The organism is Tranquillimonas alkanivorans, from assembly GCF_900115595.1.
Taxonomy (GTDB): Bacteria; Pseudomonadota; Alphaproteobacteria; order Rhodobacterales; family Rhodobacteraceae; genus Tranquillimonas; species Tranquillimonas alkanivorans.
In genome coordinates, this window is record NZ_FOXA01000001.1 from 276,921 (window position 1) to 384,718 (window position 107,798).

The window sequence follows — 107,798 nt, forward strand, 5'->3', positions numbered from 1 at the left end:
AGCCCGAGAACATCTGAACCCACGGCTTTTCAGGAAAGCCTTGGGAAGATCGCTCTGAACGATCTTTATGAACGGCTGTCGCAGTCGTGAAGTCACGCCGGGTGACGCAGTCGCGCGCCCGGCTAGTCTTTCGGGCATGACGCAACTGACCCGCCGCACCGTCATCGCCGGGCTTCTCGCCACGGCCGCCACGCCCCTTCTCGCGCAGGAGGCGCCCTTCGCCGCGGCCCTGGAACGGGCGCGCGAGTTCGAGCAACTCCACTCGCTGACCATCGCGGTCGATGGACGAACGCACGTCGACCGCGCGATCCGCGGCCCGGCGCTGGGGCGGATCGTCAACGTCAAGTCGGTGTCGAAGTCGATCGTCTCGGCGCTCGTCGGAATCGCCATCGCCCGGGGCCACCTCGATGGCGTGAACCAGCCCATCGCGCCGCTGCTGGAACGCGAACTTCCCACCGATCTCGACCCTCTGCTGTCCGAGGTGACCATCGGCGACCTCCTGTCCATGCGGGCGGGACTGGAGCGAACCTCGGGCGGAAACTACGGCGCATGGGTGTCGTCCTCGAACTGGGTGCGCGACGCCCTCGCCCGCCCCTTCGTCGCCGATCCCGGCGGGCGGATGCTGTATTCGACCGGCAATTACCACATCTTGGGCGCGATACTCTCGCGCGTCACCGGCGACAGCCTGCTGACGCTGGCGCGCAACTGGCTGGGCGACCCGCTGGGGATCGCCGTGGCGCCGTGGGTGCGCGACCCGCAGGGCCGCTATTTGGGCGGAAACGACATGGGCCTGACCGCCACCGGCCTGCTGCGGTTCGGAGAGACCTACAGGCAGGGCGGCACATGGAACGGCACCCGCGTCCTGCCCGAAAGCTGGGTCGAGGCGTCGTGGACGCCGCGCGCCCGCTCGCCCTGGTCGGGCGACGCCTATGGCTACGGATGGTTCCTGTCGGAGATGCGGGGCCACCCGACCGCCTATGCCCGCGGCTACGGCGGGCAGGCGATCTGGGTGATTCGCGACCTGGGCCTGACGGTCGTCGTGACCTCGGACCCGAACCGTCCGGCACGCAGCGAAGGCTACATGGGCGACCTGCACGACATGGTCGCCTCGCTCATCGTGCCGGAGGCGCAGGCGGCGTGAGCCGCCTTACTTGATCTCGACGAGCTCGACCTGGAACGTCAGTTCCTGCCCGGCGAGCGGGTGGTTGGCGTCGAGCGTCACTTCCGAATCGTTCACGTCGGCGACGACGACCGGGATGGTCTGCCCCTCGGGCGTCTGCACCTGAAGCTGGGTTCCCGGCTCGGTCGGGATGTGCTCGGGGATCTGCTCGCGCGGGACGGACTGCGTGCGCGCCGGGTCGCGGTCGCCATACGCCTGCTCGGGCGCGACGGTGACGGTCTTGCTTTCGCCGACCTCCATGCCGCTTACGGCACTGTCGAGGCCGGGAATGATCTGACCCGATCCGACGGTGAATTCCAGCGGCTCACGGCCTTGGCTCGAATCGAAGGTGCTTCCGTCGGCGAGCGTGCCGGTGTAGTGCATACGGACGGTATCGCCCGGCTTTGCCTGGCTCATGTCGTGTCTCCTGTCTGCGGGGTTTGAGTTTTCCGAGGCCGCCAGTCTCGGCGGGTGCTCGGTATTGACAGGTATCCAAACAAGGCAGGGCCGGAATGTAAACCCGCCCCCACCCGTTAGTGGCCGGGCTCCGCCGGCGTCATCAGCCCGACCGCCGCACCGCCGGGGTCGGTGACGATGGCGATGCGGCCCACGCCCGGCACGTCCCACGGCGCCCGCAGGACCTGCCCGCCCGCCGCTTCCGTCGCCTTCGCGGCGGCGTCGACATCGGCCACGGCGAGATAAGTGAACCAGTGGGCCGGCGCATCCTTGAGTTGCTCCATCCCCGTCATGTCCATGATGCCGGCGACCGGTCGCCCCTCGCGGTTGGCGACGCGGTACCCGGTTTCGCTGTCCGGCATGGGCATGGCGTCGAACGTCCAGCCGCAGAGTTGCCCGTAATAGTCGACCGAGCGCGGTACGTCCCGCGTCATCAGCTCGCTCCACCAGACCTTTCCGTGATGTTCAGACATGGCATCCTCCATCGCCGCTCGGCGGCGGAAGGGTACCACGGCCGGCGTGAGTCGGTGCGGGCTTTGTGGCGGTCACTCGCGCGGTCACCGCTCTAGGGCGAATGGCGGGAGATACCGCTGGTATGACAGCGCGGCACGCTCGACGTCATGTCCGGCCGTGCCACGCAGTGGCTCGGGCAGCGCCCGTCGCGCCCTCCAGGACGCGCGCTTCACCCCCGCCCACCGGACGCCCGCCGCCATCTCGTCGCAGGCTCGGATGTCTGAGCCGCTCATCGACAAGCTGCTTCAGCTGCTCCGTCCCACCGCCCCGCCACATCAGCCGCCAGCCACTTCCCCCGCCCCGCCCCCTGTGGCAGGGTCCGCCGCGAACCCGAGGGGGACGGACATGGCCATCACCACCTGCGTCTTCGACGCCTACGGCACGCTGTTCGACGTGAACGCCGCCGCCCGCGAAGCCGCCGCCGAGCCGGGGCGCGAGGCGCTGGCGGAAAGCTGGGAGCGGATCGCCCACGACTGGCGGCTCAAGCAACTCCAGTACACCTGGATCCGTGCCATCACCGGAGAGCACGCCGACTTCTGGCAAGTGACGCAGGACGGGCTGGACTGGGCGCTCGAGGCGGCGGGGCTCGACGATCCCGAGCTGCGGGATCGTCTGCTCGCTCTCTACCGCAATCTCTCAGCCTTTCCCGAGGTGCCGGACGTGCTGGCCTCGCTCAAGCAGGCCGGCAAGACCTGCGCCATCCTGTCGAACGGCTCGCCCGATATGCTGGAGTCGGCCGTCGCGTCGGCCGGTATCGTGGATCATCTCAACGCCCTGCTGTCGGTCGAGGAGGTGGGCGTGTTCAAGCCCGATGCGCGGGTCTACGATCTTGTCGCGATGCATCTGGGCTGCCAGCCGGGTCAGGTGCTGTTCGTGTCGTCCAACGGCTGGGACGCGGCATCGGCCACGGGCTACGGCTTCACCACCGCCTGGGTGAACCGGGCCGGCGAGCCCGTCGACCGGCTCCCGGCGCGGCCGCACCACGTCCTCTCCGACCTCTCGACCATCCCGGACCTCGCCTGATGCCCCGCTTCACGACCTCGGACGGCCTGTCGCTGCACTACACCGACGACGGCGAAGGCACGCCGATCCTCTGCCTTTCGGGGCTGACCCGAAACGGCACCGACTTCGACTATGTCGCGCCGCACCTCGCCGACTGCCGCCTGATCCGGCTGGATTATCGCGGGCGCGGCCGGTCCGACTGGGCCGCCCCCGAAACCTACACCGTCCCGGTCGAGGCGCGCGACGCGGTGGAACTGCTCGACCACCTGGAGCTGCCCCGCGCCGCCGTGCTTGGCACCTCGCGCGGGGGGCTTGTCGCGATGACGCTGGCCGCCACTGCGAAGGATCGCCTGGCGGGCGTCTGCCTGAACGACATCGGCCCCGTGATCGCGGCGGAAGGGCTGCAGGTCATCATGGGCTATATCGGCCGCAACCCGAGACACCGCACCCATTCCGAGGCCATCGCCGACCGCGCCCTGCTGCTCGCCGGGTTCGAGAACGTGCCCTCTTCGCGGTGGGAGGAGGAGGTGCGCAAGCACTACGACGAGACGCCCGAGGGGCTGCGGATCAACTACGACCCGGCCCTGCGCGAGGCTGTGGAGGCGGCCGGCGCGCAGCCCGCGCCCGACCTCTGGCCGCTCTTCGACGCGATGGAGGGACTGCCCCTCGCGCTGATCCGGGGCGCGAACTCGGACCTGCTGTCGCCCGAAACGGCGGCCGAGATGCGACGCCGCCGGCCCGACATGATCTTCGCCGAGGTCCCCGACCGCGGCCATATCCCCTTCCTCGACGAGTCCGAGGCCGTCGCAGCCCTCAGAGAGTGGATCAAGCTCCTATGAACATCGACATGATCGAGGCCGCCGCGCGGCGCATTTCCGGCCACGCGCGCCGCACGCCCCTGCTGTCCTCCCCCTTCCTGGACGAGATCGCGGGCCGTCGCGTGCTGGTGAAGGCCGAGCCGCTCCAGCACACCGGCAGTTTCAAGTTCCGCGGCGCATGGTCCGCCGTCTCGGCGCTCGACCCGGAGGTGCGGGCCAAGGGCGTGATAGCATTCTCGTCGGGCAACCATGCGCAGGGCGTGGCCTATGCCGCCAAGCTGCACGGCGTGCCGGCGGTGATCGTGATGCCCGAGGACGCGCCGCGGCTGAAGATCGCCAATACCCGCGGCTTCGGGGCCGAGGTGGTGCTTTATGACCGCGCCAACGAGGACCGCGACGAGATCGGCGCGCGGCTGGCCGAGGAGCGCGGCCTGACGCTGATCAAGCCCTTCGACGAGCCGCAGGTGATCGCCGGACAGGGGACCTGCGGGCTCGAGATCGCCGAACAGGCCGCCGAGATGGGCATCGGCGAGGCCGACGTGCTGGTCTGCTGCGGCGGCGGCGGGCTGACGTCGGGCATTGCGCTCGCGTTCGAGGCACACGCGCCGGGCCTCCGGGCCCGCCCCGTGGAGCCCGAGGGATTCGACGATACCGCCCGTTCGCTCGCGGCCGGCCGGATCGAGCGCAACGCGCGGATGACCGGCAGCCTGTGCGACGCCATCGTGACGCCGCAGCCCGGCGAGCTGACATTCCCGATCATGCACCGCCTCTGCGGCCCCGGCCTGTCGGTTTCGGACGAGGAGGCGCTGCGCGCCATGGCCGCCGCTTTCCTCCGGCTGAAGCTGGTGGTCGAGCCGGGCGGCGCGGTGGCGTTGGCGGCGGCACTGTTCCGCCCGAAGGCCGTCGAGGGTGATACGGTTATCGCCGTCTGCTCGGGCGGAAACGTCGATCCGGCGCTGTTTCGCGAGGTGCTGGAAAGGTTCGGCTAACGCCGCTTATGCACCGCCGGAACGAAAAACGCCCGCTTCATCCAGAGCGGGCGCTTCTTTATTACTGAGGCGACCAGGCGGCTTACGGCTGCTCGTCCTCGTCGTCCGGCGCGTCCTTCGGCAGGTTGAAGAAGCTGTCGGCGTCGGGCACCTCGCCCTCGTCCTCGTCTTCCCTCAGCTCCTCGCCCGAATCCGAAAGCGAGAACGTCTCGAGCCCGGAAATCGCCGTCGGCATGCGCGGCTCGGCCTCCATCTCGAGGCTCTGCTCGGTCGAGACCAGCTTGCGCCGTTCGTCGTCGGACATCACCGCGCCCTCGCGCGCCTTCTTCGCGGCAGCCTTCTGCACCGCGGCGTCCAGCTCGGACTGCTTGCACAGGCCCAGCGCCACCGGGTCGATCGGCTGGATGTTCTGGATGTTCCAGTGCGTCCGCTCGCGGATCGACTGGATGGTCGGCTTGGTCGTGCCCACCAGCTTCGAGATCTGCGCGTCGGCCAGTTCGGGGTGGAACTTGACCAGCCAGAGGATCGCCGCCGGGCGGTCCTGCCGCTTCGACAGCGGGGTATAGCGCGGACCACGCCGCTTTTCCTCGCCCAGCGAGGCCGGGTTGAACTTGAGCTTCAGCTTGTGAAGCGGGTCGGTCTCGGCCTTGTTGATCTCGGCCTGGGTCAGCTGGTTGTTCGCGACCGGGTCGAAACCCTTCACACCGGCGGCCACGTCGCCGTCCGCGATGCCCTGCACCTCAAGCTCGTGCATCCCGCAGAAATCGGCAATCTGCTTGAAGGTGAGCGTGGTGTTGTCCACCAGCCAGACGGCAGTGGCCTTGGCCATCAATGGTTTGTTCATCGCGTCGGTCTCCTTCGAACGATCTTCCCGGGCAGCCTTCCACATACGAGTTCCGTGGCCGGGAAAACGGCCGGTCCGGCTGGACCCTTACCTCGTTTTCGGGGAAGTTGAGCCTGATATAGTGATCCTGCCCCGCGGAGAAAAGAGAAAATGCGCCTTTTGGCCCTTCTCATCCTGTGGCCTTGGGCCGTTTGGGCCGAAGGCGAGCGCGCGGGTGCGTTCGACTATTACGTGCTTGCCCTGTCGTGGTCACCGACCTGGTGCGCGCTTGAAGGCCACGCGCGCGGCTCTCCGCAATGCGCGGACGAGGCCGACAACGGATGGATCCTGCACGGGCTCTGGCCGCAATACGACCGCGGCTGGCCGTCCTACTGCCCGACCGATGCCGCCGACCCGCCGCGCGCCCGCACGGCAGAAATGGCCGACGTCATGGGCACCGCCGGGCTCGCATGGTACCAGTGGAAGAAGCACGGCCGCTGCACCGGCCTGTCCGCCGACGCCTATTTCGACACTGCCCGCTCCGCATACGACTCCGTCCGCAAGCCGCCGGTCTTCCGCGCGCTGGACGGCCCCGTGCGGCTCCCGGCGTCCGTCGTGGAAGAGGGGTTCCTGGAAGTGAACCCCGCGCTCACCCCCGACATGCTGACGATCACCTGCCGGGAGGGCCGGATCCAGGAGGCGCGCCTGTGCCTGACGCGGGACCTCGAGCCGCGGCGCTGCGGGGAGGACGTGATCCGCGACTGCGGGATGACCGACGCGCTGATGGCGCCGATCCCCTGACGACGATCACTCGAACGCGACGGGCCGCGCCAGAGCCCAGGTGCCACCGTACGCCTCGACCCCGTGGCCCTGCGGCGTCTCGTCGTACTGGTCCTCGACGAAGCGGTACAGCGGCCAGCCCTCGTAGGTGATCACCATGTCGGTCCGGTCCTGCACCGTGCCGAAGTCGGAGGCGTCCAGTTCCTCCACCGGGTTGGCCGACAGACCCACCACCGGCGGCCAATCCTCTTCGCACTCTCCGACGCAGGCGATGCCGTCATCGACCAGCTCGTCCGCCGAAAAGACGTAGAGCGGGTGGCCGACATTGTCCGTCAGGTACGGGCCGAACTCGTCGGAGGCGATAACGCCGATGGGGATGGAGCCCGCGTCCTGCTCAAGCTCCGGAAGCTCCTGGGCGGTGGCGGCGGTCACTGTGAAGGCGGCGGCGACCGTCGAGACGATGCGCAACATGCGGTTCTCCGGGTTCAGGATGGGCCGCGCCGTGGGCCGGCGCGGCGAGGTCGTCGGGGCTCAGGCATCGTGCTCCTCGACGATGGTTCCGTCGGGACCGACGAGGTACCATTCGCCGCCGAAGCTCTCGATATCCTGCCCCTGCGGCGTGTCCGAGCCCTGGTCCTGCGTGAAGGTGTAAAGCGGCCAGCCGTTATAGGTGACGACGCTCTGCCCCTCGTGATCCATCGTTCCGATCATCGAGGCATCGACGCCCTCGCCCGCCTCCGGCGCATCGCCGGTGACCAGCGGCCAGGCCTGCAGGCAGTCGGGGTTGCACGAAATCACCGGCGCGGCGTCGGCCGTGCCCTGCGTGTCGGCGGTGAAGGCATAGAGTGGCGCGCCCTCGCCGTTGGTCAGATAGCTGCCGAACGCCTCGCTCTCGGCGACCTGCAATGTCGTCCCGTCCTGCGCCAGCGCCGGCAGCGCCGGGGCGAGCGCGACTGCGGCTGTCAGAAAAAATCGCGTCATGGGAAGGTCCTCCTCTGGCATCCCTCCCGACGAACGTGACGCCGCGGGCGGGGGTTCCCGCCCGCCCCGACGCCCGGCGGCTCTCAGCCGCCCGCCACTTCAAGCACGATCTTCCCGATATGAGCGGAGCTTTCCATGCGCGCATGCGCCTTCGCCGCATCCTCGAGCGGGAAGTGCGAGTCCATCACCGGCGCCACGCGCCCGGCATCGACCAGTGGCCAGACGTGCTCGCGCAGCTCGCCCGCGATCCGGGCCTTGGCGGCGTCCGACTGCGGCCTCAGGGTCGAGCCGGTGATGGTGAGCCGCCGGGCCATGACCTCGCCGAAGTTCAGCTCGGCCGAGCGCCCCCCGAGGAAGGCGATTTGCACCAGCCGCCCGTCGTTCGCCAGCGCCTTGACGTTGCGCGGGATGTACGGCCCGCCGACCATGTCGAGGATCAGATCGGCTCCGCCCTCGGCCTTGAGCACCTCGACAAAGTCCTCTTCGCGGTAGTTGATCGCCCGCTCCGCGCCCAGTTCCCGGCAGGCGTCGCATTTGCCGCCCGACCCGGCGGTGGCGAAGACGCGCGCGCCGAAGGCCCGCGCCAGCTGAATTGCCGTCGTGCCGATGCCGGACGATCCGCCATGGACGAGGAACCGTTCGCCCGCCGTCAGGCCGCCGCGCATGAACACATTGGACCAGACGGTGAAGAAGGTTTCGGGCAGGCAGGCGGCTTCCTTCAGCCCCAGCGCCTTCGGCACCGGCAGGGCGTGCGCCGCGGGCGTCGTCACGTACTCGGCATAGCCGCCGCCGGGCAACAGCGCACACACCGCGTCCCCCTCGGCCCACTCGGTCACGCCCGGCCCGACCGCCGCGACCGTACCCGCCGCTTCCAGCCCCGGCAGATCGCTCGCCCCCGGCGGCGGGGCATAGGCCCCCGCCCGCTGCAACGCGTCCGGCCGGTTCACCCCCGCCCAAGCAACGCGGATCAGGATCTGTCCGTGCGCCGGGCGCGGCACCTCGCGGCGAACGGGCCGCAGCACGTCGGGCCCGCCGGAGTCGCTGATCTCGACGGCGGTCATTTGGTCGGGAAGGGTCATGAAAGCTCCTGTGGTTACTCGCTCGGCCCCGCCCAACGGCCCGGCAGGTCCATCCGGGGCATGCGCGACGGCGCCCGCACCTTGCTTAGCGCCCAGTTCGGGCCGGCGAAAAGAGTGCGCAGAAGGCGGTTTTCGTTGACCGTCTTCTTCGCCTTCTCGATCCGCATCACGTCCTCGATCCGGCGGTCGAGGAATTCCCACGTCTCGTGATGCTCCGGCGTCTCGTCCCCCAGCCAGTACAGCACCGTCGCGCCGTAGACGCCCGAGAGCGTCGCGCGCTTGGTGTACCAGTTGATGTCGTCCGACGGGTCGCCCAGCGCCGTCCAGATGGCGTCCGCCGTCTCCCACAGCGCCTTCGCGCCGTCGGCGGAGTGTTGCGGTAACGCGAACAGCGTCGCGCCCCGGCGCACCGCCTCCCGGTCCTCGATGACTTCCAGCCGCGTCCGCACGGCGCGCGCCACCTTGTCCCGGAAGCGCAGGTCGTCCAGAGGCTCGGACTTGAGGCGCTTGGTCATCGCCTCGTCGCCGCGACGGTGGAAGGCCAGCGCCAGGTCGACGGCCCCGCGCGGGAACAGCGCATGAGCCTCGGCCAGTTCTATGCCGGCGTCCTTCGCCGCCGCCCTCAGCGTCGCCTCGCTCCAGCCGTCGAAGGGCACGTGGACGAGCGCGGCGTCCAGGATAGCGTCTCGCGGGTCGTTCGGGTCGATCATGGCGGGCTCCCGTGTCAATTCAACGCGGTGGACAAGCTAGGCGCGCTTTGCTATACGGCCAGCTCCTGCGAATTTTCGAAACCCTAACTTAGAAAGGTGGTGACAACCACATGCAGGTCAGCGTTCGCGACAACAATGTCGATCAGGCGCTTCGAGCCCTGAAGAAGAAGCTGCAGCGTGAGGGCGTCTTCCGCGAGATGAAGCTTCGGCAACATTTCGAGAAGCCGTCCGAGAAGCGCGCGCGCGAAAAGGCCGAGGCCATTCGCCGTGCCCGCAAGCTCGCGCGCAAGAAGGCGCAGCGCGAAGGGCTTCTCTGAAGCACCCGAACACTGGGCGGCTCCGGCCGCCGAACTGGCGACCCCCGGGCCCACGGCTTCGGGGGTTTGTCTTTTTTGGCGGAGGGGTCGCGGAAGGATAAACCGGCATCGGCAACCTTTGCGCTACCGATGAACGGCGGCGCCGGTCGACGATAGGACGAGACGAGGCTGGCGGTTGTCTCCAATCCGACGGCTCTCCGCCGGCGCGACGTCGACTCGTCCTTCGGATTGTCCGGCGACCGACGCTTTATCGGACAGCGGCGCGGCAGAGCATAGGGCGCTGCCGCCGCCGGTCGCCGCTCCGTGTCCTACTCCTGTCACTCCGCCGCCAGGCTGAACCTCTCGGCCTCGCGCGTGCGGAAAGCGGCCATCGCGTCCTTCAGGTCGTCCGCCGTCTGCGACAACGACATTGTGGCGGCGGTCGTTTCCTCGAACATGGCGGCATTTCGCTGCGTAACCTCGTCCAACTCGTTCACGGCGACCGAGATCTCCGAGAACCCGCGGGACTGGCTGGAGGCAGATTCGGCGATTTCCGCGACCTTGTGCGAGATATCGTTCGCCGCGCCGACGATGCCGTCCAGCGTCGCACCCGCCCGGTTCACGAGGTCGACCCCGATCGAGACCTGCGACCCGCTTTCCCGAATCAGGTCGCCGATTTCCCGCGCGGCTTCGGCCGCGCGCTGCGCCAGCGCCCGCACTTCCGAAGCCACTACGGCGAAACCCTGTCCGGCCTCGCCGGCCCGTGCGGCCTCGACCCCCGCATTCAGGGCAAGGAGGTTGGTCTGGAAGGCGATGTCCTCGATCACGCCGTTGATCCGCGCGATCTGGCTTGAGCCTTCCTCGATCCGACCCATCGCCGCGACCGCCTCCTGCACGATCTCGCCCGATCGTCCGGCCTCTTCCTTGGCCGAGGCAGCCGACCGAGCCGCCTCACCCGCCGCCTCGGCGGACGACTTCGCCATCTGCGTGAGGTTTTCCACGGACGACGCTGTCTGCGCCAAGGTCGCCGCTTGTTTCTCCGTCCGCTCCGACATGTCCTGCGCCGCCGCGGCGATCTCGGACGAGCCCCGGTTGATGTCGCCCGCCCGGGCGGTAACGGTCGACAGCGCGTGGTTCAGCCTGGCGACGGCGTCGTTGAAGTCCCGGCGCAGCGCTTCGTACTCCTCGGGCAGGTCGTCGCCAAGGCTGACGCTCAGGTCCCCGTCCGCCAGCCGCCCCAGTGCCCGGCGGAGCGCGTCGACCACAGCCTCACGGCGCCGCTCCTCGGCCTCTCGTTGCGCAGTGCGGTCCGCCTCGGTCTCTCGAGCAGCGCGTTCGGCCTCCACGGCACGGGCTTTCTCTGCCTCGGCCTCGCGCCGTGCGGCTTCCGCCGTCTCGCGCGCCGACTCGGCCATTGTCTTCTGTTCAAGCGCCGCCGTCTGCGCCGCCTCAGCGCTCTCTCGCGCCTGCTCGGCCCGGCTGGAGGCGGCCGCGAGTTCCTGCTTCTGCGTTTCGCTCTGGGCGTCCGCCTGCAGCCTGACAGAGACGGCGAGCACCAAGGCAATGGTCTCAACCACCACGATTACTCCGTGCAGCACCGCCCGCTCGACATTATCCACCAGGCTTGCCGCCGGGTAGATCAACTGAGGCATCGCCACGCTGAGCACCAGGTGGTGGACTGCGATGGTGCCGGCGGCCATGAGGATTGCGCGGATGTCGATCAGCGCGACCAGCGTTGCGAGAAGCGCGAAGAACAGCATATGACTGTCCAACTGCCACGGATGCCCCGACAGAGCCGCCGTGACGGCAATCGCCTGTCCGACAAGGCCCTGGGACACGCCGAGGCGCGCGATGTCGCCGCCCTGCATCAGCGCGATCTGCCCAAGTCCTGCGAAGATGAACGCGATCAGCGGGGCCACGACGAGTGACGCGCCTGTCCAGGTCGCCACCGCCGACACCACAGGCACCAGGCCCCATGTCGCGAGCGCGAGGCGTCTTGCCGCCGCTGCCTGCATCTCTTCCCGGGTCATTTGCGTTTCCATCTTCATCCCCCGCAGATCCAGTCGAGCGCGCGCGCATCCAGCACAGTCAGCGCCCCTTCACCCTCGAGCCGAGCCGGAAAACCGGATGGCCCGGCAGCGAGCACCCCCAGCAGCGCCTCGCGCGGGCCGACAATGGCGCCGCCGGCCGCCGCGACGCGGGCGGCAGCATCCTGCCAGGGCAGGAAGACGGCAAGCACCGGCCCGTTGCCCGAGCGCGGCGCCTGCGCCACGGCACCCGCTACGGGCGCCAGGGCACCGCCGCACAGAAAAATCAGCCAGACCGCGATTCGCATGTCACCTCCGCTCGAGTCCCGAACGGTCTAGTGCGGAGCGCTTAAGAAGAATTGAACGTCAGACCGGCAAAGCCGTCGTCGCACGCACCGTCCGCAGCGCGAAAGAGGATTGCATCTGTGCCACCCCCGGCAATCGCGCGAGGTGTCGGCGGTGGATGCGTGCGAAGTCCTCGGTGTCGGCCGCCACGATCTTGAGCAGGTAATCGGCCGCGCCCGCCATCAAATGGCATTCGAGCACATCGGGAATCCGCGCGACCTCTCGCTCGAACGCATCGAGCACCTCGTCCGCCTGCGTCGACAACGTGATCTCTACGAAAACAATCGTCGGACGGCCCAGCGAGCGAGCGTCGAGCAAGGCGACGTATCCCGAGATGATCCCCTCTTTCTCGAGCCGCTGCACCCGCCGGTGACAGGCCGACGCGGACAGGTTCACCTCTTCCGATAGCTCGGCATTGGAGATCCGGCCGCGTCGCTGCAGCACCGACAGAATGCGGCGATCAATGGCGTCGAGGTCGGATTGCATGCAAGATCCTCTCACGAAAGTGGCCGGGTTGCGCACGATCCTTCGCAACAACCTCGCAATCGCACGGCAAGGTTTCAACCGTTTTCCCTCCTCCCGCGTTAAGCTGATGGAAAGGGAAGGAGGACATCATGAAGATCGGTTGCCCGAGAGAGATCAAGCCGCAGGAGTACAGGGTCGGCCTGACACCGAATGCAGCACGGGAGGCGGCGGCGCATGGCCACGAGGTGATCGTCGAGACGGAAGCCGGCGCCGGCGCCGGCTTTCCCGACGTGGATTACGAGGCCGCCGGCGCACGGGTCGCGGCGACGGCGGAAGAGGTCTTCGCCGACGCGGAGATGATCGTGAAGGTGAAGGAGCCGCAGCCGGTCGAGCGCCGCATGCTGCGCGAGGGCCAGGTACTGTTCACGTACCTGCACCTCGCCCCGGACCCGGAGCAGACACGCGACCTGATGGAGTCGGGCGCAACGTGCATCGCATACGAGACGGTGACCGACGACCGGGGCGGCCTGCCGCTGCTGGCCCCGATGTCGGAAGTGGCCGGGAAGCTCGCCCCCCAGATGGGTGCCTGGACGTTGCAGAAGGCGAACGGCGGACGTGGCGTCCTGATGGGGGGCGTTCCGGGCGTAGGGCCGGCACAGGTGGTGGTGATCGGCGGCGGCGTGGTCGGCACGCATGCGGCGCGGGTCGCAGCCGGCATGGGTGCGGAGGTCACCGTGCTCGACAAATCGCTGCCTCGGATGCGCTACCTGGACGACGTTTTCGGCGGCGTGTTCCGCACGCGCTATGCCAGCGCGGGGAACACGGCCGAGATGGTGGCACAGGCCGACATGGTCGTGGGTGCTGTGCTCATCCCTGGCGCGGCCGCGCCCAAGTTGGTGAGCCGGGCGCAACTGTCCGAGATGAAGCCGGGCGCCGCGATCGTGGACGTGGCGATCGATCAGGGCGGCTGTTTCGAGACCTCGCGCCCGACCACGCACGAGGACCCGATCTACGAGGTCGACGGGATCATGCATTACTGCGTCGCGAACATGCCAGGCGCGGTGGCCCGGACGTCGACGCTGGCCCTGGGCAACGCGACCATGCCGTTCATGCTGGAACTGGCCGACAAGGGCTGGCGCCAGGCGTGCGAGGACGACCCGAACCTGCTGAACGGCCTGAACGTCCATGCGGGGCAGCTGACGTATCACGCTGTGGGTCGGGCGCTGGGTATCGACGTGCTGTCGCCCCGACTGGCGTTGAAGCGGTGACGCGGCCTCTTCAGGCGGCGCCGGTACTGCAGAACATGTCGTAAAGAACGTCCATGATCTGCCGCGGGCGGTCGTCGGCAAGGCTGTAGTAGATCGTCTTGCCTTCCCGCCGCGGCACCACCAGCCCCTCGAGCCTGAGGCGCGACAGTTGCTGCGACACCGCCGCCTGTCGCGCCGACAGTAGACGTTCAAGCTCCGATACCGACTTCTCGCCAGTGGCAAGATGGCACAGGATCATCAGACGCCCCTCATGGCTGATCGCCTTGAGGAAGTTGGACGCCCGCGTCGCATTCTCGACCATCAGATCGACCTCGACGTCGGGCGTGTCTTCGGCTTTCGCCTCCTGAAGCGTCATTCCTCCTCCAGTTCCACTCGTTAACCGGGGCAATACACCTCCCCAAGGACACAGCATACGATCTGAATATCTGGAATTAGATATGGTTCCCCCGGGCGCGCGGCAACCTCCCGACTCAGCGAGCCTTCAGCGCGTCCCGGATCTCGATGAGGATGTCCTTCTCGCTCGGGCCGGCCGGCGCCGCGGGCGTGGCCTCTTCCTGCGACTTGCGCTCGGCGGCCTCCTTCACGCGGTTGACCAGCTTGACCAGCAGGAACACGACAAGCGCGATGATCAGGAAGTTGATGATCGCCATGAAGAAACTGCCATAGGCGAAGACCGCCGCCCCGGCCTCGCGCGCCTCGATCAACGAGGCATATTCGCCGTCTCCCGACATGACGATGAAGAAGTTCGAGAAGTCGATGCCGCCGATGATCACGCCAATCACCGGGTTGATCAGGTCCTTGACCACCGAGTTCACGATTGCCGTGAAGGCCGCGCCGACGATGATGCCGACCGCCATGTCCATGACGTTCCCGCGCGAGATGAACTCCCTGAATTCCTTCAGCATGTCCCTGGCTCCCCGTTCCGATTGTCCCGCCCTCTGCATACGCGCACAGCAGGCGGCTGGGAAGGCGCGCGGGCAGAGGTTTCCTCCGGCGCTTGACCCGTTACGTCAGGCATGACCGAAATCACCGGAGGCACCATGTCCGACCTGTCCGACTTCCCCATCACCCGCCGCTGGCCGCCGCAGAACCCGTCGGTGATCCAGCTTTACTCGTTCCCGACGCCGAACGGGGTGAAGGCGTCCATCGCGCTCGAGGAGCTCGGCCTGCCCTACGAGCCGCACAAGGTGTCGCTGTCGGACGAGGACGTGAAGAGCGATGCCTTCCTGTCGCTCAACCCCAACAACAAGATCCCGGCGCTGATCGATCCGGACGGCCCGGACGGAAAGCCCATCGGCCTGTTCGAATCCGGCGCCATCCTGATCTACCTGGCCGACAAGACGGGCCGCCTGATGCCGGAAGGCGCGGATCGCTACCACGTCATCAAGTGGCTGATGTTCCAGATGGGCGGCGTGGGGCCGCTGTTCGGGCAGCTTGGCTTCTTCTGGAAGTTCAAGGGGGCCGAGATCGACGATCCGCGCCCGCGCGAGCGCTACGTGAACGAGGCGAAGCGCCTGCTGAACGTGGTCGAGACGGCGCTGGACGACGGGCGCGACTGGATTGCCGGCGACTATTCCATCGCCGACATCGCGCTCGCCCCGTGGCTGCGCGCGCTCGACTTCTACGGCGCGCGCGACGTCACCGGCTGGGCCGACCACCCGCGCACGGTCGCCTATCTGGACCGGTTCCTCGAGCGGCCGGCGGTGCAGCGGGGCCTGGACATTCCGGCCCGCGACTGATCCCCGGAAACCGGCGCGGCGCTCACTCGGCGGCTGCGCCGGCACGGCCGGGCAGCGCTCCCGTCAGGACATAGCGCAGGATGTCGACGACCTGCTCGGGCGTTTCGGCGACGGCCTGCGCCGCCGCATCGACTTCCTTGAGCGCGTGCTGGTGTTCCTGCGGGTGCAGCACGACCAGCGACTTGCCCAGCGCGGCGGCGTAGCCCGCGTCGAAGGCCGCGTTCCACTGCTTGTACTTGTCGCCGAAGCGCACGACGACGATGTCTGCCTGCTCGATCCCCCGCCGGGTGCGGATGGCGTTGAGCTTTGCGCCCTTGCTGTCGTGCCAGAACTTGTCCGGCTCTTCGCCCAGGATAGACACGCCGCAATCGTCGCTCGCGGCGTGGTCGGTCACGGGGCTTTCGAAGGCGACATCGAGCCCCTTCGCTCCCTCGACGATCCGCTCGCGCCAGTCGGTGTGGATTTCGCCGGAAAGATAGACCTTGAGTGTCATGTCGGTTCTCCTTGCTCCCCTGGCACCTAGCGGCGCGGCGGGCCTTGGCCACGGCCGCATGCACCAGGAACCGGGCGGGCGCGCCGTTAGCCCCTGAGCGCGCCGCCCGTCGCCTTTCCGACCTTCTGAACGATCTTCTGCGACACGGCGTCGATATCCTTGTCGGTCAGGGTCTTCTCTTTCGGCTGCATCCGCACCGTGATGGCGAGCGACTTCTTGCCCTCGCCAACCGAGCCGCCGACGAACTGGTCGAAGACGCGCACCTCTTCGATCAGTGCCTTGTCGGCACCCGCCGCCGCGTTGACGACGTTCAGCGCCTCGACATCGGCATCCACGACAAAGGCGAAGTCGCGCTCGACCGCCTGAAGGTCGCTCAGCTCCAGCGCGGGCCGGGTCGCCGTCACCTTGCGCGGCAGCGGCACCTCGGTCGGCCAGACGGTGAAGGCGACCGCCGGGCCCTTCACGTCGAGCGCGCGCAGCACCTTCGGGTGCAACTCGCCGAACACGCCCAGTACTTTCTTCGGGCCGAGGCAGATCACGCCGTGCCGCCCCGGATGCCACCACGCCGAGCCGGTGCGCAGGATCTGCGCCTTGGCCGGTGCGCCGATGGCCGACAGCACAGCCTCAACATCGGCCTTGGCGTCGTAGACATCGACCGCGCGGGCCGCGCCGTGCGGATCCTTCGGGCCGGTGCGGCCGACCAGCAGGCCCGAGACCTGCATCTGCTGCTCTTCCGGCTCGCCGCCCTCGAAGACCGGCCCGACCTCGAACAGCGCGAGGTCCGCGAAGCCACGCGCCTGGTTGCGCGCCGCGGCCTGCAGAAGGCCCGGCAGCAGCGACGGGCGCATGTGGCTCATCTCGGACGAGATCGGGTTGTCGAGCATGGCGGCATCGCTGCCGCCACCGAAAAGCTCCGCCGCCGCCCGGTCGATGAACGAGTAGGTGACGCACTCGTTATAGCCCAGCGCCGCGCAGGTCCGGCGGGCGGTACGCTCGCGCACCTGGAGGGGCGTCAGCACCGGCTTGGGCACGCCCGCCTGCGGCCGGCGCATCGGCTTGCCCTCGAGCTTGGTCAAAGACGCCACCCGCGCGACCTCTTCCACCAGGTCGGCTTCGCCTTGCACGTCCGGACGCCAGGTCGGCACCTGCGCCATGTCGCCGTCCAGCGTGAAGCCAAGTGCCTCAAGCGTCGCGCGCTGTTCGCTCGCCGGGATATCCATGCCAACGAGCGACTGCACCCGGTCGGTGTCCAGCCGGTAGGCGCGGGCGACGTCCGGCACCTCGCCCGCCTGCACGGCCTCGGACGCCTCGCCGCCGCAAATGTCGAGGATCATCTGCGTCGCCAGGTCCAGCCCCTCGGGCGTGAAGGCCGGGTCGATGCCACGCTCGAACCTATACCGCGCGTCCGAGTGGACCTTCAGCGCCCGGCCGGTGCGCGCGATCGTGACGGGATTCCAATAGGCGCTTTCCAGGAAGACGTTCACCGTCTCCTCGGTGCAGCCCGTCGCCTCGCCGCCCATGATGCCGGCGATGCTTTCCGGGCCCTTGGCGTCCGAGATCACCATCATGCCAGGCTGGAACGTGTACGTCTTCTCGTCCAGCGCCTCGAGCGTTTCGCCGCCTTCGGCCAGGTGCACGCGCAGGCCGCCTTTGACCTTGTCGGCGTCGAAGACGTGCAGAGGACGGGCGCGGTCGAAAGTGAAGAAGTTGGTGATGTCCACCAGCGCCGAGATCGGGCGCAGGCCGATGGCCTTCAGCCGGTCCTGCAGCCACTGAGGCGACGGACCATTCTTCACGCCGCGAATGACGCGGCCGCAGAAGACGGGGCAGCCGTCGCGGGTGTCGTAGTCGATGCTGACGCCGATGGGCGACGGGAAAGCGCTGCTGATCCGGGCGCTCTTCGCCGGCTTCAGCGTCCCGACGCCGCGCGCGGCCAAGTCGCGGGCGATGCCGCGCACACCCAGCGCATCCGGGCGGTTCGGAGTGATCGCGATCTCGATGACGGGATCGACCTTCGCTGGATCGTTCTCAGCCAGCCAGTCGGTGAAGCGCTGGCCGACCTCGCCCGAGGGCAGTTCGATGATGCCGTCGTGCTCTTCCGACAACTCCATCTCGCGTTCGGAACACATCATGCCGTGGCTCTCGACGCCGCGGATCTTGCCGACCTGGATGGTGGTGTCGATGCCGGGCACGTAGGTGCCGGGCTTGGCGACGACAACGGTGATCCCTTCGCGCGCATTCGGCGCACCGCAGATGATCTGCTGGTCGCCCGCGTCGGTCTCGACCAAGCAGACCTTCAGCTTGTCCGCGTCGGGGTGCTTCTCGGCCTTCTTGACGTAGCCGAGCGTGAAGTCCGACAGACGCTCAGCCGGATTCTCGACCCCTTCGACCTCGAGCCCGAGGTCGGTCAGCGTCTCCGTGATCTCGGCCACGGTGGCGGTGGTGTCGAGGTGTTCCTTCAGCCAGGAAAGCGTGAATTTCATCAGTCCGCCTGTCTCTCGTCTCGGGTCAGGCGGTGCTTATCGCATGTGTCGGAAGGGGGGAAGGGGCCGACGGGTCCGGCCCGCCCCCGGCGCGGCATGCAGCCCGGACCGCGTTGCGGTCCGGGCAAGCAGGGTCAGGCGGTCAGTCGCAGTTCCACCGGCGCGACCGGGGCAACCTGGGCGGCTTCCACCGGCTCATCGCCGTCGAACCAGCCGAAGATCCAGGCCAGCGCAGCCAACACCACGATGACCGCGATGGTGATCCACAGCCACGTCATCGAGCCCTTCTTTTCGTGTGTTTCCGTAACCTTCGGGTCGCGATAGTTCTTCGGGTCTTGTGCCATGTCGTCCTCCTGTCGCCGTTGATAGGCCTTTCCTCCCGTCAACTTGCGGCGACACTCCGCTGTTCCCCGATCCGCGGTGATCACATTTTCAGCGGCCGCGAAACCGCCCGCTCGCCCCGCCGGTTGACCCGGTGATGCCGCCCCCGTGCGGCCCTTCACGACGAACAGGAGAAAACGCAATGCAACGCGCCGTGACCGCGATCTATCGCACACACCAGACCGCCGCGCTTGTCCGCAACGAGCTTGATACGCTGGGGGTGCCGCGCGGCTATATCCACATGATCCCCGAGACCGAGGACCGGCTGCCCGAGGGCTCGAGCCGCGACGTCGGTCCCTATAACCAGGAGATCCACGACCTTCACCTGCCCGAGGACGACACGCGCACCTATCAGCAGGCGGTGAAAAACGGCGATTACATCGTGTCGGTGGACGTCGAGGACAACGCCGACCTCGACCGCATCAAGGACATCATGCGCCGGCCCGAGGACTCCCGCGATATCGACGCGCTCGACACCGAGTACGCGGGGGCCGAGTACATCCCCTTCCGCCACTCCGACGCGCCGCCCTACACAGAAGGGCAGCGAGGCGTGCGCGATCCCGGCAGCCCCGGCGAGCGGGGACACCTGCGCGGCTACACCCGCTCCGAGCCGATGCGCGACCGCACCCGCGACTGATCAGCCGCCGTAGCGCTTGGCGAGGTCCTTCTCATCCCCCATCGAGGCGAGCTTGATCTCGCGCGCGAACCGGATGGTGGGCTTGGCCGCGAACAGCGCCGAGCCCACCACGAAGAACCAGATCGCCGTTGTCTCGAGGCTGTTCCAGAAGAAGAGGATCGAGCCCACCAGAAACGACGCCGCCGCGGCGAAGTCGACGCAGGTATAGGCGAGTTCGTACATCGCGTAGACCCGCCTGGTATCGTCGCTCTTTTCCCGGTTTTCCTGCCTGAACCACTGCATCGCCGTCTCCTTCACATTTCAGGAGACGGAAATGCGCGAGGCCCGGCTTCGGGTTCCCTCCCGAACCGATCGGACCGCGGCTTTACCCGCTCAGTCCGCCGTGCAGCGTCGGGACGTCGAGCGCGCGGAAACCGTAATGGCGCAGCCAGCGCAGGTCGCTGTCGAAGAAGGCGCGCAGGTCGGGAATGCCGTATTTCAGCATCGCGATCCGGTCGATGCCCATGCCGAAGGCGAAGCCCTGCCATTGGTCGGGATCGATCCCGCCAGCCTGCAGCACTTTCGGATGCACCATGCCCGAGCCCAGGATCTCGAGCCAGTCGTCGCCCTCGCCCACCTTGAGCTGACCGCCCTCCCACGAGCAGCGAATGTCGACCTCGGCCGACGGCTCGGTGAACGGGAAGTGCGAGGCGCGGAAGCGCAGCTCCACGTCGTCGACCTCGAAGTAGGCGCGCACGAACTCCTCGAGCACCCACTTCAGGTTCGCCATAGAGATGTCGCGGTCCACCGCGAGCCCTTCGACCTGATGGAACATCGGCGTGTGCGTCTGGTCGTAGTCGGCGCGGTAGACACGACCCGGCGCGATCACCCGCAGCGGCGCGCCCTGCCCCAGCATCGCGCGGATTTGCACCGGCGAGGTGTGAGTGCGCAGCACGTGCGGCGGGCGCTCGTCGCCCTCGGCACGATGCATGTAGAAGGTGTCCATCTCTTCGCGGCTGGAATGGTGCCACGGGATGTTGAGCGCGTCGAAGTTGTGCCAGTCGGTCTCGATCTGCGGGCCCTCGGCGACCGTGAAGCCCATGTCGGCGAAGATCGCAGTGACCTCCTCGGTCACCTGGCTGACGGGATGGATGGTGCCCTGCCGGCGCGGACGCGAGGGCAGCGTCACGTCCAGCCATTCCGCGCGCAGGCGCTCGTCCAGCGCGGCGTCGGCCAGCGCTTCTTTCTTGGCCGACAGCGCCGAGTTGATCTCGTCCTTCAGCGCGTTGAGCTTCGGGCCGGCCTCCTTGCGCTCGTCCGGGGTCATCTTCCCCAGTTCGCGCATCTTCAGGCTGACCTCGCCCTTCTTGCCGACGGCCTGGACGCGGATGTCCTCGAGCCCTGACTCGTCGGACGCTCCCGCGATCAGTCCCAGGTACTTGTCTCTCAGATCGTCCATCGCGCGCCTCCGGCTGTCTTCGGAGCAGGGTGCTATCCTCTCCGACGCAGCGCTGCAAGCGCGGTGGAAGCAGAGAGCCCGCCCGCTCCCATGGCGCAGGTTGCCCTACCGATCAGTGGGCGTACCGGGTCGAAGCCCGTGGTTCAGACGCGCGCGATGTTGCGAACATGAAAAAGCCGCGCGTCCGGCAGGACACGCGGCTTCAAAATCACGTCGAGCGGATCGCTCAGGCCAGCGCGGCCTTCGCCTTGTCCACGATCGCGCCGAAGGCGTCGGGCTCGTGCACGGCGAGGTCGGCCAGGACCTTGCGGTCGACCTCGATCCCGGCCAGGCCGAGACCGTTGATGAAGCGCGAATAGGTCAGCGATTCATCGTGGGCGCGGACCGCGGCGTTGATCCGCTGGATCCAGAGCGCCCGGAAATTGCGCTTGCGGTTCTTGCGGTCGCGCGTGGCGTACTGGTTCGCCTTGTCGACAGCCTGCGTCGCGGTGCGGAAGGCGTTCTTGCGACGGCCGTAATAGCCTTTCGCCGCCTTGATGACCTTCTTGTGACGGGCGTGGGTGGTGGTGCCGCCTTTGACTCGTGCCATGTCCGGATCTCCTTAGCGGGCGTAGGGCATGTAGGATTTCGCGAGCTTCTGGTCGGGCTCGCTCAGGACCTGGGTTCCCCGCGCGTCGCGAATGAACTTGTTGGTCCGCTTGATCATGCCGTGCCGCTTGCCGGCCTGGCCGCCGACGACTTTCCCAGTCGCCGTCACCTTGAAGCGCTTCTTGGCGCTCGACTTGGTCTTCATCTTGGGCATTTCCGTCTCCTCTGGAAGCGGTTGAATACGCGACTCGGCATGCCTCCCGGCCGGTCGCGCCGTAGGAGCGGGCCGTTTACAGGCCCGCGGACGATCTGGCAAGTCCCCGTCTAGCGGGTGTACTGCGCCACCACGCGCACCACGGCGTCCGGCACGTCCTCGAACGTGTAGCCGCCGGGCTTCGTGTTCACTGCATATGCAACGAAGCCGCCCCCGATCACGAACAGGATCGCTGCCGCCCGCGGAGGACGCGAGTCAGTGAAGGCCGCGATGACGGACGGGATCGCGAGGGCGAGGCACACGCCGCCGACGACCAGTGCAAGATCAGGCTGCATTCCTCGCCCCTAGATTGATCACCCCCTGTGGATAAACCTTAACCGGGATCGGTCTTGAAGATCAATCTTTCCTCGCAAGGCGCCACGCGCAGGATGTTCGTCGTGCCCGCGGTGTTGAACGGAACGCCGGCAGTGACGACGATCTGGTCCTTCTCGGTCGCGAAGCCTTCCGCCCTCGCGGCTCGGGCCGCGTTGACCACGGCCATCTTGAAGCGGTCGAGCTCGCCCGTCATCACGCAATGCATCCCCCAGCTCAGGCACAGCTGACGGGCCGTGCGCACCAGCGGGGTGAGCGCGATGATCGGAACGTGCGGCCGTTCTCGCGCCACCAGCAGGGCGGTGGTGCCCGACTGCGTGAAGCAGCAGATCGCCTTGATGTCGGTCGTTTCGGCGATTTCGCGTGCGGCCGAGACGATGGCGTCGGCGACCGTTTCCTTCAGGCCGCCACGGCTGGCGTCGAGCACGTCGCGATAGGTCGTGTCGCTTTCGACCTCGAGCGCGACGTTGTGCATCGTCTTGACCGCCTCGACCGGGTAGTTGCCCGCGGCGCTTTCGGCCGACAGCATCACGGCGTCGGTGCCCTCGTAGATGGCGGCGGCGACGTCCGAGACCTCGGCCCGCGTGGGCATCGGGCTCTCGATCATCGATTCGAGCATCTGCGTGGCCACGATCACCGGCTTGGCGCAGGCGCGGCACTTGCGGACCAGCCGCTTCTGGATCGGCGGCACGTTCTGCACCGGCAGTTCCACGCCCAGGTCGCCGCGCGCGACCATGATGCCGTCGCTCGCCTCGAGAATGGCGTCGAAGCTGCGCACGGCGGCCGGCTTCTCGATCTTCGACAGGATGTTCGCGCGGCCGCGCGCCAACTCACGCGCCTCCATCACGTCCTCGGCCCGCTGCACGAAGCTCAGCGCCAGCCAGTCGACGCCAAGTTCGCAGACGAACTCCAGGTCCTTGCGGTCCTTCTCGCTCAGCGCGGCGAGGGGCAGGACCACGTCGGGCACGTTGACACCCTTGCGGTTCGAGATGGTGCCGCCGACCATCACCTCGCACTCGGCGAAGTCTTCGCCGCAGTCGCGCACCTTCAGGCGAATTTTGCCGTCGTTGACCAACAGGGTCGAGCCGGGCTCGAGCGCCGCGAAGATCTCGGGGTGCGGAAGCAGCACGCGGTGGTTGTCGCCCTCGGCGTCGTTCAGGTCCAGCCGGAACGACTGGCCCTCCTCCAGTTCGGCCGCGCCGGCGGCGAATGTGCCCACGCGCAGCTTCGGCCCCTGAAGGTCGGCGAGAATGGCGATCGGGCGGCCGAGGTCGTTTTCAACCTTGCGGATGATGGCGTGCCGCGCCTCGATCTCGGAGTGGTCGCCGTGGCTCATGTTCAGGCGGAACACGTCGGCTCCGGCCTCGAACAAAGCGCGGATCGTCTCGTAATTGTTCGAGGCGGGCCCGAGGGTCGCCACGATCTTCACGTTGCGAAGGCGTCTCATGCTGCCTCGCTCCTCGTTCTGGTTTGCGCTAACGCAGGGTCGGCGCCTTTGTGGCGGAAATACCGGCCGGTGACAACTGGCACTCTCCCGGCCTCTCCCATAAGCAGGCCGGGTTAAGGATGTGATGATGTCATGGCGTATCAACCCTTCTTCGTGATCGGCGGCGACCGGCCGTCGCGCTGGCTGGTGACCTGCGACCACGCCGCGAACACCGTGCCGGACGAGGTCGCGGGCGGTACGCTCGGCCTGAGCGATGCGGACATGCACCGCCACATCGCCTACGACGTGGGCGCCGCCGGACTGGCGAGTGCGCTGGCCGAGGCGCTCGACGCGCCCGCGATCCTCTCGAACTTCTCGCGCCTGGTGATCGACCCCAACCGGGGCGAGGACGACCCGACGCTGGTGATGAAGCTCTACGACGGCTCGATCGTTCCCGCCAACCGCCATGCCGATGCCGCCGAGGTCGAACGGCGCAAGGCGCTGTGCTATCGCCCCTATCACGCCGCACTCGAACAACTGGCCGCGCGACGCGAGGACACGGTGATCCTGTCGATCCACTCGTTCACGCGGCAGCTTCAGGGCCGGCCGCCCCGGCCGTGGCAGGTCGCCGTGCTTTATGCCGGCGACGACCGGCTGGCGCGGCCGACGCTGGCGCGGCTGAACGCCGAGGCCGACCTGTGCGTGGGCGACAACCAGCCCTATACCGGCCACCTGCCCGGCGACGCCATCGACCGACACGCGCTGACCCACGGGCGGCCGAACGTGCTGATCGAACTCAGGAACGACCTGATCCGGCAAGAGGCCGAGCAACGCGCCTGGAGCCGGCGGCTCGCGCCGCTGCTTGACGCCGCGCTTGCCGACTCCCAGCTTTGACACGAACGGAGGAGTGACATGGACGACCAGACCCGCATCGAACTCGAAGCCGCCGCCTTTCGCCGCCTGCGCGACCACCTCGCCGAGCGGACGGACGTGCAGAACATCGACATGATGAACCTCGCCGGCTTCTGCCGGAACTGCCTGTCGCGCTGGTATCAGGAAGCCGCCAACGAGCGCGGCATCGAGATGTCCAAGGACGAGGGGCGCGAGGCGTTCTACGGCATGCCGTACGCCGAATGGCGCGAGAAATACCAGACCGAGGCGTCGGGCGCGAAGAAGGCCGAGTTCGACACGGCCTTCCGCGAGAACGTCACCGATAAGCAGGGCTGAGGCCCGGGCGAAAGGTCTTCAGAAGACCTTTCGCAAGTTCCTTCAGAAGGAACTTGCGCCGGCGTCAGGCCGCCAGCCCCTTCGACCCCATGTCGAGGAACTTCTTCCGGCGGTCGTCAAGCAGGGCGGCCTCGTCGAGCTGCGACAGCTCGTCCAGCATCGCCGCGATCTCCTGCCCCACGGACGCGATCGCGTCCTGCGGCGCGCGCTGCGCCCCGCCTAGCGGCTCGGTGATGATGCGGTCGATCACGCCGAGCTTCCTGAGGTCCTGCGCCGTCAGGCGCAGCGCCTCGGCCGCCTCGCGCATCTTGTCCGCGTCCTTCCACAGGATCGACGCGCACCCCTCGGGCGAGATCACCGAGTAGATCGAGTGCTCGAGCATCGCCACGCGGTTGGCCGTGGCGAACGCCACCGCCCCGCCCGAGCCGCCCTCGCCGATCACCACGCTGACCATGGGCACACGCAGGCGCAGGCACATCTGGGTCGAGCGTGCGATCGCCTCGGACTGGCCGCGCTCTTCCGCGCCCTTGCCGGGATAGGCGCCGGGCGTGTCGACCAGCGTGACCACCGGCATGCCGAAGCGGCTGGCCATCTCCATCAGGCGGATCGCCTTGCGGTACCCCTCGGGGCGGGCCATGCCGAAATTGCGCTCGATCCGCGTGCGGGTGTCGTTGCCCTTCTCGTGCCCGATGACCATGACCGGCCGGTCGTTCAGCCGGGCCAGCCCCCCCATCACCGCGTGGTCGTCGGCGAAATTCCGGTCGCCGGCCAGCGGCGTGTACTCGTCGAAGAGCGCCTCGACGTAGTCGCGGCAATGCGGCCGGTCGGGGTGCCGGGCGACCTGGGTCTTCTGCCAGGGCGTGAGGTTCTTGTAGAGGTCGCGAAGCATGCCGTCGGCCTTCTTGTCGAGCGCGGCGGCCTCTTTCTCGACGTCCATCCCCTCGGACTTGCGCGCCATGGCGCGCAGCTCCTCGGCCTTGCCCTCGATCTCGGCGAGGGATTTCTCGAATTCGAGATAGTTGGTCATGCGGATCCTCGGTGCGCTTCGGACCCGTATATGACGGCCCCGACGCACCGATGCAACTCGCCCGACGGTCGTGTCAGGTCGCGATCATCTCGGCCTGCCGCACGACCACCTCGGCCTGGCGGATGCTGGCGAGGTCCACCAGCCGCCCCTTGTAGACCGCCGCACCCTGCCCTTCGCGCTTTGCCGCCTCCATCGCCTCGAGGATCGCCCGCGCCTCGGCCACCTCGTCCTCGGACGGCGTGAACACTTCGTTGGCAAGCGCAACCTGCTTGGGGTGGATCGCCCACTTTCCGACCATGCCCAGCGTCGCGGAACGACGGGCCTGGGCGCGAAACCCTTCCTCGTCGCTGAAATCGCCGAAGGGGCCGTCGACCGGCAGTACGCCGTGGGTGCGGCAGGCAGCGACGATGGCGGCCTGCGCCCAGTGCCAGGGATCGGACCAGTACTTCTGCCCCTCGCGGTGCATATAGTAATTCTCCTGCGTACCGCCGATCCCGGTGGTCTGCATCCCCATCGAGGCCGCGAAGTCCGCCGCGCCAAGGCTCATCGCGGTCAGGCGCGGAGAGCTGGCGGCGATCTCCTCGACATGGGCAATGCCCGCCGCCGTCTCGATGATGACCTCGAGCCCGATGCGCCTGTTCCGGCCCGCCGCCGCCTCGACAGCCGTCACGAGGGCATCGACGGCATAGATGTCCGCTGCGCAGCCGGCCTTGGGGATCATGATCTGGTCCAGCCGCTCGTCCGCCCGCTCCAGCAGCTCCACGACGTCGCGGTACCAGTACGGGGTATCCAGCCCGTTGATCCGCACGCTGAGGGTCTTGTTGCCCCAGTCCACCGCGCCGATGCCCTCGATGATGTTGGCGCGCGCCAGCGCCTTGTCGTCAGGCGCGACCGAATCCTCTAGGTCGAGGTTGATGACGTCGGCGGCGCTGGCGGCCATCTTCGCGAACAGCTCGGGGCGCGAGCCGGGGCCGAAAAGCTGGCACCGGTTCGGGCGGGCCGGGGGCTGGGGCTGGATGCGGAATGACATGGCGCCTCGGCAATATTGTTACTTACAGGGTCACGCCTTTGGTATGTTCTTGCGGCACCGCATGCAAGTTTATTTTGCACGCGCAGCATCCGCCGCTCGCCAACCTCCTTCAGAAGGAGATTGCGAAGAGTTCTCTGAAAACCCTTCGCACCACCCGGGGCGATGGGTTCTGCGACAAACGCCGGCGCATGCACAAGAAGTCAGCGCTCGTGGCGGCTCAGACCGGACAAGATTGCGCTCCACCCCCGTCTCGCGCAGAAGTCGGGATGCATTTGCGGACGCCATCGTCGATGGTATCACGAACTCTTCAAGGAGGACCGGATGATCCAGACGCCTTATCTTCTTTTCCTCGGCGACGCGCCGGACCAGCTTGCCGCCAAGGTCGCGCAAGGCATCGCCGACTGGCGCCCCGACAACGCGGTGGGCCAGTTCCGCCTGCCCGGCTGCGGCGCCGACGTCGGGCTGAGCGACATGACGCTGGACGAGGCGAAGGCCGCGGGCGCGAAGACGCTGGTCATCGGCGTGGCCAACCGGGGCGGCGTGATCTCGGAAAGCTGGAAGGACGTCATCGTCGAGGCGCTGTCCAAAGGCTTCGACGTGGCCAGCGGCCTGCACACGCTTCTGCGCAACGACAAGGCGCTGGTCCGCGCGGCCGAGGAGCAGGGGCAGAAGCTGCACGACGTGCGCATTCCCTCGACGCCCTATCCGATCGCGGACGGGCGCAAGCGCAGCGGCAAGCGTGTCCTCGGCATCGGCACCGACTGCTCGGTCGGCAAGATGTACACCGGCCTCGCCATGGATGCGGTGATGAAGGAGCGGGGGATGAAATCCTCGTTCCGCGCCACCGGACAGACCGGCATCCTGATCACGGGCGAGGGCGTGCCGCTCGACGCCGTGGTGGCGGACTTCATGGCCGGCGCGGTCGAGTACCTGACGCCCGACAACGATGACGATCACTGGGATCACATCGAGGGGCAGGGCAGCCTGTTCCACGTCTCGTACTCCGGCGTGACCATGGCCCTGATCCACGGCGGCCAGCCCGACGCGCTGGTGCTGTGCCACGAGCCGACGCGGACGCACATGCGCGGCCTGCCGAACTACGACCTGCCGACGCTGGAGGCGCTTCGCGACACGGCGCTTCCGCTGGCGCGGGTGGCGAACCCCGACTGCCGGGTCGTCGGCATCTCGGTCAACACCAAGGCGCTCGGCGAGGATGAGGCGCGGCGGTACCTGGAGGAGACCGAGGCGCGGATGGGCCTGCCGACCGTGGACCCCTACCGCATCGGGGCCGAACGGCTGGTCGACGCGCTGGTGCAGGCATGAAGCTGACGGTCTCCCCCGACACGTTCAAGCTGGCCAACCCCTTCACCATCTCGCGCGGCTCGCGGACCGAGGCGCGCGTGCTGACGGTGCGGGCCACCGACGGTGGCGCACGCGGCTGGGGCGAATGCGTGCCCTACGCCCGCTACGACGAAACGCTCGACAGCGTGACGTCGCAGATCGAGGACCTGCCTGATCTCTTCGACCGTGGCGCCTTGCAGGACCTTCTGCCGGCCGGCGCCGCCCGCAACGCGGTGGACTGCGCGCTCTGGGACCTCGAGGCCAAGCGCGCGGGCAAGCGGGTGTGGGAGATCGCGGGCCTGGCCGTGCCGAAGCCGCAAGTGACGGCCTATACCCTGTCGCTCGACACGCCCGAGCGGATGAGGGAAGCGGCGGCGGGCAACGCGCACCGGCCGCTTTTGAAGATCAAGCTCGGCACGCCCGAGGACATGCCCCGGCTGGAGGCCGTGCGCGAGGGGGCGCCCAAGGCCCGCATCATCGTGGACGCGAACGAGGGCTGGACGGCCGAGGTCTATGCCGATCTCGCCCCGCACCTCGTCCGGCTGGGGGTGGAGCTTGTCGAGCAGCCGCTGCCGGCGGGCGACGACGACATGCTCGCCGAGATCGAGCGCCCCCTGCCCGTCTGCGCCGATGAAAGCTGCCATGACCGTGCCTCGCTGCCCGCTCTGAAGGGCAAGTACGACATGGTGAATATCAAGCTCGACAAGACCGGTGGCCTGACCGAGGCGCTGGCCCTGCGCGACGCGGCGCGGGCGCAGGGCTATGGAATCATGGTCGGCTGCATGGTCGGGTCGTCGCTGGCGATGGCCCCGGCGGTGCTGGTGGCGCAGGGTGCGGCGGTGACCGACCTTGACGGGCCGCTGCTTCTGGCCGAAGACCGCGACGCGCCGCTGACCTTCGACAAGGACGGCGTGCATCCGCCCGAAGCGCGCCTTTGGGGGTGAGGCGCGCCCGGAAATCGGTCCAGTGGACCGATTTCAGCGCCGAACGCGCGGAGCGCGCAGCAAAGCCGCCGCACGGCGCAAACGACACACCGCGGGCCCGGCCCGCGAACGAGGAGACGGGGATGAGCCGCACGGTCTATGTCAACGGTGAGTACGTGCCTGAGGAAGAGGCGAAGGTTTCGGTGTTCGACCGCGGCTTCCTGTTCGCCGACGGCGTTTACGAGGTCACGAGCGTGCTGGACGGCAAGCTGATCGACTTCGACGGCCACGCAAAACGGCTGGAGCGGTCGCTGAACGAGCTCGACATGGACATGCCGATGGGTCGCGACGCGCTGCTCGACATCCACCGCGAGCTGGTGCGCCGCAACGGGATCGGCGACGGCCTGATCTATCTCCAGGTCACGCGCGGCGCCGCCGACCGCGACTTCGCCTACCCCGAAGGAGCCACGCCCACCGTCGTGCTGTTCACCCAGGCCAAGCCGGGGCTGGCCGATGCGCCGCTGGCGAAAGAAGGGATGAAGATCATCTCGATCCCCGACCTGCGCTGGGGCCGGCGCGACATCAAGACGGTGCAGCTTCTCTACCCCTCGATGGGCAAGATGGCGGCGAAGGCTGCCGGCGCCCACGACGCCTGGATGGTCGAGGACGATCACGTGACCGAAGGCACCTCGAACAACGCCTACATCGTCAAGGACGGCACCATCGTCACCCGCCACTTGGGCAACGAGATCCTGCACGGCATTACCCGCGCCGCCGTCCTGCGCTTCGCGCGCGAGGCGCAGATGCAGGTCGAGGAACGCGCCTTCACGCTGGAAGAAGCCAAGCAGGCCGACGAGGCCTTCGTCACCTCAGCCTCGACCTTCGTGATGCCCGTCGTCTCGATCGACGGCGTCGCCGTGGGCGAGGGCGTGCCGGGCCCGGTGGCGACGCGGCTGCGGGACATCTATCTCGAGGAAAGCCGAAAGGCCGCCATCTGAGCCGGGTGACCCGCCCGGCGACGTGATCGAGGGGGCTCTGCCCCCTCTGCGCCTGCGGCGCATTCACCCCCGGGATATTTCAGGACCGAAGATGAGGCCGGGGCACACCGGAACGTCAGCGCAGGGCGGTCCAGCCGGCCTCGGCCATCAACCGGTCCGAGGCGGCCTCGATGTCGTCGTGGATGCGCGACATGAACGCGCGCTGGTCGAGGCCCGGCTCAACCCACGGCAGGAACTCGACCACGGCGAGGCCGGGCTTGCGGTAGATGCCCGAGCGCGGCCAGAACACCCCCACATTCGTGGCCGCCGGCACACAGGGCTGGCCCAGCTGATCGTAGAGCAGGTAGGTGCCGACCTTGTAGGGCAGGATGGCGCCGGGCGCGGCGCGGGTACCTTGCGGATAGATGATCAGCTGGCCGGGCACGGTGCGGCCCTTCTGCACGTCCTCCATCATCTGCTTGACCGCCGCGCCGCGCTTGCCCCGGTTCACCGGCACGCAGCCGATGCGCTTGGCGAACCAGCCCAGCACCGGCGCGCGGGTCAGCTCGGCCTTCATGATGAACTTCGGGCGCGGCGTCTCGGACACGATGATGATGATGTCGAAGAACGACTGGTGCTTGGCGGCGATCAGCACCTCGTCTTCGGGCGGCGTGCCGCGCACCTCGGAGCGCAGGCCGACGAGGACGCGGGCCGACCATCGCACCCAGCGGCAATAGGCGTGGATCGCGTGGAACGCCCAGGCCCGCGAGATCATCGCCGGGATCGAGAAGACGAGCCCGAGGATCGCCATCATCAGATACATCTGAAAGACGAAGACGAGAGAGCGGAACCAGCGCCAGGCATAGACCATCAGGTGAACCCCTTGAGTGCGCGCAAGGCGGCGTTGCGGGTGGCAAGGAAGGCGACGAGCGCCGCGAAGACCGGGATCGCCAGCGGCACGAGCCACGCCCAGCCGGCGAAGCCCAGCCCGGTGAGAAAGCCCCCGGCGGCCGATGCATCGGGCAGCAGCGCAACCGCCGCCATGCCCAGCGCCGTGCCGCCCGCCGCGCCGGTCAGCGCGCGCAGGGTGAAGCGGCGCACGAAGGCGCGGGCGATGTAGACGTCGCGCGCCCCCACCAGACGCAGCACGCCGATGACCTGCGCGTTGGCCGCAAGCGCCGCGCTCGCCGCCAGGGTGACCATGGCCGCCACGGCCATGGCAATGAGCAGGATCGAGACCACGCCCAGCGCACGCAGCCGCTCGGCCGCCGCGATCAGCGGGCGCCGCCAGCGGGTGTGGTCGTCGAGCACCGCGCCCGGCGCCTCGGCCCGCAGCCGCAGGCGCAGGCCCTCGGAGTCGTAGCCCGACGCGGTCTCGATCACCTCGACGAGCTGCGGGATCGGCAGGCTTTCGACCGGCAGGTCGGGGCCGAACCACGGCTCGAGCAGGGCGCGCTGCTCGGCGGCGTCGAGCGGGCGGGCCAGCGCGACACCCGGCGTCGTGCGCAGCACCTCGAGCACAGCCTCGGTCTGCCGCTCGACCTGCCCCGGCGGGGCCGAGATACGGATGGTCGAGGTCTGCGCCAGCTCCGTTCCCCAGCGCTCTGCCAGCCGGCCGCTGGCCAGCGACAGCGCCAGCGCGAAGACGGCGAGGAAGGCCATTGCCGCCGCCGACAGGACGGTAAGCTGCGCCGTGAAGCCCGAGGGCGGCACCACCCGGTCGGCGCGCGGATCGCCCTTGATCAGCCCGAGAAGCGCGCGCAGCCGGCTCACAGGTCGGCCCCCGCCACCTGGAGCTGCCGGTCGCGGATGCGCAGGACCCGCGCGGCCACCTGCGCCTTCGCCTGCCGGATCAGGTTGAGGTCGTGGGTCGCCACGAGGATCGCCTTACCCATCCGGTTGAGCTCGACCAGCAGGGTCAGAAGCCGCAGCGACATCTCCCAGTCCAGGTTGCCCGTGGGCTCGTCGGCCAGGATCACGTCGGGCGCCATGATGACGGCCCGGGCCAGCGCCGCGCGTTGCCGTTCACCGCCCGACAGCTCGGGCGGCAGCGCGTCGCGGCGGCGGTGCAGGCCGACCCACCGCAGAAGCTCGTCGAGCTCGGCCCGCCGCTCGGGCGCGTCCTGGCCCGACACGACAAGCGGCAGCGCCACGTTCTCGGCGACCGACAGGTGGTCGAGGAACCGGCAATCCTGGTGCACCAGCCCCACGCGCCGCCGCACCTGCGCCACACCGTCCCGCCCCAAAGCCGCGGCGTCGCGCCCGAAGGCGTGCACCTCGCCCCGCGTCGCGCGGAGTTCGAGGTAGCAAAGCTTGAGCAGCGTGGTCTTGCCCGCCCCCGACGGGCCGGTCAGGAAATGGAACGACCCCGGCGCGAGCGCGAGGTCGATGTCCGACAGCAATGCGTCGCCGCCGTAGCTGTAACTGACGTCCCTGAGCTCGATCACGTGGCCTGTTCCCCGCCCGCGCGCCACCCGCGGCGGGCGCTTCGTCGCGCGACCGTTTTGCCTCACGTCCCGGGGGCATGCAATCGCCGCGGGCCAAGTCCTTGGATATCGGGCATTTGCATGCTTAACCTCGGACAGGATGAAGCACGGCCCGGGCCGGCAAGGTGGCATGACGAGATGAGGCTGATCTGCCCGAACTGCGCCGCGCAGTACGAAGTGGACGCGGCGATGATCCCCGAGCACGGCCGGGACGTGCAGTGCTCGTCGTGCGGTCACACGTGGTTTCAGCGCCGCGCGCGGGCCGAAGACGACTGGGCCGAGGCCGACGCGCCCGGCGATCCGCTCGCCCCCGCGCCCGACGCCCTGCCCGAGCCCGGCCCCGCGCTGACTTCCGAAGACGAGGAAGAAGACGACGCGCCCGCTCCGCCCCCGCCGCCGCGTCGCCGCATGGACGAGGCGGCCATGGCCATCCTGCGCGAGGAAGCCGCGCGCGAGGCCGCCGCCCGCCGCCGCGAGCTTGGCGGCGCGCTCGAGACGCAGGGCGACCTGGGGCTCGACGCGGACACGCCGCCGCGCCGCCGCCCGCCGTCCTGGCACGCCCTCCAGCCGCCCGAAGCCGAACCTGAGGACGTGCCAGAGGCGGAAGCGGTGCCCGAAGCGGAGTCGGAGCGGCCCGAGCCCGACCTGTCCGGGCCTACACCGGACGCTGCGGAAGCCGCTTCTGAGGCGGAGGACGAATCCCTCTTCGACGCCTCCCGGGCGGAAGAGGCTCCCTCGCCCGCCGACGACGAGCTTGTTGCCGGCGAGCAGGACTTTGCCCCGGACGAAGAAGAACCTGTCGCCCAAGGGCATAGAGGCTCACTCGCCGAGGACCAGTCCGTCGCCGGCGAGGACGAGGCCCCCCCGGCCGATGCCGAGCCCATACCGGAGGAAGACATCGCGCCGGGCGACGAGTGGTCCGACTGGTGGGACGCCGGTCACGACCGCGAGCCTCAGGTGCCTGCCGCCGCGACAGAGGAGCAGCAATCCGAGCCGGACGGTGCGGAGCCCGTCACACCCGCGCTCGCTCCTCCACCGGACCTGCCGGAGGAGCACCAAGCCCCTGCGCCCGCAGAGGAGGCTTTGCACGACCGGAACGGAAAGTCAGAGGTCACATCCCCGCCCGACATAGACGTCGAGCAGGATGCCGCGCCTGGGCACGAAGAGGCCACGGCGCACGTCATCCCCGAGGTCGCGCCCTCGCGCGTGGCCGCGTCCTCGACGGCGCGTGCGCGGCCCGCGTCGGAGGCGGCGCAGAGCTCTCGCCGGGAACTTCTGCCGGACATCGAAGAGATCAACTCGAGCCTCACCGCCTCCTCCCGCCATGATCCGGCCGAGAGGCCCGAGATCGACGAAGATGCAGGCGAAAAACGCAGCGGGTTCAGAGCGGGGTTCCTGAGCGTCGTGACCCTCGCCGCGATCCTGCTTCTGGCCTACGGCTTCGCCCCGCTGATCGTTCAGACGGTGCCGGCGTCCGAGGGCGTGATGATCGCCTATGTCGAAGCGGCGAACGACGTGCGGGACGGCATCGACGGGCTGCTGCGCGAAGCCAGCATGGCCCTTGGCAACCTGGTGGACTGAAACCGTGCCTCTGCTCCGCAGACCACCGCCGCGCGCTGACGCGCCTCAGAACCGGTCCAGCAACCGGCGCAGGTAGTCGAGTTCCTCCTGCGGGCGTTCCTGCTCGCCCGAGCGGCGGCGGATCTCGTCCAGAAGCTCCTGCGCCCGGCGATAGATGTCCTCGCCCTGCAGGAACTGCTCGTCCGTGCCCAGCCGTCCCTGCGCCCCGGCGCTGCGGCCCAGCGGATCCTCGCGGCGGCCCTGCGGGTCGCCCTCGGCCGTGGCCTGACCCTGTCCGCCCTGTTGCTGTTGCTGCTGCTGGGCCATCGCTTCGCCCAGGTTGCGCATGCCTTCGCGCAGGGCCTCCATCGCCTCGGACTGGCGGTCAAGCGCCTCGGCGTAGTCGCGGTCGCGCAGCGCCTCCTCGGCGCCGTCCATCGCCTCGCCCGCGCGGCCCAGCGAGTCGCGCGCGGCGTCGCCTTCGGGCGTGCCCGCGCCGGGCAGGTTCTGCTGCTGGCGGTTCAGTTCGTTGCGCAACTGCTCCTGCCGCTGCGCCAGGTCCTGGCCCAGCGACTGGCCGTTCTGCCCCTGACCGGGCTGGCCCTGCTGCTGGCCCGGCTGGCCCTGTCCCGGCTGCCCCTGGCCCTGCTGGCCCTGCTGCCCCGGCATCTGCCCGGGCTGCTGGCCCTGCTGGCCTTGCTGCCCTTGCTGGCCCTGCTGCTGGCCAAACTGCTGCTGCAGGTCCTGGAACGTGTCGTCATTGAGCTGCTGCTGGTTGCGCAGCGTCTCCTGCAGGTCGCGCATGGCCTGCTGGCCCTCGCCCTGCTGGCCCTGCCCCTGCTGGCCGCGGGCGACCTGCATGTTCTCCATCATCTGGCGAAGCTGGTCCAGAAGCTGCTGCGCCTCGGCCATGCGGCCCTGCTCCATCAGCTCCTGCAACCGGTCCAGCATCTGCTGAAGCTGGTCGCCGGTGATCTCCTGCATCTCGCCCTGCGCCTGCTGCTGGTCCTGCTCCTGCGCGTTCTCGGCAAGCTGGCGCATGTAGTCCTGCATCGCCTCGCGCAGCTCCTGCATCAGCTCGGCGATCTCGTCCTCGGACGCGCCGTTGCGCATCGCCTCGGACAGCCGGTCCTGGGCCCGGCGCAGCCGTTCGAGCGCGTCGTCCATGTCGCCGTACTCGATCTCGTTGGCGATGTCCCACAGCGCCTGCGCGATCTCCTCCTGCCGTTCCTCGGACAGGTCGGTGAACATGAACCCGGCCTCGAGCCGCCGGATCGCCACCCGCAGCCGCAGGTACACCGTCTCGGAGCGGAACACGTCCTCCGGCCGATACGATACAGCGCGCAGCACCTGCGCCACGCGCGGTGCGTTCTCGCGGCTCCACAGCAGGTCGCGGCGCTGCTCGATCACCGCTTTCGCCAGCGGGTCGAAGAAGCGCAGGCCGAAAAGGTCCGTCTCCAGCACCTCGCTCTCGCCCGACTGCGCCTGCGCGTCGTCGACCTCGAACGTGATCTCGACCGGCAGGTTGGCCCAGGAATGTTCCGAGAAGTTGTCGATCAGCACTTCCTCGAACGCGGTCCGGTCGCCCGTGATCGGCATCGGCAGGTCCACCACGATCGGCTCGCGCGGCTCGGGCTCGGTTGCCAGGCCGTAGCGACGGTCGACGCGGTCCATGTCCAGCTCGATCACCGCGCGACCCGAGACCACGCCGTAGTCGTCCTCGGCCGCGAAGGGCAGCCGCATCTCGCCGTCCGCCGCGCGCTCGGCTTCCGCCGTCACGCGCACGTCGGGGGCGGTGTCGGGCTCGACCACCACCTGCCAGTCACGCCCGCCCGGCCCGTCGATGCGCAGCGATCCGTCCTGCACCACCTCGAAATCCTGCGACGGATCGGCGGCCGAGGGCACCTCGCCCGTCCGGCCCGAGACCGTCTCGGCCACCGTCAGATTCCCCACCTCGCCGTAAAGCCGCAGGGTGATCCGCGACCCTTCCGGCACGCTCAGGGTGTCGCGCGTCACGTCGGCCAGGTACAGCGACGGCTTGCCGGTATAGGCCGGTGGCTCGACCCAGCCCTCCCAGGCGGGCCCCGCGGCGACGGCCTGCCCGCCGCCCGCGCCCGGCGCCATCTGCGTGACCGACGCGACGCGCCAGAACGACCCGAAGATCAACGCGGTGACGAAAGCCGTCAGCGCCACATAGCGCAGGGCATAGGGATCGCGCGCCGCCATGCGCAGATCGGGCTCCACCGCCCGCGCCTCGCGCACCCGGTCGGCCATGCGGCGCACATGCGCCTGCCAGACGGCCTCGGACAGGGCATCGCCCGCGCCGATCGCCTGCTGGTCGGAGATGGCCGAGATCGGCCGCCCCGGCAGCGTGCGGTCCAGCCGCTCCAGCGCGTCGGCCTCCGACGGCCAGCGAAACGCCCGTACGCCGCGCCAGATCGCCCAGAGCCCGCCCAGGATCGCGACGAACCCGCCGCCCCAGACCAGCTCCAGCGGCGCGGCCTCGTGCACGCCCATCATCAGCAGGGCCAGCGCGATCAGCAGGATGCTCCACAGCGGCCAGAACGCCCGCGTCCCGCGCTCGGCCACCATGCCGAAACGGGTGAGCCAGAGGGGACGGCGAAGGCGGCGGCGCGCCGCGTCGGGGAGCGTCAGTGTCCTGCCCATGAAGCCTGCATCGTTGACCCGATGCGGAGGATCCCGCGTTAGAGCCACCCGGGGATGGTATCGCGCGCGATGATATCGTCAAAGGTCGGTCGCGAACGGATGACGGCGAAGTGATCGTCCTTCACCAGAACTTCGGGAATCAGCGGCCGCGTGTTGTATTCCGACGCCATCACCGCGCCATAAGCCCCGGCGCTGCGGAAGGCGACCAGGTCGCCCTCGCCTACCGGCGGCATCGGGCGCTGCTTGGCGAAGGTGTCGCCGCTTTCGCAGACCGGACCGACGATGTCGTAGGGGTGCGTCTCGGCGCCCGCCGCAGGCTCCACGACCGGCACGATGTCGTGCCAGGCGCCGTACATCGAGGGCCGGATCAGGTCGTTCATGGCACTGTCGAGAATGAGGAAATCGCGCCCCTCGCCCGCCTTCACCCAGATCACCTTCGACACCAGGATGCCCGCATTACCCGAGATCAGCCGCCCCGGCTCGATCTCGATCTCGCAGCCCAGGTCACCAACCGTGCGCCGCACCACGTCGCCGTAATCCAGCGGCAGCGGCGGCGCCGCGTTCGACCGCTCGTAGGGGATGCCCAGGCCGCCGCCGAGGTCGAGCCGCGTGATCTCGTGCCCCTCGGCACGAAGTTGCCGGGTCAGGTCGGCGACCAGCGTGTAAGCGGCCTCGTAGGGCGCGAGGTCGGTCAGCTGGCTGCCGATGTGAACGTCGATTCCCACGACCTTAAGTCCCGCCATCTTCGCCGCCTCGGCATAGACCTCGGGCGCGCGGCCGATGGGGATGCCGAACTTGTTCTCCTTCCGGCCGGTCGAGATCTTCTCGTGCGTCATCGCGTCCACGTCCGGGTTCACCCGCACGGTGATCGGCGCGACGGTGCCCATCGACAACGCCACCTCGTTTAGCGCCGCCATCTCGGGCTCGCTTTCGACGTTGAACTGCCGGATGCCGCCCTCGAGCGCCGCGCGCATCTCTTCGCGCGTCTTGCCCACGCCCGAGAACACGATCCGCTCGCCCGGCACGCCCGCCGCCCTCGCGCGGCGGTATTCGCCCAGCGACACGACATCCATGCCCGCGCCCATCTCGCCCAGCAGCTTCAGGATCGCCTGGTTCGAATTGGACTTCACCGCAAAGCACACGAGGTGGTCGAGCCCCTTGAGCGCCTCCTCGAACAGCCCGAAATGCCGCGTCAGCGTCGCGGTCGAGTAGCAATAGAAAGGCGTTCCCACCGCCGCCGCGATCTCGGGCAGCGGCACGTCCTCGGCATGAAGCACGCCGTCGCGGTACAGAAAGTGGTCCATCGCATCCCCCGAAGCTCGCTCGCGCGCCTCATACCAGACCCGCCCGCCGCGGCAACGCCCAGGCCTTCCTCTTGCCGAAAATACTCATGGTCCCGCGACCACAGCCGAAGCGCCGCAGGCCGTCTCAGTCCCGCCGAAGACGCAGGAACAGGTACAGCGGCAGCGCACAGCTCAGCCCGATCAGGACGGTGACGGGCACTGCCACCAGCCGCGTCCAGTCCCGCGAAATCACGCTTTCGGCCACGGCCCAGACGGTGAACGCGATGGCCGAGATCGTCAGGTCCCAGGTCAGGCCCGTGACGCTCGCGTTGGCGTACCAGGCGTCGATCATGCCGCCCCAGTCCCAGTCGTTGGCCCGCAACCACGCCGTGAACCACCACAGCGGGTGGACCGCGCCCCAAGCCGCGAGCGCGAGGAACAGCCAGCGCAGGCGGCGCATCAGAACACGCCGACGACGCCGATGCTCGCCTCGCCGCGCACGGTCATGTTCGTGTCAGCCTCGACCGGGCGCACCGGCTCGGGCGCGCCATCCACTCCGCAGCCGGCAAGCAGCGCCGCCAGCGCGGTCCCCGCGATCCACTTCATCCCAGCTTCTCCGTCCAGCGCGCCACCTGCGCCCGCACCTGTTCGGGTGCGGTCCCGCCATAGGACATGCGGCTCGCGACGGAGTTCTCGACCCCCAGCACGTCGAAGACGGCCTCGGTGATCCCCTCGTGCACCGAGCGCATGTCGGCCAGCGAAAGGTCCGGCAGGTCGCAGCCCTTGCTCTCGGCCATCGCCACAAGCGTGCCGGTGACATGGTGCGCGTCGCGGAACGGCAGGTTCAGCTCGCGCACCAGCCAGTCGGCCAGGTCGGTCGCCGTCGAAAACCCCGAGGCGGCGGCGGCGCGCAGCGCGTCGCGGTTGGCGGTCATGTCGCCGACCATGCCTGTCATCGCGGCCAGCGCCAGCATCAGGTTGTCGGCGGCGTCAAAGACCTGCTCCTTGTCCTCCTGCATATCCTTGGAATATGCCAAGGGCAGTCCCTTCATCACCGTCATCAGCGCCACGTTCGCCCCGAAGATCCGCCCGATCTTGGCGCGGATCAGCTCGGCCGCGTCCGGGTTCTTCTTCTGCGGCATGATCGACGACCCGGTCGAGAAGCGGTCGGACAGCGCCACGAAGCGGAACTGCGCCGAGGACCAGATCACCAGCTCCTCGGCGAAGCGGCTCAGGTGCATCGCGCAGATCGACGCCGCCGACAGGAATTCCAGCGCGAAGTCACGGTCCGACACGGCGTCGAGCGAATTGGCGCAGGGCCGGTCGAAACCCAGCGCCTGCGCCGTCATCTCGCGGTCGATGGGAAAGGATGTGCCGGCCAGTGCGGCGGCGCCCAGCGGGCATTCGTTCATCCGCGCCCGCGCGTCGCGGAATCGCGAAGCGTCGCGCTGGAACATCTCGACATAGGCCATCATGTGGTGGCCCCAGGTCACCGGTTGCGCCGTCTGCAGGTGGGTAAAGCCCGGCATCACCCAGTCCGCCCCGGCCTCCGCCTGGGCGAGAAGCGACCGCGAGAGAGCGTCCAGCCCCTCGACCGCCGCGTCGATCTGGTCGCGCACCCACAGCCGGAAATCCGTCGCCACCTGGTCGTTGCGCGACCGCGCGGTGTGCAGCCGGCCCGCCGAGGGGCCGATGATCTCCTTCAGCCGCGCCTCCACATTCATGTGGATGTCCTCGAGCGCCGTCGAGAACGCGAAGTCGCCCGCCTCGATCTCTGACAAGACCGTGAGCAGTCCTTCCCGCATCGCCTCGGCCTCGTTAGCCTCCACGATGCCCGTCGCGGCCAGCATGGCGGCATGGGCGCGCGAGCCCGCGATGTCCTGTGCGGCCAGCCGCTTGTCGAACGAGATCGAGGCGTTTATCGCCTCCATGATCGCGTCCGGCCCGGCGGCGAAACGCCCGCCCCACATCGCGTTCGAGGATTGATCGGTCATGGGAGGCCCCCGGTGAAGCTGAAGAAGGTTCTGACGTCCGCACTCCTCTACACGGCGGTCCTGACCGGCGCAAATGGCGCACTCGCCGACACCTCCGCGCTCGAGGCGCTGCGCGAGGGCGACATGAGGAAGCTGACGTTCCATTCCGAGCCGCAGGCGGCCTCCGACGCCACCTTCACCGACCCCGAGGGAGGCGAACACGCCCTGTCGGACTATGCGGGCAAGCACGTCCTGCTGAACTTCTGGGCCACCTGGTGCGCCCCCTGCCGCGAAGAGATGCCGGCGCTCGACGCGCTGCAGGCCGAACTCGGCGGCGAGACGTTCGAGGTCGTCCCCGTCGCCACCGGCCGCAACACGCTCGCCGGAATCGAGGACTTCTTCGGTGAAGAGGGGATCGAGACCCTGCCCATCCTGCTCGACCCGAAGCAGGCGCTCGCCCGCGACATGGCGGTGTTCGGCCTGCCGGTCACCGTGATCCTCGACCCCGAGGGGCGCGAGATCGGCCGCCTTCAGGGCGGCGCGGACTGGGCCGGCGACAGCGCCAAGGCCATCCTGAGGGCGCTGATCGCCGGCGAAAGCTGACCGGCGATGCGAGACCGCGCCGGGCGGCAGGGGTCGACAGGCGCAATCGTCTCGCCATTCGTGGGACGCGCCGCGTGAACAGGCGGGCCGTCCTGCTCCTCCTCTACCTCTGTCTGATCGGCGGCGGGCTGGTGCTGGGCCTCTGGCTTCCCGGGGCGCTGCATCTCGAACCCGGCAGCGAGACGCCCTCGGGCATGCCCCTGATGCTGGCCGTGGTGACGGTGGTGTTCGTCCTCGCCTCCGCCGCGCCATTCGTGCCTGGGGCCGAGATCGGGATTGCCCTGATGGCCGCCTTCGGCGACACGGTGGCGGCGCTGGTCTATGCCGGAATGGTCGCCGCGCTGTCCCTGTCCTTCCTCGCCGGCCGCGTGATCCCGCCCGAGCGGCTCGCCCGCGCCTTCGCCGCCCTCGGCCTGGCCCGCGCCGCCGCGCTCGTGCGCCAAAGCAAAGGGATGAGCCCCGACGAACGGCGCGATCACCTCGCCCGGCACGCGCCCAACCGGCTGGTGCCGTTCCTTCTGCGCCACCGCTACGTCGCGCTCGCCGTGGCGCTGAACTTCCCCGGCAGCGCGCTGCTGGGCGGCGGCGGCGGCATCGCGCTGGTCGCCGGAATGAGCCGCCTGTTCACGCCCGCGGGCTTCCTTCTGTCCGTGGCCGTCGCCGCCGCCCCGCTGCCGCTTCTGGTCCTGCTGACGGGCTACGCCCCGCTACCCTGACGCGGCCACCCGGTCATGGCAGGGGCAGGTCACGAGGTGGTCGTTCACCATCCCCGTCGCCTGCATGAAGGCATAGACGATGGTCGGCCCGCAGAACCGGAAGCCGCGCGCCTTCAGCGCCTTCGACATGGCGCGCGACACCGCTGTCTCGGTCGGCACCTCGGCCAGCGTCGCGAAGCGGTTCTGCACCGGGCGCCCGTCCACGTGATCCCACAGGAAGGCGGCGAACCCCTCCCGCGCCTCGATGTCCAGATACGCCCGCGCGTTGCCGATGGTCGCCTCGATCTTGCCGCGGTGACGCACGATGCCCGGATCGGCCAGGAGCCGAGCCACGTCAGCCTCGCCCCAACTCCCAACCATCTCCGGGTCGAACCCGGCGAAGGCCGAGCGGAAGGCGTCGCGCTTGCGCAGGATGGTGATCCAGCTCAGCCCCGCCTGGAAGCCGTCGAGCACCAGCTTTTCCCACAGTGCACGGCCGTCCCGCTCGGGCACGCCCCACTCATCGTCGTGGTAGGCCACGTAAAGCGGGTCCGTCCCGCACCAGCCGCATCGCTCGCCCATCCTCTGCCCCCGGAAACCTGTCGAATTTGACCTTTTACGCATCGTTATCCCGCCGGGCGCAAGGTGGCCCGATGGATCGAGGGGGATTCGCATCGTCGGAAGGGGACAGGAATGACGACACCGGACCACATCCCGCCGGACCCGGCGCTGGAAAGCCCGCTTGCCGCGGCGGTCGAGGCGCGAGACCGCGACGTGATGGCGATGGTCGCGCGGGCGGTGAACGAACGGAACGTCGCGCTCGCCTATCAGCCGATCGTCCCCTCGGGGCGGCCGAACTATCCGGCCTTCTACGAAGGGCTGATCCGCGTGCTCGACGACCGCGGCCGGATCATCCCCGCGCGCGACTTCATCGGCGTGGTGGAAACCCATGAACTCGGCCGCCGGCTCGACGTGCTCGCGCTCGACTTCGGGCTCGAGAAACTGTCCGAGCGGATGGATCTCAGGCTCGCCATCAACATGTCGGCGCGCTCCATCGGCTACGCCCCTTGGCAACGCCTGCTCGACGACCGGCTGCGCGACGATCCCGAACTGGGCGAGCGGCTGATCCTCGAGATCACGGAAAGCTCGGCCATCCTGATGCCCGACGTGGTGCAGGCCTTCATGGCCGAGCTTCAGAACCGCGGCGTCAGCTTCGCCGTCGACAGCTTCGGCGCCGGCTACACCGCCCTGCGCCACCTGCGCGAGCTTTACTTCGACATCCTCAAGATCGACGGCCAGTTCGTGCGCGGCATCCGCCGCAACCCGGACAACCAGGCGCTGGTGCGCGCGATGGTCGCCATCGGGCAGCACTTCGACATGGTCACCGTCGCCGAAAGCGTCGAGGCGCGGGAAGATGCGGACTGCCTCGTCCGGCTGGGGGTCGAATGCATGCAGGGCTACTATTTCGGCGCGCCCACCCTGCGCCCCCGGTGGGACGCCGCACCGTCCGAAGCCGCGGCCGGCTGACGCCGGCGCGGCATCTCCTCCGTTGCGCTCGGGCCCCGCGCCGCCTAACACTCGCTGTAATCCGGCGGAGGACGCCGGTCGCCGGCCTTGCGTCGCCGCGTCCTCTCGCCTGTCGTTTGACGGATGAGAGGGAGTATTCACATGACCAACGTCGTAATCGCCTCGGCCGCCCGGACCGCCGTGGGCAGCTTCGGGGGCGCCTTCGCCAACACGCCGGCCCATGACCTCGGCGCCACCGTGCTGCAGGCCATCGTCGAGCGCGCGGGTATCGACAAGGGCGAGGTGTCCGAAACGATCCTGGGCCAGGTGCTGACCGCCGGCCAGGGCCAGAACCCGGCGCGCCAGGCGCACATAAACGCCGGTCTTCCGCAGGAAAGCGCCGCCTGGGGCATCAACCAGGTCTGCGGCTCGGGCCTGCGGGCCGTCGCGCTCGGCGCGCAGCACATCCTTCTGGGCGACGCCTCGATCGTCGCAGCCGGCGGGCAGGAAAACATGTCGATGTCGCCCCACTGCGCCAACCTGCGCAACGGGCACAAGATGGGCGACATGAAGTTCATCGACACCATGATCAAGGACGGCCTGTGGGATGCCTTCAACGGCTACCACATGGGCCAGACGGCCGAGAACGTCGCCGAGAAGTGGCAGATCAGCCGCGATCAGCAGGACGAGTTCGCCGTCCGCTCGCAGAACAAGGCCGAAGAGGCGCAGAACGCCGGGCGCTTTCAGGACGAAATCGTCAGCTACACGGTCAAGACCCGCAAGGGCGACATCGTCGTGGACAAGGACGAATACATCCGCCACGGCGCCACCATCGAGGCGATGCAGAAGCTGCGCCCGGCCTTCACCAAGGACGGCAGCGTGACCGCCGCGAACGCGTCCGGCATCAACGACGGCGCGGCCGGCGTGCTCCTGATGTCCGCCGACGAGGCCGAGAAGCGCGGCATCGAGCCGCTGGCGCGCATCGCCTCCTACGCGACCGCCGGGCTCGATCCGTCGATCATGGGCGTGGGCCCGATCCATGCCAGCCGCAAGGCGCTGGAGAAAGCCGGCTGGAAGGTCGACGACCTCGACCTGATCGAGGCGAACGAGGCCTTCGCCGCCCAAGCCTGCGCCGTGAACAAAGACATGGGTTGGGATCCCGAGAAGGTGAACGTCAATGGCGGCGCCATCGCCATCGGCCATCCCATCGGCGCCTCGGGCGCGCGGGTCCTGAACACGCTCCTGTTCGAGATGAAGCGCCGGGACGCGAAGAACGGCCTCGCCACGCTGTGCATCGGCGGCGGCATGGGCGTCGCCCTCTGCGTCGAACGCTGAAGAAGGGGCGGGGCGGCCCGGCCGCCCCGCGACCGCTATGAGCGACACGCAGATTTCCCCGTTCGAGCAAATCGTCTTCTCAGGCGGCGGCACCCGCTGTTTCTGGCAAGGCGGCTTCATGGAGGTGTTCTGCGACAAGGTGCCGATTGCCCCCGCCCGCGTCGCCGGTGTGTCGGGCGGAGCGCTGGCCGGGGCGTGCTATCTGGCCGGGCGCGAACGGCGGCTGCTCGAGGTGATGCAGGACGCGTTCCGCGACCAGGACAGCAACGTGAACTGGCACGTGCGCGAGGATGGCGGCCTGACCCCGCACCAGCGCCTGTACCGCGAGGTCGTCGAGACGGTGCTTGACGCCGACGCGCAGAAGCACGTGGCGGCCGGGCCGCACTTCCAGATCCTCCTCGCGCATCCGCCGCTCAGCCTGATGCCCAAGCTCGGAGGCATGATCTCGACCCTGCTTTACGAGGCCGAGCTGCACACCCTCTCGCGCCCCGACGGCCAGTGGCCGGGGCGCATGGGCCTTGGTCACTCCCTCGTCGACGCCCGCGCCGTCGCGGCCGAGGGGCGGCTGGCCGAACTGGTGATCGCCGCCGCGACGATCCCGCCGATCTTCGACCTGCCGCTCTGGAACGACCGGCCGGTGATCGACGGCGGCATGTTCAGCCAGGTGCCGACGCCCGAACCGGACGAGGGCCGCACGCTCGTCCTGCTGACCCGCCGCTACGACCGCCTGCCGGGCGACGAACGCTGCACCTTCGTCGAACCTTCAGACGAGGTGCCGGCAGACAAGATCGACTTCACCGACCCCGGCAAGATCCGCCGCACCTGGGACCAGGGAGAAGAGGACGCCCGCGCCTTCCTGAAGGCGCATCCCGACCTCTAGCAGCCAATCCTTGCACAGCCGTTAAACCTCGCCCTTCGGCGCCGGGGGCGAAAATGTACACCGTTGGTCCGGGAATGCACGTTTCGTCCTTTTTCGACCGGCCCCCGCGGGCTAATCCGCGCCCATGTCCGCCGCCTCCTCCCCCTCCACCACGCGCACCCGCGCCACCGCCATCGGTTTCGTCGCCGTCCTTCTCTGGGCGCTGCTCGCCCTGCTCACGGTCGGCTCCGCCCCGATCCCGCCCTTCCAGCTCAACGCGATCTGCTTCGCCATCGGCGGCGTCATCGGCCTGGTCTGGGTCGCCGCGACCGGCGGCGCGAGCCGCCTGCTCGCCGTCCCGCTTCGCGTGTATCTCTTTGGAACCGCGGGACTTTTCGGATACCACTTCTTCTACTTCTCGTCCCTGCGCAACGCGCCCCCGGCCGAGGCGGGGCTGATCGCCTATCTCTGGCCCCTGCTCATCGTGCTCTTCTCGGGCCTCCTGCCCGGCGAACGGCTGCGTCGCGGTCACGTGCTCGGCGGCCTCGTCGGCTTCACCGGAGCGGCCCTGATCCTCGGCCGCGCGGGCCTGGCCTTCGACCACGCCGCCTTGCCCGGTTACGGCTTCGCAATCCTCTGCGCCCTGACCTGGAGCAGCTATTCCGTCCTGTCCCGCCGCCTTGGCGGCACACCGACCGACAGCGTCGCCGTCTTCTGCACAGCCTCGGCGGTTCTGTCCCTGCTCGCGCACCTCGCGCTGGAAGAAACGGTCTGACCGCGGGATACGGTCGGATGGGCCTCGGCCGTTGCGCTGGGACTCGGGCCGGTGGGGCTGGCCTTTTATGTCTGGGATATCGGGGTGAAACGCGGGGACATCCAGCTTCTGGGCGTGGCGTCCTATGCGGCACCGCTCCTGTCCACCGCCTTGCTGATTCTTGCCGGTATCGCCCCGGCCTCGTGGCTCCTGATCGCGGCCGCCGCGCTCATCGCCGGCGGGGCAGCGCTGGCGGCCCGCGCCAGCGCCAGAAGCTCCTAGTGTTGCGACAGCCTTTGGATCTGCTCCTTCAAGCGGAGCTTTTGCTTCTTTAGTTCAGCGATTTGGAGGTCGTTCGAGCCGGGGCTGCGTTGCGCCGTTTCGACCTCCTGCGAGAGAGTTTGATGCTTTCTCCTCAGTTCGTTCAGGTGTGAACTCAGGCTCATCGCGGTCCTCCTCTCAAGGTGTGGCGCAGCGGCCAGAATGCCGCCGCGAAACAAAGTGCATCACAGACCGATGTCATTGTCACGCATCAGTCACATATTCCGACTCATCTGGTAATTTTTTGCTTAACGCGGCAACGCCGCCGCGTCCCGCAGCACCGCCGACACCTCGGGGCGGTAGCTTTCCCCGTCCCGTTCGTGCCGCGCCCCCTCGTGCATGACCAGCGGCGGCAGAAGGCGGAAGGCGGCACGCCCGCCCTTCACCCCCTGCAACAGCACAAGGCTGGCATTGCGCCCATCGCGCGGGACCACCGGGCGCAGGGTCAGGCTGCCCAGGCGCGCGTCGCAGGCCGACAGAAGGTCCGGCAGGCGGTCGGCGCGCTGGATCAGGCTGAACGTGCCGCGCGGCTTCAGCCGCCGCAGCCCGGCGTCGAGCCAGACGGCAAGCGGCGTCTCCTCGGCCAGGGCGGCCTCCCGCCCCGGATCGGCGGCGGCCGAGCGCGCGGCGGCGTCGTAGTAGGGCGGGTTGGCGAGGACGTGAGCGACCTGCATCTGCCGCAGGGCCGCGGGGGGCGCGGCCAGGTCGCCCTCGAACACCTCGAAGGCCGCACCGTTTTCCTCGGCGTTGCGCCGCGCCAGCGCCGCGTAGTCCGGCTGCCGCTCCAGCCCCACGACCGAAACACCGGGCACCCGCGCCGCCAGGCACAGCGCCGCCGCGCCGACACCGCAGCCAAGGTCCAGCGCCGTCTGCCCCGCCACGGCGGGCACAGCGGCGGCCAGCAGCACCGGGTCCACCCCGGCGCGGTACCCTTTCGCCGGCTGCCAGAGGATCACGCGCCCGCCGAGAAAGGCGTCGCGGGTCAGGTCGCCCATTCTCATCCCTCGAGCGGGATGTCGTTGTCCTTCAGCACGGCGCGGGCGATGAACAGATCCTCGTCCCGCACCATGATCCGGCGCGGCAAAATTCCGATGGAGCCCTCGAGGACGCTCATATGGACGTCCATCTCGAAGCAATCTATATGCTCGCCCTGAAGAAGGGCCTTGGCATAGGCGACGAGAGTCGGATCGGTGGTGCGGATCAGCTCTTTCATGCCGGGGAGTTAATGGCAGCCCGCGGGGCGTGTCGAGCACCGATGACGGACGAGTGATGGGACTGGACGCGCCGACAGCGAAACCGCACGAGCGCCTCGCCACCGCCTTGGCTACCGAGCTGACGGCGGTCGACGCGCTGATCCGCCAGCGGATGTCGTCCGAACACGCGCCCCGCATCCCGGAGGTGACGGCCCACCTGATCGAGGCGGGCGGCAAGCGCGTCCGCCCGATGCTGACGCTCGCCGCCGCGCGCATGTGCGGCTATGAGGGCGAGGATCACACGAAGCTCGCGGCGACGGTGGAGTTCATCCACACCGCCACGCTGCTGCACGACGACGTGGTGGACGAAAGCGACCGGCGGCGCGGGCGGCCGACCGCGAACCTGCTGTGGGACAACAAGTCGAGCGTGCTGGTCGGCGACTACCTGTTCGCCCGCTCGTTCCAGCTGATGGTCGAGACAGGATCGCTGCGCGTGCTCGACATTCTGGCCAACGCCTCGGCCACGATCTCCGAGGGCGAGGTGCTCCAGCTTACGGCGGCGCAGAACCTGTCGACGGGCCCCGAGACGTACCTGAAGGTCGTGCGCGGCAAGACGGCGGCGCTGTTTTCGGCCGCGGCCGAGGTGGGCGGCGTGATCGCCGGCGCGCCCGAGCCGCTGGTACGGGCGCTGTGGACCTATGGCGACGCGCTGGGGATCGCGTTCCAGATGGTCGACGACCTGCTCGACTGGACGGACGGTGACACCATCGGCAAGAACACCGGCGACGACTTCCGCGAGCGCAAGCTGACCCTGCCGATGATCCACGCCGTTGCCGCCGCCAGCATCGAAGAGCGGACGTTCTGGACCCGCACGATCGAGAAGGGCGACCAGCGCGAGGGCGACGTGGCCCGCGCCAGGGAGCTGCTCGAACGGCACGGCGCGCTGGAGGAGGTGCGCAAGGAAGCGCTTGGTTGGGCCGACCGGGCCAAGGACGCGCTGCGCGAGGCGCCCGAGGGCGAGCTGCGCGACATGCTGCACGACCTGGCCGACTACGTGGTCGCGCGGATCAGCTAGGCCAGCCCGCAGGCCTCCACCCACCAGTCCGGATGCAGCTCGCGCAGGGCACGTGCGGCGTCGTCGGCGGCCACGGCGTCGGCGTAAAGCCCGAAGCAGGTCGCGCCCGAGCCAGACATCCGCGCCAGCAGGCAGCCCTCGGTCTCCGCGAGCCGCGACAGCACGACGCCGATGGCAGGCTCGGCAGTGCGGGCGGGCAGTTCCAGATCGTTGCGCTGTCCCGCCAGCCAGTCGGCGAGCGCCGTCGCATCCCGCCACTGCGGCAATTCGGGCGGCATCGGCGCGTTGTCGGGGGTCGAGAGCAGGCGGAATACCTCCGGCGTCGAAACGGCGACGCCGGGATTGACCAGCACCAGGCTCACCGACGGCAGGTCCGGCACCGGGTCCAGCCGTTCGCCGATGCCGCGCATCCGGGCAGGCCGGGCGGACAGGCAGACGGGGACGTCGGCACCAAGCGGAAGCGTGTCGCCGGGCAGCGGGCGGCCGTCGAGTGCGTGCAGCGCCCGCAGCGCCGCCGCCGCGTCGGACGATCCGCCGCCGATGCCCGAGGCCGTCGGCAAGTGCTTGTCCAGCGTGATAGCGCAGGGCACCCCGCCGATCAGCCGCGCGGCCTTCAGCACCAGGTTGCCGTCATCCTCCGGCACGCCCTCTGCCCGCGGCCCGATCACCCGCAGCGACCAGTCGCGCGCCGGCTCGACGCTCACCCGGTCGCCCGCGCCCGCGAAGACCACGAGACTGTCGAGCAGGTGATAGCCGTCGTCCCGACGGCCGGTGACGTGGAGCGTCAGGTTGATCTTCGCCGGTGCGAAGGCCTCAGTTGCCATCGGCGACAGACAGCGGCTCGCCCTCGTCCTCAAGCACCGCGTCCAGCCCGATTTCCAGCTTGCGGCGGATGCGCTTGGGGTCGGCCTCGGTCTCTTCGGCATCGTCGATGAAGGACAGGGCGCGCTTCCACTGGAACTCGGCCTCACGCTCGCGCCCGACGGACCACAGCACGTCGCCCAGGTGGTCGTTGATCACCGGGTCGACCGGCATAAGCTCGACCGCACGCTCCATCGGCTCCACCGCCTCGTCGTAGCGGCCCAGGCGGTAAAGCACCCAGCCCAGCGAGTCGGCGATGTAGCCGGATTCGGGTCGCGCGGCGACGGCGCGCTCGATCATGTCGAGCGCCTCGTCCAGGTTCTCACCCATCTCGACATAGGAATAGCCGAGGTAGTTCAGCACCTGCGGCTGGTCCGGGCGCAGGTCCAGCGCCTTGCGGAAATCGGCCTCGGCCTCGTCCCAGCGGTCGGTGCGCTCGTTCGCGATGCCGCGCGAGAAATAGACGATCCACTGGTCCTCGGACTCGCCCTCGAACTGCGCCACCGCGTCGTCGTAGGCGCGGCGCGCCTGCTCATAGCGGTTCATGCCGCGCAGTGTGTCGCCCAGGCGGACGTGCAGCATGGTGTTGTCGGGGTTCAGCTCGATCAGCTGCTGCATCACCTCGATCGCCGCGTCCTCCTTGCCCGAGGCGCGCAACGCCTCGGCGCGGCCCATCTCGGCCGCCTCGAAGGCCGGCTCCGAACGGGGGATCTTGCGATACGCCTCGATGGCGAGATCGTGGCGCTCCATCTGCTCAAGCAGCGCGGCCGTCAGCAGCAGCGCCTCGATGTGGCCCGGGCGCAGGTACTCGGTGAGCTGGGAGTAAAGGATCGTATAGCCCTCGGCCGCCTCGCCGCTGAGCGCGTTCGCGATGGAGTGGAGGGTCTCGGCAACGCCGTCCGCCGGCTGGCGGATCGAGTCGAAGGGCAGCGGCTCACCGGTCTCGAGCTTGACGACCAAAGCCTCGAGCGAGGCGTCGAGCGCGCCGCCGAAATACTCATCGATCAACGCGAGCGCGTCGTCGTTGCGGCCCAGCTGGCTGAGCACCTCGGCATGGGCCACCACGCCGCGCCGGGTCAGGCGCAGGCCGCCGTCCTCGTCGCTCGACAGAATCCCGTCCGCCCCCTCGTAATCCCCGGCCGAGGCCAGCGCGAGCGCCTTGTGATACAGGCCGAAGGCGCGAACGCCCTGCGTCTCGGCCACCTCGTCGAACGCCTCGAGCGCGTCGGACATGCGCCCTTCGCCCACCAGCGCCCAGCCGCGCACCAGACCGTCGAACAGCGGGCCGACCGACTGCCCGGCGTCCATGTCGGCAAGGATCGCGCTCCAGTCGCTCTCTTTCGCCTGCTCGGCGATCAGCACCATGTTCGCCACCTGGCTGTCGGTGCCGGTCTGCATCAGCCGGCGAGCCACGGTCGCCGCCCGGTCGACATCGCCCATCGCGACGTAGGATGTGACGGCGTTTTCCAGCAGGTCGGGGTTCGCCGCGTCGCGGATCAGGGCCTGCGCGTAGTACTGCGCCGCCTTCTCGTAGTCGCTGAAGAACTGCGCGTGGCGCGCGGCGAGGTAGGCGCCCGAATCCTGCGCCACTGCAGCGCCACCGCTGACGGCGAGGCAGGCGGCAAGGGCAAGGCTGCTGGGGCGAAGGGTAAAGGGCATGGGCAGGACCTTCTGCTGCGTGTGACGGTCCGGTAAAACCTAGTCCCTCGCCCCCCGGGGCGCAACGCGGCGGAGCCGCCCGGGGGCGGCTCCTGACGCAACCGTTACATGTTGGGGTAGTTCGGCCCGTCCCCGCCCTGCGGGGTCGTCCAGTCGATGTTCTGGAGCGGATCCTTGATGTCGCAGGTCTTGCAGTGCACGCAGTTCTGGAAGTTGATGACGAAGCGGGGCTCCTTGCCCTCTTCCTCGACGAACTCGTACACGCCCGCCGGGCAGTAGCGCGCCGAGGGGCCGCCGTACTCGGGCAGGTTGACCTTCACCGGAAGCTCCGGATCCTTCAGCTTCAGGTGGCAGGGCTGGCTTTCCTCGTGGTTCGTCATCGCGAAGCTCACGTTGGTCAGCCGGTCGAAGGACAGCACCCCGTCGGGGCGCGGATACTCGATCTTCTTGAAGTCCTTCGCCTTGCCGGTCGCCTCGGCATCGGTCTTGCCGTGCTTGAGCGTGCCCAGAACCGAGCTGCCGAACAGGTGGTTGGTCCACATGTCGAAGCCGCCCAGCGTCATCGACGCGCCCAGCCCGTACTTCGACCACAGCGGCTTGACGTTGCGCACGCGCTTGAGGTCCTGGCCCACCGCGCCCTCGCGCAGCTCGGTCTCGTAGGCATCCAGCGTGTCGCCGGCACGGCCGGCCTTGATCGCCTCGTGCGCGGCTTCGGCCGCCGCCTTGCCCGAGAGCATGGCGTTGTGGTTGCCCTTGATGCGCGGCACGTTCACCAGCCCGACCGAGCAGCCCAGAAGCGCCCCGCCGGGGAAGGCCGAGCGCGCCATCGACTGGTAGCCGCCCTCCGAGATCGCCCGCGCGCCATAAGCCACGCGCTTGCCGCCCTTCAGCAGCTCGGCCACCATCGGATGGTGCTTGAAGCGCTGGAACTCCATGTACGGGAAAAGGTGCGGGTTGGCGTAGTTCAGGTGGACGACGAAGCCCACGAGCACCTGGTTGTTGTCGATGTGATAGATGAACGACCCGCCGCCCGCGTTCTTGCCCAGCGGCCAGCCCATCGTGTGCACGACCTTGCCCGGCTGGTGCTTGGCCGGGTCGATCTCCCAGATTTCCTTCATGCCCAGGCCGTATTTCGGCACATCGCGGCCGGAATAGAGGTCGTACTTGGCACAGACCTTCTTCGACAGCGACCCGCGCACGCCCTCGCCCAGGAACACGTACTTGCCGTGCAGCTCCATTCCCGGCTCGTAAGAGGGGCCGGGCGTTCCGTCGGCCTGGAGGCCGAATTCGCCCGCGATCACGCCCTTCACCTCGCCGTTCTCGCCATAGACAAGGTCCGAGCACGCCATGCCCGGGAACACTTCGACGCCCAGCTCCTCGGCCTGCTCGGCCATCCAGCGGCAGAGGTTGGACAGCGAGATGACGTAGTTGCCGTGGTTGTTCATCAGCGGGGGCATGAGGGCGTTGGGCACGCGCATCTTCCCGCCTTCGCCCAAGACGTAGAAGTGATCCTCGGTCACCGGGACGTTGACCGGCGCGCCCTTTTCCTTCCAGTCGGGGATCAGCGCGTCCAGCCCGCTGGGATCGAGCACCGCACCCGACAGGGTATGCGCCCCCACTTCCGACCCTTTCTCGAGCACCACGACATCGAGATCGGGGTCGAGCTGCTTGAGCCTGATCGCCGCTGACAAGCCGGCCGGGCCCGCCCCCACGATCACCACGTCGTATTCCATCGACTCGCGCGTCACCTCGGCCATTCTGGGTCCCCTCGCCTGTCTTGCCGGGCGCCGTTCCCGCTTGGACCGGCGTCCGAACGGGTTTTGCAAAGCGTGGACGTGCGGTCAATCGCAACACTGCGTTATTCGGCCCCGGTGCGCGGCCCGCGCCGTCCGCTTGACTTTGCCCGCACCCCTTGAGTTAAGGAGGAAAGCCAACAGACGACCACCTTTCACGCAAAGGCCCCGGCCCTTCATGGAAAAGATACCGCTGACCCGCGCGGGCCACTCCGCGCTGAACGACGAACTGAAGCATCTCAAGTCCGTCGAACGCCCCGCCATCATCAAGGCCATCGCCGAAGCGCGCGAGCACGGCGACCTGAGCGAAAACGCCGAATATCACTCGGCGCGCGAGAAGCAGTCCTTCATCGAGGGCCGCATCAAGGAGCTCGAGGGTATCCTGTCGCTGGCCGACGTGATCGACGTCTCGAAGCTGTCTGGCTCGGTCAAGTTCGGCGCGACGGTGAAGCTGGTGGACGAGGACACCGACGAGGAGAAGACGTACCAGATCGTCGGCGAGCCCGAGGCCGACATCGAGAACGGACGGCTGAACATCAAGTCGCCCCTCGCCCGCGCGCTGATCGGCAAGGAAGAGGGCGACAGCGTCGAGGTGCGCACTCCCGGCGGCGAGAAGAGCTACGAGATCCTCAGCATCGCCTATTCCTGAAGCGCAACCCGGAGCGGAGGCCGCATGTCTGACGCACCACAGGACCGGCCGGCGGAACGGGGCCTTCTGTCCCGCACCGCCGAGACCCGGCGCTTCGCGCCCGCCGACCTCGTGGCGCTGGTGCTGTCCGTGCTGTGGCTGCTGCTGACCGGCGTGGCCTTCCTGTTCCTGGGCCGCGGCACCGAGGACGGCGTCGACCCGCTGCGCTTCGTGATGACGCTGGTGGCGGTCTTCGTGCCCGTGGCGCTGATCTGGCTGGGCAACGCCACGGTGAAAAGCGCCGCGGCCATGCGCGCCGAATCCCAGCGCCTGCGCGCCACCGTCGAGGGGTTGCGGTCGTCCATGGCGCAGCAGAGGGCCGGCGGCGCCTCGCCCGAGGTAGAGCGCCGGCTGCAGGAGATCGCGGCCACCACGAAGAAGACCGAGACGGCGCTGGCGACCTTCACCTCGATCCGCACCGCCGCACCGCCGCCTCCGCCGCGCAGCGAACCGCCCCCGCCCGGCCCCGCGCCGGCCGAGGGCGAGGGACAGCCGACGCTCGGGCTCGAGACGCCGGCGGACGCGATGCAGGCGCAGCTGACCACCGGCGACTTCATCGCGGCGCTCCAGTTCCCCGAGACGGCCGAGGACCGCGAGGGCTTCCGCGCCCTGCGCCGCGCCCTGCGCGACCGCAACACGGCGCACCTGATCCAGGCCGCGCAAGACGTGCTGACCCTGCTCAGCCAGGACGGCGTCTACATGGACGACCTTGCCCCCGACCGCGCCCGCCCCGAGCTGTGGCGCCGCTTCGCGCAGGGCGAACGTGGCCGCGCCATCGCGGCGCTCGGCGGCATCCATGACAAGGACGCGCTGGGACTGGCGGCGGCCCGGATGAAAAACGACGCGATCTTCCGCGACGCCGCGCACCACTTCCTGCGCCGCTTCGACCAGATCTTCGCGGCCTTCGAGCAGGGCGCGTCGGACCAGGAAATCGCCGCACTGGCCGACACGCGCACGGCACGGGCGTTCATGCTGCTGGGCCGCGTCACCGGCACCTTCGACTGAGAAAGGGGGGCTGTCTGCCCCCCGCGCCTGCGGCGCTCCCCCCGAGGATATTTCAGGACCAAAGATGCAGCGGGGTCAGATCCCGAAGCTGCCGTAGGGCAGGAAGCGGACCGGGTCGCCCCGGTGCACGTGGCGGCCCTCGTCGCCCAGCTCCACCAGCCCCTCGGCCCAGGACAGGCCCGAGATGCGGCCCGAGCCCTCGGAGCGGAACACCTCGGCATGGCCCTCGGGCGTGAGACGGGCGCGCAGGTATTCCCGGCGCCCGGGCTTCTTGCGCTTCTCGAAGGCCGCCGGAACGTCGAAGCCCCGCGGGGCCAGCCAGCGCCCCCCGGCCAGGCGCGACAGCGCGGGGCGGGCGAAGATCAGCGTGCAGACGAAGGCGGCGACGGGGTTTCCGGGCAGGCCGAAGATCGGCATCCCGTCCCACATCCCCAGCGCGAGCGGGCGGCCGGGCTTGAGCGCGATGCGCCAGGCCTGCAGCGCGCCGCGCTCGCGCAACAGCGCCGAGACATGATCCTCGTCCCCCGCCGAGGCGCCGCCGGAGGTCAGCAGGACGTCCGCCGTCTTCCGCGCCTCGTCCAGCCGCGCCGCCAGCGTCTCGCGGTCGTCCGGCACGTGCCCGAGATCCACCGGCGCGTAGCCCCAGCGCGAGGCAAGCGACAGGAGCATCGGGCGGTTGGCATCAAAGGTACGGGCGGGGTCGGCGGTGGCGCCGGGGGCGGCGAGTTCGTCGCCAGTGGAGACGACGGCAACACGAAGGCGGCGGTGCACGTGCGCCTCGGCCAACCCGAGCGCCGAGAGGAGCGCGAGATCGGGCGCGCGCAGCAGGTGCCCGGCCTCCAGCGCCACGGCGCCGGCCTCGACATCCTCGCCCGCGCGGCGGGTGTTGGCGCCCGGCCGGACGGGGCCGTTGAACGCGACATGGCCGCCGGCGCGGGTGGTATCCTCCTCCAGCACGACGGTGTCCACGCCCTCGGGCAGGGTCGCGCCGGTCAGGATGCGGATGGCTGCCCCTTGCGGCACGGCTCCGACATAGGGTGCCCCGGCGGCGGCCCGGCCCTCCAGCAGCGGCAGGCGCTGCGCGCCCTCGCCCACCGCCTGCCCCGCGAAGCCGTAGCCGTCGACGGCAGAGTTCGGCGCGGGCGGGTTCGACCGCCGCGCCAGATGGTCGGCGGCGAGAATGCGGCCCTCGGCCCCCGCAACAGGCACGGTCTCGGTCGCGGTGACGGGAGCGAGGCGGTCGCGCAGGAGCGTCAGAGCCTCATCCACCGGCGTCCAGTGCACGCCGGGCGGCAGGGCGAAGCAGTCGTTGCCGAGCTTCGGCGGCGCGAGCGCGGCGCGGGCGGCGGTGCGCAGGGCGTCCTCGGCCCCGACGCCGAGGATCCATCCTTCCTCGGCCAGCGCGGGCGCGTCGGGGGCGGTGAGCGCGTGGCCGAGCGTGCCCTGCGCCTGCATCTCTTCCAGCGCGCGGGCGAGCACGCGCACCTGCACCTCGTCCTTGATGTCCTCCGGACCGATTGCCTCCTGCACCACGGCATCCACGAGCGAGGGATAAACCTCGGCCAGGACGATGGGGGCGTCGGGCGACTCGAACGGCCAGACGGAGAGGCGATCGCCGAAGCGGTTTCGCAGGGCGTGCAGGCGCGGCAGGCCGAGAAGCGCCTGCGAGCCGACGGAGCCGGTGGTGAAGAGCTTCCAGCACGGCTGCGCCCGAGGCACGAGCGCCTCGACCGCGCGGCGTTCGGGCAAACCGTGGCCGTCCCGCTCGGAGCCGCGCTCGGGCAGGCCCGGCAGGTCCAGACCAGCGGGCCGGCCCCAGAACGGGCCGGTGCCGGGGAAGACGGCGTTCAGCGCCGCCGCCGCGGTGAACCGGTCGTTGCCATTGTCCTCGCCGTCCTCTACCCGCTCCGCCAGCGCCGCCCAGAGCGCCAGGGCGTCGGGGCGCCCCGCCACGGCTTCCGCAAAGCCCGCCGGATAGCCGAAGGGGAAGTCGAAGCCGGCAAGCACACGGCGGCCGAGGGCCAGCTCGTCCTCGAAGATCCGCACCAGCCGCTCCGTCGCCGCGGCGCGCGTGCGCAGGTATTCCGTCGTCGCGCGCCCGTCGCGGGCGACGGCGATCCAGATGCTGTCGGCGGTCGGCGTGGCCGGCGAGGGCTGCGACCGGGCCGACCAATCCACCACCACGAAGGTGTCGAACCCGGTCACAGCCCCAGCTCCGCGGCGATGAAATCGGCGATGGCGGCGGTGTCGTCGAGGTCGAACACCGGGCGGTCGAGGTCGAGCGGGCAGTCGGCGGCCACGGCGCGAACCGTCGGGTCGTTCCGCGCGATCAGCGGGTTGCCGGTTTCGGCGCGGAAGGCCTCGACCTTGGGATGCGTGTCGCGCTTCCAGCCCTCGACCAGCACCAGGTCCACCGGGTCGAGCCGGGCCAGGAGATCCGCCAGCGACGGCTCGGGCGCGCCGCGCAGTTCGCTCATCAGCGCCCAGCGGTTGCGCGAGGACAGGAGAACCTGCTGCGCTCCGGCGACCCGATGGCGGTGGCTGTCCTTGCCCGGGTGGTCCACGTCAAAGGTGTGGTGCGCGTGCTTGAGCGTCGAGACGGTGAGCCCCCGGCCCGCGAACTCGGCCACCAGCCGCTCCATCAGCCCGGTCTTGCCCGCGTTCTTCCAGCCGGTCACGCCATAGAGCTTCATTCCGCCAGCGCCTCTGCCTTCGCCAGGTCCTCGGGCGTGTTCACGTTGAAGAACGGGTCGAGCCGCTCGACCGGGAACACGGCCTCGGCCGCGCCGTGCGGGTCGGTCCAGAGCACCACCTTGCGCAGCCCCTCGGCCAGCGCCGCGCGCAGGTCGTCGCGCAGGGCGACGGGCCACAGGCCGAAGGTCGGGTGGCGCACCTGCCCGCGCTCGGGGTCGGGCGTGGCCGCCAGCGCGATCGGCGTGCCCGCCTCCTCGGCCGCGAGCGTCAGGCGCGGGACCAGATCGCAGGGGAAGAAGGGGGTGTCGGCCGCGGCGGTGACGATATGCGTGGCCCCCTGCCCGGCCGCCCACTCCAGCCCCGCGAGCACCCCGGCCAGAGGCCCGGGAAAGCCCTCGACGCTGTCGGGCAGGACCGGAAGGCCGAAGCGGGCGAAACGTGCGGGATCGCCGTTGGCGTTGAGGGCGAGCCCCCCGACCTGCGGCGACAGGCGGTCGATGACGTGCGACAGGATCGGGCGGCCGGCGAGCGGCAGCAGCCCCTTGTCGCCGCCGCCCATGCGCCGGGCCTGTCCCCCGGCCAGGATGACGCCGAGCGGTGCCGTCGACCCGGGTCCGCTCATACCGCGCTCTTCCGGCGGTGCTTCCTGTCTTCGTCGGCAACTGCGTCGGGGTCGGCGTCGCGCACCAGCCGCTCTTCGCCCGACAGGCAAACGAACCGCTTGCCGCGCATCCGGCCGATGAGCGTCAGGCCGACCTGCCGCGCGATCTCCACCCCCCAGGCGGTGAAGCCCGAGCGCGAGGCGAGGACGGGGATGCCCATCAACGCCGTCTTGATCACCATCTCAGAGGTCAGCCGGCCGGTGGTGTACAGGATCTTGTCCTCAGGCCCCACGCCCTCGGACAGCATCCAGCCGGCGATCTTGTCCACCGCGTTGTGCCGGCCCACATCCTCCATGTAAACCAGCGGCCGGTCTTCCCGGCACAGCACCGTGCCGTGGATCGCCCCGGCCTCCAGATACAGCGACGGCGTGCGGTTGATCTTGTTGGCAAGCGCGTAGAGCCAGGAGGTCCGCGCCTCGGCCTGAGGGAGCGTCAGGCCCTCGAGCCCCTCCATCATGTCGCCGAAGACGGTGCCGACGGCGCAGCCCGAGGTGCGCGTCTTCTTCTTCAGCTTCTCCTCATAGCGGGTCTGCCCGTCGGTGCGGACGACGACGGTTTCGAGTTCCTCGTCGAAGTCCACGCCCTTCACCGTCTCGCCCGGGCGCAGCATGCCCTGGTTCTTGAGGAACCCGAGCGCGAGGTATTCCGGATAATCGCCGATGGTCATGGCGGTGACGATCTCCTGCCCGTTGAGGAAGATCGTCAGCGGCCGCTCCTCGACCACCGAGATGGCGCTGCGCGCGCCGGTGTGATCGACGCCCTCGATCCGGCGGGTCAGTCCCGCGCGGTCGGGATCGGGCGCAATGATGTAGTCGGCCAGCACGTCGGCGGTGGTCATGGGTGCCTCCCCTCGCAGCCGCGCCACTCTAGGACGCGGGGCGCGCCGCCTCCAAGCCCCCTCACAAGAGGCCTGCGGCGGCCAGCGCGTCGCGCTCGCGGATGATGACGCCGTGGTTGTCGTCGGCGTCGTCGTCGGTGATCACGCGGCGGGTGACACCGGGATGTTCACCGAATGCGCGCGCGGCCCCATTGGGAAACCACGTCGTGCCCACGTGCTCGAACCCCGGCAACTGCCGCAGCAGGCTGGTGATCGACAGCGCGCAGCGCGCCGGGGCGACCGGGCCATTTTTCTGGGCCAGCGTCAGCGCCTGTGCGGCGACCTCGGGCGACACCTCGACCGTCTGCTCGATCACCCGGAAGCTTTCCCGGGCGTGGAAGTCGACATAGACGTCCTCGATCCGCGGGGTGAAGCCGTACAGCACGTCGCCCCGCTCGGGCACGTGCGGGTGACGGAACGACCCGGCGGGATCGAACAGCACGCGCTGCGGCCCGTCGATCAGCAGCCCCGAGTGCGCTCCGCGCCCGTCGAGATTGCGCGCGACCGTGTAAAGCGTCAGCGTCGGCGGCCCGTCATGGATGTAGGCCCGGCGCTGCACCTCGGCCATCGGCGCGCCGACCTCGACGCCGCAGGCCGCCAGAAGCAGCGGCAGCGCGAGCACGGCCAGCAGGCGGCGCATGCCGGCGATCAGCCGTTGACCAGGGCCAGCAGGATCAGGATGACGATGATCGCCACGACGGTCTTGACCGTCAGGCTCATGAAGCTGGCGAAGGTCTTCTCCTGCTCCACGATGTCCATCTTCCCGTGCGTGTGCTTGTCTTCGGCCATGTCTCGCGCGTCCCTTGCGTGGTTTGCCGTTCGATTAGACGATTTGCCGGGCGCTGTCACGGCCCCGCGCGCGGCGCGGAACGCCGCAGGTCATTCGGCCTCGTCTTCCTCCAGCCCGGCGACCAGCCGGAAGCCGATGCGCGTGGGCTGCGGCGCCTCTTTCGGCTTGGGCGTGGCGCGCAGGAAGACGTTGAGCTGGCTGACATGCTGAACGAGCTGCGTGCGCACGCCCTTCGAGTCCTTGCCATAGAAGGTCACGATGTCGGGGTCGAAATAGCCCAGCCCCTCGATCTTCAGCACCCCGGGCGCACCGCCGACGAAGCCCATTGCGACCTCGTGCTCCTCGTCGAGCTGCTTCTCGAAATTGCGGATGTAGTGGATCAGCCGCTGGTACGCCCATTTTGCCTGGCTCTTGCGGCCGGCGGGCTGCTTCGACAGCGCCTCCGGAAAAGGCTCAACCTCGGCGCAGGTCATCTCGGGGTCGGAATGCACGGCATGCGCGCGCGGCAGCGCGGCGGCTTCAACGGCCTCGGCCGTGGTCTTTATCTGATCCTGCATCGGCGTCCCCCTTCGCGGTCCAGAGCCAGGCGCCGTCGTTCCGGCGCGTGCGCGCGACGCGCCCCGCGTGCCACAGGTGCAGGCAGTGCGCCATCGCCTCGACCAGCGCGAGCCCGTACTCCGCGGTTCCGATCTCGCGCTTGAAAAGCGCCGGGAAGCATTCGACCGCCGTCCGCGGCTGCGCCAGGCGCGCTTCGAGCCGCTTCAGCGCGCCGTGATGGTTGTCGATCAGCTGGCGCAGGCGCAGTGGCAGGCCGCGATAGGGCAGCTTGTGGCCGGGCAGCACAAGCTGCGCGTCGGTGGCGAAGGCGCTCAGCCGCTCGCAGCTTTCCAGCCACTCGGCCACCGGGTCGGCCTCGGGCTCGGTCGCGTAGACGCCGAGGTTGGGCGAGATCGAGGGCAGCAACTGGTCGCCGCCCAGCACGAGTTCGCCGTCCTGCGACCAGAAGGTGGCGTGGTCCGGGGCGTGGCCGTGTCCGATGTGCACGTCCCATCTGCGCCCGCCGGCCTCGATCGTGTCCCCCTCGGCCAGCCGGGTGAAGCCCAGCGGCAGCGGTGCGACGACGTCGGCGAAGTTGAAGGGCCGCTCGGTCGCCCGCTGGTCGAAGACGTCCTGCGCCATCCCCGCGCCGCGCCAGAAGGCCAGCGTCTCGGGCGCCGGGCGCTCCTGCACGTCCAGCACCAGCATGCGGGCCATCAGCCAGGCTGTGCGGGTCGCGGCGACCTCGGCCCCGCTTTCCTGGAACCAGCCGGCAAGGCCCACGTGGTCGGGGTGGTGGTGCGTCAGGATCACGCGGTGCACCGGCTTGCCCGCCAGCGGACCGGCCAGAAGGTCGTCCCACTGCGCGCGCATCCGGCGGCTGTCGAAGCCCGTGTCGACGATCGTCCAGCCGTCCCCGTCGTCCAGCACGTAGACGTTGACGTGGTCCAGCTTCATCGGAAGCGGCAGGCGCAGCCACAGCACACCTTCGGCGACCTCGCGCACCTCACCCGGCGCGGGCGGATCGCCCCACGGATAGCTCAGCCTTGGCGCGCCCCCGTCCATCAGGCGACGAGGTCTTCGACCGACAGCGCGTAAAGCCCCTCGGCCCCCTGCCGCGCATGCGCCAGATTGGCAGAATGCTCGGGCAGCAGCCGCTTGATGTAGTACTCGGCCAGCGCGGCGCGCGGGCCCGTGCCGCCCTCGGCCTTGGCCGACAGCAGGTGGATGTGGCCGCCCAGGACCCGCGCGAAGCCGCGCAGGTAGGGAACCGAGCCGGCGAACCGGTCCTGCATGTCCTGCTCGACCAGCCACTCGGTCGTCTCGCGCAGCGCCTCGGCCGCCTGCCAGACGGGCTTGGCGAGCTCGGGCATGGTGGCGCGGCAAGCCTCGGCCGTCTTCTCGATCTCGTCGATCAGGCGATAGGCGGCCTCGCCCCCGTCGGCCATCTTGCGCGCGACAAGGTCCATCGCCTGAATGCCGTTGGTGCCCTCGTAGATCGCCGTCACCCGCACGTCACGACAGTACTGCGCGGCGCCGGTTTCCTCGATGAAGCCCATGCCGCCGTGGACCTGCACGCCCTCGCCCGAGACCTCGACCCCGATGTCGGTGCCGAACGCCTTGACGATGGGTGTCAGAAGCGCGGCGCGGGCGGCCCACTCGGCCTCGCCCGTGGCGTCGGCCATGTCGGTCGACACGGCGCACATCAGCGCGATGGCACGGGCCGCCTGCACGTCGGCCTTCATCCCCGTCAGCATCCGCCGCACGTCGGCATGCTCGACGATGCTGCCGGTGCCCGGCGCCTTGCCCTGCTTGCGGTCAAGCGCGTAGGCCAGCGCGTGCTGATACGCCCCCTCGGCCGCGCCGATGCCCTGCACGCCGACCCCGAGCCGGGCGTTGTTCATCATGGTGAACATCGCCGCCATGCCCTTGTGCGGCTCGCCCACCAGCCAGCCGGTCGCCCCCTCGTACTCCATCACGCAGGTCGGCGAGCCGTGCAGGCCCATCTTGTGTTCCAGGCTGACCACCTTCAGATCGTTGGCCCGGCCGGGCTCGCCGTTCTCGTCGGGCAGGTACTTGGGCACCATGAACAAGCTGATGCCCTTGGTCCCGGGCACGCCGTCGGGCAGCCGCGCCAGCACCAGGTGGCAGACGTTCGGCAGGAAGTCCGCGTCGCCCCACGAGATGTATATCTTCTGGCCGGTGATCGCGTAGGTGCCGTCGCCGTTCGGTTCGGCCTTCGTGCGCAGCGCACCCACGTCCGAGCCGGCCTGCGGCTCGGTCAGGTTCATCGTCCCGCTCCACTCGCCCGAAATCAGCTTGGGCAGGTAAAGCGCCTTCATCTCGTCGCTGGCGTGGTGCTCGAGCGCCTCGATCTGGCCCTGCGACAGAAGCGGATTGAGCTGAAGCGACAGGCACGCCGCGGACATCATCTCGTTCACGGCGGTCGTCAGTGTCATCGGCAGGCCCATGCCGCCGTGCTCCGGGTCGGCCGACATGCCGATCCAGCCGCCCTCGGCGATGGCGCGGTAGCCGTCGGCGAACCCGGGCGAGGTCCGCACGACCCCGTTTTCAAGCACCGCCGGGTGCGTGTCGCCGTTCCTCTGGAGCGGCGCCAGAACGTCCTCGCACATCCGCCCCGCCTCGGTCAGGATGGCATCAACCAGATCGGGCGTCGTTTCCGAGAATCGTTCGGTCGCGGCGACCTGATCCAGTCCCACCACGTGGTCGAAAAGGAAGCGGAACTCCCGGACGGGGGCGCGGTACGGCATCTGGATCTCCCGGCCGCCGCGCTTGGAATCGTCGCGCGCGACGCTTATGAAAACAGTCCTGTCGCGGTGAGGATGGGGCGCGGGGCCCTCTGCATCAACCGCAACGCAGCGTCATAGGTAACCATGCAGGACATCGCGACCGAACACCTTCAGGCGGACGAGGCGGGGATCGACCGGGCGGCGTGGCACCTGCGACACGGACACCTCGTCGCGCTGCCGACCGAAACGGTTTACGGGCTTGGTGCCGATGCCACCGACGACCTTGCCGTGGCGCGCATCTTCGGCGCGAAACAGCGTCCCCGGTTCAACCCGCTGATCCTGCACGTCCCCGACCTGGCCGCCGCGCAGGCGGTGGCCGACCTCTCCGGCGACGCCCTGCGCCTGGCCGAGGCGTTCTGGCCCGGCCCCCTCACCCTGCTCGCCCCGTTGCGGGAAGAAGCGGGCGTGGCGCCGTTGGTCACCGCCGGTCACGACCGGGTGGCGGTGCGGGTGCCCGACCTCGACCTCACGCGCGAGGTGCTGCGCCGCGCGGCCGTGCCGGTGGCCGCGCCCTCGGCCAACATCTCGGGCAAGGTCAGCCCGACGCGGGCCGAGCACGTGCTGAACGGCCTCTCCGGCCGGATCGAAGCGGTGCTGGACGGCGGCCCCTGCACCGTGGGCGTCGAATCGACCATCGTCGGCTTCGACAACGGCGGCCCCCGCCTGCTGCGGCCCGGCGGCCTGCCGGCCGAGGCGCTGGCCGAGTGCCTGGGCACCGCCGTGCACCTGGGCCCCGACCCGGAAACGCCGATCGCGCCGGGCCAGATGTCGTCGCACTACGCGCCGTCGGCGCGCCTGCGGCTGGGTGTCACCGAGCCGCTGCCGGGCGAGACGCTACTGGGCTTCGGCCCCACCGAGGCGGAGTGGACCCTGTCGCGCTCCGGCGACCTGACCGAGGCCGCCGCCCGCCTGTTCCACGTCCTGCGCGAAATGGACGCCGCCGGGATCGAGCGGATCGCCGTCGCGCCGATCCCGATGACGGGCCTCGGGCTCGCCATCAACGATCGCCTGTCCCGCGCCGCCGCCCCGCGCTAGGCGCGGCCGGCCGCGCCTGACAGCAGCATCGGGTCGATTCCCAGCCCCTTGAGCGCGGCGACCCACTTGGTGGCGTCGTCGCGTGCGAAGACCACGCTCGCATCCGCGTCGGCCACCAGCCAGCCGTTCTGCTGGATCTCCTCTTCCAGCTGCCCCGGCCCCCAGCCGGCATATCCCAGCGCCAGCAGCGCCTCCTGCGGACCCTCGCCCCGCGCGATGTCCTCCAGGATATCCAGCGTAGCGGTCATCCCGAACGACTCGTCCACCTCCAGCGTCGAGCTGTTGGCGCCGTAGTCGCTCGAGTGCAGCACGAAGCCGCGCCCGTGCTCGACCGGGCCGCCAAAATGCACGCGGATGTCGCGGGTGTGCGGCGAGCGCCCGATTTCAAGCTGTTCGAGCAGCGTGTCGAAACTCAGGTCCGGCGCGGGTTTGTTGACGATCAGCCCCATCGCGCCGTCCTCGGACTGGGCGCAGAGGAAGATCACGCTCTTGTCGAAGCGCGTGTCGCCCATTCCGGGCATGGCGATCAGGAGCTTGCCGCTCAGGTCGGATGGCTGTTCCATAAGATCAATAACGTCATTGTGCCGCTGTTGTTCAAGTCACCGTCGCGGCACGCAACCGCCTGTCGCCGCTTTGTGATTTACGGACGGGCGCCTGTCCGCTTATCAATCGCCTCCATGATCCGCCTCATGACCCTCGCGGCGGCGCTGTGCGCCGCCCTCGCCGCCCCCGCCCCGGCGCAATCCGTCGACGACATCGCGCAGGTCAGGATGCTTCCCGGCTGGCGGACGGATGCGGGCCGGCACATGGCCGCCATCGAGATCACGCTCGCCCCCGGCTGGAAGACCTATTGGCGCGCCCCGGGCGAGGCCGGCATCCCGCCCTCGTTCGACTGGTCGGGCTCGCAGAACCTGCGCACCGTGGCCTATCATTGGCCGGTGCCAGAGGTCTTCGACCTGAATGGCATGACCTCCATCGGCTACGACGGTCACCTCGTTCTGCCGATCGAGATGACGCCGGCTTCGGCCGACGCGCCCATCCGCGCCGCCGCGCGCATCGACATGGGCGTGTGCCGCGACGTCTGCGTTCCGCTGACGGTCGAGGTGGCGGGCGATCTGCCGCCCACCGGCGGGCACCGCGACGCCCGCATCGTCGCCGCTCTGTCCGACCGCCCCTTCGCCGCGGCCGAGGCAGGCGTCGGCGCGGTCGATTGCGAGGTCGCGCCGCTCGAGGACGGCCTGCGCCTGACCGCCCGCGTGGACGTGCCCGCCCTCGGAGGGCAGGAATTCGCGGTGATCGAGGCCGCCGACCCCGCGCTCTGGGTCTCGGAAAGCGACACGCGCCGCGTGGGCGACACGCTGACGGCGCAGGTCGACATCGTCCCGCCGCGCGGCACGCCGCTGGCCTTCGACCGGTCTGCCGTCCGCATCACCGTCCTCGGCACGACCGGCGCCGTCGACATTCAAGGCTGCGACTGAGGGCGGCAGGCCCCACCTGTCACCTCCGCGCAAGCGGGGGCCTCCCACCGCTCCCGCTCGGCCACGCCGCCGCCGGCATGAGGTTCCCGCTTCCGCGGGAATGACAGGCGCGCGAGCGACACTGTCGCAAGGCCAGCACCCGGCCGCGGGTGGGCGTGAAGCGCCGGCCGTGGGGGCGGCTGGGCGCAGGCTGGGGCACAGGCCGGCCGGTGTGGATGGGGAAGGTCAGGCGAAAGGGGCGCCGGCCAGGCGCGATCCGACGCGCCGCCTGTCACCCCCGCGGAAACGGGGGCCTCCGCCGTCTCTCTCCAAGGCCAGCCGCACGCCGGGCGGTTCGAGGTCCCCACTTTCGTGGGGATGACACCATCGCAGCCGGAGCCACACCTCCTAGGCCGCCCGCCGCCGCAGCACCACCGCCGCCACGCCGTAGCCCACGACAGCAATCGCCGCCGTCCCGGCCAGAAACAGCCCCAGCGCGCCCAGCGGCGACGGCTGGGGCGCAAGCGCGGCGAGGGGCGGAGCCAGCCGGCCCGTTGCGATCACCCAGCCCAGCGTGCCGACGAACAGCGCCGCCACCGCCGCCGCCACGGCCAGCACCGCCACACCGACGCCACGCGAGCCCGACCGCAGCCCCGCAGCGCGGCGCAGGGCGCGCACCTGCTTGGCCACGTCGTGCTGCATCGCCAGCAGCGCGGGCACCACCAGCAGCACCAGCACCATGCCGAAGCCAAGCCCGTAAACCAGCGTGATCACCGTGGGCTTGAGGAACTGCGCATCCGCCGACCCCTCGTAGAGCAACGGCGCGAGGCCCAGCACCGTCGTCGCCGTCGTGAGGAAGACCGGCCGCAAGCGATCCGCCGTGGCGTCGATGATTGCCGGGAACAGCCCACGCTCGGCGGCATAGTCGTCCACCGTCGTCACCAGCACGATCGAGTCGTTGATGATGATCCCCGTCATCCCGATCAGGCCCACGACGGTGAACATCGACAACGGCACGTCCCACAGGTGATGGCCATAGATCGTGCCCACCAGCCCGAACGGGATGATCGCCATCACCACCAGCGGGCGCGCCCAGCTTGCGAAGATCCAGGCCAGCGTCAGGTAGATGCCGATCAGGCAGAACATGAAGCCCAGGCCCGCGTCGGTGAGGAACTCGTTCTCCTGCTCGGCCAGCCCCGACATGCGGGTCGAGACGCCGTATTCCTCCTCGAGCGCGGGCAGGATCACGTCGCGCACCTCCTCGGTGATCTCCTGTGCGCGGGCCGGGTCGTCCTCGCTGATCGCGCCCAGGACCGAGACGAGGCGGATGCCGTTCTCGCGCCGGATGGTCGAGAAGCCCGTGCGGCTTTCCACCGTCACCACGTCGGCGAGGTTCACGTAGGCCCCGCTTTCCGTGCGCACCTGCGTGCGGTCCAGGAAATCGGCCGTCAGCTCGCCCTCGGGCAATTCCACCCGGATCGCGGCCGACCGGGGCCCGACCGGATAGGTCGCCGCCTCGATCCCGCCCAGCCGGTTGCGCAGGACGCGGCCGATCTCGTCGATGGACAGGCCCAGCGCCTGTCCCTGCGGCGTGAGGTCGAGGATCAGCTCTTCCTTGTCGTAGGACAGCGTGTCCTCCAGCCCCGAAACCTCGCCGTACTGCGCCATCGTACCCTTCAGGTCCTCGGCCGCGGCCTTGAGGACCTCGGTCTCGGCGCCGAAGATCTGCACGTCGAGCGAATCGCCCCCGGGCCCCGATCCCCAGGACCGGAAGCTCAGCGTTTCGAGCAGCGGGTGCTGCGGCACGTTTTCCTGCAACTCGCCGGTGAACTGATAGCTGGAATAGGGCCGCAGGTCGGCCTCGATCAGCTCGATCGCGATGGCGCCAAGCTGGTAATCCTCCTTCGTGTCCGCCCCGGCCAGCCCCCGGCCCGAATTGCCGCCGATCTCGGCGATGGCGTAATCCACCGGATCCAGCCCGTACTCTTCCTCGTACTTCGCCCCCAGATCCGCGACAGCCTGCTGCAGCGTGCGCATCATCTCGAGCGTGTCCTCGCGCCGCGCGCCCGGCGCCATGGCGAAGTTCGCCGTGATCGAGCCCTGCTCGGGCGACGAGAAGAAGCGCCACTGCACGTCCCCCCGCACGAATAGCGCCGCCTGGCTGGCCAGGATCACCACGACACCCGCCAGCACCGGGTAGCGCGCCCAGATCACGCCGGCCATCAGCGGCCGGAACAGCCGGTCGCGCACCCAACGGAAGCCCCGGTTCACCTGGCGCGACGGCCAGTCGTACCAATGTGCCTTGGCCGTGTGGGCCAGCGCGTGCGCCATGTGGTTGGGCAGGATCAGGAAGCACTCGACCAGCGACGCCAGCAGCACCACGATCACCGTGAACGGGATGTCTGCGATCATGTCCCCGAACCGCCCGCCGATGGCGACAAGGCCGAAGAAGGCGATGACCGTGGTGATGGTCGATGAAAAGACCGGCGGGAACATGCGCCGCGCCGCGTTCTCGGCCGCCTGCACCGGGTGTTCGCCCAGCCGCCGGGCCCGGAAATCGGCGTGCTCGCCCACCACGATCGCGTCGTCCACCACGATGCCCAAGGTGATGATCAGCGCGAACAGCGAGATCATGTTCAGCGTCAGCCCGAAGCCGTACATCAGCGCGACAGCCGTCAGCATCGCCACCGGGATGCCCGCCGCCACCCAAAACGCCGTGCGGGCGTTGAGGAACAAAAACAGCAGGACCACGACCAGTCCCAGTCCCACCAGACCGTTGTCGAGCAGGATGTTCAGCCGCGCGCTGATCGCCTCGGCCCGGGTGCGGATGAGGTCGATGCGCACGCCCTCGGGCAGGCTCAGCTCCATCTCCGCGGCGACTTCTTCAACCTGGCGCTGGATCTCGATGGCGTCGCCCCGCGCACTCCGGTCCACCCGGACCGAGATGGCGGGGTTCGGGCCGACGAAATAGGCGCGTTCCCGGTCGATTCCCTCCACCCGCACGTCGGCCACGTCACCAACCGTCAGCTTCGAGCCGTCGGGGGCCGAGCGCAGGACCACCGCCTCGATCTCGTCGGCCGAGCGTTTCGCGACGCCCGCCCGCACCCGCGCCTGCCCGCCCACGTCGCCGGCCGGGTCGGTTCCCGCCTCGGCCGCGATGGCGTCGGCAAGCTCGCGCATCGTCAGGTCATACCGGATCAGGTTGAGCGTCGGCACCTCGACGATGGTCTCTGGCGCGGCGAGACCCCGGATCGTGGTTCGCGTCACCCCCTCCTGGAACAGCCGCGCCACGAACTCGTCCGCGAAGCGGCCCAGCTGGTCGACGCCCACCGGCCCGGTGATCACCACGTCCGTTACGCGATCAAACCAGCCGCCCTGCCGCACCTCGGGGTCCTCGGCGTCGGCGGGCAGGTTCGAAACCGCGTCGAGCGCCGCCTGCACGTCGTCGGTGGCGCGGGCCATGTCCCAGCCCGGCTCGAACTCGATCTCCAGGCTCGCCCGCCCCTCGGGCGAGCGGGACTCGGTGCCCTCCACCCCCTCGACCGCCAGAAGCGCGGGTTCGAGGATCTGCACGATGGCGCGGTCCACGTCCTCGGCCCCCGCGCCCTCCCACACGACCGAGACGTCGACCTCGTCGATCACGATGTCGGGGAAGAACTGCGCCCGCATCCGCGGGAAGGCCGCGACGCCCAGCGCGATCAGCACCACCAGCAGCAGGTTCGCCGCCGTTCGGTGCCGCGTGAAGTACGACAGGATGCCGCCCGCCGCGTCGAAGCTGCGCATCGCCATGCGTCAGCCCCCCGCCCGGGCTTCGATCCGTTCGACCATCTGCGCGGGCACCTGCGGCTCCTGCAACTGCGCCAGGACGCGCTGCTTGGCCTCGTCGGGCATGCCCTCGTTCGCCTCGACCAGCGCGACGAGCTGCGCGCGCCGTTCCTCGGACAGCTCGACCATGCTCTCGTCGTCGCCGGACGGCGCCTCCGCATCGCCGGGCCGCAGCGGCCGCACCTTGATTCCCGCGCCCAGCAGCGGCGAGCGTTCCGAGACGACCTCGGCCCCCGCCAGCCCCGGCGCGCGCACGATCACGTCGTCGCCCTGCCGGCGCAGCATCTCGACCGCGGCGACCTCGAGCCGTTCCTCCGGCCCGATCACCAGCACCGTCTCGGCCGCGTCCACCGCCGTGGCGGGCAGGCGCGCCACGCGCTCCAGCGGAGGTTCCTCGACGCTGACGCTGGCGAAGTCGCCCGGCCGGAAGCCGGTCGCGCTGTCGAGGCGCGCGAACAGCAGCCGCCCGGTCTGTCCCTCGCCCACCGCCGCGCTCTCGCGGCTGACGGTGCCGCCGGTTTCCAGCGTATAGCCGTTGACGTCGAGCGACACGCGCAGCGGCGCGCCGATCAGGTCGCCCTCCTCGTCCAGCAGCCGCGCGTATTGGGGGGTCGAAACGCGGAAGGCAACCTCCAGCGCATCGGGATCGATCAGGTCGGCCAGCCGCTCGTTCTGCGACACGAGCCCGCCCTCGACCACCGACACCTCGCTCAGCACGCCCGCGAACTCGGCGCGGATCTCGGTGTCGGACAGGTCGCGCTCGGCCTCGGCCACCTCAATTTCCACCCGGTCGAGCTGCGTCGTGGCCAGGTCCACCCGCGCCTCGGCGTCGGCCACGGATTGCCGGCGCGACAGCACCGCCTGCTCGGCCGCGGCCGCCGAGAGCTCGGCCTCCTCGACCAGCGCGGCGGTGCCCACGCCGCGATCGGCCAGGTCGCGCTGGCGGTCCAGCGCCCGCGTGCGCAGGTCCGACTGCGCCCGCACGGATTGCAGGTCGTCGCGCGCGATCTCGAGCGACCGGCGCGCGTCGCGCAGCTCGGCTTCGGCGTCGCGAAGATCGGCGCGGGCCACCCGCAGCGCCCGCTCGGCATCGGACGGGTCGATGCGGAACAGAAGCTGCCCGGCCTCGACCGCGCCGCCCTCCTCCACGCCCTCGCCCAGCTCGATGACGGTGCCCGCCGCGCTCGCCCGCACCTCGAGCGAGCGGCGCGCGCGCACCTCGCCGAAGGTGGCGAATTCCGGCGTCAGCGTCTCGGGCGAAACCTCGACCACGTTGACGGCGAAGACCCGCTCGCGCGCGGGGCGGTCCATCGGCTCTTCGTTCCAGCGCGCCTGGAGGGCGGAATAGAAGGTGTTGCCGGCCAGCGCCAACAGGCCCAGCGTCACCGCCAGGAGAAACAGACCGACGAGTGACCGCCGTAGAAATCGCATGCGCCGCGCCCTTCCAGATCGTCCCGTGCGAAAATATGCCGACGCCGGTCCGCGCCAAGCCACAACCCTGTTACGGGCGGCGTGATCATTTCCGCCGCTTATGTTCGTCCAGGCGCGGTAAAATTTCCACGAAATTGCAGGGCCGGTGGCGGTAGTCGAGCTGCAGGCGCAGGATCTCGTCCCAGGCATCCTTGCACGCGCCGGGCGAGCCGGGCAGCGCGAACAGGTAGGTGCCGTTCGCCACCCCGCCGCAGGCGCGGCTTTGCACGGCGCTGGTGCCGATCTTGTTCATGCTGACGAGCGTGAAGACCGTCCCGAAGGCGTCGATCTCTTTCTCATAGACGTCGCGGTGCGCCTCCACCGTCACGTCCCGCCCCGTCAGCCCTGTCCCGCCGGTCGAGATGACGACGTCGATCCGGGGATCCGCGCACCAGGCGCGCAGCTGCTCCGCGATCTCGGCCCGCTCGTCGCGCAGGATCTTGCGGTCGGCCAGCACGTGCCCCGCGCCCTCGATCCGGTCGACGAGCGTCTGGCCCGACCGGTCGGCCGACAGGTCCCGCGTGTCCGACACCGTCAGCACCGCGATCCGCACGGGGATGAAGTCGAGGCTCTCGTCGATCCGGCTCATGCCGATAGTCCCTTTCGCAACAGTTACATCTGCAACGAATTTTCGACGAAAATTCGTGCCCGCGATTCTTCGACGAAAAAACGCATCATCCGCGCAGCCGCGCCTGAAGCGACAGAAGGTCCGCCCATGCCTCGCGCTTGGCGTGCGGATTGCGCAGCAGGAAGGCCGGGTGGAACATCGGCAGCACCGGCAGGCCGAAGGCCCGCGCCCATGTCCCCCTCAGCCGAGTGATCCCCTTGCGGCCCAGCAGCGCCTGACAGCTGATGTTGCCCATCGCCACGATCAGGTCCGGCGCGGCAAGCTCCACGTGCCGCTCGACGAAGGGCATCATCATCGCGATCTCGTCCAGCGTGGGATCGCGGTTCGCCGGCGGCCGCCACGGCATGACGTTGGTGATGTAGAGGCTCTGCTCCGCGTCCGGCGCCGCCCGGCCCATGCCGATCGCGTCGAACATCCGGTCGAGCATCTGGCCCGCGCGCCCCACGAAGGGCCTGCCGCGCCGGTCCTCGTCCGCGCCAGGCGCCTCGCCGATAATCATTACCCGCGCGGCCGGATTGCCGTCGCAGAACACGGTGTTGCGCGCGCCCTTCTTCAATTCGCAGCCCTCGAAGGCGGCGACCGCGGCCTCCAGCGCCTCCAGGTCCCCCGCCAGTTTCGCCGCCTGCCGCGCGAGGTCCACGAAATCCGGCTTCTCGGGCGTCACGGGGCCTGGGGGCGCGGCGGCGGGCGCGGCCGGTTTCGGCGCGGCGGCGGGGGCGTCGTAGCGGTTCACGGGCGCGTCGCCGATCGCCTCGGTCGCGCCGAGCTCGACCTGCCAGGCCAGCCATTCCAATGCCGTGTGAGAGTCGAACGCCCCGTCCATGCCGCGCAAGCTACGCCCGCCGCCCGTGCCCCGCAATGGCCCGCCTTGCCGCGCCCCCTCCCCCTCCCTATAACGGCGCGCGGGAACGAGAGGCGTGGCGATGGACTTCCGACACCGGCATCTTCTGGGGATCGAGCCTCTGGCCCCGGCCGAGATCACCACCATTCTCGACCTCGCCGAGCGATACGTCGAGCTCAACCGCGGCCCGCGCAAGCATGCCGATGCGCTCGCCGGGCTCACCCAGATCAACATGTTCTTCGAGAACTCCACCCGCACCCAGGCCAGCTTCGAGCTTGCCGGTCAGCGGCTGGGCGCGGACGTGATGAACATGCAGATGCAGGCGTCCTCCATCAAGAAGGGCGAGACGCTGATCGACACGGCGATGACGCTCAACGCCATGCATCCCGACCTGCTGGTCGTGCGCCATCCGCATTCGGGCGCGGTGGACCTGCTGGCGCAGAAGGTGAACTGCGCCGTGCTGAACGCGGGCGACGGCCGGCACGAGCATCCGACACAGGCGCTGCTCGACGCGCTGACGATCCGGCGGGCTAAGGGGCGGCTGCACCGGCTCAACATCGCGATCTGCGGCGACATCGCCCATTCGCGCGTCGCCCGGTCGAACATCCTGCTGCTGGGCAAGATGGAAAGCCGCATCCGCCTGATCGGCCCGCCCACGCTGATGCCCGCGGGCGTCGCGGACTGGGGGGTCGAGGTCTATGACAACATGCGCGAGGGGCTGGCGGGCGCCGACGTGGTGATGATGCTGCGGCTTCAGAAGGAACGGATGGACGGCGCCTTCATCCCGTCCGAGCGCGAATACTATCACCGCTACGGGCTCGACGCCGAGAAGCTGGGCCACGCGAAGGACGACGCAATCGTCATGCACCCCGGCCCGATGAACCGCGGGGTCGAGATCGACGGCACGCTCGCCGACGACATCAACCGCTCGGTCATCCAGGAGCAGGTCGAGATGGGCGTCGCCGTTCGCATGGCCGCGATGGACCTTCTGGCGCGGAACCTTCGTTCGGTTCCACAGGAGGTGACGGCATGAGTCAGACCATCAAGATCCCCGCCAACGAACGCGACACGATCCACGTCTTTCGCCTGGACATGCTGGACGACGAGGTGAAGACCTTCACCGCCCGGCGGGAAGGCACCGACGACCCGGCCTCGGAATGGCCCCTGCGCAACGCGCTCGGCGCCGACTACATCGAGCCGCAGCGGATCGAGGTCATCCGCACGGGCGACCTGAGCGGCGTCGGATTGCGCGGCTACCTGATCGAGGGGCTCGGCGCGAAGCCGGAGCGCGTGAAGGCCGACGGCGACAGGCTCGACGCGGTCGAGGGCCACGTCCTGATCGCGCTGCCCGGCGCGTTCGGAGGCGTCGAGCAGACGCTGGACCCGCGCAAGCCGCTGGACTACGTCGGAAGTTATCCCGAAATCGCACCCGAGGCTCCGGGCCCGATGGGCGACGTGCATTCGGCCCACCCGCCCGACGCGACCGTGTCCGAGGCGCCGGCCTCGGAGACGCCGCGCGGGCCCGAGCAGCCCTCGCGCTTCCCGGTGGTGGGCGCGGCGCTGATCGCCGCCGCGGTGATCGTCTTGATCATCTGGCTTTTCGCGTGACAAAGGCAGGGTGCCCGTGACGATCCAGCAGGAGGGCACCCGCCCGATGACGACGCTGTTCACCAATGCCCGCCTCATCGACCCCGAGCGCGGCACCGACACGATCGGCGCGCTGCTGGTCGAGGGCGGCGAGATCAAGGACATCTTGCCGCACGCGCCGGACGACCCGGAAATGTTTCGCGCGCGAAACATTCTGGATTGCGAAGGCAAGTGCCTCGCCCCCGGGATCGTGGATATCGGCGTCAAGGTGTCCGAGCCGGGCGAGCGGCACAAGGAAAGCTTCGGCACCGCCGGGTTCGCCGCCGCCGCGGGCGGGGTGACCACGATGGTCACGCGCCCCGACACCACGCCCGCCATCGACAGCCCCGAGGTGCTGGAATTCGTGGCGCGCCGCGCCAACGCCGACAGCCCGGTGCGCGTCCTGCCGATGGCCGCGTTGACCAAGGGCCGCGAAGGGCGCGAGATGGTCGAGATCGGCTTCCTGCGCGACGCGGGCGCGGTGGCCTTCACCGACTGCGACGCGGTGGTGACCAACACCAAGGTCTTCGCCCGCTGCCTGACCTACGCCCGCTCGCTCGGCGCGCTGGTCATCGCGCATCCGCAGGACCCGGGCCTGTCGGACGGCGCCTGCGTGACCTCGGGCAAGTTCGCCTCGCTCAAGGGCCTGCCGGCGGTGTCGCCCATGGCCGAGCGCATGGCGCTCGACCGGGACCTCGCGCTGGTCGAGATGACGGGCGCGAAATACCACGCCGACCAGATCACCTCGGCCCGGGCGCTGCCCCGGCTCGAGAGGGCCAAGGCGAACGGGCTGGACGTGACCGCGGGCGTGTCGATCCACCACCTGACGCTGAACGAAACGGACGTCGGCGACTATCGCACCTTCTTCAAGGTCAAGCCGCCGCTGAGGTCCGAGGACGACCGTATGGCCGTGGTCGAGGCGGTGGCGAGCGGACTGATCGACGTGATCTCGTCCATGCACACGCCGCAGGACGAGGAATCCAAGCGCCTGCCCTTCGAGGAAGCGGCGAGCGGTGCGGTGGCGCTGGAGACGCTGCTGCCGGCGGCGATGCGGCTTTTCCACGCGGGCCACCTGGATCTGCCGACGCTCTGGCGCGCGCTGTCGCTGAACCCCGCGAAACGCCTGGGGCTGGCGCAGGGACGGCTGGCGGCGGGCGCGCCGGCGGACCTGGTGCTGTTCGACCCGGACGCGCCCTTCGTGCTGGACCGGTTCAAGCTGCGGTCGAAGTCGAAGAACACGCCGTTCGACGGCGCACGGATGGAAGGAAAGGTGCTGAGCACCTGGGTCGGCGGCGAGCGGGTGTTCGGTGCGTGACCTGCACGCCCTTTTGACGGTGAAGGCCGGGAGCGATTTTTCGTCGAAAAATCGCGCCTCCGGCGGGAGTATTTCTGGCAAGAGGAAGACACCTTGTACACGGTGCTGATCGTCGTTTTCGTGCTGGCCTATCTGCTGGGCTCGGTGCCCTTCGGGCTGGTGATCTGCCGCGCGTTCGGGCTGGGCGACATCCGGCAGATCGGGTCGAAGAACATCGGCGCGACCAACGTCCTGCGTACCGGCAACAAGCTGGCGGCGTTCCTGACGCTTGTGCTGGACGCCGGCAAGGGCGCGATCGCGGTGGCCGTCGCCTGGGCGCTGGTGGGACCGCGCGCAGCCGAGGTGGCGGGGTTCGGCGCGTTCCTCGGGCACTGCTACCCGATCTACCTGAATTTTAAGGGCGGCAAGGGCGTGGCGACCTACCTGGGCACCGTGCTGGCGCTGGCCTGGCCGGTGGGGCTCGCGGTCTGCGGGACGTGGATCGCGACGGCGCTCGTCACCCGCATCTCGTCGCTGTCTGCGCTGGTGGCGGCGCTGGCGGCGCCGGTCTGGGCCTGGGTCGCGGGCCGCGAGGAGTTCGCGGTGCTGCTGGTGCTGATGGCGATCCTGATCTTCCTGCGCCACCGCCCCAACATCGAGCGGCTGGTGAAGGGCGAGGAGCCGAGGATCGGCAAGAAGCCCTGAGTTGCGCGCCCCCGCCGCCTGCGGATAGGGTTCCCCCGGGTCAGGGACAAAATCGGGGGAGACTCATGTCGTTCCAGGAGGCCGTGCAAGCCTGTTTTCAGCGTTACGCCACCTTCACCGGCCGCGCTTCGCGGTCCGAGTTCTGGTGGTTCGCGCTTTTCACCCTTCTGGGCCAATTCGTCACCGGCGCCCTCGACGGGCTGCTCTTCGGGTCGGCCAGCATCCTCAACACGCTGTTCTCGCTCGCCGTTCTGCTGCCCGGCCTCGCCGTCGGGGCGCGGCGGCTGCACGACACCGGGCGCACGGGCTGGTGGCTTCTGCTGATGCTGATCCCGGTGCTGGGCACACTGGTGCTAATCTATTTCTGGATCCAGCGCAGCGAGGCGCGCCAGAACGACCACGGCCCCGTCCCGCGCGAGGCACGGACAACGGGCGGCATGGCGGTCTAGTAGCTGTACTCGCCGAAGACCCGGGTGACGTCGCCGTTCCAGTCGCCCTCGTAGCGCTCGATCAAATCGTCGGCGGGCACGCGGCCCGTCTCGGCGCTGTCGCGCAGGGCGTTGAGGAAATGCGTCTCGTCCGGGAGCATCCCGCCCGCGCCGGTGCGGCCGCGGGCCTTCAGCCCGGCCTCGGCGATGGCGAGCACCTCGCGCGCGAGGTCGAGCATCTTGACCCCGTGCGACTCGGCCTGGAGCGCGTGGAGCGACGCCTGCACGCGCAGCCCTTCGCGCGTTTCGGCGTCCCAGTTCTTCGCGAGGTCCCAGGCGGCGTCGAGCGCGGTGTCGTCGTAGGTCAGCCCGACCCAGAGCGCCGGCAGCGCGCAGAGACGCCGCCACGGGCCGCCGTCGGCGCCGCGCATCTCGATGAACTTCTTGATCCGGGCCTCGGGAAAGATCGTCGTCAGGTGGTCGGCCCAGTCCGACAGCGTCGGAGTCTCGCCCGGCAGGGCCGGCAGCTCGCCCTTCATGAAGTCGCGGAACGACTGGCCGGTGGCGTCGATGTAGCGCCCGTCGCGATAGACGAAGTACATCGGCACGTCGAGCGCGTAGTCAACCCAGCGCTCGAAGCCCATGCCCTCCTCGAACACGAAGGGCAGCATCCCGGTCCGATCCGCATCCAGATCGCGCCAGATGCGCGAGCGCCAGGACTTGTGGCCGTTCAGCTTGCCCTCGAAGAACGGCGAGTTGGCGAACAGCGCCGTGGCCACCGGCTGCAGCGCCAGCGCAACGCGCAGCTTCTTCACCATGTCGGCCTCGGACCCGAAGTCGAGGTTCACCTGCACGGTGCAGGTCCGGTACATCATCTGCGTGCCGTGCGTGCCGACGCGGCCCATGTATTCCGTCATCAGCTTGTAGCGGCCCTTGGGCATGCGCGGCATCTGCTCGTGCGTCCAGTGCGGCGCCGCGCCCAGCCCGATGAAGCCCACGCCCAGCTTGTCCGCGACCGACTTCACCTCGGCCAGGTGCGCGTTCACCTCGTCGCAGGTCTGATGGATGTTTTCGAGTGGCGCGCCCGACAGCTCCAGCTGCCCGCCGGGTTCGAGCGAGACGTTCGCGCCGTCCTTCTCTAGGCCGATGATGTTGCCGCCCTCGAGGATCGGGGTCCAGCCGAAGCCGTCGCGCAGGCCCTCGAGCATGGCCTTGACAGACCGCGCGCCCTCGTAGGGCAGCGGGTTCAGCGTGTCCTTGCAGTAGCCGAACTTCTCGTGCTCGGTGCCGATGCGCCAGTCTGCCTTCGGCTTGCAGCCGGCTTCGAGGTACTCGGCCAGCTGCGCGGGGCGCTCGATCGGACCGCCGCCCGACTGTGGAATGGACATGGGGCCTGCTCCGATCCTTGGGCCGTCTCGTGGAGGGGAGAAGTGGACAGAACGGCGGGCGAAGTCAATGCAGCCGCAGCCGCTCCTTCCGCCACAACGTGCGCGAGGTGCCTGTGCGGTTTCGCGCAGCGCGCAGCACATCCTCGGTCGACACGCCCGGCAGCGCGGTGAGCACGTCGAACAGCGCCTCGTTTCCCTTGGCGTCCAGCGGGATGTCGAGCGGCGGCTGGTCGGCGCGGTAGATGCGCCAGTGGCGATCGATGACCTCGACGCCCTCGATCTCGTCTACCGAGACGGCGCCGCCGGTCCGGGGACCGAAATAGCCAAGCTGACCCTCGATCACCTGCACCACGCCCGGACCCTCGCCGCCATGACGGAACCGGGCGCGCTGCACGCCGGCGGCCGCCAGGGCGGCGCCGCCGGCCGCGACGACGAGACCGATCCAGAACAGCAGCCCGCCGGTGACGAAAACCCACCACAGGCCCAGGAGCACGGCCGCGCCACCGCTCAGCGTTTCGCGCCAGCGCCAGAGCGCGGCGCGCAGTTCGGGCCGGACCAGGTTCACCGCCAGTCGCCGAGGGTGAGCTGCCAGAGGGTCAGCGCTGCCACCGCCGCCGTGTCGGCGCGCAGGATGCGGGGGCCGAGGCTGACCGGGTGCGCGAAGGACAGGCCGCGCAGCCGGTCGCGCTCGGGCTCGGAAAAGCCGCCTTCCGGGCCGATCAGGATGGCCCAGGGCGCGTCTCGTCGGTCCTCTCGTCCCTTCTCGCCCGCGAAGAGGGACGGCAGGACCGATGAGGGCTCGGCCAGCGCCTCATCGCAGAACATCAGCTGCCGATCCTCGGGCCAGTCCGCGAGCAGGCGGTCGAGTTTCTGCATGTCCGTCACTTCCGAAACATAGGTGCCGCCGCACTGCTCGGCCGCCTCGACGGCGTGGGCCTGCAGCCGGTCGGTGCGCACGCGCTCGGAGTTGGTGAAGTCGGTCTGCACCGGACAGATACAGGCCGCGCCCATCTCGGCGGCCTTCTCGACGATGAAGTCGGTGCGCTGCTTCTTGATCGGCGCGAACAGCAGCCACAGGTCCGGCGGCATCTGCAGCGGCCGGGTCCGTTCGCGGCATTCCAGCGTGCCCGCCTTCTTGCCGGCCTCCACGACCTCGGCCCGCCACTCGCCGTCGCGCCCGTTGAACAACGCCACCTGCGCTCCCTCGCCCAGCCGCATCACGCCGAACAGGTAATGCGCCTGGTCGCGGGACAGGGGAACGGTTTGCCCCTCCCCCAGCGGGTGATCTATGTAAAGCCGAACCTTCGCCTGCATGGAGCGGACCATATGACCCAAGCGCCGGACACGCCAGAGGGACAGGTCGCCGACGCCGTGAAAGGCAACTGGGTGGACCGCCTCGCGCCCGCCTGGTCGCGCCCCTACCTGCGGCTGTCGCGGGCCGACCGGCCCATCGGGACCTGGCTGCTACTCCTGCCCTGCTGGTGGGGGCTGTTGCTGGCGACGGCGGCGCAGGGACGGTTCACGCTGTTCGACCTGTGGATCATGGCCGGCTGCGGCATCGGCGCCTGGCTGATGCGCGGGGCGGGCTGCACCTGGAACGACATCACCGACCGCCACATCGACGGCTCGGTCGCGCGCACGCGATCGCGGCCCATCCCGTCGGGGCAGGTCAGCGTGAAACAGGCGCTGGCGTGGCTGGTGGCGCAGTCGCTGACGGCCTTCCTGATCCTGCTGACCTTCCCGCCGATGGCTATCGCGCTGGGGATCGGGTCGCTGGGGCTGGTGTGCATCTATCCCTTCGCCAAGCGTTTCACCTGGTGGCCGCAGATCTTCCTGGGCCTCGCCTTCAACTGGGGCGCGCTGCTGGCCTGGACGGCCTCGACCGGCATGCTCGGCTGGCCGGCGGTGTTCCTGTACGTCGCGGGGATCTGCTGGACGATCTTCTACGACACGATCTACGCCCACCAGGACAAGGAGGACGACGCGCTGATCGGCGTGAAGTCCACCGCGCTCCTGTTCGGCGACCGCACGCGGCCCTGGCTGCGCGGATTTCTCATGGCCACCGTGCTGCTGATGACGGTGGCCGTGCTGCTGGCGCTGGTGCCGGCGGCCGACCCGCTGACGTTGGCGCTGGCGATCGGCGCGCCCTGGGCGATGGGCTGGCACCTAGCCTGGCAGCTTGGCCGGCTCGACACCGAGGACGGGAACACCTGCTTGATGCTCTTCCGCTCGAACCGTAACGCGGGATTGATCGCTGCGCTGTTTCTCGCCGTCGCGCAGCTGGTGTGATTGCGGTAAACCGCCGCCCGGACTAGGACATCCTGCAACCACAGGACCCCGAAGAACATGCGCCTTCGCACCGTCGTTCCCACGCTCGTCGCCTTCTCCCTTGCCGGGGGTGGCGCGCTTTTCGCAGCAAGCTACGCCGTCTCGGGGATCGAGCGCCGCTCGGTCGAGGACGTGCGCGCCGCTCTGGTCGCCAAGGGCCACACCTGGGCCGTGGTCATGGCGGACGGGCTGCAACTGACGGTGTCGGGCACCGCCGAAGACGAGGCGACGCGCTTCAATGCGCTGTCGGTCGCGGGCTCCGTCGTTGACCCCGCCCGGGTCATCGACCGCATGGGCGTCGCCACGCCCGAGGCGGTCGAGCCACCGCGCTTCTCCATCGAGCTTCTGCGCAACGACGGCGGCGTGCAGGTGATCGGGCTGATTCCCGCCTCGGCCGACCGCGAGGCGCTGATCGGCCGCATCCGCGGCATCGCCGGCGACGCGGAGGTGACCGATCTGCTGGAGAGCGCCGCCTTCCCCGCCCCGCGCGGCTGGCAGGGCGCGGTTGGCTTCGGGCTCGACGCGCTGGACACGCTGCCGCGCGCGAAGGTGTCGATCGCCGCCGACCGGGTGTCCGTCACCGCGATGTCCGACAGCCGCGCCGAGAAGCGCAAGATCGAAAGCGACCTGGCCCGCCGCGCCCCCGACGGCGTGCGCCTCGCGCTCGACATCGCGGCGCCGCGCCCGGTGATCACGCCGTTCACCCTGCGATTCCTGATCGACGAGGGTGGCGCGCGGTTCGACGCCTGTTCGGCCGCGACCGAAGCCGGGCGCGACGTGATCCTGAAGGCGGCGGCCGAGGCCGGGCTCGACGGCAAGATCGACTGCACCATCGGCATGGGCGTGCCCAGCCCCGACTGGCCGCAGGCCGTGCGGCTGGGGATCGAGGCGGTGTCGGGCATGGGCGGCGGCACGCTGACCTTCTCGGACGCTGACATCTCCCTGGTCGCGCTCCAGACCGTGAGCCAGGCGGATTTCGACCGCGAGGTGGGCAAGCTGGAAGGCGCGCTGCCCGACGTCTTCGCCCTGCGCGCGGTCAAGCCCGAGCCGCCCGAGGAGGCCGAGCCCGAGGCCGAGGGCCCGCCGCAATTCGTCGCCACCCGCAGCCCCGAGGGGCTGGTGCAGTTGCGCGGGCGCGTGCCGGACGACCGCACCCGCGCCGCCATCGAGACATTCGCCCGCGCCCGGTTCGGCGCCGCGAGCATAGACGACGCCAGCCGCACCGATACCGGCCTGCCCGCCGGCTGGGGGCCGCAGGTGCTGGCCGCGCTCGACGCGATGGCGCTGCTGCACAACGGCGCGGTGGTGGTCGAGCCGGAGCACGTCGAGCTCAGCGGCGTGTCCGGGGTCAAGGAAGCCCGCGCCGAGGCCGCGCGCATCCTTGCCGCGCAACTGGGCCAAGGCGTCGAGTTCGACATCTCGATCCGCTACGACGAATCGCTCGACGCCGAGGCCGGCCTGCCCTCGCCCGAGGAGTGCCAGGAGCGCATCGGCGCCATCCTCGCCAAGCGGCAGATCACCTTCGCCCCCGGCTCGGACACCATCGACGCCGAGGCGCGCGAGACCATCGACCAGATCGCTGATACCCTGCGCCAGTGCACCGACGTGCAGATGGAGATCGCGGGCCACACCGACAGCCAGGGCCGCGAAAGCATGAACCTGGGCCTGTCGCAGGCCCGCGCCGAGTCGGTGCTGGCGGCGCTGATGGCGCGGCGGGTGGTGACCTCGAACCTGACCGCCAAGGGCTATGGCGAGGCGAACCCCATCGCCGACAACGACACCGAGGAAGGCCGCGAGGCCAACCGCCGGATCGAGTTCACCCTGATCGAGGCCGACGCGCCCGAGGACGAAGGGGCCGTGGACACCGCCGCCGAGACGGGCGAAGAAGACGCCGCGGCGACGGACGAGGACGCCGCCGAGGCATCGGGAGAGTGACGTGAACCGCACCGAATTCATCGTCGTCACGGCGATCATCCTGTTCGTCGCCTTCGCGCTCGGCTGGTTCGCCTGCTGGCTGGTCCACCGCCTGACCCGGGTGAGCCAAGCGGATCTGGGCGAGTTGGACAAGATGGCGCAGCAGCTTCACGAGGCCGAGGAGACGCGCGACCAGGCGATGGCCTATCTCAAGGAGCGCGAGTCCGAGATGGCCAACCAGCTGGGCCAGACCGAGGCCGAGCTGCGCGCCGCCATGGACGGCCTGCGCGACGCCCGCCACGAGGCCGAGGAACTGCGCGCCCATGTCGACCGGATGAGCAAGGCGGGGTGACGCGTCGCCCGTGGCGGATGTGCGTGGGGGCTGTCTGCCCCCACACCCCCGAGGATATCTCCAGACCGAAGATGTAGGCCGAACATCGCAGCTCGGGAGCGCACGTGACGACGCGGGCGTGCAGGGCCATCTGCGTCGCGGGTGAGCAAACGGGTTGGCGTGGCGGGCGTGCACGGGGGATGCCTGCCCCCCGACGATATTCACCGACAGAAGATGTGGGCGGGAGGGTGTCGGTCAGGCGCCGTCGCGCCAGCGGTCGAGGGCCTGTTCGTCCTCGTCCTTGGCGGCGACCCAGCTTTCTCCGGCGCGGGTGATTTCCTTCTTCCAGAAGGGCGCGCGGGACTTGAGGTAGTCCATCAGGAACTCGGCGGCGGCGAAGGCGTCGGCCCGGTGGGGCGCGGCGGTTGCGACCATCATGATGATCTCGCCCGGGGCGAGGCGGCCGTGGCGGTGGATCACCAGGCTGTCGGTGAGGGACCAGCGGGCGACGGCCTCGGCCTCGATGCCGGCGATGGCGCGTTCGGTCATGGCCGGGTAGTGCTCGATCTCCATCGCCTCCAGATCGCGGGCGGCGGTGTCGCGCACGAGGCCGGAGAAGGTGACGACCGCGCCGGCATCGCGACGGCCGTGCGCGAAGGCCGTCAGCTCGGCGCCGGGGTCGAAGCTGTCGGACTGCACGCGGACGGCCATCTCAGCCCCCGGTCATCGGCGGGAAGAACGCCACCTCGCGCACGCCGTCGAGCGGGGCGTCGAAATCGGTGAGTTCCTGGTCCACGGCGACGCGCAGGGCCGAGAGATCGGCGAAGGCGGCGGCGTAGCGGTCTTCGCGCGCCTTCAACTCCTCGACGAGGACGGCGACGGTGGGGGCGTCGGTCTCGACCTTCTCTTTCGGAAGGCCGATGCGTTCGCGCACCCAGGCGAAGTAGAGGACGTCGACTGTCATTTGTCCCTCAGGAAAGGCAGGGCCTTTCGGAAGTAATCCCAGCCCGTGGCAATGGTCAACGCGGCGGCCACCCACAACAGCGCGATGCCGCCGTACCAGCTGAGGTTCCAGCCGGTGTCCTTCCAGCGCAGGCCGACCTCGTCCTCGATCTCGCCCGCCAGAACGCCGGCGACGATCTGCGGGTCCATGCCCACGGTCTGTTCGATCATGTAATGCTCGAACGCGCCCTTGGCGAAGAGCACCGCGATGGCGACCATCTGCGCCGTGGTCTTCCACTTGGCGAGGTTGGTGACTTTCAGGAGCCCTGCGGTTTCGCCCAGAAACTCGCGCAGGCCCGAAACGAAGACCTCGCGGAAGAGGATCAGGGTCGCGGGCAGCAGGATCCACGGGTTCATACCGGAAAAGCCGGTGATGACCAGCAGCGCGATCACCACCATCGCCTTGTCAGCGATGGGGTCGAGCATGGCGCCGAACTTCGACTCCTGCTTCCAGGTGCGCGCGAGGTAGCCGTCGAACCAGTCGGTGACGGCGGCCACGGTGAACAGCACCAGCGCGAACCAGTCGGCCCAGGGCCGGTTGAAGTACAGGAACATGACCGCGACTCCGGGGGCTGCGAGCAGCCGCAGGACGGTCAGGGCGTTCGGGAGGTTCCATGTCATGGGCGAAGACTTAACGGCATAGGCGTCCGGGGGGAAGATGCGGCGGCACAAGCGGTTGCGGGGAGGGAGGGAACGCGCGGCGGGGCGGATGGGTCCTCGGGTGGACTTCGTCCTTCCAAACTCGGAGAACGGCCGGTTCGGCAGGGACGCTCGCGCCTGAAAAGGTGCAACGCGTCCGGGACGGCGCCTTCCCGGCGCTCTGCGAGTTCGGCGCTGAAAACGGTCCACTGGACCATTTTCCGGGCGCGCCTCACCCCCTCTCGTGAAAGAAGTCGTAGATCTTTTCGGCAAGGCCGGCGCTGATGCCGTCGACGGCCTTGAGGTCGGCGAGGTTGGCGCGGCTGACGGCCTTGGCGCTGCCGAAATGCGCCAGAAGCGCACGTTTGCGGGTGGCGCCGACGCCGGGGACCTCGTCGAGGGGCGTCGCGCCGACGGCCTTGGAGCGCTTCTGGCGATGGGCGCCGATGGCGAAGCGGTGGGCCTCGTCCCGCAGGCGCTGGACGAAATAGAGCACCGGGTCGTTGTGGCGCAGGGCGAAGGCGGGCTTGCCGGGGCGGTGGAACTCCTCCTTGCCGGCGTCACGGTCGATGCCCTTGGCCACGCCGACCATCGGGATGTCCTCGACCCCCATCTCGACCATGATCTCGTGCACTGCGCTGACCTGCCCTGCCCCGCCGTCGATCAGCAGAAGGTCGGGCCAGTTGCCCTGCTCGCGGTCCGGGTCCTCTTTCAGCAGGCGCTTGAAGCGGCGGGTCAGGACCTCTTTCATCATGCCGAAGTCGTCGCCCGGCGTCAGTTCGTCGCCGCGGATGTTGAACTTGCGGTACTGGTTCTTCATCAGCCCCTCGGGGCCGGCCACGATCATGCCGCCCACGGCGTTGGTGCCCTGGATGTGCGAGTTGTCGTAGACTTCGATCCGCTCGGGCGGCGCGTCGAGGTCGAACGCCTCGGCCAGCCCCTTGAGCAGCTTCGCCTGCGTCGCCGTTTCCGACATCTTGCGGGCGAGGCTTTCGCGCGCGTTGCGCAGCGCGCCGGTGACCAGTTCGAACTTCTCGCCGCGCTTGGGGACCGCGATCTCGACCTTCCGCCCCGCCTTCTGTGACAGCGCGTCGGCCATGAGGTCGGCGTCGGGGATGTCGTCGGACAGGAGCACCATGCGCGGCGGCTCCTTGTCGTCGTAGAACTGGCCGAGGAAGCCCTGCATGACCTCGGCCGCGTCCGCGCCCGAGCCGGTCTTGGGATAGTAGTCGCGGTTGCCCCAGTTCTGGTTCGCGCGGATGAAGAATACCTGAACGCAGGCCTGCCCGCCCTCCATGTGGAGCGCGATGACGTCGGCCTCGGCCACGCCCTGCGGGTTGATGCCCTGCGACGACTGCACCTGCGTCAGCGCGCGGATACGGTCGCGCAGCGCGGCGGCGCGCTCGAACTCCATCGCCTCGCTCGCCTCTTCCATCTCTTTCGCAAGCTGGCCTTGCACGCGGGTGCTCTTGCCCTGCAGGAAACGTTCGGCGTCGGAGACCAGCGCGCCGTAGTCGGCGTCCGAGATGTAACCGACGCAGGGAGCCGAGCAGCGCTTGATCTGGTACAGCAGACAGGGGCGCGTACGGCTTTCGAACACCGAATCCGAGCAGTTGCGCAGCAGGAACACCTTTTGCAGCTGGTTCAGCGTGCGGTTCACCGCCCCGGCGCTGGCGAACGGGCCGTAATACGCGCCCTTCTCCTTCTTCGCGCCGCGGTGCTTCTTGATCTGCGGGAAGGCGTGGTCAGTGGTGACGTGGATGTTCGGGAACGACTTGTCGTCGCGCAGCAGCACGTTGTAGCGCGGCTTGAGCTGCTTGATGAGGTTCTGCTCGAGCAGCAGCGCCTCGGTCTCGGTTTTCGTCGTGAGGAACATCATCGACGCGGTTTCCGAGATCATCCGCGCGATGCGCGGGCTGTGCCCGGCCGGACGGGCATAGTTCGACACCCGGTTCTTCAGGTTCCGCGCCTTGCCGACATAGAGCACCGCGCCCATGGCATCGAGCATCCGGTAGACGCCCGGCGAGCTGTCGAGCGTTCTCAGATACGACTGGATGCAGGCGTGGCCGATGGGCCTGTCGGTGTCGGTGCTGCTCATCCGCTGGCCTTCATGATTCCTTCACGATTCTCGGGGGGCTGCAATCATACGGGGTCTGCGGCAAGGGGAAACATGTCCACCGTTTCTAGGGATAACTTTGCGGACAAAGTTTTGGTATCTGCGATTTTTCCTTGATTCAGCAGCGGCTCACCGGTCTGCCTACTTTTTAGGCAATTACTTAAGCATCTGTTATTTCTGAACATTTTTTCAATCACCCGGACAAAATGCGAATTTCCGGAGGTCTGCACCGCCGCGCGGCCCGTCTCCGCGCAACGGTGCAAAACTTTCCGCAGGGGCGCGACGATCGTTTATTCCGGCCCCTGCACGTCGGGTGTCTTCCATCCCAGGTGCTGCCCGCCATCGGTGCACAAAAGCTGCCCCGTGACGCCGGGCGCGTCGATGAAGTAACCTAGCGCGCCGGTGATGTCGGCGGGGTTCGATCCGCGGCCCAGAACGGTGGCGGCGCGCTGCGCGGCGAAGTGCTGATCGCTCTGCCGCGCACCCTGCAGCGTCGGGCCGGGGCCGATGGCGTTCACGCGCACCTGCGGGGCCAGCGCCTGAGCCGCCGTCCGCGTCAACGTCCACAGTCCCGCCTTGGCAAGCGTGTAGGTCATGAAGCCGGGCGTCAGCTTGCGCACCCGCTGGTCGATCATGTTGATGGCCAGCGCGCTGGCCAGCGGCTCTCCGGCCTCGTCGGTCTCGGCCTCGGGGGCCTGCGCGGCAAGCGTCTGGATCAGCACGAAGGGCGCGCGCAGATTGCTTTCCATGTGCCGGTCCCAGCTGTCGCGGGTGGCGCTGCGGATATCGTCCCAGTCGAAGATTGAAGCGTTGTTGACCAGCAGCGTCACCGGCCCGCCCAGCGCCTCGGCCGCGCGGGGCAGAAGGCCCTGCACCGCGTCCTCGTCCAGCAGGTCCGCCTGTAGCGCCTGCGCGGTGCGGCCCATGCCGCGGATGGTCTCGGCCACCTCCTCGGCGGCGTCGTCCGATCCGTTGTAGTGCACCGCGACGTCGAAGCCGCGGTCGCCCAGGTACAGCGCCATCGCCCGGCCGAGCCGTTTGCCCGCGCCCGTGACCAGTGCCCGCTTCTGTTTCATGCCTGTCCTCGTGTCAGCTGATGATCAGCCAAAGGTAAGCGACGTAGAGCGCGGTCAAGATCACGCCCCAGGTCCGCGTCATGGTCCAGCCCCGCAGCACGAAGGGTCCCAGCAGCAGCGACGCGCCCAGCATCACCCACAAATCCAGCGTCAGGAATTCGCGCCCCACGGGGATCGTGCCCACCAGGCTGGTGATGCCGATGATGGCCAGCAGGTTGAACATGTTCGACCCGATGACGTTGCCCAGCGCCACGTCGGCCTGCTTGCGCAGCGCGGCCATGACGGTCGTGGCAAGTTCGGGCAGCGAGGTGCCGATGGCCACCAGCGTCAGGCCGATCACCGTGTCGCTGACGCCGAAGCGCTGCGCGATGCTGGTCGAGGCGTCCACCAGCAGGTCCGCGCCCAGCGGCAGGCCGATCAGGCCCAGCACCAGGAAGATCAGGATCTTGGGCCACCGCATCTCGGGGTCGGCGCCCTCGACCTCTTCCTCCTCGACCGCGGCGGCCTTGCCGTTCTTTCGGTGGGCCAGCGCCTCGCGCGTCTGGTCGCCCAGGATCAGCGCCAGCGCCGCCAGAAGGACCAGCCCGTGCACCCAGGTGATCGGGCCCATAAAGCAGATACCGATGAACAGGACCGAGGCCAACAGCATGACCACGTAGCTCTTGGTCGTGTTGCACTCATCCGTCCTGAGCCCCGAGACGATGGCGGGAATCCCCAGCACCAGAAGGATGTTCGCGGTGTTCGAGCCCACGACGTTGCCCATGGCGATGCCCGGCGCATTCTCGAGCACGGCGCTGACGCCGATCAGAAGCTCGGGCGCCGAGGTGCCGAAGGCCACGACCGTCAGGCTGACCAGCAGCGCCGGCACGCCCAGGCGCAGCGACACGTTCACCGCGCCGCGCACCAGCGAATCGCCGGCCAAAAGGAGGATAACCAGGCCAAGGCCCGCCAGCAGGAAATCGGTCATGTGTCAGGTCTTGCTCTTGCCGCAGGCGCAGGGCCCCTTGCCGATGCGGTACCGTCCGCACCGGTCGCATTTCATCGATGTCAGCTTCTTCTGCCCGGGGAAGCGCAGACGGCCGAACATGGCCAGCACCAGCATGGCGATCAGGAACAGGCTGACGATCTTGATCATCACGTCACAGCCCGTACCGCGCGAAGCCGGCGCGATCCTCGATCTCGCCCAGCGCGCTGTGCAGCAGCCCCATGCCGAAGCGGCCCAGAAGCGGGCGGCGCTGCTGGTAGACGCTGAAGCGCACCTTGTCTCCAAAGCGTTCCTTCATTGTTGGGACGAGGTGGCCGATGCCGTCGATCAGCCCGACCTCGCGGGCCTGCTCGCCCACCCAGATCTCGCCGGTGAACAGGTCGTCGCGCGCGGCCAGCCGTGCCCCGCGCCGGTCGCGGACGTGGCGGATGAAGCCCGCGTGGATCTGCTCCTGCAATTCCTCCAGCCGGGCCACGTCGTCGGCCTTCTCGGGCTGGAACGGGTCCAGCAGGCTCTTGGACTCGCCGGCGGTATAGACCCGCCGCTCGATCCCGTACCGATTGATGAACTTGTTGAAGCCGAACCCGGCCGAGATCACGCCGATCGAGCCCAGGATCGAGTTCTCGTCGGCCCAGATCTCGTCGGCCGCCGAGGCGATGTAGTAGCCGCCCGAGGCCGCCACGTCCTCGACGAAGGCCAGCACGGGCACCCGCTTCTCCTCGGCCAGCCGCCGGATGCGGCGCGAGATGAGAGAGGACTGCGCCGGGCTGCCACCCGGAGAGTTGATCAGCAGCGCCACGGCCGCGGGCTTGCCGCGGCGGAAGGCCTTCTCGATCAGGGGGGCGAGCGTGGCGTCGTTCAGACGCCCCGGCCCACCGGTAGCGATCATGCCCTGCATACGCAGGACGGCCACCATGGGCTGTTTTTTCACGAACGGAACGAAGCGCATCATGCCAAGCCACATAGACCGCCGCAGCGGCCGCAACAAGGCAGAGCCCTGCGCGACCCCGCCGGTGTCGCGGCGGAACAGCGGGTTGGCGACCCCGGAAGGACTCGAACCCTCAGCCTGGCGATTAGAAGTCGCCTGCTCTATCCAGTTGAGCTACGGGGCCTCCGGTGCGGGCGGACGCCGGTGTCCGCGCCACGCGGGCGGGACCGGTCCTGTTTGGCGCGGCGCGGCGCGAAAGGCAAGGGCGCGGGGCGGAACATCAACGGGGGCCGTCCGTTCTCCTCCTGACCTTCAGGAAGGAGATTCAGATGCTTCGCACCACCGCATCGCTCGCCTGCGCCGCCACGCTCGGCGCCTCTGCCGCGTGGGGACAGGTGACGCTCGGGCTCGAGGCCGCGAAGGCCGAGATCCATGACAGCGACGGCACCTTCATCGGCACGCTCTACGTGCAACAGACGCCGTCGGGCGTGACGTCGCTGGTGCTTGCCGTCAACGGCATCCCCGAGGGCACGCACGGCGTTCATATCCACGAGGTCGGAGAATGCGAGCCCCCCGGCTTCGAGTCCGCCGGGGGCCACGTGGCTGACGGGCGCGAGCACGGCATCATGGTCGAGGGCGGGCCGCATCCGGGCGATCTGCCCAACGTGGTGGCCGGCGACGCGGGCATCGTGAACGTCGAGATGTTCAACCCGCGCCTGGACGTGAGCGACCACCTGTTCGACGAAGACGGCGCGGCGGTCGTCATCCATGCAGGGTCCGACGACTACACGACCCAGCCCGCCGGCGACAGCGGTCCGCGCATCGCGTGCGGCGTGATCACGCGCGAGGACACCGGCGAGCCGGAGTGATCCGGCCTGTCCGTGCGGCCCCGGATCCCGGATTGCCGTGCAGGCACAGGCGTCTAGGTTAGACGAAACACCGTTCTTCAGGAGCTGAGACACCATGATCCGGACATCCCTTCTCGCCGCCGCGGGGCTCGCCGCCGGGCTCGCGGCCCCGGCGCAGGCCGACATCACCGTATCGTCCAAGATCGACACCGAGGGCGGGCTGCTGGGCAACATGATCGCCCTCGCGCTCGAGGATGCGGGCCTTCCCGTGGAGCGGCGGCTGCAACTGGGCGGCACGCAGGTCGTGCGCGAGGCTCTGCTGGCCGGGCAAATCGACATCTATCCCGAGTACACGGGCAACGCCGCATTCTTCTTCAACGAGGCCGACAGCGACGTCTGGAAGAACGCCGACGCCGCGCTCGAACGCGCGCGTGAGCTGGACGCCGAGGCGAACGACGTGGTGTGGCTCGACTCCGCCCCGGCCAACAACACCTGGGCCATCGCCGTGACCGGCCCGGTGGCCGAGGAAAACGACCTGACCACCATGAGCGATTTCGGCGAGTGGGTGTCGAACGGCGGCGACGTGACGCTGGCGGCCTCGACCGAGTTCGTGTCCTCCCCCGCCGTGCTTCCGGCGATGGAGGAAACCTATGGCTTCGACCTGGGCGAGGATCAGACGGTGATCCTGTCGGGCGGCGACACGGCGGCGACGATCCAGGCGGCCGCGCGCGGCACGTCGGGCGTCAACGCCGCGATGGTCTATGGCACCGATGGGGGCGTGGGCGCCACGGGCCTTGTCGTGATGGAGGACGACGCGGGCGTGCAGCCGGTCTATGAGCCGACGCCGATCGTGCGGGCCGAGGTGCTGGACGAGTACCCGTCGATCCCCGACGTTCTGAACCCGATCTTCTCCGGGCTCGACATGGCGACGCTTCAGAAGCTCAACGGCCGCATCCAGGTCGGTGGCGAACCGGCCGAGGCCGTGGCGCGCGATTACCTGACGCAGACCGGGGTGCTGGACTGATTTCGACGCAGCCGTCTGTCGCGGGCCGGCTCCGGGGGCTGTCGCCTCCGGGGCTTCTTTTCGCGGCCCTTGGACTGGCGGCGCTGGCGCTGCCCTTCGCGACCCTGCGCGCGAACCGCATCGTTGCGGGCGACGCGGTGCCGGTCTGGGGTGTCGCCGGGCCCGTGACCACCGCGATCGCCCTGGCGGCGATGGTCGCGGGCGTCGCGCTGGGGCTTCAGGCGGCGCGGCCGTGGTGGCGACTGGGGGGCAGCCTTCTGGGTCTCGCGGGCCTCGTGCTGCTTCTGTCGCGCGGGGCCGGTGCGTTGCTGGTGGACGCGGGCGATCTGGCGCGCGTGTCGCCGGCGGCCGGGTTCTGGTGCCTGCTGCTGGTCTTCATGATGCTGATGGCCGACGCCCTGTCCGCGCTGCGGCCGGGCCCGCGACTGAGGCTGGGGCTTCTGGCGCTGTTCCTCGTGGGGCTGGCGGCACTGCTGGCCTCGGGGGCGCTGTCGGAGCTGTCGATCATGCAGGAGTATCGCGGCCGGGTCGCGGGCTTTCGCACCGCCGCCGCACGCCACGTCGCGCTGGCGCTCGGGTCGCTCGCCGCCGCCGCGGCCATCGGCTTCCCGCTGGGCATCCTTTGTCACCGGCGGGCCCGGCTGCGGTCGCTCGCCATCCCGGTGCTGAGCTTCCTGCAAACAATCCCCTCGCTCGCCATGTTCGGCATCATGATCCCGGTGCTGGCCTGGGTCGCGGCGACGGTGCCCGGCGCGCAGGAGATCGGCATCGCCGGCATCGGCTTCGCGCCCGCGTTCCTGGCGCTGCTGCTCTATTCGCTGCTGCCGGTGGTCGCCAACACCGTGGCCGGGCTCGACGCCGCGCCGCCCGCGGCGGTCGAGGCGGCGCGCGGCATGGGCATGACTGACCGGCAGCGGTTGTGGAGCATCGAGCTGCCGCTGGCGCTGCCCGTCATCCTGGCGGGGCTGCGCATCGTGCTGGTGCAGAACGTGGGCCTTGCCGTCATCGCGGGCCTGATCGGCGGCGGCGGTTTCGGCACTTTCGTGTTCCAGGGGCTGAACCAGACCGCGACCGACCTGATCCTGCTGGGCGCGCTGCCGACCGTGGTGCTGGCGCTGGTCTCGGCCATCCTCATGGACATCCTGGTGGACTTCGCCCGCCGCACCCCGAAGCGAGAGAGCGCATGATCGAGATCGACAGGATCACCAAGGTCTATGACGACACGACGGTCGTGGACGAGGTTTCCATGACCGTCGAGACCGGCACGATCACCGTGATCGTCGGCACCTCGGGGTCAGGCAAGACGACGCTTCTGCGGATGATCAACCGGCTGGTCGAGCCGAGCTCGGGCGAGGTGCGCATCAACGGCGAGGTCACGCGCGACATCCCCACGCACCTACTGCGCCGCCGCATCGGCTATGCCATCCAGGGGCACGGCCTGTTCCCGCACCACACCGTCGCTCGCAACATCGCCGCCGTGCCGCGTCTGCTGGGCTGGCCGAAGGACAAGATCGCGCGGCGGGTGGACGAGCTTCTGACGCTGTTCGGGATGGAGCCCGCCGCCTTCCGCGACCGCTACCCGGCCGAGCTGTCGGGCGGGCAGCAGCAGCGCGTCGGCGTGGCGCGCGCGCTGGCCTCGCGCCCCGACCTTCTGCTGATGGACGAACCTTTTGGCGCGCTCGACCCGATCATCCGGGGCCGCGCGCAGGAGGATCTGCGCGCGATCCAGCAAAAGCTCGGATCGACCATCGTGCTGGTCACCCACGACATGGAGGAAGCGATCCGCTTGGGCGACCGCGTCGGCGTCATGGACGGCGGCCGGCTGGTGCAGCACGGCCCGCCGGAAGAGATCGTCGCCCGCCCCGCCAACGCCTTCGTCGCCGAGATGGTGGGCGATGCCGAGCGGCCGATGCGGCTTCTGTCGCTGATCCCCGTGCGCGGGCTGGTCGAGCCGGGCGCGGCCGGAGGCGACCCCGTGCCCGAGGGGGCGAGCCTGCGCGACGCCCTGTCCGCATGCCTGTGGACCGGGCGCGACGCGGTGCCGGTGGAGCGTGGCGGCGCGGTGGTCGGGCGCATCACGCTCGACGCGATCCGCGGGCGGGTGGAGCACCGGGCGTGACGGCAGGAGGCGTCCTGCGCACGGCGCTGTCGCTGCTGCTCGTGGCCCTGGTGCTGTGGCCACACGCATTCGCGCCCGTCTTCGCGCCCTTCGCGCCCGAGCGCGGGCCGGTGATTTATGACCGCGTGTCGCTCCTGTCGCTGTCGCTCAGCCACCTGGGGCTGGTGGCGGCGGCGTCCTCGCTCGCCGCGCTGGTCGCCGTGACGCTGGCCATCCTCGTCACCCGCCCGGCGGGTGCGGCGTTCCGGCCGCTGTCGCGCACCCTCACCAACGTGGGACAGACCTTTCCGCCCGTCGCCGTCCTGGCGTTGGCCGTCCCGATGCTGGGCTTCGGCGCCTGGCCGACGCTGGTGGCGCTGTTCCTCTACGGCCTTCTGCCGATCTTCGAGAACGCGATGACGGCTTTGTCCACCCTGCCCCCGCGCACGCTTGAAGCCGCACGGGGCATGGGGATGGGCCGGTTCCAGCGGCTTTGGCAGGTGGAGCTGCCGCTCGCCGCGCCGGTTATCCTGGCGGGCGTCCGGCTGTCGGTGGTGATCGGCCTTGGAACCGCAACCATCGGCTCGACCGTCGCGGCGCGCACGCTGGGCGAGGTCATCATCGCCGGGCTGCTGACCAACAACACGGCCTTCGTGCTTCAAGGGGGGCTGATCGTGGGCCTGTTCGCGGTGCTGATCTACGACGCGCTGGTGCGGCTCGAGGCCCGGATCGCCCGGCGCGCCGGCGCGGGATCGGCCCGCGCCGGCTGAACGCGGGCCCTCAGGCCGCGCGGGCGATGTCGCGCATCGCGGCGAGGAAGCGGACGACCTCGGCCTCGGTGTTGTAGTGGCACATCGACACGCGAACGCAGCTTTGCATCCCGAGCGGGTCGAGGATGTTGCCCGAGTAATGGTCCGCCTTGCGTATATGGGTCCGCACCCCGGCCTTGTTCAGCGCGGCGACGATGTCGCCCGCGTCCCGGCCCGCCAGCGCGAACGACACCAGCCCCTCGCGCCGCGGGTTCTCGACCCCGCCGAGGATGGTGACGCCCTCGTAGCTTGCCAGCCCCGGCAGGTTGCCCGCGCCGTGCAGCATCGCCTCGGTCAGCGCCTTCTCCTGCGCGTGGATCGCCTCGCCCGCCGCGACGATGCGCGCGCGCCGGTCGTCGTGGTCGCTGACGCGCCCGCCCAGCCAGTCGAAATAGGCCACCACGTCCGAGAAGGCGGCATAGGCCCCCGCGTCGCGGGTGCCCAGCTCCCACGGGGCGCCGGGGGCGTTCATCAGCCCGTCATGCGGCAGCGCGGCCAGCCGGTCCGACAGCCACGCGATGCCGTACCCGTGGCGCGAGAATACCTTGTAGGGAGAGATCACGTAGCCATCGACACCCAGCGCGTCGAGGTCCAGCCGGCCATGCGCGGCGTGCTGGATACCATCCACGATGATGTAGCACTCCGGCGCCACTTCGCGGATGGCGGCGGCGATCGCGGCCACGTCCACGCCCATGCCGGTGACGGGCGAAGTGTGCAGGATGGTGGCGACGCGGGTGTCTGCCGTGATCTCGGGACGATAGGCCGCCGCGTCGACGGAGCCGGTGGCGTCGTCATGCGCGACCAGCACGTGCGCCTTGCCGCCGATCGGCGCATACCGGTTCGCGGCCGAGCGCGTGGCGGGGTGTTCCAGCGTCGAGCCCAGCACCCGCCCGTCCGCAGGAGTGCCCAGGCAGGCCGCGCCTATCAGCCGGAACAGCAGCTCGGTACCGCTTTCGCCCGCGATGAACTGGCCACCCGGCGCATTGAAGAACGTCGCCATGTCGTCCTTGGCGCGGGCGATGAGTTCGACCGCCGCCTGCCCCGCCGGGTTGTCGCGGCCCGGATTGTCGGGAATGGCGGCGAACTTCGCCGAGGTCTCGACCACCGACTTCAGCGTCAGCGCCCCGCCCGCATTCTCAAAGAACACGCGCTCCCCTTGGAAGGGGCAGTCCTCGACATGCGCGAAGCGGTCGCGGATCTCGTCAAGCAGGCCGGGCTGTGTGTCGATCATCGGTCATTTCCTCCGGTAGCCGCCCTCGCAGGGCGGATCTTTTTCGTCGGGCGCAGAGAACGCCATCACCGGGAGAATGTCGACAGGTTCCTCGAACCCGCAGATCGCGGGCCGCGGCGCGGCCTCAGTGCGTCCACGCGCCCCGGCGGTCGGTGGCGAAGTTTTCGCCGTAGCCGCGGGGGCGGACGTTGGCGCGGCGCTGCTTGGGCTTGAGCACGACGGCGTCGATGCCGTGCGCCTCGGCGTATTCCAGCGCCTCTTCCTTCGTGTCGAAGGTCAGGCGGACCTGGGCCTGAGTGTCGCCCGAGCTGGTCCAGCCCATCAGCGGGTCAAGTTCGCGCCGCTCGTCGGGCGCGAAGTCCAGGACCCATTTCTTGGTGCGGGCCGTGCCCGAGGACATGGCCGTTCTCGAGGGCTTGTAGATACGCGCGGGCATCGCTCGGTCCTCCGGAATACGTCCCCGGCTGTATCGGGAATTTCCGCCCCCGACGCAAGGGGATCGGACCGAAGAACCCGCCGACCGGCCGGTGAGCGGTCGGGGTTGGGTGCTGACCGGGCGGCGAGCCTTCGACACCCCGAGGCGTAGCCAACGCGCGCGATCCGGTCAATCATTTTTATACCTAAGGTTGTGCATCGCCCTACACACGCCGCGCCGCCTTGTCCCGGCCGCGCACATGTCCATGTTAGGGGCACCTTCCGGAGACGATGGATGCCGCACAACACCACCGACATGCCGATGCACCGCCCCGACGTGCTGACCAAGCCCAAGCTCGAGGGCGGCAAGCGCTTCGTGATGAAGACCGAATATGCCCCCGCCGGCGACCAGCCCACGGCCATCGCCGAGCTGAGCACAGGGGTGCGCGACGGCGAACGCGACCAGGTGCTTCTGGGCGCGACCGGCACGGGCAAGACCTTCACCATGGCCAAGGTGATCGAGGAGACGCAGCGCCCCGCCATCATCCTCGCCCCCAACAAGACGCTGGCAGCGCAGCTTTACGGCGAGTTCAAGCAGTTCTTCCCGGACAACTCGGTCGAGTACTTCGTCAGCTACTACGACTACTACCAGCCCGAAGCCTACGTCCCGCGGTCGGACACGTATATCGAGAAGGAGAGCCAGATCAACGAGCAGATCGACCGGATGCGCCACTCGGCCACCCGGGCGCTTCTGGAGCGCGACGACGTGATCATCGTCGCCTCGGTCTCGTGCATCTACGGCATCGGTTCGGTCGAGACCTACAACGCCATGACGGTCGATCTGCACGTGGGCCACGAATACGAGCAGCGCCAGATCATGGCCGACCTCGTGGCGCAGCAGTATCGCCGCAACGACCAGGCGTTCCAGCGCGGCAGCTTCCGGGTGCGCGGCGACGTGCTCGAAGTCTTCCCCGCCCACCTCGAGGACCGCGCCTGGCGGTTTTCCTTCTTCGGGGACGAACTGGAAGCGATCACCGAGTTCGATCCGCTCACCGGCGAGAAGACCGGCAGCTTCGACAAGATCCGCATCTACGCGAACTCGCACTACGTCACGCCGCGCCCGACGCTCAACCAGGCGATCCAGCAGATCAAGAAAGAGCTGCGCCAGCGGCTCGACCAGCTGGTGGCCGAGGGCAAGCTGCTGGAGGCCCAGCGGCTCGAGCAGCGCACCAACTTCGATATCGAGATGCTTGAGGCCACGGGCGTCTGCAACGGGATCGAGAACTACTCCCGCTACCTCACCGGCCGCGCGCCGGGCGAGCCGCCCCCGACGCTGTTCGAGTTCATCCCCGACAACGCCATCGTCTTCGCCGACGAAAGCCACGTCAGCGTGCCGCAGATCGGCGGCATGTACCGGGGCGACTACCGCCGCAAGTTCACGCTGGCCGAGCACGGCTTCCGCCTGCCCTCCTGCATGGACAACCGCCCGCTGAAGTTCGAGGAATGGGACGCCATGCGCCCGCAATCCGTCTTCGTGTCGGCCACCCCGGCGGCGTGGGAGCTTGAGCAGACCGGCGGCGTCTTCACCGAGCAGGTCATCCGCCCCACCGGCCTTCTGGACCCGCAGGTCGAGATCCGGCCGGTCGAGATGCAGGTCGACGACCTCCTCGACGAGATCCGCAAGGTTTCGGCCGCCGGCTACCGCACACTCTGCACCGTGCTCACCAAGCGCATGGCCGAGGACCTGACGGAATACCTGCACGAACAGGGCATCCGCGTGCGCTACATGCACTCCGACATCGATACGATCGAGCGGATCGAGATCCTGCGCGACCTGCGCCTGGGCGCCTTCGACGTGCTGGTGGGTATCAACCTGCTGCGCGAAGGCCTCGACATCCCGGAATGCGGGCTGGTCGCGATCCTCGACGCCGACAAGGAGGGCTTCCTGCGCTCCGAGACCTCGCTGATCCAGACCATCGGCCGCGCCGCCCGGAACTCGGAAGGTCGCGTCATCATGTACGCCGACCGCATCACCGGCTCGATGGAGCGCGCCCTGCGCGAGACCGAGCGCCGGCGCGAGAAGCAGATCGCCTATAACGAGGAACACGGCATAACCCCCGCGACGATCAAGAAGAACGTCGAGGACGTGCTCGCCGGCCTCTACCCCGCCGATACCGACATGAGCCGGGTGACGGCCAAGATCGACAAGCCCATGGCCGGCGCGAACCTGCAAGCGGTGCTCGACGGCCTGCGCACCGACATGCGCAAGGCGGCCGAGAACCTGGAGTTCGAGGAAGCGGCCCGCCTGCGCGACGAGATCAAGCGCCTCGAAGCCGTAGACCTCGCCGTCCACGACGACCCGCTCGCCCGCCAGCAGGCGGTCGAGAAGGCCTCCGAAGCAGCCGTGGCGGCCTCGGGCCGGTCCACGGCGGGGCGGCCGGGGCAGCGCGGGGGAAATGTTAAGAGGCGGAAGAAGGGGTGACGTGACGGGCCCTGAACACTTGCCGGCTTACCCCTGGAATTGCCCCTGCGACGCTCGGCAACGCCCCTCGCGCCCGCCCTGGGGGCGGGTCGCGCGCGATGCGCGGCTGTGCCGCGCATTCCGGTGGCGGGCGCGCCGCTCCACCAGCCGCCCGCTGTCATACCCGCGAAAGCGGGTACCTCCCGACGGCTCGCACGGGCGGCATGAGATCCCCGCTTTCGCGGGGATTACAGGCCGAGGGACGGCTACGGCTCCACGCGTGAAACCTGATCCGCGACGCCCCGGCCCCCGGTCATTCCACGACTTCGACCTCTTCGCCCGAGCCGACGACCTCTTCCTCGGTATCCCAGAAATACCAGCCGGCGATCAGGATCACGATCGCGGCGAGGATGATGATGCCGATGTATCCGCGGTTCATTGTGCCCCTCCGTGCGTCTCGGACTTCGCCGACTCGACGCCCGAGGGCGGAAGAAGTTCCTGATTTCCCGAAGCCTTGCCCGCCGCAACGCGGCTCAGTCGAACACCGCCTTGGCCACCACCAGCACGATCACCGCCCCGATCAGCGCGACCGCCAGGATCGCCAGCAGCCCTCCGGCCGCGAGTATTCCCAATCCCAGCGCCGCCAGCAGGAACGGCAGCACGACCGCCCCCGCCACGCCCAGCGCCATGTAGCGCACCCGGTGGCCCCCGGCGATCACGCTCGCGATCCAGCCGGCCAGAAGGCCCACCAGCACCAGCAGGATCAGCGCCACCGTGCCCAGCGCGTCGAGAAAACCTTCCATGCGTCCCTCCGTCGGTTCCGGCGGAGAGGCTAGCATGCCGACGCGTCGCGGCGAAAGCTACTCCACGACCTCGACGTCCGCGGGCTCTTCCACCACATCGACGTCGGCGGGCTCTTCCACCACCTCGGGCTCCCCGACCACGGTGTCGTCCCCGGCGGCCAGCCACCACCAGCCGAGGATTACCACGACGACCACCGCGACGATGATGATGAGCGTATTCGACCTGTTCATCTCTTGCCCCTCGCTCCCGCGCCATGCACCCGGCGCCCGAACGAGCTTACACCAGCCCGTCCGTTCTGCGCGTAACGTCGCGCGGCATCGGCAAAAAGTTGCCGCAAGGTCAGCCTTCGTAGACCGCCGCGACGTCGTACATCACCGGCTCGAAGCTGCGGCACAGGTCGGTGAAGCGCCGGTTGCGCCGCCGCATCTCGTCCGAGCGCAGCATCGCCAGGAAATCCTCGCGCCGTCGCCACTGCGAGTAGTTGGCGATCCGCGTCTGCGCGTCGTTCACGTGCAGCCCCGCACCCAGAAACCCCGGCTGTCGCGAGATGAAATCGTCATAGGCGCTCTTCAATTCGTCCAGCAGGTCCTGGCAGGTGCCCGGATTGACGTCGAACGTCGTGATGACCGTCTGGTGCGCGGCATCGGCGGAAATGTTGGGCATAAGCGGTCCTCCTTCAGCGGCAGCCTAGCACGGACGTCGGCGCGGTCGCGATCGGCTTAACCGCGGATTAGGACAATCTGCCGAAAAGTCTCCGCACCTGACCGGAGAGTTTAATGCGCGCCGTTCTCGTCCTCCTTCTCGCCCTCTGCCCCGCCGTCTCGTGGGCCGAGGCATGGCCGCGCCCGGCGGGCGAGATCTTCGCCGCCCTGTCCTGGGAACGGTGGACGGACGACACCTTGCACGCCGAGTTCTACGGCGAACGGGGCTTTCCCCGAGGATGGACGCTCGGGCTGAAGTACGGCCGAACGGCGGGCGAGACCGAGGCCCTCGCCTTCACCCGCCGCGCGCTTCCCGCTCCCAGCCCCTTCGCCGCAAGCGTCACCCTCGGCAGCGGCCTGCGGCGGCAGGATGGCATCTGGACCGAAAGCTTCACCCGCGTCGGCGTCGCCGTCGGACGCGGGTTCGACACGCCCGCCGGCCCCGGCTGGGCCGAACTCGCCCTGCGCCGAGACTGGAACGCCCTTTCGCCGCCCGAGCACGGGGCCGACACGACCCTCGGCCTCACCCTCGACGGCGGCGCCCACGCCATCCTCCAGCTGCGCGGCCACGACGGCCCCGACGGCACGCTCTGGACCCTCGCGCCATCCTACGTCCATCCGGTCAACACGCGGCTGAAAGTTCGCGCCGGCGCGCTCTGGCGGCCCGAAGGCGGCACCGCCGCCCTGTCGGCCGGAACCTGGCTGGAGTTCTGAGGGATGACGCCGCTGCCCAGCCCGCCTATCCTGCACCCCGATGAACACCGATCCCGTCCGCCCCGCAGACGACGACGCCCGCGCGCTGGCCCTCAAGCTGGCGAGCACGTCCCGCCACGCTGCGCTCGGCACCCTCGACGCCTCCGGCGCGCCGTCCGTCACCCGCATCGCCTTCGCGCGTCCCCCCGACGGCGTCCCGCTGACGCTGATCTCGGACCTCTCGGGCCACACCGCCGCCCTGCGCGCCGATCCGCGCGCCTCGCTCCTGCTCGGCGAACCGGGCGAGCGGGGCGACCCGCTCACCCACCCTCGCCTGACGTTGCAGGCCACCGCCCGCTTCGTGGATCGCGACGGCCCGGATCACCCGGACCTCCGCATCACGTACCTCGCCCAGCATCCCAAGGCGCAGCTCTACGTGGATTTCGCCGACTTCCGCTTCGTCCGCTTCGACGTCGCCGCCGCTTTCCTCAACGCCGGCTTCGGCAAGGCCTACCGCCTGACGCCCGCGGATCTCGGCCTCTAAACCGGCTTGTCGGCCCGGACCGTCACCTGAACGCGCCCCTTCGTCGGCACGCGCCAGCCCAGCTTGACCAGGTTGCTCCCGGCCCCGTGGTTCGGCGTGACCGAGGGCATGTCGAACACCGCCTCTCCCGCGCCATCCGTCAGCTCCCCCTCGGGAACCACCGCGCTGACGGTCCGCGACCAGCCGCCGAACGGCAGATAACCCGAGGCATCCAGCGTCCACGCCCGCGCCGCGTCCGGCTGATCGAACTCCACCGTCGCGGGGTTCACCGTCTCCTGGTCCACGGCGTTGAAGCTGTTGCCCGCGAAGGTCACCAGCCGCGTGCGCGCGAAGTCGAGGCCGGCGATGGAATCGTCCACCCGCTCGACCCGCTCGACCGCGCCGTTCAGCGCCTTGAACGTGTTGCCGGTCACGTTCAGCCCCTGCACGAAGTGCCCCGGCCCGAACGGCTTGATCACCAGCCACGAGAACCACGGCGCCACGTCGTTGGCGGTGAAGATGTTCCCGGTCAGCGACAGCCCCCCGAACGAATACTCGTTGCCGAAGGCCGGCGCCGGGTCATGTTCGTTCGTCCACTCGAGGAACGAGTTGTCGAGGTAATTGCCCGTGATCACCGTCTTCACGTTGGTCTCGGTCAGCACGATCCCCGCCGTGCGCGGCCCGTTGGGCACGTTGTCGCCCTGGAACCAGTGGTTGCCCACCAGCAGGTGCCCGTTGCCGAACAGCACCATGGTGGTGCCCAGCCGCTGGAACCGGCTGTCGCGGATCTTGGCGTCGTTGGCGTTCACGTTGAACCCGACCGAGTCGCGCTCGGTCGCCGGCAGCGACTGCTCCGCCGAGATGAAGTGACACCGGTCGATCTGCAGATCCTGGCACCCCCGCCCGATCGAGGTGATACCGCGGTCCTTCGGCTTGGTGACGAAGCAATCCTTCACGTGAAACGTTTCGCCCTCCGGCGCCAGCAGGATGCCCGAGGCCCGCCCGTCGAGCTGGAACTCGATGTCGGTCAGCGTGAACTTCGACAGCTTGGCGAAGCCGCTGAAATCCAGCGCATAGCGAAAGCGCGTGAAGGTATAGCTCTGGCTCGACGCCGCGCCGTAAAGCGGCTGCGACAGGGTCACCTTGCCTGCGCCCACGTTCTTGTCTCGGACATACACCTCGCGACCCACGCCCTGCCCGGTCACCAGCGATCCGACCTCAATGTTGGCGACATTGGCCACGTCGCTCAGCACCCGCGGATTGCTCGTCGCGTAGGTGGCGGTCGATGTCACCTGCCCCACGTCCCAGCCGGCGCCGTCCTTCACGTTGAACTGCCCGTTGCGGATCACGCGGCGGATCTCGAACGTCTCTTCCCCCGGCGCGGCGGCGGCCATGTCGATGGGACCGTCGATCTCGACGCGCCGCCCGCCCATGTCCAGGCTCTCGTGGTCCGAACTCGCCAGCAGCGCCTGGAACGCCTTGCGGAATCCTGCCACCTCGTCCCCGAATGCGTCGATATAGGTCGGCAGGTCGAAGCCGCCGCGCAGCACCAGCCGCTTGTCCGCCGGCATCGTCACCGTCCCCTGGAAGCGCACCGGCGCCTCGAGCGTCACGTGATCGGCCAGCCGGAACGTCCCCTCCGACACCAGCACCGACCGCCCGTCCGCCACCGCGTCGGCGGCCAGGAAGGCGGCGCTGTCGTCGGTCGATCCGTCGCCCTTCGCCCCGAAGTCGCGAACGTCCACCCAGTCCATCAGGTCGCGCAGGAAGGCGCTGGTGATATCCTCGATCACGATGTCGTCGATCCGCACCACGCCGCCGTTCAGCCCGGTCAGGTCCAGTCCGAAATGGCCATAGGCCGGTGCGCGCCCCCAGGCCATGTCGACGCCGGTGCGGTCCCCGACCCCCACAATGGCCGACACCTCGACGACCGTCCCGTATTCGGTCAGCGCGACCGAGGGGCCAGTCTCGACCAGCCCCTCCACGTGCCCGCCGCCCGGCGCGCCCGCCCAGCTGGCGATGCGCACCGACGGCAGGTTGCCCGACACGGCCTTCACCCGCGCCCGGATCCGCAGATAGCACCCCGGCAGGATCGGCGTTTCCCCGGTATACCTCAGCCTTTGCAGGTCCTCGGTCTTCGACACCTCCAAGGCCCCGCCGAAATCCTGGTCCGACGGCACGAAGGCCGCGTTCGCCGCCCCGTCATAGGTCGCCGTTCCGGGCGTCCCGTCCCCGCTCGACCAGACGTCCAGCCCGCCGGCGAAGGCGGGCGGCATCAGCTCCAGGCCGTCGGTGATCACCTTGTTCATCTCGTTCCCTCCCCGTCGCGGCGGCCGCGGTTTCAACGGGCGGATCGGCCGCCCGGTTCGGGAAAGGTTTTACCAAGGCGGAATGAACGCCCTCTCAAACCACCGCACGGTGCCGGATCACGCGCCGACCTGCGCCGCCTGAAGGATACGTACGCCGTTGATCTGCCAGCCGTTTTTCGTCCGCACCATCTGGTAGTCGAGCGTGTGGAAGGTGCCGCTTCCGTCGCGGATCAACACTTTCTGCCACCACCGCCCGCCAACCTCGCGCAGATCCAGGAACGTCACCTCCGCCGGACGGTGCACCATCGGGTAGCCGCTGGTCACCATCGCGCCGAAGCGCTCGGGTGTACCGAACATCGACCGGATGCCCGGCGAGGCGAAGGTGAAAGCGGTCGCGAAGTCGTCCGCCCGGAACGCCTCCATCTGGTCCGAGATCACGCCCTCGATCGCCGGGCCGTCTTGCGCCGTCGCCGCCCAGCCGGGCAGGATCAGCGAAAGACACAGCGTCAGGATACGCAGCATGGGAAACCTCCTCGTCTGCCCTGCCGCGTGATACGCACCGCGCCGCCGATCGGATCGCCCGGCGCCCGCAGGAAAGGGGGAAACCGTGGTCTACAGCCTCAAGGCGTCGCACCCCAAGCTCGGGGACGGCATCCGCGCCATCGCCCACGACCAGCTCGGCAAGGGGATCAAGTCGCTCGAGACGCAGGAGGACGGCGTGCACGAGGCCGTCCACGACGCCCGCAAGCGCGTGAAGAAGGTACGCGGCCTGATCCGCCTCGTCCGCCCCGCACTGCCGGTCTATTCCTCCGAAAACGCCTATCTCCGCGACGCCGCGCGGCTGGTGTCGGACTTCCGCGACGCCACCGCGATGATCGAATGCTACGACCGGCTGATGGAGGCGCAGCCCGACGGCTTCGACCGCAGCGCCGCTGCGCCGCTCCGCCGCCAGTTCACGCTCGAACGCCAGGCCCAGGCCGATCGCCCGGACGTGCAGGACCGGCTCTCGGGCCTGCGCGACGCGCTGAAGGCCACGCGCGACGGGCTCGAAAGGTGGACGCTCGAGGCCAAGGGCTGGGACGCGATCGAGGACGGCCTGAAGCGCACCTACAAACGCGCCCGCGACGCGATGGAAGTGGCTGAAAAGAGCCGCACGCCCGTGGACATGCACGACTGGCGCAAGCGCGTGAAATACCACTGGTACCACGCCCGACTGCTCAAGAACCTCTGGCCCGAGATGACCGCCCCCCACATCGACGCCGCCGGCCGGCTCGCCGAGCTCCTGGGCGACCACCACGACCTGGTGGAGTTCCGCGCCCGCCTGCCCGGCGCTCCCCTGCCGAAGGGGACGATCAACGCCCTCGACAAGGCCGCCAAAGCCGAGATGGAGCGCCTTGAGTCCGACGCCTTCGCCCTCGGTGCGCGCCTGCTGGCCGAAAGGCCCAAGTGCCTCGCCAAGCGCTGGGGCGCGTGGTGGGACGGCTGGATCGACGCCGGCTGACCGGCCCGGACAAGGCGCCGCGCAGCGGCCTTCCGACCTCGACGGGCCTTCACCGGACGGCGCGTTCGGCGTAGAACAACGAAAAAGCACGAGGCATTCGAGCATGACGACCCGCAGGACCTTCCTCGCCGCCGGCGGGGCGGCCGCCGCCGTTCTGGCGTCCCCCGCCACCGCCGCCCTTTCGACCGCGGACCGCCCGCCGGGCCGCTTCGTCCGCCTGCCGCGCAGGTTCTTCCCGAAAGAGGTCGACGTGAACCCCGCCCTTCCGGCAGGCGAGCTTCACGTGACGCCCGAAGATCACTTTCTCTACTGGACCCTGGGCAACGGTCGCGCCATCCGCTACGGCATCGCGCTCGGCGCGGCGGGGCGTAACTTCAAGGGCGTCGCCACCATCGCCCGCAAGGCCGAATGGCCGTCGTGGCGCCCGACCCGGAACATGATCCGGCTCGAGCCGCACATCTACGGCAAATACCGCGATGGCCTGCCGGGCGGCCACCCAATGAACCCGCTGGGCTCGCGCGCGCTCTACATGTACCAGGGCGGCCGCGACACCTTCTACCGCGTGCACGGCACGCCGCAGCCCTGGACGATCGGCCAGTCCTTCTCCTCGGGCTGCGTCCGGCTTGTCAACCAGCACATCGAGCATCTCTATGCCCAGGTGCCCGTCGGCACGCGGATCGTCGTGCACTGAAGCCGCCCGGACCATCGGGAGGCCCACGCCTGGACCCGAAGAATCCCGCTTCATCTTCGGTCCGGAAAATATCCTCGGGGGTCCGGGGGCAGACAGCCCCCGGACGTCACCGCTGGCGCGAAGCCGCGACCGGTGTCCCGGTCAGGCCGGCAGCTTGGTCTTGCGCAGGTACGGCAGCACGGTGGTGAACTCGCCGTACTTGGCGCGCGCCTCCTCGTCGCTGACCGAGGTCGGAATGATCACGTCCTGGCCCACCTGCCAGTCGGCCGGCGTCGCCACGCCCTGCCCCGAGCTCGTCTGAAGCGCGTCGAGCGCGCGTACAATCTCGGCGAAGTTGCGGCCCACCGTCATCGGATAGGTCATCGACAGCTTCAGCTTCTTGTCCGGCCCGATGATGAAGACCGAGCGCACGGTCTGGCTGTCGGCCGGGGTGCGGCCGTCCGGCAGGTACGCCTCGGCCGGCAGCATGTCGAAGGCCTTGGACACCTCCAGCCCCTCGTCCGCGATGATCGGGAAGCCGACATTGCACGAGCCGGCGGTCTGGATGTCCTCGATCCAGCGGGTGTGATCCTCGACCGGATCGACCGACACGCCGATGACCTTGGTGTTGCGTTTGGTCCACTCGTCGGCCAGCTGCGCCACCGCGCCGAACTCGGTCGTGCAGACCGGGGTGAAGTCCTTGGGGTGGCTGAACAGGATCGCCCAGCTGTCGCCGATCCAGTCGTGGAAGCGAATCTCGCCCTGGCTGGTCTGGGCGGTGAAGTCGGGAACGGTGTCGTTGATGCGAAGCGCCATGAGGACCTCCTTTCGATGTGACTTGGCGTGAACATAAGGTCTCGCGCGGCTAGGTGACAGGCCCGGTGCGCAGATCGGAACGCGGACCGCCGCGCCCGCGCTCCACGTGAAACGTCCATCCTGCCTTGGGCCGCGCCGTCCCTCCGCCGTTCGGGCCGACGCCGAGCCGGCGAAGATGTCGTCCCTGTGCGCCGATGCAGGAAACCGGTGCGCCGCCGCCGAGTTTCCCCGCATGAGCGCACGCCCTACCTTCACGGGCAACGCCAGCTCAGGGAGACTCGCCATGCTGACCCAGATCAGGGGCATCCACCACGTCACGTCCCTCGCCTCGGACGCGCAAGAAAACAACGCCTTCTTCACCAAGGTGCTCGGCCTGCGCCGGGTCAAGAAAACGGTCAACTTCGACGCGCCCGACGTCTACCACCTGTATTACGGGGACGAGGTCGGCACGCCCGGCACCGTGATGACGTATTTCCCCTTCCCGAACGCCGCCCGCGGCACCCGCGGCGCGGGCGAGGTCGACGTCACCCGCTTCTCGATCCCGAAGGGCACTGCAGAGGCCTGGGCAGACCGCCTGGCCTCGGCCGGGGTCGAGGGAATCGCGCGCTCACAGCTCTTCGGCGACACCGCGCTGGCCTTCTCCGGCCCCGACGGAGACGGCTTCGAACTGGTCGAGGCGGACGATCCCCGCACGCCTTGGACCGGTGGCGGCGTGGGTTCGGACATGGCAATCCGCGGCTTCCATTCCGCCCGCCTGCGCCTGAAGAAGACTGCCGCGACCGAAGAGCTTCTGGCCTTCATGGGCTATGAAAAGCGGGCCACCGACGGCGCGCTCACCCGCTTCACCGTGGCCGGCGGCAACCCAGCCGACGCCATCGACCTGGAACACGCACCCGAAGCGGCCCCGGCCCGGCAGGGCGCGGGCTCGGTGCACCACATCGCCTTCGCCGTCGACGACCGCGCCGCCCAGCTCGAGGTGCAAAAGGCCCTGACCGAAGCGGGCCACCGCATCACGCCGGTCATCGACCGCGACTATTTCTGGGCCATCTACTTCCGCACCCCCGGCGGCGTCCTGTTCGAGGTCGCCACCAACGAGCCGGGCTTCGACAGCGACGAGGACCGCGCGCATCTGGGCCAGTCGCTCAGGCTGCCGACGCAGCACGAGCACCTGCGCGCCCGGCTCGAGCAGCACCTGCAACCGATCGAGGACTGACATGAGCTATTTCGCCAACCGCACCGAGGCCGAGTCCGGCGCGCCGCTCGTCCTGACCTTCCACGGCACGGGCGGGGACGAGTACCAGTTCCACGGCCTCGGCTCCGAACTGGTGCCGGGCGCCCACGTGGTGTCGCCCCGCGGCGACGTGGACGAAGGCGGGCACGCCCGCTTCTTCCGCCGCACCGGCGAAGGCGTCTACGACATGGAGGACCTGTCGCGCCGCACCGACACCATGGCGCAGTTCATCTTCGCCGAGAAGCTGCGCACCAGCCCAAGCCGCGTCATCGGGCTGGGATATTCGAACGGGGCGAACATCCTCGCCTCGCTGTCGTTCCGCCACGCTGACCTGGTGGACGACCTGGTGCTGATGCACCCGCTGATCCCGTTCGACCCGGACCCGCAGCCGCTGCTGGCCGGGCACCGCGTCCTGATCACCGCCGGACGGCGCGATCCGATCTGCCCGCCCGACCTGACCGAGACGCTGAGCGCCTACTACGCCGCCCACGGCGCGGCCGTCACCACCCACTGGCACGACGGCGGGCACGAGGTCGCCCGCTCGGAACTCGAAGCCGCGCAGGCGTTCCTGTCCGAGTAGGCCCGGCCATTCGCTCCGCCGGCAGCGCCTTGCCGCGCCTGCCGGCGAGGCGTAATCCTCGCCCCATGACCGCGCCCGACATCACCTTCGTTCCCGACACCGTGCTCAAGCGCGACGTCTTCTCCGAGACCGTTTCGGGCCATGCCGCCGAGGACCCGGCGCACAAGCTCGCCCTGCGCAAGCTCGACGCGCTGCCTTGGGCCACGCGGCCCGTGGCGCGCCTGCTGGCCCGGCGCGAGGTACGGGGCCTGCGCGCGGTGCAGGGGATCGCGGGCACGCCGACGCTGCACCGCGCCGACCGCACAGGCATCTTGCGCGACTGGGCCGAGGGCACGCCGCTGCAACTGGCGAAACCGCGCGACCCGGCGTGGTACGC

The 107,798-nt window shown here is 69.3% G+C and carries 119 protein-coding genes, 1 tRNA gene and 1 pseudogene (2 of these 121 cut by a window edge); 48 read left to right on the plus strand and 73 right to left on the minus strand.

Features of this window, described 5'->3' with window-relative positions:
• A protein-coding gene (locus BM162_RS01355; protein WP_093416661.1) for an enoyl-ACP reductase FabI crosses the window boundary here: on the plus strand, window positions 1–17 show its 3' end. It extends 772 nt beyond the left edge of the window; 17 of the gene's 789 nt are visible here — the last part of the coding sequence; its start codon lies beyond the left edge, outside the window; it ends in the stop codon at window positions 15–17.
• A 119-nt stretch (window positions 18–136) separates the two neighbouring features.
• Window positions 137–1,141, plus strand: coding sequence for a serine hydrolase domain-containing protein (locus tag BM162_RS01360; protein WP_093416664.1), 1,005 nt, complete (start codon window positions 137–139; stop codon window positions 1,139–1,141).
• Between the two features lie 6 nt (window positions 1,142–1,147).
• Here BM162_RS01360 and BM162_RS01365 read toward each other — a convergent pair whose 3' ends face one another.
• Window positions 1,148–1,576, minus strand: coding sequence for an FKBP-type peptidyl-prolyl cis-trans isomerase (locus BM162_RS01365; protein ID WP_093416667.1), 429 nt, complete (start codon window positions 1,574–1,576; stop codon window positions 1,148–1,150).
• Between the two features lie 116 nt (window positions 1,577–1,692).
• A complete protein-coding gene (locus BM162_RS01370; RefSeq protein WP_093416670.1) occupies window positions 1,693–2,088 on the minus strand; it encodes a VOC family protein in 396 nt (131 codons plus the stop codon).
• Window positions 2,089–2,473: 385 nt separating this feature from the next.
• Here BM162_RS01370 and BM162_RS01380 point away from each other — a divergent pair, with 385 nt between their 5' ends.
• From BM162_RS01380 to BM162_RS01390, 3 genes are read left to right on the plus strand one after another with little or no spacing between them, the layout of a single operon-like run.
• Window positions 2,474–3,151 carry a haloacid dehalogenase type II gene (locus BM162_RS01380; protein ID WP_093416676.1) on the plus strand — a complete coding sequence of 226 codons (678 nt, stop codon included), beginning with the start codon at window positions 2,474–2,476 and terminating at the stop codon, window positions 3,149–3,151.
• Window positions 3,151–3,969: an alpha/beta fold hydrolase gene (locus tag BM162_RS01385; protein WP_177215004.1), complete on the plus strand. Its 819-nt coding sequence runs from the start codon at window positions 3,151–3,153 to the stop codon at window positions 3,967–3,969. The genes BM162_RS01380 and BM162_RS01385 overlap by 1 nt, the downstream gene beginning before the upstream one ends.
• Window positions 3,966–4,937, plus strand: a complete 972-nt coding sequence (locus tag BM162_RS01390) for a threonine ammonia-lyase (RefSeq protein ID WP_093416681.1) — start codon at window positions 3,966–3,968, stop codon at window positions 4,935–4,937. The genes BM162_RS01385 and BM162_RS01390 overlap by 4 nt, the downstream gene beginning before the upstream one ends.
• An 82-nt stretch (window positions 4,938–5,019) precedes the next feature.
• Here the strand turns inward: BM162_RS01390 and BM162_RS01395 are convergent, their stop codons facing one another.
• Entirely contained in the window at window positions 5,020–5,781 is a 762-nt protein-coding gene (locus BM162_RS01395) for a DUF1013 domain-containing protein (protein ID WP_093417756.1), read from the minus strand.
• Window positions 5,782–5,931: 150 nt separating this feature from the next.
• Between BM162_RS01395 and BM162_RS01400 the strand changes: the two genes are divergently transcribed.
• Window positions 5,932–6,561: a ribonuclease T2 family protein gene (locus BM162_RS01400; protein ID WP_093416683.1), complete on the plus strand. Its 630-nt coding sequence runs from the start codon at window positions 5,932–5,934 to the stop codon at window positions 6,559–6,561.
• Window positions 6,562–6,567: 6 nt separating this feature from the next.
• On the opposite strand, the gene BM162_RS01405 is transcribed toward BM162_RS01400, so the two are convergent.
• From BM162_RS01405 to BM162_RS01420, 4 genes are all read right to left on the minus strand, one after another.
• Window positions 6,568–7,011 (minus strand): COG4315 family predicted lipoprotein, encoded by a 444-nt coding sequence (locus BM162_RS01405; RefSeq protein ID WP_093416686.1) that lies wholly within the window; start codon window positions 7,009–7,011, stop codon window positions 6,568–6,570.
• 60 nt (window positions 7,012–7,071) lie between these two features.
• Window positions 7,072–7,521: a COG4315 family predicted lipoprotein gene (locus tag BM162_RS01410; protein WP_177215006.1), complete on the minus strand. Its 450-nt coding sequence runs from the start codon at window positions 7,519–7,521 to the stop codon at window positions 7,072–7,074.
• Between the two features lie 83 nt (window positions 7,522–7,604).
• Complete coding sequence (locus BM162_RS01415) at window positions 7,605–8,600, minus strand: NAD(P)H-quinone oxidoreductase (RefSeq protein WP_093416691.1); 996 nt, start codon at window positions 8,598–8,600, stop codon at window positions 7,605–7,607.
• A gap of 14 nt (window positions 8,601–8,614) precedes the next feature.
• The gene (locus tag BM162_RS01420) at window positions 8,615–9,310 is read right to left on the minus strand and encodes a COQ9 family protein (RefSeq protein ID WP_093416693.1); all 696 of its coding nucleotides are present in this window, start codon (window positions 9,308–9,310) and stop codon (window positions 8,615–8,617) included.
• Between the two features lie 110 nt (window positions 9,311–9,420).
• Between BM162_RS01420 and rpsU the strand changes: the two genes are divergently transcribed.
• Complete coding sequence (rpsU, locus tag BM162_RS01425) at window positions 9,421–9,627, plus strand: 30S ribosomal protein S21 (RefSeq protein ID WP_057812606.1); 207 nt, start codon at window positions 9,421–9,423, stop codon at window positions 9,625–9,627.
• Window positions 9,628–9,944: 317 nt separating this feature from the next.
• Here the strand turns inward: rpsU and BM162_RS01430 are convergent, their stop codons facing one another.
• The 3 genes from BM162_RS01430 to BM162_RS01440 are packed head-to-tail and all read right to left on the minus strand — an operon-like array spanning window position 9,945 to window position 12,464.
• Window positions 9,945–11,636: a methyl-accepting chemotaxis protein gene (locus tag BM162_RS01430; protein ID WP_143096093.1), complete on the minus strand. Its 1,692-nt coding sequence runs from the start codon at window positions 11,634–11,636 to the stop codon at window positions 9,945–9,947.
• A 14-nt stretch (window positions 11,637–11,650) separates the two neighbouring features.
• Complete coding sequence (locus BM162_RS01435) at window positions 11,651–11,941, minus strand: hypothetical protein (protein ID WP_093416698.1); 291 nt, start codon at window positions 11,939–11,941, stop codon at window positions 11,651–11,653.
• Window positions 11,942–11,999: 58 nt separating this feature from the next.
• Window positions 12,000–12,464, minus strand: a complete 465-nt coding sequence (locus tag BM162_RS01440; RefSeq protein ID WP_093416701.1) for an Lrp/AsnC family transcriptional regulator — start codon at window positions 12,462–12,464, stop codon at window positions 12,000–12,002.
• 128 nt (window positions 12,465–12,592) lie between these two features.
• On the opposite strand from BM162_RS01440, the gene ald reads away from it, so the two are divergent.
• On the plus strand, window positions 12,593–13,711 hold the full coding sequence (gene ald / locus BM162_RS01445) for an alanine dehydrogenase (RefSeq protein ID WP_093416703.1): 1,119 nt from the start codon (window positions 12,593–12,595) through the stop codon (window positions 13,709–13,711).
• 10 nt (window positions 13,712–13,721) lie between these two features.
• Here the strand turns inward: ald and BM162_RS01450 are convergent, their stop codons facing one another.
• On the minus strand, window positions 13,722–14,066 hold the full coding sequence (locus tag BM162_RS01450) for an ArsR/SmtB family transcription factor (protein WP_093416706.1): 345 nt from the start codon (window positions 14,064–14,066) through the stop codon (window positions 13,722–13,724).
• A 115-nt stretch (window positions 14,067–14,181) separates the two neighbouring features.
• On the minus strand, window positions 14,182–14,616 hold the full coding sequence (mscL, locus tag BM162_RS01455; RefSeq protein WP_093416708.1) for a large conductance mechanosensitive channel protein MscL: 435 nt from the start codon (window positions 14,614–14,616) through the stop codon (window positions 14,182–14,184).
• A 135-nt stretch (window positions 14,617–14,751) separates the two neighbouring features.
• Here mscL and BM162_RS01460 point away from each other — a divergent pair, with 135 nt between their 5' ends.
• On the plus strand, window positions 14,752–15,450 hold the full coding sequence (locus BM162_RS01460) for a glutathione S-transferase family protein (protein ID WP_093417759.1): 699 nt from the start codon (window positions 14,752–14,754) through the stop codon (window positions 15,448–15,450).
• Between the two features lie 22 nt (window positions 15,451–15,472).
• Here BM162_RS01460 and BM162_RS01465 read toward each other — a convergent pair whose 3' ends face one another.
• The 3 genes from BM162_RS01465 to BM162_RS01475 form a co-directional block, all read right to left on the minus strand.
• Window positions 15,473–15,943 carry a YtoQ family protein gene (locus tag BM162_RS01465; protein ID WP_093416711.1) on the minus strand — a complete coding sequence of 157 codons (471 nt, stop codon included), beginning with the start codon at window positions 15,941–15,943 and terminating at the stop codon, window positions 15,473–15,475.
• A gap of 86 nt (window positions 15,944–16,029) precedes the next feature.
• Window positions 16,030–18,426, minus strand: a complete 2,397-nt coding sequence (gene pheT / locus BM162_RS01470) for a phenylalanine--tRNA ligase subunit beta (protein ID WP_093416713.1) — start codon at window positions 18,424–18,426, stop codon at window positions 16,030–16,032.
• A gap of 134 nt (window positions 18,427–18,560) precedes the next feature.
• Window positions 18,561–18,770 (minus strand): hypothetical protein, encoded by a 210-nt coding sequence (locus BM162_RS01475; protein WP_093416716.1) that lies wholly within the window; start codon window positions 18,768–18,770, stop codon window positions 18,561–18,563.
• A gap of 179 nt (window positions 18,771–18,949) precedes the next feature.
• Here BM162_RS01475 and BM162_RS01480 point away from each other — a divergent pair, with 179 nt between their 5' ends.
• The gene (locus tag BM162_RS01480; RefSeq protein WP_093416719.1) at window positions 18,950–19,444 is read left to right on the plus strand and encodes a hypothetical protein; all 495 of its coding nucleotides are present in this window, start codon (window positions 18,950–18,952) and stop codon (window positions 19,442–19,444) included.
• Here BM162_RS01480 and BM162_RS01485 read toward each other — a convergent pair whose 3' ends face one another.
• From BM162_RS01485 to pyk, 6 genes are all read right to left on the minus strand, one after another.
• Complete coding sequence (locus BM162_RS01485; protein WP_093416721.1) at window positions 19,445–19,726, minus strand: YrhK family protein; 282 nt, start codon at window positions 19,724–19,726, stop codon at window positions 19,445–19,447. It lies immediately after the preceding gene.
• Between the two features lie 82 nt (window positions 19,727–19,808).
• Window positions 19,809–20,882: a phenylalanine--tRNA ligase subunit alpha gene (pheS, locus tag BM162_RS01490; RefSeq protein WP_093416724.1), complete on the minus strand. Its 1,074-nt coding sequence runs from the start codon at window positions 20,880–20,882 to the stop codon at window positions 19,809–19,811.
• A 226-nt stretch (window positions 20,883–21,108) separates the two neighbouring features.
• Window positions 21,109–21,471 (minus strand): 50S ribosomal protein L20, encoded by a 363-nt coding sequence (gene rplT, locus BM162_RS01495; protein WP_093416726.1) that lies wholly within the window; start codon window positions 21,469–21,471, stop codon window positions 21,109–21,111.
• A 12-nt stretch (window positions 21,472–21,483) separates the two neighbouring features.
• Entirely contained in the window at window positions 21,484–21,684 is a 201-nt protein-coding gene (gene rpmI, locus BM162_RS01500) for a 50S ribosomal protein L35 (protein WP_093416729.1), read from the minus strand.
• A gap of 110 nt (window positions 21,685–21,794) precedes the next feature.
• Window positions 21,795–22,019 (minus strand): hypothetical protein, encoded by a 225-nt coding sequence (locus tag BM162_RS01505; RefSeq protein WP_093416731.1) that lies wholly within the window; start codon window positions 22,017–22,019, stop codon window positions 21,795–21,797.
• Window positions 22,020–22,057: 38 nt separating this feature from the next.
• Window positions 22,058–23,503, minus strand: a complete 1,446-nt coding sequence (gene pyk / locus BM162_RS01510) for a pyruvate kinase (RefSeq protein WP_093416734.1) — start codon at window positions 23,501–23,503, stop codon at window positions 22,058–22,060.
• A 132-nt stretch (window positions 23,504–23,635) separates the two neighbouring features.
• Here pyk and BM162_RS01515 point away from each other — a divergent pair, with 132 nt between their 5' ends.
• On the plus strand, window positions 23,636–24,376 hold the full coding sequence (locus tag BM162_RS01515; protein ID WP_093416736.1) for an N-formylglutamate amidohydrolase: 741 nt from the start codon (window positions 23,636–23,638) through the stop codon (window positions 24,374–24,376).
• 18 nt (window positions 24,377–24,394) lie between these two features.
• Window positions 24,395–24,709: a DUF1244 domain-containing protein gene (locus tag BM162_RS01520; protein ID WP_093416739.1), complete on the plus strand. Its 315-nt coding sequence runs from the start codon at window positions 24,395–24,397 to the stop codon at window positions 24,707–24,709.
• Window positions 24,710–24,773: 64 nt separating this feature from the next.
• On the opposite strand, the gene BM162_RS01525 is transcribed toward BM162_RS01520, so the two are convergent.
• Together BM162_RS01525 and BM162_RS01530 are read right to left on the minus strand one after the other, a co-directional pair.
• Window positions 24,774–25,736 (minus strand): acetyl-CoA carboxylase carboxyltransferase subunit alpha, encoded by a 963-nt coding sequence (locus BM162_RS01525; RefSeq protein WP_093416741.1) that lies wholly within the window; start codon window positions 25,734–25,736, stop codon window positions 24,774–24,776.
• A 73-nt stretch (window positions 25,737–25,809) separates the two neighbouring features.
• Window positions 25,810–26,766: an L-malyl-CoA/beta-methylmalyl-CoA lyase gene (locus BM162_RS01530; RefSeq protein ID WP_093416744.1), complete on the minus strand. Its 957-nt coding sequence runs from the start codon at window positions 26,764–26,766 to the stop codon at window positions 25,810–25,812.
• Between the two features lie 321 nt (window positions 26,767–27,087).
• On the opposite strand from BM162_RS01530, the gene dgcN reads away from it, so the two are divergent.
• The 3 genes from dgcN (at window position 27,088) to BM162_RS01545 (ending at window position 30,028) form a co-directional block, all read left to right on the plus strand.
• Window positions 27,088–28,089 carry an N-acetyltransferase DgcN gene (gene dgcN / locus BM162_RS01535; RefSeq protein ID WP_093416746.1) on the plus strand — a complete coding sequence of 334 codons (1,002 nt, stop codon included), beginning with the start codon at window positions 27,088–27,090 and terminating at the stop codon, window positions 28,087–28,089.
• Window positions 28,086–29,051, plus strand: a complete 966-nt coding sequence (gene dgcA / locus BM162_RS01540) for an N-acetyl-D-Glu racemase DgcA (protein ID WP_093416749.1) — start codon at window positions 28,086–28,088, stop codon at window positions 29,049–29,051. Before dgcN ends, dgcA begins: the two co-directional genes overlap by 4 nt.
• A 122-nt stretch (window positions 29,052–29,173) precedes the next feature.
• Window positions 29,174–30,028 (plus strand): D-amino-acid transaminase, encoded by an 855-nt coding sequence (locus BM162_RS01545; protein ID WP_093417761.1) that lies wholly within the window; start codon window positions 29,174–29,176, stop codon window positions 30,026–30,028.
• A gap of 115 nt (window positions 30,029–30,143) precedes the next feature.
• Here BM162_RS01545 and BM162_RS01550 read toward each other — a convergent pair whose 3' ends face one another.
• From BM162_RS01550 to BM162_RS01560, 3 genes are read right to left on the minus strand one after another with little or no spacing between them, the layout of a single operon-like run.
• On the minus strand, window positions 30,144–30,878 hold the full coding sequence (locus BM162_RS01550; RefSeq protein ID WP_093416751.1) for a lysophospholipid acyltransferase family protein: 735 nt from the start codon (window positions 30,876–30,878) through the stop codon (window positions 30,144–30,146).
• Complete coding sequence (locus BM162_RS01555; RefSeq protein WP_093416754.1) at window positions 30,878–31,780, minus strand: cell division protein FtsX; 903 nt, start codon at window positions 31,778–31,780, stop codon at window positions 30,878–30,880. Before BM162_RS01555 ends, BM162_RS01550 begins: the two co-directional genes overlap by 1 nt.
• Window positions 31,777–32,454, minus strand: a complete 678-nt coding sequence (locus BM162_RS01560; protein WP_093416757.1) for a cell division ATP-binding protein FtsE — start codon at window positions 32,452–32,454, stop codon at window positions 31,777–31,779. Before BM162_RS01560 ends, BM162_RS01555 begins: the two co-directional genes overlap by 4 nt.
• 177 nt (window positions 32,455–32,631) lie before the next feature.
• On the opposite strand from BM162_RS01560, the gene BM162_RS22325 reads away from it, so the two are divergent.
• Window positions 32,632–34,074, plus strand: a complete 1,443-nt coding sequence (locus BM162_RS22325; protein ID WP_143096094.1) for a zinc-ribbon domain-containing protein — start codon at window positions 32,632–32,634, stop codon at window positions 34,072–34,074.
• A 45-nt stretch (window positions 34,075–34,119) separates the two neighbouring features.
• On the opposite strand, the gene BM162_RS01570 is transcribed toward BM162_RS22325, so the two are convergent.
• The 5 genes from BM162_RS01570 to argH form a co-directional block, all read right to left on the minus strand.
• The gene (locus tag BM162_RS01570; protein WP_093416759.1) at window positions 34,120–36,720 is read right to left on the minus strand and encodes a TIGR02302 family protein; all 2,601 of its coding nucleotides are present in this window, start codon (window positions 36,718–36,720) and stop codon (window positions 34,120–34,122) included.
• Window positions 36,721–36,758: 38 nt separating this feature from the next.
• The gene (gene lysA, locus BM162_RS01575) at window positions 36,759–38,024 is read right to left on the minus strand and encodes a diaminopimelate decarboxylase (RefSeq protein WP_093416762.1); all 1,266 of its coding nucleotides are present in this window, start codon (window positions 38,022–38,024) and stop codon (window positions 36,759–36,761) included.
• A gap of 124 nt (window positions 38,025–38,148) precedes the next feature.
• A complete protein-coding gene (locus tag BM162_RS01580) occupies window positions 38,149–38,463 on the minus strand; it encodes a DUF2834 domain-containing protein (RefSeq protein WP_093416764.1) in 315 nt (104 codons plus the stop codon).
• Window positions 38,463–38,609, minus strand: coding sequence for an argininosuccinate lyase (locus tag BM162_RS22330; protein WP_143096095.1), 147 nt, complete (start codon window positions 38,607–38,609; stop codon window positions 38,463–38,465). Before BM162_RS22330 ends, BM162_RS01580 begins: the two co-directional genes overlap by 1 nt.
• Window positions 38,606–39,997 carry an argininosuccinate lyase gene (gene argH, locus BM162_RS01585; protein WP_143096096.1) on the minus strand — a complete coding sequence of 464 codons (1,392 nt, stop codon included), beginning with the start codon at window positions 39,995–39,997 and terminating at the stop codon, window positions 38,606–38,608. The genes BM162_RS22330 and argH overlap by 4 nt, the downstream gene beginning before the upstream one ends.
• An 18-nt stretch (window positions 39,998–40,015) precedes the next feature.
• Between argH and BM162_RS01590 the strand changes: the two genes are divergently transcribed.
• Entirely contained in the window at window positions 40,016–40,579 is a 564-nt protein-coding gene (locus tag BM162_RS01590; RefSeq protein WP_245759155.1) for a TlpA family protein disulfide reductase, read from the plus strand.
• Window positions 40,580–40,653: 74 nt separating this feature from the next.
• Complete coding sequence (locus BM162_RS01595) at window positions 40,654–41,295, plus strand: hypothetical protein (protein ID WP_093416772.1); 642 nt, start codon at window positions 40,654–40,656, stop codon at window positions 41,293–41,295.
• Here the strand turns inward: BM162_RS01595 and BM162_RS01600 are convergent.
• The gene (locus tag BM162_RS01600; protein ID WP_093416774.1) at window positions 41,287–41,856 is read right to left on the minus strand and encodes a DNA-3-methyladenine glycosylase I; all 570 of its coding nucleotides are present in this window, start codon (window positions 41,854–41,856) and stop codon (window positions 41,287–41,289) included. The two genes, BM162_RS01595 and BM162_RS01600, sit on opposite strands and share 9 nt — an antisense overlap.
• A 111-nt stretch (window positions 41,857–41,967) precedes the next feature.
• Between BM162_RS01600 and BM162_RS01605 the strand changes: the two genes are divergently transcribed.
• From BM162_RS01605 to yddG, 4 genes and pseudogenes are all read left to right on the plus strand, one after another.
• Window positions 41,968–42,801 carry an EAL domain-containing protein gene (locus BM162_RS01605; protein WP_093416777.1) on the plus strand — a complete coding sequence of 278 codons (834 nt, stop codon included), beginning with the start codon at window positions 41,968–41,970 and terminating at the stop codon, window positions 42,799–42,801.
• 141 nt (window positions 42,802–42,942) lie between these two features.
• A complete protein-coding gene (locus tag BM162_RS01610) occupies window positions 42,943–44,115 on the plus strand; it encodes an acetyl-CoA C-acetyltransferase (protein ID WP_093416779.1) in 1,173 nt (390 codons plus the stop codon).
• A gap of 37 nt (window positions 44,116–44,152) precedes the next feature.
• Window positions 44,153–44,995 carry a patatin-like phospholipase family protein gene (locus tag BM162_RS01615; protein ID WP_093416782.1) on the plus strand — a complete coding sequence of 281 codons (843 nt, stop codon included), beginning with the start codon at window positions 44,153–44,155 and terminating at the stop codon, window positions 44,993–44,995.
• 124 nt (window positions 44,996–45,119) lie between these two features.
• Window positions 45,120–46,010: pseudogene (gene yddG, locus BM162_RS01620) on the plus strand (aromatic amino acid exporter YddG).
• Here the strand turns inward: yddG and BM162_RS01625 are convergent.
• From BM162_RS01625 to BM162_RS01635, 3 genes are all read right to left on the minus strand, one after another.
• Window positions 46,007–46,174, minus strand: coding sequence for a YdcH family protein (locus BM162_RS01625; protein ID WP_093416785.1), 168 nt, complete (start codon window positions 46,172–46,174; stop codon window positions 46,007–46,009). The pseudogene yddG and the gene BM162_RS01625 sit on opposite strands and share 4 nt — an antisense overlap.
• Window positions 46,175–46,297: 123 nt before the next feature.
• Window positions 46,298–47,044, minus strand: coding sequence for a tRNA1(Val) (adenine(37)-N6)-methyltransferase (locus BM162_RS01630; protein ID WP_439332809.1), 747 nt, complete (start codon window positions 47,042–47,044; stop codon window positions 46,298–46,300).
• A gap of 2 nt (window positions 47,045–47,046) precedes the next feature.
• On the minus strand, window positions 47,047–47,262 hold the full coding sequence (locus BM162_RS01635) for a putative signal transducing protein (protein ID WP_093416790.1): 216 nt from the start codon (window positions 47,260–47,262) through the stop codon (window positions 47,047–47,049).
• 56 nt (window positions 47,263–47,318) lie between these two features.
• Here BM162_RS01635 and BM162_RS01640 point away from each other — a divergent pair, with 56 nt between their 5' ends.
• The gene (locus BM162_RS01640; protein ID WP_093416792.1) at window positions 47,319–48,317 is read left to right on the plus strand and encodes a polyprenyl synthetase family protein; all 999 of its coding nucleotides are present in this window, start codon (window positions 47,319–47,321) and stop codon (window positions 48,315–48,317) included.
• On the opposite strand, the gene BM162_RS01645 is transcribed toward BM162_RS01640, so the two are convergent.
• The 3 genes from BM162_RS01645 to BM162_RS01655 form a co-directional block, all read right to left on the minus strand.
• The gene (locus BM162_RS01645; RefSeq protein ID WP_093416795.1) at window positions 48,314–49,141 is read right to left on the minus strand and encodes a 4-(cytidine 5'-diphospho)-2-C-methyl-D-erythritol kinase; all 828 of its coding nucleotides are present in this window, start codon (window positions 49,139–49,141) and stop codon (window positions 48,314–48,316) included. The genes BM162_RS01640 and BM162_RS01645 overlap by 4 nt on opposite strands.
• On the minus strand, window positions 49,131–50,837 hold the full coding sequence (locus tag BM162_RS01650; RefSeq protein ID WP_093416797.1) for a tetratricopeptide repeat protein: 1,707 nt from the start codon (window positions 50,835–50,837) through the stop codon (window positions 49,131–49,133). The genes BM162_RS01645 and BM162_RS01650 overlap by 11 nt, the downstream gene beginning before the upstream one ends.
• Window positions 50,838–50,941: 104 nt before the next feature.
• Window positions 50,942–52,594, minus strand: a complete 1,653-nt coding sequence (locus BM162_RS01655) for an electron transfer flavoprotein-ubiquinone oxidoreductase (RefSeq protein ID WP_093416800.1) — start codon at window positions 52,592–52,594, stop codon at window positions 50,942–50,944.
• Window positions 52,595–52,808: 214 nt separating this feature from the next.
• Between BM162_RS01655 and greA the strand changes: the two genes are divergently transcribed.
• Together greA and BM162_RS01665 are read left to right on the plus strand one after the other, a co-directional pair.
• Window positions 52,809–53,279 (plus strand): transcription elongation factor GreA, encoded by a 471-nt coding sequence (gene greA / locus BM162_RS01660; protein WP_093416803.1) that lies wholly within the window; start codon window positions 52,809–52,811, stop codon window positions 53,277–53,279.
• A gap of 24 nt (window positions 53,280–53,303) precedes the next feature.
• A complete protein-coding gene (locus BM162_RS01665; RefSeq protein WP_177215009.1) occupies window positions 53,304–54,323 on the plus strand; it encodes a hypothetical protein in 1,020 nt (339 codons plus the stop codon).
• 75 nt (window positions 54,324–54,398) lie between these two features.
• Here BM162_RS01665 and BM162_RS01670 read toward each other — a convergent pair whose 3' ends face one another.
• The 9 genes from BM162_RS01670 to BM162_RS01710 all read right to left on the minus strand — a co-directional run bounded on the left by BM162_RS01670 (window position 54,399) and on the right by BM162_RS01710 (window position 62,654).
• Window positions 54,399–56,528, minus strand: coding sequence for a molybdopterin-binding protein (locus tag BM162_RS01670; protein WP_093416805.1), 2,130 nt, complete (start codon window positions 56,526–56,528; stop codon window positions 54,399–54,401).
• Window positions 56,525–57,016: a molybdopterin-guanine dinucleotide biosynthesis protein B gene (gene mobB, locus BM162_RS01675; RefSeq protein ID WP_093416808.1), complete on the minus strand. Its 492-nt coding sequence runs from the start codon at window positions 57,014–57,016 to the stop codon at window positions 56,525–56,527. The genes BM162_RS01670 and mobB overlap by 4 nt, the downstream gene beginning before the upstream one ends.
• Complete coding sequence (mobA, locus tag BM162_RS01680) at window positions 57,013–57,639, minus strand: molybdenum cofactor guanylyltransferase MobA (protein ID WP_093416812.1); 627 nt, start codon at window positions 57,637–57,639, stop codon at window positions 57,013–57,015. Before mobA ends, mobB begins: the two co-directional genes overlap by 4 nt.
• The gene (fdhD, locus tag BM162_RS01685) at window positions 57,636–58,517 is read right to left on the minus strand and encodes a formate dehydrogenase accessory sulfurtransferase FdhD (protein ID WP_093416814.1); all 882 of its coding nucleotides are present in this window, start codon (window positions 58,515–58,517) and stop codon (window positions 57,636–57,638) included. The genes mobA and fdhD overlap by 4 nt, the downstream gene beginning before the upstream one ends.
• Before the next feature lie 61 nt (window positions 58,518–58,578).
• Entirely contained in the window at window positions 58,579–59,196 is a 618-nt protein-coding gene (locus BM162_RS01690; protein ID WP_093416817.1) for a hypothetical protein, read from the minus strand.
• Between the two features lie 8 nt (window positions 59,197–59,204).
• Window positions 59,205–59,345 (minus strand): aa3-type cytochrome c oxidase subunit IV, encoded by a 141-nt coding sequence (locus BM162_RS01695; protein ID WP_093416820.1) that lies wholly within the window; start codon window positions 59,343–59,345, stop codon window positions 59,205–59,207.
• Window positions 59,346–59,435: 90 nt separating this feature from the next.
• Window positions 59,436–59,903 carry a DUF6173 family protein gene (locus BM162_RS01700; RefSeq protein WP_093416823.1) on the minus strand — a complete coding sequence of 156 codons (468 nt, stop codon included), beginning with the start codon at window positions 59,901–59,903 and terminating at the stop codon, window positions 59,436–59,438.
• The gene (locus BM162_RS01705) at window positions 59,866–60,948 is read right to left on the minus strand and encodes an MBL fold metallo-hydrolase (protein WP_093416825.1); all 1,083 of its coding nucleotides are present in this window, start codon (window positions 60,946–60,948) and stop codon (window positions 59,866–59,868) included. Before BM162_RS01705 ends, BM162_RS01700 begins: the two co-directional genes overlap by 38 nt.
• Window positions 60,948–62,654 (minus strand): acyl-CoA dehydrogenase, encoded by a 1,707-nt coding sequence (locus BM162_RS01710; RefSeq protein WP_093416828.1) that lies wholly within the window; start codon window positions 62,652–62,654, stop codon window positions 60,948–60,950. The genes BM162_RS01705 and BM162_RS01710 overlap by 1 nt, the downstream gene beginning before the upstream one ends.
• A gap of 123 nt (window positions 62,655–62,777) precedes the next feature.
• Between BM162_RS01710 and BM162_RS01715 the strand changes: the two genes are divergently transcribed.
• On the plus strand, window positions 62,778–63,728 hold the full coding sequence (locus BM162_RS01715; protein ID WP_093416830.1) for an L-threonylcarbamoyladenylate synthase: 951 nt from the start codon (window positions 62,778–62,780) through the stop codon (window positions 63,726–63,728).
• Here the strand turns inward: BM162_RS01715 and BM162_RS01720 are convergent.
• Window positions 63,725–64,291 carry a YqgE/AlgH family protein gene (locus BM162_RS01720; protein WP_093416833.1) on the minus strand — a complete coding sequence of 189 codons (567 nt, stop codon included), beginning with the start codon at window positions 64,289–64,291 and terminating at the stop codon, window positions 63,725–63,727. The genes BM162_RS01715 and BM162_RS01720 overlap by 4 nt on opposite strands.
• Before the next feature lie 126 nt (window positions 64,292–64,417).
• Between BM162_RS01720 and BM162_RS01725 the strand changes: the two genes are divergently transcribed.
• Window positions 64,418–65,206 (plus strand): protein-disulfide reductase DsbD domain-containing protein, encoded by a 789-nt coding sequence (locus BM162_RS01725; protein ID WP_245759140.1) that lies wholly within the window; start codon window positions 64,418–64,420, stop codon window positions 65,204–65,206.
• Between the two features lie 387 nt (window positions 65,207–65,593).
• Here the strand turns inward: BM162_RS01725 and BM162_RS01730 are convergent, their stop codons facing one another.
• The 4 genes from BM162_RS01730 to BM162_RS01745 form a co-directional block, all read right to left on the minus strand.
• Window positions 65,594–68,974 carry an efflux RND transporter permease subunit gene (locus BM162_RS01730; protein WP_093416838.1) on the minus strand — a complete coding sequence of 1,127 codons (3,381 nt, stop codon included), beginning with the start codon at window positions 68,972–68,974 and terminating at the stop codon, window positions 65,594–65,596.
• 3 nt (window positions 68,975–68,977) lie between these two features.
• The gene (locus BM162_RS01735) at window positions 68,978–70,441 is read right to left on the minus strand and encodes an efflux RND transporter periplasmic adaptor subunit (RefSeq protein ID WP_093416841.1); all 1,464 of its coding nucleotides are present in this window, start codon (window positions 70,439–70,441) and stop codon (window positions 68,978–68,980) included.
• A gap of 85 nt (window positions 70,442–70,526) precedes the next feature.
• Window positions 70,527–71,069, minus strand: a complete 543-nt coding sequence (gene moaB / locus BM162_RS01740; RefSeq protein ID WP_093416843.1) for a molybdenum cofactor biosynthesis protein B — start codon at window positions 71,067–71,069, stop codon at window positions 70,527–70,529.
• Window positions 71,070–71,154: 85 nt separating this feature from the next.
• Window positions 71,155–71,931 (minus strand): uracil-DNA glycosylase, encoded by a 777-nt coding sequence (locus tag BM162_RS01745; RefSeq protein WP_093416846.1) that lies wholly within the window; start codon window positions 71,929–71,931, stop codon window positions 71,155–71,157.
• Between the two features lie 100 nt (window positions 71,932–72,031).
• Between BM162_RS01745 and BM162_RS01750 the strand changes: the two genes are divergently transcribed.
• The 5 genes from BM162_RS01750 (at window position 72,032) to BM162_RS01770 (ending at window position 76,023) form a co-directional block, all read left to right on the plus strand.
• Entirely contained in the window at window positions 72,032–72,982 is a 951-nt protein-coding gene (locus BM162_RS01750; protein ID WP_093416849.1) for an aspartate carbamoyltransferase catalytic subunit, read from the plus strand.
• Entirely contained in the window at window positions 72,979–73,557 is a 579-nt protein-coding gene (locus BM162_RS01755) for a hypothetical protein (protein WP_093416851.1), read from the plus strand. The genes BM162_RS01750 and BM162_RS01755 overlap by 4 nt, the downstream gene beginning before the upstream one ends.
• Before the next feature lie 46 nt (window positions 73,558–73,603).
• Complete coding sequence (gene pyrC / locus BM162_RS01760; protein WP_093417768.1) at window positions 73,604–74,890, plus strand: dihydroorotase; 1,287 nt, start codon at window positions 73,604–73,606, stop codon at window positions 74,888–74,890.
• Between the two features lie 93 nt (window positions 74,891–74,983).
• The gene (plsY, locus tag BM162_RS01765) at window positions 74,984–75,574 is read left to right on the plus strand and encodes a glycerol-3-phosphate 1-O-acyltransferase PlsY (RefSeq protein ID WP_093416854.1); all 591 of its coding nucleotides are present in this window, start codon (window positions 74,984–74,986) and stop codon (window positions 75,572–75,574) included.
• A 65-nt stretch (window positions 75,575–75,639) separates the two neighbouring features.
• Window positions 75,640–76,023, plus strand: coding sequence for a DUF805 domain-containing protein (locus BM162_RS01770; RefSeq protein ID WP_093416856.1), 384 nt, complete (start codon window positions 75,640–75,642; stop codon window positions 76,021–76,023).
• Here the strand turns inward: BM162_RS01770 and BM162_RS01775 are convergent.
• The 3 genes from BM162_RS01775 to BM162_RS01785 all read right to left on the minus strand — a co-directional run bounded on the left by BM162_RS01775 (window position 76,020) and on the right by BM162_RS01785 (window position 78,704).
• Window positions 76,020–77,390 (minus strand): glutamate--cysteine ligase, encoded by a 1,371-nt coding sequence (locus tag BM162_RS01775; RefSeq protein WP_093416859.1) that lies wholly within the window; start codon window positions 77,388–77,390, stop codon window positions 76,020–76,022. The two genes, BM162_RS01770 and BM162_RS01775, sit on opposite strands and share 4 nt — an antisense overlap.
• 64 nt (window positions 77,391–77,454) lie before the next feature.
• Entirely contained in the window at window positions 77,455–77,955 is a 501-nt protein-coding gene (locus BM162_RS01780) for a hypothetical protein (RefSeq protein ID WP_093416862.1), read from the minus strand.
• Window positions 77,952–78,704 carry a 16S rRNA (uracil(1498)-N(3))-methyltransferase gene (locus tag BM162_RS01785; RefSeq protein ID WP_093416865.1) on the minus strand — a complete coding sequence of 251 codons (753 nt, stop codon included), beginning with the start codon at window positions 78,702–78,704 and terminating at the stop codon, window positions 77,952–77,954. Before BM162_RS01785 ends, BM162_RS01780 begins: the two co-directional genes overlap by 4 nt.
• Before the next feature lie 12 nt (window positions 78,705–78,716).
• Here BM162_RS01785 and ubiA point away from each other — a divergent pair, with 12 nt between their 5' ends.
• From ubiA to BM162_RS01800, 3 genes are read left to right on the plus strand one after another with little or no spacing between them, the layout of a single operon-like run.
• Window positions 78,717–79,679 (plus strand): 4-hydroxybenzoate octaprenyltransferase, encoded by a 963-nt coding sequence (ubiA, locus tag BM162_RS01790; protein WP_245759141.1) that lies wholly within the window; start codon window positions 78,717–78,719, stop codon window positions 79,677–79,679.
• Between the two features lie 57 nt (window positions 79,680–79,736).
• Window positions 79,737–81,653, plus strand: a complete 1,917-nt coding sequence (locus BM162_RS01795) for an OmpA family protein (protein WP_093416871.1) — start codon at window positions 79,737–79,739, stop codon at window positions 81,651–81,653.
• Window position 81,654: 1 nt separating this feature from the next.
• Complete coding sequence (locus tag BM162_RS01800; protein ID WP_093416873.1) at window positions 81,655–81,984, plus strand: hypothetical protein; 330 nt, start codon at window positions 81,655–81,657, stop codon at window positions 81,982–81,984.
• Window positions 81,985–82,218: 234 nt separating this feature from the next.
• On the opposite strand, the gene BM162_RS01805 is transcribed toward BM162_RS01800, so the two are convergent.
• From BM162_RS01805 to BM162_RS01840, 9 genes are all read right to left on the minus strand, one after another.
• Entirely contained in the window at window positions 82,219–82,674 is a 456-nt protein-coding gene (locus BM162_RS01805) for a molybdenum cofactor biosynthesis protein MoaE (protein ID WP_093416876.1), read from the minus strand.
• Between the two features lies 1 nt (window position 82,675).
• A complete protein-coding gene (gene moaD / locus BM162_RS01810) occupies window positions 82,676–82,927 on the minus strand; it encodes a molybdopterin converting factor subunit 1 (RefSeq protein ID WP_093416879.1) in 252 nt (83 codons plus the stop codon).
• The gene (gene pgsA / locus BM162_RS01815) at window positions 82,924–83,586 is read right to left on the minus strand and encodes a CDP-diacylglycerol--glycerol-3-phosphate 3-phosphatidyltransferase (protein ID WP_093416882.1); all 663 of its coding nucleotides are present in this window, start codon (window positions 83,584–83,586) and stop codon (window positions 82,924–82,926) included. Before pgsA ends, moaD begins: the two co-directional genes overlap by 4 nt.
• A 250-nt stretch (window positions 83,587–83,836) precedes the next feature.
• Complete coding sequence (uvrC, locus tag BM162_RS01820) at window positions 83,837–85,702, minus strand: excinuclease ABC subunit UvrC (RefSeq protein ID WP_093416884.1); 1,866 nt, start codon at window positions 85,700–85,702, stop codon at window positions 83,837–83,839.
• Between the two features lie 308 nt (window positions 85,703–86,010).
• Window positions 86,011–86,796 (minus strand): SDR family oxidoreductase, encoded by a 786-nt coding sequence (locus tag BM162_RS01825; protein ID WP_093416887.1) that lies wholly within the window; start codon window positions 86,794–86,796, stop codon window positions 86,011–86,013.
• 13 nt (window positions 86,797–86,809) lie between these two features.
• The gene (locus BM162_RS01830; RefSeq protein WP_093416891.1) at window positions 86,810–87,763 is read right to left on the minus strand and encodes a calcium/sodium antiporter; all 954 of its coding nucleotides are present in this window, start codon (window positions 87,761–87,763) and stop codon (window positions 86,810–86,812) included.
• A 3-nt stretch (window positions 87,764–87,766) separates the two neighbouring features.
• Window positions 87,767–87,931, minus strand: coding sequence for a hypothetical protein (locus tag BM162_RS22670; protein WP_177215011.1), 165 nt, complete (start codon window positions 87,929–87,931; stop codon window positions 87,767–87,769).
• Between the two features lie 4 nt (window positions 87,932–87,935).
• Complete coding sequence (locus BM162_RS01835) at window positions 87,936–88,733, minus strand: S49 family peptidase (RefSeq protein WP_093417771.1); 798 nt, start codon at window positions 88,731–88,733, stop codon at window positions 87,936–87,938.
• Between the two features lie 83 nt (window positions 88,734–88,816).
• Window positions 88,817–88,893: transfer RNA gene (locus BM162_RS01840), tRNA-Arg, on the minus strand.
• A gap of 145 nt (window positions 88,894–89,038) precedes the next feature.
• On the opposite strand from BM162_RS01840, the gene BM162_RS01845 reads away from it, so the two are divergent.
• The 5 genes from BM162_RS01845 to BM162_RS01865 all read left to right on the plus strand — a co-directional run bounded on the left by BM162_RS01845 (window position 89,039) and on the right by BM162_RS01865 (window position 93,449).
• Window positions 89,039–89,578, plus strand: coding sequence for a superoxide dismutase family protein (locus BM162_RS01845; protein WP_093416894.1), 540 nt, complete (start codon window positions 89,039–89,041; stop codon window positions 89,576–89,578).
• A gap of 94 nt (window positions 89,579–89,672) precedes the next feature.
• Window positions 89,673–90,581, plus strand: coding sequence for a glycine betaine ABC transporter substrate-binding protein OsmF (gene osmF / locus BM162_RS01850; RefSeq protein ID WP_177215013.1), 909 nt, complete (start codon window positions 89,673–89,675; stop codon window positions 90,579–90,581).
• Between the two features lie 38 nt (window positions 90,582–90,619).
• Window positions 90,620–91,768, plus strand: coding sequence for an ABC transporter permease (locus BM162_RS01855; RefSeq protein WP_093416896.1), 1,149 nt, complete (start codon window positions 90,620–90,622; stop codon window positions 91,766–91,768).
• Window positions 91,765–92,700, plus strand: coding sequence for an ABC transporter ATP-binding protein (locus BM162_RS01860; RefSeq protein WP_093416899.1), 936 nt, complete (start codon window positions 91,765–91,767; stop codon window positions 92,698–92,700). Before BM162_RS01855 ends, BM162_RS01860 begins: the two co-directional genes overlap by 4 nt.
• Window positions 92,697–93,449 (plus strand): ABC transporter permease, encoded by a 753-nt coding sequence (locus tag BM162_RS01865; protein WP_093416902.1) that lies wholly within the window; start codon window positions 92,697–92,699, stop codon window positions 93,447–93,449. The genes BM162_RS01860 and BM162_RS01865 overlap by 4 nt, the downstream gene beginning before the upstream one ends.
• A gap of 10 nt (window positions 93,450–93,459) precedes the next feature.
• On the opposite strand, the gene BM162_RS01870 is transcribed toward BM162_RS01865, so the two are convergent.
• Entirely contained in the window at window positions 93,460–94,719 is a 1,260-nt protein-coding gene (locus BM162_RS01870; protein WP_093416904.1) for an aminotransferase class V-fold PLP-dependent enzyme, read from the minus strand.
• A 124-nt stretch (window positions 94,720–94,843) separates the two neighbouring features.
• Window positions 94,844–95,155: an ETC complex I subunit gene (locus BM162_RS01875; RefSeq protein WP_093416907.1), complete on the minus strand. Its 312-nt coding sequence runs from the start codon at window positions 95,153–95,155 to the stop codon at window positions 94,844–94,846.
• 273 nt (window positions 95,156–95,428) lie between these two features.
• Between BM162_RS01875 and uvrB the strand changes: the two genes are divergently transcribed.
• Window positions 95,429–97,615: an excinuclease ABC subunit UvrB gene (gene uvrB, locus BM162_RS01880; RefSeq protein WP_093416909.1), complete on the plus strand. Its 2,187-nt coding sequence runs from the start codon at window positions 95,429–95,431 to the stop codon at window positions 97,613–97,615.
• Between the two features lie 292 nt (window positions 97,616–97,907).
• Here uvrB and BM162_RS23445 read toward each other — a convergent pair whose 3' ends face one another.
• From BM162_RS23445 to BM162_RS01890, 4 genes are all read right to left on the minus strand, one after another.
• A complete protein-coding gene (locus tag BM162_RS23445) occupies window positions 97,908–98,033 on the minus strand; it encodes a hypothetical protein (RefSeq protein ID WP_281243756.1) in 126 nt (41 codons plus the stop codon).
• Window positions 98,034–98,127: 94 nt separating this feature from the next.
• Window positions 98,128–98,397 carry a GlsB/YeaQ/YmgE family stress response membrane protein gene (locus BM162_RS01885; RefSeq protein ID WP_093416912.1) on the minus strand — a complete coding sequence of 90 codons (270 nt, stop codon included), beginning with the start codon at window positions 98,395–98,397 and terminating at the stop codon, window positions 98,128–98,130.
• Window positions 98,398–98,454: 57 nt separating this feature from the next.
• On the minus strand, window positions 98,455–98,628 hold the full coding sequence (locus BM162_RS22675; RefSeq protein WP_177215015.1) for a hypothetical protein: 174 nt from the start codon (window positions 98,626–98,628) through the stop codon (window positions 98,455–98,457).
• Between the two features lie 109 nt (window positions 98,629–98,737).
• Window positions 98,738–99,061 (minus strand): antibiotic biosynthesis monooxygenase family protein, encoded by a 324-nt coding sequence (locus BM162_RS01890; protein WP_093416914.1) that lies wholly within the window; start codon window positions 99,059–99,061, stop codon window positions 98,738–98,740.
• A gap of 113 nt (window positions 99,062–99,174) precedes the next feature.
• Here BM162_RS01890 and BM162_RS01895 point away from each other — a divergent pair, with 113 nt between their 5' ends.
• Together BM162_RS01895 and BM162_RS01900 are read left to right on the plus strand one after the other, a co-directional pair.
• Window positions 99,175–99,813: a hypothetical protein gene (locus tag BM162_RS01895; RefSeq protein ID WP_093416917.1), complete on the plus strand. Its 639-nt coding sequence runs from the start codon at window positions 99,175–99,177 to the stop codon at window positions 99,811–99,813.
• A gap of 40 nt (window positions 99,814–99,853) precedes the next feature.
• Entirely contained in the window at window positions 99,854–100,336 is a 483-nt protein-coding gene (locus BM162_RS01900; protein ID WP_093416919.1) for a HugZ family pyridoxamine 5'-phosphate oxidase, read from the plus strand.
• Here BM162_RS01900 and BM162_RS01905 read toward each other — a convergent pair.
• Window positions 100,333–102,624 carry a glycosyl hydrolase family 28-related protein gene (locus BM162_RS01905; RefSeq protein ID WP_093416922.1) on the minus strand — a complete coding sequence of 764 codons (2,292 nt, stop codon included), beginning with the start codon at window positions 102,622–102,624 and terminating at the stop codon, window positions 100,333–100,335. The genes BM162_RS01900 and BM162_RS01905 overlap by 4 nt on opposite strands.
• A gap of 117 nt (window positions 102,625–102,741) precedes the next feature.
• Window positions 102,742–103,146: a DUF4864 domain-containing protein gene (locus BM162_RS01910; protein WP_093416924.1), complete on the minus strand. Its 405-nt coding sequence runs from the start codon at window positions 103,144–103,146 to the stop codon at window positions 102,742–102,744.
• Between the two features lie 85 nt (window positions 103,147–103,231).
• Here BM162_RS01910 and BM162_RS01915 point away from each other — a divergent pair, with 85 nt between their 5' ends.
• Window positions 103,232–104,125, plus strand: coding sequence for a CHAD domain-containing protein (locus tag BM162_RS01915; protein ID WP_093416927.1), 894 nt, complete (start codon window positions 103,232–103,234; stop codon window positions 104,123–104,125).
• Between the two features lie 103 nt (window positions 104,126–104,228).
• Window positions 104,229–104,816: a L,D-transpeptidase gene (locus BM162_RS01920; protein WP_093416929.1), complete on the plus strand. Its 588-nt coding sequence runs from the start codon at window positions 104,229–104,231 to the stop codon at window positions 104,814–104,816.
• Between the two features lie 141 nt (window positions 104,817–104,957).
• Here the strand turns inward: BM162_RS01920 and BM162_RS01925 are convergent, their stop codons facing one another.
• Window positions 104,958–105,611 carry a peroxiredoxin gene (locus BM162_RS01925; protein WP_093416932.1) on the minus strand — a complete coding sequence of 218 codons (654 nt, stop codon included), beginning with the start codon at window positions 105,609–105,611 and terminating at the stop codon, window positions 104,958–104,960.
• A gap of 283 nt (window positions 105,612–105,894) precedes the next feature.
• On the opposite strand from BM162_RS01925, the gene BM162_RS01930 reads away from it, so the two are divergent.
• The 3 genes from BM162_RS01930 to BM162_RS01940 all read left to right on the plus strand — a co-directional run.
• Window positions 105,895–106,824 (plus strand): VOC family protein, encoded by a 930-nt coding sequence (locus BM162_RS01930; protein WP_093416934.1) that lies wholly within the window; start codon window positions 105,895–105,897, stop codon window positions 106,822–106,824.
• A 1-nt stretch (window position 106,825) separates the two neighbouring features.
• Window positions 106,826–107,422, plus strand: coding sequence for an alpha/beta hydrolase (locus BM162_RS01935; protein ID WP_093416937.1), 597 nt, complete (start codon window positions 106,826–106,828; stop codon window positions 107,420–107,422).
• A gap of 65 nt (window positions 107,423–107,487) precedes the next feature.
• Window positions 107,488–107,798, plus strand: the beginning of a protein-coding gene (locus tag BM162_RS01940; RefSeq protein WP_093416940.1) for a phosphotransferase. Its footprint extends 724 nt past the window's final position; the window shows 311 of its 1,035 coding nt (coding positions 1–311); it begins with the start codon at window positions 107,488–107,490; its stop codon lies beyond the right edge, outside the window.

Bases quoted from the DNA above. Each gene is read 5' to 3' on its own strand.
- BM162_RS01930 (WP_093416934.1), top strand. From the start codon at position 105,895: ATGCTGACCCAGATCAGGGGCATCCACCACGTCACGTCCCTCGCCTCG.
- mobB (WP_093416808.1), bottom strand. From the start codon at position 57,016: ATGAAGCTCTATGGCGTGACCGGCTGGAAGAACGCGGGCAAGACCGGG.
- rplT (WP_093416726.1), bottom strand. From the start codon at position 21,471: ATGGCACGAGTCAAAGGCGGCACCACCACCCACGCCCGTCACAAGAAG.
- BM162_RS01795 (WP_093416871.1), top strand. From the start codon at position 79,737: ATGCGCCTTCGCACCGTCGTTCCCACGCTCGTCGCCTTCTCCCTTGCC.
- BM162_RS01520 (WP_093416739.1), top strand. From the start codon at position 24,395: ATGGACGACCAGACCCGCATCGAACTCGAAGCCGCCGCCTTTCGCCGC.
- moaD (WP_093416879.1), bottom strand. From the start codon at position 82,927: ATGACAGTCGACGTCCTCTACTTCGCCTGGGTGCGCGAACGCATCGGC.
- BM162_RS01530 (WP_093416744.1), bottom strand. From the start codon at position 26,766: ATGTCATTCCGCATCCAGCCCCAGCCCCCGGCCCGCCCGAACCGGTGC.
- uvrB (WP_093416909.1), top strand. From the start codon at position 95,429: ATGCCGCACAACACCACCGACATGCCGATGCACCGCCCCGACGTGCTG.
- BM162_RS01925 (WP_093416932.1), bottom strand. From the start codon at position 105,611: ATGGCGCTTCGCATCAACGACACCGTTCCCGACTTCACCGCCCAGACC.
- BM162_RS01505 (WP_093416731.1), bottom strand. From the start codon at position 22,019: ATGCAGCCTGATCTTGCACTGGTCGTCGGCGGCGTGTGCCTCGCCCTC.
- pyk (WP_093416734.1), bottom strand. From the start codon at position 23,503: ATGAGACGCCTTCGCAACGTGAAGATCGTGGCGACCCTCGGGCCCGCC.
- BM162_RS01665 (WP_177215009.1), top strand. From the start codon at position 53,304: ATGTCTGACGCACCACAGGACCGGCCGGCGGAACGGGGCCTTCTGTCC.
- BM162_RS01550 (WP_093416751.1), bottom strand. From the start codon at position 30,878: ATGGTCTATGCCTGGCGCTGGTTCCGCTCTCTCGTCTTCGTCTTTCAG.
- BM162_RS01370 (WP_093416670.1), bottom strand. From the start codon at position 2,088: ATGTCTGAACATCACGGAAAGGTCTGGTGGAGCGAGCTGATGACGCGG.
- BM162_RS01885 (WP_093416912.1), bottom strand. From the start codon at position 98,397: ATGGAAGGTTTTCTCGACGCGCTGGGCACGGTGGCGCTGATCCTGCTG.
- BM162_RS01655 (WP_093416800.1), bottom strand. From the start codon at position 52,594: ATGGCCGAGGTGACGCGCGAGTCGATGGAATACGACGTGGTGATCGTG.
- argH (WP_143096096.1), bottom strand. From the start codon at position 39,997: ATGACCGATCAATCCTCGAACGCGATGTGGGGCGGGCGTTTCGCCGCC.
- BM162_RS01825 (WP_093416887.1), bottom strand. From the start codon at position 86,796: ATGAAACAGAAGCGGGCACTGGTCACGGGCGCGGGCAAACGGCTCGGC.
- BM162_RS01400 (WP_093416683.1), top strand. From the start codon at position 5,932: ATGCGCCTTTTGGCCCTTCTCATCCTGTGGCCTTGGGCCGTTTGGGCC.
- BM162_RS22325 (WP_143096094.1), top strand. From the start codon at position 32,632: ATGAGGCTGATCTGCCCGAACTGCGCCGCGCAGTACGAAGTGGACGCG.
- BM162_RS01515 (WP_093416736.1), top strand. From the start codon at position 23,636: ATGGCGTATCAACCCTTCTTCGTGATCGGCGGCGACCGGCCGTCGCGC.
- BM162_RS01920 (WP_093416929.1), top strand. From the start codon at position 104,229: ATGACGACCCGCAGGACCTTCCTCGCCGCCGGCGGGGCGGCCGCCGCC.
- BM162_RS01890 (WP_093416914.1), bottom strand. From the start codon at position 99,061: ATGCCCAACATTTCCGCCGATGCCGCGCACCAGACGGTCATCACGACG.
- BM162_RS01830 (WP_093416891.1), bottom strand. From the start codon at position 87,763: ATGACCGATTTCCTGCTGGCGGGCCTTGGCCTGGTTATCCTCCTTTTG.
- BM162_RS01600 (WP_093416774.1), bottom strand. From the start codon at position 41,856: ATGGGCGAGCGATGCGGCTGGTGCGGGACGGACCCGCTTTACGTGGCC.
- uvrC (WP_093416884.1), bottom strand. From the start codon at position 85,702: ATGAGCAGCACCGACACCGACAGGCCCATCGGCCACGCCTGCATCCAG.
- BM162_RS01750 (WP_093416849.1), top strand. From the start codon at position 72,032: ATGGACTTCCGACACCGGCATCTTCTGGGGATCGAGCCTCTGGCCCCG.
- BM162_RS22675 (WP_177215015.1), bottom strand. From the start codon at position 98,628: ATGAACAGGTCGAATACGCTCATCATCATCGTCGCGGTGGTCGTCGTG.
- pyrC (WP_093417768.1), top strand. From the start codon at position 73,604: ATGACGACGCTGTTCACCAATGCCCGCCTCATCGACCCCGAGCGCGGC.
- BM162_RS01700 (WP_093416823.1), bottom strand. From the start codon at position 59,903: ATGCAGGATCAGATAAAGACCACGGCCGAGGCCGTTGAAGCCGCCGCG.
- moaB (WP_093416843.1), bottom strand. From the start codon at position 71,069: ATGAGCCGGATCGACGAGAGCCTCGACTTCATCCCCGTGCGGATCGCG.
- BM162_RS01580 (WP_093416764.1), bottom strand. From the start codon at position 38,463: ATGCGCCGCCTGCGCTGGCTGTTCCTCGCGCTCGCGGCTTGGGGCGCG.
- BM162_RS01775 (WP_093416859.1), bottom strand. From the start codon at position 77,390: ATGTCCATTCCACAGTCGGGCGGCGGTCCGATCGAGCGCCCCGCGCAG.
- BM162_RS01435 (WP_093416698.1), bottom strand. From the start codon at position 11,941: ATGCGAATCGCGGTCTGGCTGATTTTTCTGTGCGGCGGTGCCCTGGCG.
- BM162_RS01420 (WP_093416693.1), bottom strand. From the start codon at position 9,310: ATGATCGACCCGAACGACCCGCGAGACGCTATCCTGGACGCCGCGCTC.
- BM162_RS01645 (WP_093416795.1), bottom strand. From the start codon at position 49,141: ATGGCAACTGAGGCCTTCGCACCGGCGAAGATCAACCTGACGCTCCAC.
- BM162_RS01745 (WP_093416846.1), bottom strand. From the start codon at position 71,931: ATGGACGGGGCGTTCGACTCTCACACGGCATTGGAATGGCTGGCCTGG.
- BM162_RS01875 (WP_093416907.1), bottom strand. From the start codon at position 95,155: ATGCCCGCGCGTATCTACAAGCCCTCGAGAACGGCCATGTCCTCGGGC.
- BM162_RS01690 (WP_093416817.1), bottom strand. From the start codon at position 59,196: ATGCGCCGCCTGCTGGCCGTGCTCGCGCTGCCGCTGCTTCTGGCGGCC.
- pheT (WP_093416713.1), bottom strand. From the start codon at position 18,426: ATGAAATTCACGCTTTCCTGGCTGAAGGAACACCTCGACACCACCGCC.
- BM162_RS01390 (WP_093416681.1), top strand. From the start codon at position 3,966: ATGAACATCGACATGATCGAGGCCGCCGCGCGGCGCATTTCCGGCCAC.
- BM162_RS01415 (WP_093416691.1), bottom strand. From the start codon at position 8,600: ATGACCCTTCCCGACCAAATGACCGCCGTCGAGATCAGCGACTCCGGC.
- BM162_RS23445 (WP_281243756.1), bottom strand. From the start codon at position 98,033: ATGAACCGCGGATACATCGGCATCATCATCCTCGCCGCGATCGTGATC.
- osmF (WP_177215013.1), top strand. From the start codon at position 89,673: ATGATCCGGACATCCCTTCTCGCCGCCGCGGGGCTCGCCGCCGGGCTC.
- BM162_RS01720 (WP_093416833.1), bottom strand. From the start codon at position 64,291: ATGGAACAGCCATCCGACCTGAGCGGCAAGCTCCTGATCGCCATGCCC.
- BM162_RS01465 (WP_093416711.1), bottom strand. From the start codon at position 15,943: ATGACACTCAAGGTCTATCTTTCCGGCGAAATCCACACCGACTGGCGC.
- BM162_RS01460 (WP_093417759.1), top strand. From the start codon at position 14,752: ATGTCCGACCTGTCCGACTTCCCCATCACCCGCCGCTGGCCGCCGCAG.
- BM162_RS01475 (WP_093416716.1), bottom strand. From the start codon at position 18,770: ATGGCACAAGACCCGAAGAACTATCGCGACCCGAAGGTTACGGAAACA.
- BM162_RS01755 (WP_093416851.1), top strand. From the start codon at position 72,979: ATGAGTCAGACCATCAAGATCCCCGCCAACGAACGCGACACGATCCAC.
- BM162_RS01630 (WP_439332809.1), bottom strand. From the start codon at position 47,044: ATGGGCGACCTGACCCGCGACGCCTTTCTCGGCGGGCGCGTGATCCTC.
- BM162_RS01650 (WP_093416797.1), bottom strand. From the start codon at position 50,837: ATGCCCTTTACCCTTCGCCCCAGCAGCCTTGCCCTTGCCGCCTGCCTC.
- BM162_RS01640 (WP_093416792.1), top strand. From the start codon at position 47,319: ATGGGACTGGACGCGCCGACAGCGAAACCGCACGAGCGCCTCGCCACC.
- BM162_RS01410 (WP_177215006.1), bottom strand. From the start codon at position 7,521: ATGACGCGATTTTTTCTGACAGCCGCAGTCGCGCTCGCCCCGGCGCTG.
- rpsU (WP_057812606.1), top strand. From the start codon at position 9,421: ATGCAGGTCAGCGTTCGCGACAACAATGTCGATCAGGCGCTTCGAGCC.
- BM162_RS01735 (WP_093416841.1), bottom strand. From the start codon at position 70,441: ATGCGATTTCTACGGCGGTCACTCGTCGGTCTGTTTCTCCTGGCGGTG.
- BM162_RS01705 (WP_093416825.1), bottom strand. From the start codon at position 60,948: ATGGACGGGGGCGCGCCAAGGCTGAGCTATCCGTGGGGCGATCCGCCC.
- BM162_RS01480 (WP_093416719.1), top strand. From the start codon at position 18,950: ATGCAACGCGCCGTGACCGCGATCTATCGCACACACCAGACCGCCGCG.
- BM162_RS01610 (WP_093416779.1), top strand. From the start codon at position 42,943: ATGACCAACGTCGTAATCGCCTCGGCCGCCCGGACCGCCGTGGGCAGC.
- BM162_RS01380 (WP_093416676.1), top strand. From the start codon at position 2,474: ATGGCCATCACCACCTGCGTCTTCGACGCCTACGGCACGCTGTTCGAC.
- BM162_RS01570 (WP_093416759.1), bottom strand. From the start codon at position 36,720: ATGGGCAGGACACTGACGCTCCCCGACGCGGCGCGCCGCCGCCTTCGC.
- BM162_RS01615 (WP_093416782.1), top strand. From the start codon at position 44,153: ATGAGCGACACGCAGATTTCCCCGTTCGAGCAAATCGTCTTCTCAGGC.
- BM162_RS01440 (WP_093416701.1), bottom strand. From the start codon at position 12,464: ATGCAATCCGACCTCGACGCCATTGATCGCCGCATTCTGTCGGTGCTG.
- dgcA (WP_093416749.1), top strand. From the start codon at position 28,086: ATGAAGCTGACGGTCTCCCCCGACACGTTCAAGCTGGCCAACCCCTTC.
- rpmI (WP_093416729.1), bottom strand. From the start codon at position 21,684: ATGCCCAAGATGAAGACCAAGTCGAGCGCCAAGAAGCGCTTCAAGGTG.
- BM162_RS01635 (WP_093416790.1), bottom strand. From the start codon at position 47,262: ATGAAAGAGCTGATCCGCACCACCGATCCGACTCTCGTCGCCTATGCC.
- BM162_RS01625 (WP_093416785.1), bottom strand. From the start codon at position 46,174: ATGAGCCTGAGTTCACACCTGAACGAACTGAGGAGAAAGCATCAAACT.
- BM162_RS01360 (WP_093416664.1), top strand. From the start codon at position 137: ATGACGCAACTGACCCGCCGCACCGTCATCGCCGGGCTTCTCGCCACG.
- BM162_RS22330 (WP_143096095.1), bottom strand. From the start codon at position 38,609: ATGAAGTGGATCGCGGGGACCGCGCTGGCGGCGCTGCTTGCCGGCTGC.
- BM162_RS01430 (WP_143096093.1), bottom strand. From the start codon at position 11,636: ATGACCCGGGAAGAGATGCAGGCAGCGGCGGCAAGACGCCTCGCGCTC.
- BM162_RS01525 (WP_093416741.1), bottom strand. From the start codon at position 25,736: ATGACCAACTATCTCGAATTCGAGAAATCCCTCGCCGAGATCGAGGGC.
- BM162_RS01450 (WP_093416706.1), bottom strand. From the start codon at position 14,066: ATGACGCTTCAGGAGGCGAAAGCCGAAGACACGCCCGACGTCGAGGTC.
- BM162_RS01405 (WP_093416686.1), bottom strand. From the start codon at position 7,011: ATGTTGCGCATCGTCTCGACGGTCGCCGCCGCCTTCACAGTGACCGCC.
- BM162_RS01385 (WP_177215004.1), top strand. From the start codon at position 3,151: ATGCCCCGCTTCACGACCTCGGACGGCCTGTCGCTGCACTACACCGAC.
- BM162_RS01605 (WP_093416777.1), top strand. From the start codon at position 41,968: ATGACGACACCGGACCACATCCCGCCGGACCCGGCGCTGGAAAGCCCG.
- BM162_RS01845 (WP_093416894.1), top strand. From the start codon at position 89,039: ATGCTTCGCACCACCGCATCGCTCGCCTGCGCCGCCACGCTCGGCGCC.
- dgcN (WP_093416746.1), top strand. From the start codon at position 27,088: ATGATCCAGACGCCTTATCTTCTTTTCCTCGGCGACGCGCCGGACCAG.
- BM162_RS01905 (WP_093416922.1), bottom strand. From the start codon at position 102,624: ATGAACAAGGTGATCACCGACGGCCTGGAGCTGATGCCGCCCGCCTTC.
- lysA (WP_093416762.1), bottom strand. From the start codon at position 38,024: ATGGACCACTTTCTGTACCGCGACGGCGTGCTTCATGCCGAGGACGTG.
- mobA (WP_093416812.1), bottom strand. From the start codon at position 57,639: ATGAGCGGACCCGGGTCGACGGCACCGCTCGGCGTCATCCTGGCCGGG.
- BM162_RS01395 (WP_093417756.1), bottom strand. From the start codon at position 5,781: ATGAACAAACCATTGATGGCCAAGGCCACTGCCGTCTGGCTGGTGGAC.
- pgsA (WP_093416882.1), bottom strand. From the start codon at position 83,586: ATGACATGGAACCTCCCGAACGCCCTGACCGTCCTGCGGCTGCTCGCA.
- BM162_RS01860 (WP_093416899.1), top strand. From the start codon at position 91,765: ATGATCGAGATCGACAGGATCACCAAGGTCTATGACGACACGACGGTC.
- ubiA (WP_245759141.1), top strand. From the start codon at position 78,717: ATGACCCAAGCGCCGGACACGCCAGAGGGACAGGTCGCCGACGCCGTG.
- mscL (WP_093416708.1), bottom strand. From the start codon at position 14,616: ATGCTGAAGGAATTCAGGGAGTTCATCTCGCGCGGGAACGTCATGGAC.
- BM162_RS01835 (WP_093417771.1), bottom strand. From the start codon at position 88,733: ATGATGCGCTTCGTTCCGTTCGTGAAAAAACAGCCCATGGTGGCCGTC.
- BM162_RS01870 (WP_093416904.1), bottom strand. From the start codon at position 94,719: ATGATCGACACACAGCCCGGCCTGCTTGACGAGATCCGCGACCGCTTC.
- BM162_RS22670 (WP_177215011.1), bottom strand. From the start codon at position 87,931: ATGATCAAGATCGTCAGCCTGTTCCTGATCGCCATGCTGGTGCTGGCC.
- BM162_RS01910 (WP_093416924.1), bottom strand. From the start codon at position 103,146: ATGCTGCGTATCCTGACGCTGTGTCTTTCGCTGATCCTGCCCGGCTGG.
- BM162_RS01725 (WP_245759140.1), top strand. From the start codon at position 64,418: ATGACCCTCGCGGCGGCGCTGTGCGCCGCCCTCGCCGCCCCCGCCCCG.
- BM162_RS01935 (WP_093416937.1), top strand. From the start codon at position 106,826: ATGAGCTATTTCGCCAACCGCACCGAGGCCGAGTCCGGCGCGCCGCTC.
- greA (WP_093416803.1), top strand. From the start codon at position 52,809: ATGGAAAAGATACCGCTGACCCGCGCGGGCCACTCCGCGCTGAACGAC.
- BM162_RS01805 (WP_093416876.1), bottom strand. From the start codon at position 82,674: ATGGCCGTCCGCGTGCAGTCCGACAGCTTCGACCCCGGCGCCGAGCTG.
- BM162_RS01900 (WP_093416919.1), top strand. From the start codon at position 99,854: ATGAACACCGATCCCGTCCGCCCCGCAGACGACGACGCCCGCGCGCTG.
- BM162_RS01545 (WP_093417761.1), top strand. From the start codon at position 29,174: ATGAGCCGCACGGTCTATGTCAACGGTGAGTACGTGCCTGAGGAAGAG.
- BM162_RS01770 (WP_093416856.1), top strand. From the start codon at position 75,640: ATGTCGTTCCAGGAGGCCGTGCAAGCCTGTTTTCAGCGTTACGCCACC.
- pheS (WP_093416724.1), bottom strand. From the start codon at position 20,882: ATGGACGATCTGAGAGACAAGTACCTGGGACTGATCGCGGGAGCGTCC.
- ald (WP_093416703.1), top strand. From the start codon at position 12,593: ATGAAGATCGGTTGCCCGAGAGAGATCAAGCCGCAGGAGTACAGGGTC.
- BM162_RS01485 (WP_093416721.1), bottom strand. From the start codon at position 19,726: ATGCAGTGGTTCAGGCAGGAAAACCGGGAAAAGAGCGACGATACCAGG.
- BM162_RS01785 (WP_093416865.1), bottom strand. From the start codon at position 78,704: ATGCAGGCGAAGGTTCGGCTTTACATAGATCACCCGCTGGGGGAGGGG.
- BM162_RS01710 (WP_093416828.1), bottom strand. From the start codon at position 62,654: ATGCCGTACCGCGCCCCCGTCCGGGAGTTCCGCTTCCTTTTCGACCAC.
- BM162_RS01715 (WP_093416830.1), top strand. From the start codon at position 62,778: ATGCAGGACATCGCGACCGAACACCTTCAGGCGGACGAGGCGGGGATC.
- fdhD (WP_093416814.1), bottom strand. From the start codon at position 58,517: ATGACCACCGCCGACGTGCTGGCCGACTACATCATTGCGCCCGATCCC.
- BM162_RS01895 (WP_093416917.1), top strand. From the start codon at position 99,175: ATGCGCGCCGTTCTCGTCCTCCTTCTCGCCCTCTGCCCCGCCGTCTCG.
- BM162_RS01365 (WP_093416667.1), bottom strand. From the start codon at position 1,576: ATGAGCCAGGCAAAGCCGGGCGATACCGTCCGTATGCACTACACCGGC.
- BM162_RS01730 (WP_093416838.1), bottom strand. From the start codon at position 68,974: ATGGCGATGCGCAGCTTCGACGCGGCGGGCGGCATCCTGTCGTACTTC.
- BM162_RS01695 (WP_093416820.1), bottom strand. From the start codon at position 59,345: ATGGCCGAAGACAAGCACACGCACGGGAAGATGGACATCGTGGAGCAG.